Here is a 115,322-nt window from a genome sequence, read left to right on the forward strand (position 1 = left end):
TCTTTTTGAAATTTAATTTCTTAAGCTGTTTTCTTGAAAACTGTCATAACAATTACTTACGTTAGCTGCTACAACAACTTCTTCGTGACCCGTTTGACGTTCCCCGTCGAAGTGGTGCGCATTGTACGCTTAACAGGTTTTACGTCAACCCTTAATTTGCAGTTTTTAGCGATTTAAAGTGAAAAACGTATCAAGCGGTTAGTTTTCCTACAATTCCAGATTATTTTTGCTTCTTTAGTCTACTATTTCACCTTTACATTGTTCAATTTGTTACAAATGAGTAAACTATGAGCAGCCTCCAACTCTTCACTAAAATAATTAAGGTAGGTTTATGAAAGTAGGCTTTATTCAATGCGCAATTATTAGCGCGGTTTTTGCAATCGCAGGTTACATCGTTTTTTCTTCCGCAAGTGTAGAAGCGAGTCTTCCTGTTACCGTTGCAGTTTCTTTATTACTTAGCGGCATCGTTACTCCGTGGCTCGCTTCTTTTCTTAGTTCGTCTTCGCCAGCGTCTGTTAAAACACAGACTGCTTCGAAAGCAACCGAGGAAACGGCCACATTATATGTAGGGAATCTTCCTTACAAAGCGAATGAAGATGCAGTAAAGGATTACTTTAAGGATTTCATCAATGTACAAAGTGTTCGTTTAATGAAAGATCGTCGTACCGGAAAACGCAAAGGTTATGGCTTCATAGAAGTAGTAACTGAAGATGTGGATTCGGCGATACTGGAGTTAAACGATAAAGTATTTTTGGAAAGAACCCTGAAAGTCCGGGCCGCTCGTGAAAAAGGAGATGCAGAGTAGTCAGTTCTCATTAATCGTTCCCCCTTGCGTTTATCGCATGGGGGAACGCTATCCTCTATTTCTTTTGATCTACCCTGCCCTTATTTAACCTGCTTCCCTACTCGTTCCTATTAGGCATCATCAACTGTGGGTTCGTTGCTTTGTGTGCTGCTACCTGGCTCAATAGGCTGGGTACGTTGCTGTTCACCAGGAATGGCACTTAATAATGTTTGATTGAACCCATGAAAACGATTGATGGCTGAAATAAGATCTGGCACCTGAACTTCTTCCATTTCATTAATAATGCCATTAATTAAGGTATTGAAATCCTCTCCAGACCCTAATTGCTGACGGGCGTTATCAAATACATTCAACATTTTATCTAAATACTGTGCAATGGGTCGCGCCTCATCGCCATGATTGGCACTTTCCGATCCTTCTTTAAAGTGCTGGATCTCCCCATAGGTCTTCACCACCTCAGATTGTTGCACACGATTCAGCTGTAGCGCATACCCCGCCAACTCCTGATCGTCGTAACCGAGCGCCAAGGCATCATTAAATGCTTGGTCGATGTCGCCGGCAAAAAACGTATCCGCTAAATCGGAAACCGAACCCACCAAACCTGCAATGGCGGTAAGTTCATCTTCATCGAGTTCTCCTTGTAGCGAAAAGTGTATTCCTTGACGTTCAAAATGGGCGTATTGCTGACTAATGGTTGAGGAATCGTTAGCATTATCAGAAGTAATACCGTCTTGACCCGCACTCTGTCTTTGCATCTGTTGCTGGCTTGTCTGGAATGCATTTACGCTTTCAAACCGCAACTGCAACTCATCACCGTCTTTTGTTCTAATCAAAAGGCCTGCTGAAGAGGATTCACTGCCACTGGCAACCGGGCTTCCCACTACCTGTTGCAACACCTCCGTCGCTGGCGTGTTGCCAAGCAGATTCGATTCTAACTGGCCGAGGCGCTCTTCTATAAGATCCCGGCTGCTACTAATGCCCGTTGTTATCTCATCGTTTATCATGTTACCAAGATCACGCTCAGCCATGGCGATCCCCTTAGCCACTCCATCTCTTGCCTGGGAAAACAAAGAAGACAACGTATCCGTATCGGCACCGCTATCGGCTGCCCCTTGGATCACGCCACCGACAAAACGCATCACATTACGTGCAACTTCTTCAAAATCAAACAATGAAGCGGGGTTATCTTTGCCGGTGTCGTCCGTTTTATCGAACTTACCTTTTTGGCCAGCAACTGTTACCTGTTGCTCCATAGAAGAACTATAAACCTTCAAGCCAATGGTGGTTTGGGAGCTTTTAACATTAACAGTAGCCACTTGCTGCTGAAACTCAGCGGCTTGGCGTAGCCCATCTTGTTGAAGCTGTTTTTTTAATGCGCTATTTGGGTCTTCCGAAACCTGCTTATCGGATACCACTGGTTTTTGTTCACTGACAAAAGCCTTAATATCACTTACATTCATAATTTTGTCCTCACTAACCTCTCACAGGTTATCGGCAGCACATGGAAATTGTTTAATTTTAATACGAATCATGTTCTATGATTGCACAATATATGAAAGGCACTACAATGCGCAGCCCGGTAAGCCATTTGAAGATGAATTGACATGACAGCGCCTAAATACAGCCTTGCATACACGGCACAACTTAAAGAAAAGGAACAACGCTTGGGTGAACTACTCGCGCCTTTTAGCGATCAGGAACTGGCGGTATTTCCTTCCGAAGAGCATGGGTATCGAATGCGGGCTGAGTTTAGAGTGTGGCACGACGGTGACGATCTCTACCACATCATGTTCAATAGCGAAACCAAGGAAAAGTACCGGGTAGACCACTTCCCGCCAGCCTGCTCGACTATCAATAATATGATGGAGGCTTTGCTGGATCTGTTAAAACCGTGCGACATCCTCAGAAGAAAGCTGTTTCAAGTAGATTATCTCAGTGGACTATCAGGGGAAATAGTAGTGAGTTTACTCTACCACCGCCAACTGGATGAGGCTTGGCAGCAACAAGCAGAAAAAGCCCGAGAAACCCTACTAGGCTTATTCCCTAACGTCAGTATCATTGGACGTGCCCGCAAACAAAAAATCATTATTGGTAATGATTTCATTATCGAACAATTACCGGTTAATGATCGTACTTACTTATTTAAGCATGTGGAAAACAGTTTCACTCAACCTAATGCCCGTATAAATTGCAAAATGATTGAGTGGGCAATGAACGTATGCCAGTCTTCAAACACAGATTTATTAGAACTGTATTGCGGTGCAGGAAATTTCTCTGTGCCGATGGCCAGCCAGTTTCGTCGTGTCATTGGAACAGAAATCGCAAAGCCTTCAGTGACTGCGGCTCAATATAACATTGCTGAGAACCACATTGAAAATGTTGAAATAGTGCGGCTTTCGGCTGAGGAGTTTACCGAAGCGCTAAAAACTGGCCGGCAATTTTCTCGTTTAAATGGCATTAATTTGAACGACTACCAATTTTCAACCGTGTTAGTTGACCCTCCTCGAGCGGGCCTCGATGCCGACTCTCTCGCCATGATTCAGGATTACCCAGAAATTGTTTATATTTCCTGTAATCCAGAAACCTTAGTGGACAATCTCGCAACACTGACCCAAACCCATAAGGTGACGGCTTGCGCTTTGTTTGATCAGTTTCCGTTCACCCATCATATGGAAGTAGGAATTTTGCTTAAGCGCATCGAGTAAGCGGCCTTTTTGCGGCCGTTCTATTTTAAGCGATTAAGGTTACAGCAAAGACAAGTTGCGTCAGAGATGGCGATCTAACTTACACTATTAGCTTGGGGCCGATATATTTTTGCCCCCAATTGTACGAATCTAAGCTGTGCCTTCACTCGAGCACCAATATCTTCGCGTAGAGCAACATCCACTTCCAGCGCTTCGGCGCCTGCACTAAAAACTAACCGCACCATGGCCTCTGCTTGTAAACTGGCAGACTGATGTTCCACGTCCTGACTCTCAACGATGTAGTCTGACAATTCTTCAATAAAATGTTGGATTTCTCGTAACACCGCTAAACGATACGCCGCCGACGTTCCTGTGTGCTCACGCAACAGCAAACGAAATACGTTAGAATTTGCAGTAATAAACTCCATAAAAGTATCGACGGATGTATCGATAACGCCACCACCAGAAGCTATGCGTCTGCGCGCCTGACGCATTAATTGCCTTAATGCCAAGCCAGCTTCATCAACCAACGTTAGCCCTAACTCATCCATGTCTTTAAAATGCCGATAAAAAGAAGTCGGTGCAATGCCCGCTGCCCGAGAAACTTCTCGCAGACTAATCGCAGACAAACTGCGTTGTTCGTCGAGCAACCCAAACGCCGCGTCGATGATATTTTGGCGGGTCTTTAACTTCTGCTCCTGTCGACTCATCTTCGACTCCTGACTTCCAGCTATGTACGACATGTGATGCACAGTTTACCCGATTATGAAAACAAGGGGGAATTCTGTCGTTAAATCACGAATAAAAACAAACAGTCGCCTTGCTCTTAGGCAACAAAACGGGCAATTGCCTAGGTTTTACACTACACTTTATATGCAAATTCACCTTTTTTCCTTGCTTGCGGTCCATGAAACCGCTAAATTAGCGTACAGTTGTAAGCCGAGTTGTTATCATGAAAAAACCACCACTTATTTTGACCAATATCCTGGTCTTCATTATTACCGGAGCCATTGCACTTCTTGCCGTGCCTCTATGGGCCGTAACCATGGGTTTTGAAACCTCAGAAGTGGTTGTTGCTGTTATTCTGTTTTACTTTACAGGTATGTCTATTACTGCCGGTTACCATCGACTGTGGTCTCATAAAACTTATGATGCGAATATCGTGGTGCGGGTTATTTTAGCCATCGGCGGTGCCATGGCACTGCAAAATAGTATCTTGCATTGGGCCTCGGATCACCGGATTCACCACCGGCATGTTGATGACAACGACAAAGACCCTTACTCGGCAAAAAAAGGGCTCTGGTTTGCGCATATAGGTTGGATGTTGAGAGAATATCAAACCCATCGTTACGCCGATTACAGCAATTGCAGAGATTTACAAAAAGATCCGGTTGTCATGTGGCAACACAAATACTATCTGCCCATCGTATTGGTCGCCAATTTTGGTATCACAGGGCTACTTGGTTGGATCAACGGTGATATTTTAAGCATGATGCTTGTGGCCGGCGTATTTCGATTGTTCCTGGTCCATCATGTCACCTTTTTTATCAATTCCTTGGCACATTTTTGGGGAAGCCAGCCTTTCACCGATAAAAATTCCGCCCGTGATAACGGAATCCTCGCCTTCTTTACCTTTGGTGAAGGCTATCATAACTATCACCATATTTTTGAATACGACTATCGAAACGGCATTCACTGGTGGCAATTTGATCCCACAAAGTGGTTAATACGAGGCTTGTCTTTTACCGGCTTAGCCCATAATTTACGTCGCGTTCCTGAAGAACGTATTGAGAAAGCCCGTGCCGCCATGCAACTGCAAAAAGCGAGCGCTCGGTTATCAACTCAACCTAATGCGGACGAACTGCTGAGCAAAGTACAGCACGAATACGAATTGCTCATGCAGAAAATGTCGGCCTATTATGCAGCGAAGAAGCGCCTCATGAATGTGAGAAAGCGTAGTTTGAAAAGAAGCGTAGAAAGACTGGAAATCGACTTCCACTATAAAGAATTGAAAAATGCCTTAGCGCTGCAAAAGGAAAAGTGGCTTCGTCTACAATCTCTTTCACCACAATTTAGTTAGCTTATAAAAAAACGTCACAATTAGTGACGTTTTTTTTGTTTAAAAATAGCGAATTACGCAAAACTAAAGTATAAGAAATAGGGTAACTGTTTTTTTATTATGGCCTGAGAACCTTTCCATCCATGCATTTTATTCAAAAATACCGGTCTATCAATCTGCCAAAGCTTTTATGGTTGTTTCTCATCAATTTTGCGCTGAGCGCACTCGCCGGTCTGATGGTTTATCAGTGGCAATACAATACCTACATGCGTGAATTAGCCAATGAACACGCTACGGTTATTTCTAATGTGAATTCGGCTTTCAGCCAAGCCATGGGTGATATGACCAATATCGCTAGAATTACCAACGATACACTTATTCACAACCTTACATCCCGTGGCATAGAGAACCCCTCTCAGGTATTTTTATCCACCGGCCGGTCATTAAACAACTTGTCGCAAATCCGTTGGCTCTCTATCGATGGACAAGAAAAAATTCGGGTTAATTTTCTGTCTACCTCGTCACAAATTGTGCCGCCATCAAAATTACAAAATAAGGCCGATAGATACTATTATCAGGAGGCTATAGCATCGCCTCAAGGTATCATCACCTTGTCTCCTATCGATCTTAATATCGAAAATGGTGAAATCGTTCGTCCATATCAACCGACTATTCGAACCGTCATTCACGCATTTCCCTCCCACCCGTTAGGTGAAGGTTTGCTGATCCTCAACTTTGATTTAGGCGGATTATTAAAACAACTTCAACTGTTTGAGAAAACCCATACCGATCTCTTACTGGCATCGGGTGAGACACAATGGCTCATTCACCCTGATCCATCGAAACAATGGGGCGCAAATCTCAACAGACAATTAAAAGCCCCTCTAACAGACATTCCCATACTTAAAAAGAAGCTATTTTCACAGAATGCGACATCGCTGTTCATTGCTGAAGACGGTGCAATCTATAGTGCGACCAAGCTTAACTTAAGAATGAAGCACACCCATTCCATGCAACCTTACACGATTATTACGCGGACACCGGATTACTATCGCAGTTACATTATTAACCAGTCTTTGTTACCTAGCATCATTACCGCATTTCTTGTTTTTTGTATGGTGGGGACTTTGCTTCGGCATCATATTCAGCAGCAAATAGCGCTTACCGCTTTGAATGCAGAGTTAGCAAAAGAAAAAGACTCTTTTCTCGCACTCATGGACGATGATCTTAAACAACAAGATCCTGTGCAATTAAAAATGAACCACCGCGTGTTATCTTTTTTTGTTGCCATAAATAAAGAAGTCGGTACTTGCCTAAATGAAATGCAATATCAACTGTCTCAGATGGAAGAAAACATCAACTTATTAGCGCTAAGTACCAGTCAGCCCGATAGGCAGACAACTGCGCCTCCGATAGATTGGCACGCAAATCATGGACTTCTCCGATACTGCTTTCAACAAATTAATAGTACCTCGACGCGTTTAGGTCACTTAGCCAGTAATCTTGAAAAGCAACATGTAGAGAACTTTTCCCTAAAGAGTATTATGGTTGATCTTATTGCAACTCTTGCCCCCCTCGCACGATCACGGGGCATTGGGCTACGAGAAAATATTCCAGAGTCCATCATTCTGCATAATTATCCATTACTGTATTCACAGCTTTTCGAGCTTCTGCTTAACGCATTAATACGCCATGACTTTGAAAAATCCACCGATGGCTACATCGATATCTCGGCGAAAACGTTGAACAACAATCTTATTATTTGCGTACAAGATGATGGCGATAGATGTTTCGAGAGAATAAATGCAGCGTTATTTAAACCTTTTCATAAAGACAGTATCAAAACCCACACATTTGGCATTGGTCTATACATTGCGCGTCACTGGGTTACGGTATTATTGGACGGGGACATAAAAGTCGACTCGACCCAAAATCACGGTAATCAACTGACCATTACGATCCCTTTTCGTCACGCCTAGAAAAAGCCTTACAAATTGACAGGACAATGATTTTTTGTCTTTCCAATCAAAATATTGCTAGACTTTGAAACACTAGATCTAAAAGTGAATACATCGCTTTTTTGCTACCCATCAGGTTTCACCATTCGCTGAGCACTGAAAACTATGACCACTAAAGCTACTAAATCAAAACCATCTTATCAGTATGATGCCATTGTTATTGGCACGGGGCCCGGCGGAGAAGGCGTTGCAATGCAACTCGCTAAGGCAGGGCAAAAAGTCGCGGTAATTGAACGCTATGAGGCCGTAGGCGGAGGGTGTACACATTGGGGAACCATCCCTTCAAAAGCACTGCGTCATTCGGTGAGCCGGCTAATTGAATATAACCAAACGCCACTGTTTTCGGAAAACCAGGTAAACAGACACGTCACATTTGCTGAGGTAATGCGTCACGCCAGTGGTGTAATACGCAGTCAATCTAAATTACGGGCATCCTTTTACGATAGAAACAGAGTGACACTCATTCATGGTGAGGCCAGTTTCATTGATGCCAATACCGTGAAGATTGTCCATGCAGATGGGTCAGCGGAACAAATTACCGCCAAACAAATAGCGTTAGCCACAGGCTCGCGACCATACTGCCCTAAAGATATCGATTTTTCTCACCCCCGTATTTACAACTCCGACACCATTTTGTCTTTAAAACATGAACCCCAAAACATCATTATCTATGGTGCCGGTGTTATTGGCTCTGAATATGCCAGTATTTTCAGAGGAATGGGCGTTAAAGTTGACCTTGTTAATATGCGCGAGCGCTTGCTGTCCTTCCTTGATACCGAAATCTCTGACGCCCTTAGTTACCACTTATGGAACAATGGTGTGGTGATTCGTCACATGGAAAGTTATACCTCCGTTGAAGGGCGAGAAGATTCTGTCATCATGAATTTAGAATCCGGCAAACGGATGCGAGCAGACTGCCTATTGTTTGCTAATGGCAGAACCGGTAACACCGATATGCTCAACCTTGATGCAATAGGTCTAAAAGCAGATTCAAGAGGTCAGGTACGAGTGGATGAGAACTACCGTACCGAGGTAGACAATGTATTTGCCGTCGGAGATGTCATTGGTTACCCCAGTTTAGCGTCTGCTGCCTACAATCAAGGCCGCGCTGCAGCGGAAGCCATGTGCACGGGGAAAGCCAATTCAGGTTTAGTGGAAGACATTCCCACAGGGATTTATACCATTCCCGAGATCAGCTCTGTGGGTAAGACAGAGCAAGAACTGACAGCACAAAAGATACCGTATGAAGTGGGCCGAGCACAATTTAAACATCTTGCCCGTGCACAAATAGCGTCCACGACCGTTGGCAGTTTAAAGATCTTGTTTCATCGTGAAACAAAAGAAGTCTTAGGTATCCATTGCTTTGGTGAGCGTGCATCAGAAATCGTACATATCGGACAAGCGATTATGCAACAAAAAGACGGTGGCAATACCATCGATTATTTCGTTAACACCACGTTCAACTACCCGACGATGGCTGAAGCCTATCGGGTTGCGGCATTAAATGGGTTAAATAGGATTTTTTAAAATAAAAAAGCCGGTCATATGACCGGCTTTTTAAAATAGTAGATATTAGCGATTCATAGCAAGACTGTTGCTTGCCTGAAGGGCATCTTTGTGTGCAACAATGTCTATTTGCATCTTTTCGGGATGAAATGTCATTGTGGCGATGGCATATTCGCCGGTGTTGTCACTGGCTTGTTCTACCACTTGGTGTTGTGCTTCGCGGTAACGAATGTTGCTGGAGATCCTGTCAGTCATACATTGGTTATTCAATTCGAAAGTCTTTGCATCCATACAATCGAACAGCTGATTTTTATCAGACTCCGCATGCGCAATACCAAATGACATTAACAGCGCCAAGCCAACTAATGTTTTACGCATGTGATTACTCCTGTGCTACATTGGATACTGTATAAATAAGCATACTGTAGATAAGCAGTTTGGTCAAATTTAGATCACACCTGTGTTACAGTATTATTACAACAAAGGAGATAAATGTCAGACTCCCAACGGTGCTTTTCAAGCCTTCTCTCTAAAATCAAACACTGTCAGATTTGTCAGCATGCCCTCCCTTACCCGCCTAATCCAGTATTAAGTGCTTCACCCCATGCTGCCATCACCCTAATTGGGCAAGCTCCGGGGTTAAAAGCTCACGAAAGCTCTACCCCTTGGGATGATGCAAGTGGAACAAGACTACGGCAATGGTTGGGACTGGATGCTTCGTCTTTTTACAACGACAGCCTATTGGCGATTATTCCTATGGGGTTTTGCTTTCCTGGCTATAAGAACGGAGCTGATGCACCGCCAAGAAAGGAATGCGCCCCTGCATGGCATAACGCGCTGTTAAATTTTATACGCCCCCAGCTTATGATCCTAGTTGGCAGGTATGCTCAGCAATATTACCTCCCCCAATTCAAAACCTTAACTCAGGCTGTTAACGCCCAAAATAAAACGGTTCGTGGGGTTAATACGCTAGTACTCCCCCACCCGTCGGGTAGAAACAATCGATGGTTGGCACAACACCCTTGGTTTGAAGAACGTGTGTTGCCAGAGGTAAAGGAAACAGTGGCGAGGGTAATCTTCGAGCAGTCTTAGTCGTCAATCGACGTGCTGTTGCTTACTTTCAAGGTAGTGTAATAGGTCTTCAAAAGGCATTGGCTTGGCAAACAGAAAGCCTTGGGCTTCATCACAGCCTAACTTGATCATAAAGCTGGCTTGTTCTCGTTTTTCAACCCCTTCCGCAATGGTTATCAGCCCCAATTTATTTCCAAGTGTCACAATGGTCTCAGCAATGATGGCCTCATCACCGGCGCGAATATCTTTCACAAAAGAACGGTCAACTTTTAATCGGTCTAGCGGTAGTTTTTGCAAATAGCTCATTGATGAAAAGCCTGTGCCAAAGTCATCAATAGCAATGGCTACGCCGTGCTCTTTAAGGGTCGTTAAGGCGTCGATGACAATTTGCGGCTCATCCATCACCACACTTTCAGTGATTTCTAACTCCAAGCGTTGGGGGGCACACTGTTTGTCACTAAGGGCTCGTTTAACCTTGTCAACGAAGTGTCGATCTCTAAACTGAGGTATAGACACATTCACCGCCACTCGAACCTGTGAGTAACCTAATTCATCCAGCTGTTTGATACGATGACAGGACTCCTCAAGCACCCATTCACCAATATCTACGATCAGCCCAGAATACTCGGCTAACGGCACAAATTCCGCTGGCGAAATATAACCGCCATCGCCATCTGGCCACCGTAGCAGTCCTTCCACGCCAATGACGTTCTCACTGACTAAATCCACTTGAGGTTGAAACCATAGCTGGAGCTTTCTTGCATGAAAATCAGCACGCAAACGACGGATCATGGCTAATTGTCGTGTTGTTCTTTTTTCAAATTCTGGCTGATACACTTCGAAATTATCGCTGATGTTTTTCTTAGCGCGATTTAACGCGATATTGGTTCGCTTAAGAATGTCCATACCAACACTTTGTTCTGCGCCCATTTTGTAAAGACCAATGGTCACACTCACAGGTAAAGTATGATCTCCCGCTTTAAAACTGGTTGCGAACACCGCATTGATTGACTGAGCGTTAACCAGCATTTCCGGTCCAATGAGCCCGAACACATCGCCGCCGATACGGCTTTTTCGTACGATTTCTGGATAATTTGAATCAAGGCGCTTTGCCACCGCCCGCAATAGCGCGTTGCCGGCTTCCTGCCCTAAACCATCATTGATATCGGAGAAGTGATTAATATCGACCACAGCAACACATAAGGATGGATCTTCACGCACAGACGGACGATCCAGCATGTTAATAAACTCATTGCGGTTCGGCAGACGAGTTAGCCAGTCTCTAAACGCTGCCGTTCTTAACTCGTGGAACAGATTCACGTTTTCATAACCAACCGATATGCTGGATAAGAACACCTCTAGCAATTGGCGGTCAACACGGCTTAATTCCTTATCCATATTGATATATACCGCAGCTTCAAAACCGGAACTATTTAAATAAAGTACCGTTATACCGTCTTCGACTATATGGCGCTTTATTCGCAAACTACGATTGATGTTTTCTACGATACCGCCATTATCGATGGTCTCTACGGGCTGGTTGATGTATGACGCAAAATGGCCTGCGGCGCCTAGCACATATACACCGTTATCATCTCTATCAAGCACCGAACCGGCTCTTGCGCAAACCACCCCTTCGGCCTCTAAACCAAGTAACGAGCTGATTTGCGTTACGATACCTTCGCAAAACCCCTTCACCGAATGCTCTTCAAGCAAATTTGATGCAGAGGTAATAATTTTTTGTAAACCGAGGCGACTTTGGCTGATGGTTAAAATTTGTTGATAGGAACGTATAGATGCTAACACCGTGGTGAGTAACTTACCTCGGGTTAACTCGGTTTTGGTCTTGTAATCGTTAATGTCATAGTTACGTATCACGTCTTCTTCTGGCGCGTAGCCGGGCTGTCCAGTACGAAGGATGATCCGTGGTTCGTGGAGATCTAGCTTATCCCGAAGGTATTCCACAACCATCAAGCCAGCATCGTCAGTTTCCATTACCACATCTAGCAGAATAATCGCGATATCACGGCCGTGTTCTTTAAGCAAAGCACATGCTTGCTCGCCGCTGTAAGCATGAAGAAAGTTGAGTCTTCTGTCGGCGAAGGTCACATCGGACAATGCAAGCCGAGTTACGGTATGAATTTCTTCATCATCATCAGCGATTAGTACATTCCATACTTTATGGCTGACAGGCTTTACCTCTGGATGAGGATCCTCTTCCTGAAAGATAAGCTCGTCATTTTCATAGTCTGCCGATGACATGGTAGTTTGATCCTTTAATACTGCCTGATTTAATCGTACTCGCTAGTCCCATATTTGCAAGTTTATCACTCACTCTTATCGCTTTTGTATCCGTTATCTGTATACACTACGACAGGCACAACTTTGAGGTAACCAATGAAGATTTCCGACACCCATACGACGCCCAGTATTCATCACCCTAGTTCAGAGCGCGTAAAAAGCAATAAAACAGAAAAAAAAGTCGGATCGGAGTCGAATAGCACCAATAAAACCGCCTCTCAATCAGCTGCCCAAAACGCAGCGCGCATTCAAAGCCTCTTTGCCCAAGTGGGGGTTAGAGCAAATGTTCCCCTACCTGATAGCGCGGCCCGTCGCAAAGAAATCGATCGTCGGCGCGACATTCAAGCGTTACAGCGCATTAAAAATCTACAAGCGGTCATGGAAGTAGCCTTATCCGTTAGCTTGACCCATAGCAGCACAGAACATGTCGACCCCGACTGGTTTTTTGCTTTTACGCAACTGGCAGAAAATATTCACTCTCCAGCAATGCAGTCTTTATGGGGGCAAATACTGGCGGTGGAAATTAGCCAACCCGGCGCATTTTCGTTACGTAGTTTAGAAACCTTAAAGGTACTAACCCAACGAGATGCCAAACTATTTGCCCGAGCGGTGGGGCTATCTAGTCGTCGATTAGGTGATACGGTGCCCCGTATATTAGTAGGTGTACATCAACGTCCCAGCTTTTGGTCTTTTCTCGCCCAGCGCCAACCTGAACCACTTAACTTAGCATCCTTTGGATTAAGCTATCCGGATATCCTGGCTCTAACGGATATGAAGCTAATTTTTGGCAGTGAAATTGAAAGCGGTGAGTTAACCCAAGGGCAAGGGGTAAAGTGGCGTTGTGGCTCCCATAATTTTAATTTAACACCTACCCGTCCAGGGCTGGCACTGGTGTATTATAAATTCACTTCGGTGGGGGCTGAATTGGCGAAGCTGATCAATCGCCAGACCTCAGACGCCGGACCGTATTTACACGCCCTATCCCAACGTCTGGGAACCAGCTTTATCATCGATCACGATCCGCACTAGATGCCATCACCAAACTCATGCAGACCACACTCTCTTTTTAAACCGAAGAAGCGGGTATCTTGCTCGTTCATCCCTTCCTGTAACGAACGAGTGGTATGCCAGTCACCAATAGAAACGTACCCTTCTTCCCACAGAGGGTGGTAAGGTAGATCATTCTCTTTAAGGTAATAATGTAAGTCTTTGTTCGTCCAATCTATGATGGGATACATTTTAAATTGGTCTCCCACTTTCTGCAGTACGGGTAATTTTTCCCGGCTATCAGATTGGCTTCGACGCAAGCCAGCGAACCAAATCCCCGCATGCAACTCTTTCAGTGCACGTTGCATCGGTTCCACTTTATTCATGCGGTTGTATTGCTCAATTCCCTCTACGCCCTTCTCCCATAAACGTCCAAAACGGGCCTCTTGCCAAGCAGCCGTGATAGGCGCCCGGTAAACCTTTAAGTTAAGTTTCAACTTTTCCGTTAGCAAATCAACAAACGTGTAGGTTTCGGGAAATAAATATCCGGTATCCGTTAATACCACCGGAATATCTGGTTGCGCCTGGGTCATTAAATGCAACATCACCGCAGATTGGGCACCAAAACTGGATGACACCATCGCATTACCGGGCAACATGTTAAGGGCCCAGCGAATACGCTGGGCAGCCGACATTTTTTCCAGATCCTCATTGAGCGCGGCCAGTTCTTCCGCGCTTACACTAGAAATAAGAGGAACCGGCTTATGAAGTAGCGTATCAGTCATAGAAATCTCTTGCTGAGTCAATTACCGGAGCAACAACCCCTGCGCGTACTACATAATCGCCAAAGGCTTCGTTTTCGTTTCGCTCTTTCGCCCAGCGTCCCACAAGGGTATCTAGCTCGGCGAAAATGTCATCTTCACTGATGTTTTCCTGATACATTTTGGGGATCCGCGTACCTTCTCGGTTACCACCAATATGCAGGTTATATTTACCTGGTCCCTTTCCTACTAAACCGATTTCGGCCAGCATTGCTCGGCCGCAGCCATTAGGACAACCGGTAATACGAAAGATAATACTGTCGTCAGCTAACCCATGTTTGGCCAATACAGATTCCATCCGCCCTACCGCTTCGGGCAGATACCGTTCGGCTTCCGCCATCGCCAAAGGACAGGTTGGTAAAGAGACACAGGCCATTGAATCTAGCATCTGATTAGACGTGGTGTTATCCAACAAACCATGTTCACGGGCTAACTTTTCAATCAACGGCTTTTGCTCTGCACTAACGCCAGCAATAATGAGATTTTGATTGGCTGTTAACCTAAAATCACCTTGGTGAATTTGGGCAATTTCCCGACAACCCGTTTTTAAAGGCTTACCAGGAAAGTCTAGGATCCGACCATTTTCGATAAACAGGGTAAGGTGGTATTTGCCATCAATACCTTCTGCCCAGCCAAAACGATCGCCTCGGCTGGTGAAAGCATAAGGACGACTATCCGCAAAGGTGATGCCTGCTCGCTTTTCCACCTCTGCTTTAAAATTATCGACCCCAACGCGTTCAAGGGTATATTTGGTTTTGGCATTTTTACGATTAACCCGATTTCCCCAATCGCGCTGGGTAGTGACTACGGCTTCGGCTACCGCTAACGTGTCTTGCAACGAAATATAACCAAAGTCGGTGGCTTTACGAGGATAAGTCGATTTATCACCATGAGTCATGGCAAGGCCGCCGCCCACAAGCACGTTAAAGCCAATAAGTTTGCCGTTTTCAGCAATGGCTACAAAGTTAAGATCATTGGCATGCACATCCACGTCGTTTTGCGGCGGTATAACTACGGTAGTTTTAAATTTCCGGGGAAGATAATTATCCCCTAAAATAGGCTCCACCGGCTTTTCCGTTGTTTCTACCTTCTCGCCGTCTAACCATATTTCCGCATAGGCACGGGTTTTAGGCAGCAAATGCTCACTGATTTTCTTCGCCCATTCGTAAGCCTCCACATGTAACTCAGACTCAATGGGGTTAGAGGTACACAAAACATTTCGGTTTACGTCACCCGCGGTAGCAATGGAATCGATACCCGTGCTGTTAAGGGTCTGGTGCATAGTTTTAATATGCGGCTTTAAGACACCATGAAACTGAAAGGTTTGACGAGTAGTAAGACGAATACTGCCGTACATGGTTTGTTCTTCAGCAAATTTATCAATAACCAACCATTGCTCTGGCGTTATGATCCCACCCGGTAAACGGGCACGAAGCATCACATTATGTAATGGCTCTAGCTTTTGCTTAGTCCGTTCCGCCCGAATATCCCGGTCATCTTGCTGATACATACCGTGGAAACGAATAAGCTGAAAATTATCTGCGGTAAAACCACCGGTGAGATCATCTTTCAGATCTTGTTCAATGGTGCCGCGCAAATTACGACTTTCGCCTTTTAAGCGTTCGTTGTCAGCCAGCTTGCCTTCAACGATATAGGGAGACTTTTCTTGACTCATTAATAGACATCCTTCTGATAACGTTTGGCTTTGCGCATGGCGACAAGATACGCCTTAGCATCGTCTTCCGATTTTCCACCATGTTCTTGAATAATTGACAATAAAGCGGCTTCTACATCTTTTGCCATATGGGTGGCATCACCACACACATAAAAATGGGCACCGGACTCGAGCCAATCAAAAATGCCTTTACCATTTTCTAATAAGCGATGTTGCACATAGACTTTCTCTTTTTGATCTCGAGAAAACGCCAGCGTGATGTTATCCAGCAAACCGGATTTCACATACCCTTGCCATTCCACCTGATACAAAAAATCTTGGGTAAAATGCGGGTTACCGAAGAACAACCAGTTCTTGCCCTCTGCGCCTTGTGCATCACGCTCTTGCATAAACGCTCTAAAAGGCGCAATACCGGTACCCGGTCCAACCATAATCACTGGAGTGTCCGCACTCTCAGGTAAGCGGAAGTTATCGTTTTTCTCGATATAAACCTCGATTTCTTCGCCTTCTTCCAGTCTTTCACACAGATAACTAGATGCGCCGCCTTGGTGGCGTTGCCCAAAAGCTTCGTAATCCACATGGGCAACGGTTAGATGCACTTCATCTTCAACTTCTGCCTGACTAGATGCGATGGAATACAATCGCGGTGTAAGAGGCCGTAATGCATCAACCAGTGCCTGTGCTGAAATACTCGCGGGGTGCTCTTTCACAATATCAATGATCTGTCGTTCAGCTAAATAGGTGCGCAATTGTGCCGGTTCGGCTAACAAGCCTGCTAAAGCGTCAGATCCCGTTGCTGCCTGATAGGCTTTCACAAACGTAGGGTAGCTTAAGGTTAACTCCAGTTTTGACCCAAGCGCTTCCGAAAGCGAATACTCTCCATCGGCGAGTTTTACTTGTTCACTGCCCGTTAACCCAACCAATTCAACCAGTTCATTCACAAGGGCGGGCGTGTTTTTGAACCACACGCCTAACGCATCACCCGGTTGATAAGTTATGCCGGACTCTTCAAGGCTAATTTCAATATGACGGATGTCTTTGATTGAATCTCGACCGGTAATTTTTTGTGATGTTAGCAAGGTGGCTGCGTAAGGCGCTTTTTTCGAATAAGTCGCACCGCCACTGACCACCGTGCTGCCCGTTTGCACCGCAACGCTTGGTTGAGAACCAGAAGATGCAAAGTCCTCTTTAAGGGCATCCACAACTCGGGTTGTCCAAGTGGCCGCTACGTCGTCATAATCCACGTCGCAATCTTGTCGTTCGACAATGGGTTTTGCCCCTAACTTTGTGAGGCGTTCGTCAAAATCTTTCCCCGTTTGACAGAAAAATTCGTAGCTGCTGTCGCCTAAACCCAATACCGCATATTTTAGGCCGGCTAACTTTGGTGCTTTTTTGCTGGCAAGAAACTCATGGAGTTCTACCGCATCATCGGGCGCATCCCCTTCACCATGCGTGCTGACAAAAATCACCACATGGGTTTCATTTTTTATTTGACGAGGCTTGTAGTCGCTCATACTCACAAGCTTGCTGGTGTAGCCGGCTTGTTCTGCTTGCGCTTGGAACTGCTGAGCAAGCCCTTTAGCATTGCCCGTTTGAGAACCAACTAATATGGTTAAGGTTGCTGAGCCACCATTATCTTGTACGCCAGCAACGGGCGCCACGCCGCCAGACTGACCTGCGGCCAGTCCTGCTGCATAACCACTCACCCAGGTGAGTTGATCACGATTTAAGCCTGCAATGGCTTGCGTAATCGCATTCCATTGATTGTCGTTTAGCACCGCACCGGGCGCTTGATTTTGATTAGATTTCGCTGACATAACACATTTGCCTTGTTGAGTTGGGTAAAGGCTAACGGCTTTTTCCTATAAGCGAAAAGAATTAATCACACTTTTTTATGCTCTAAAGTTTCTAAAAAACATTTTTGGCGGCTTTAAAGTGATAAACAGGAGGGAAAACAGCGCCTGGTAGGCATGAATCTACCAGGCGAGGAAGTTAGAAATGAATTTCTAATCCGGCAAAGGGACCATGAAAAGACATATCAGCGGTAACGCCGTCAAGATCATCGATATCAAGATCCACACTACGGTAACCAGCCTGAATGTTCATATCTACCGCGAGGCTTTCAATAAATGAATAGGTTAGTGCAACCTGATAGTCACTGAATTTATGATCATCAAAAGAAAGATAACTACCCTCTGCGTAGGCACCTAGCCCTGTAAATGGCAAGCCAACTTGAATACGTGAATAGGCCATGGGCACAATCCCAGAAAAAGACTGCTCACCTTGGGTGCTGCTGTCTGAATCTAACACATACATGGTGCCATCCACGTATTTTCCATTGATACCAAGATCTAAACTTAGCAAATCGTTGTCAAACACTTCGTAATACAAAATGATGTCGGTGGTTTGTAATTCGGTTTCTGTGTAAATGTCGCTATTTGCCGAATACACATCACCATCGAAGGTATAGGAAGACTGAAGATTAGTAACACCGTCGCTGTCTAGGGAGGTGATATTTAATTTTACGTTGGGAATAAAAGGAAGAGGATGCTCAAGCGCCGCATAAAATGCGGTGTTTGCCTGACTATCAAAATTGAAGTCGGCCATTGTACTGCCGTTAGAGAAAGTACTATTGTCTGCAAAACCACCGGATGTGTTGGTGCCCCAGGCTTGTGCGCCAACATAGAGACCGGCCAATGTATCGGCCATCGCCGGTGATGCAGATAAAGCAGCAACTGCCGTTACCGCCATAATGCACTTATTCATGTATTATCCTTGATTGAGAAGTTCACTCAGTTCGATTAGTGCTGCATTAGCACGAGAAATATAGTTAGCCATCACTAAAGAGTGGTTGGCCAACATGCCAAAACCATCGCCATTCAGGATCATCGGACTCCAAACCGTCTTTTGGGTCGATTCTAATTCCCGAATGATCTGACGAAGACTAACCAATGCGTTTTTGTCTTCGAGAATATCGGCAAACTCAATTTCAACAGCTTTTAAGAAATGCAGCAAGGCCCAAGTCGCCCCTCTTGCCTCATAAAAGTTGTCATCCAGCTTCCACCAGCTTGTTTTAAGTACCCGTTCTGAGGCAACAGGCGTGGATTGCTTTGCCTTATTATCACCGGCCAAATCTGTATTCATTCGAGCGGAATCCACACTGGCGCTTAAACGTTGTGAATAACTGCCTAAGCGTTTTTCTACCTGCTTTAACCAGTCCCGTAAATTATCCGCCCGGGTATAAAATTGACTGTCGCCCAGTGTGGGGTCCACCAATTCATTACGGTACTGAATTAAATTACGCAGCCCGTTTCGATAGGCCGATTCGGCGGACGGTAATGCCCAACTGCGGCTATTTACATTAAATTCAGGCTGGGCCTTCATCAAATTCTGATTTTCGATAGACTGGGATTGAGAGCGACTAAAATCTTTGCGCATTGCCAATGACAAATCCCGAATCATTTCCAACGCGCCAAATTCCCACGCGGGCATATTATCAAGGAACAATCCTGGAGGGGTTACGTCGTTGGACAGGTACCCACCGGGTTTATCAAGCATCTTTTCTGTCACGATAATCAGTGTTGAGGTTACCGTGTAGCCGGGAACATCTGCGTATGTTTGACTTTGTGCCTGTTCGGACACGGCTTGTCTCACATCGAAGGTATCCGGTTCAAAACTCCAGTAAACGCCAATTAGCCAGAAGATAAGCAATAGGACAAGTACCGTGCCGCCGATAGATTTAGTATTTAAATACTGTTTGATGCTCAACGTTAGTTTTCCTTCTCAATAACGAAAAACGGGGGGTTCCCACTTATTTTATATCGATGTTCACTGCATATTAGCACCCTATCTGGCTATTTTCGCGTTAAATAGCCATTAAGAGGTGTGAGCCGCCCGTTGACCTTGCCGATAAATCCACATTGCTAATACCACCAATACCACCGGCCATAGGGCACTTAAACCGACTACCACTAAGGCTGCAACCGAGGCCAAAACCGCTATGGCAATAGTGCCAAATACACTAAGTGCCACCACAAAGCCAATCAGTACAAACACGATACTCACCGCAGAAAACACCGCCAAGTTTTCTAATGGCGACAACATATCATCCCCCATCATTAGGTGCATCCCAAACCAATCTTGCAATGCGCCCCCCAAGCCATAGACCACCAATGTGGCAATAAGAATCGCTAATAAAAAGTTCTTCATATTATACGCCTTGGCAACAGCACAACAGCAATCACATAAGCTAGCAGCACCGGTATAGAAAGAAATATAAGACCAAAGATCGCGGCAGCTCTAATCCATACGGCGTCTATAGAAAAATAGTTCGCCACGCCCGCACATACACCACTTATCATGCCGTTTTCCACGTCTCGATGAATCTTGTTGTTCGATTCTGGTAAAGTCATAAATCACTCCTTTTAATGTAGGCGCGCTTGTATCTAAGCGCACCTAAAGATAGTTTAGGCTGCTCGTTTCTTTTTCAACGCGGCCAATTCTTGCTCAATGGCATCATCGGTTTCTAAGGCTTTAAACTGAGCCTCTAACGAGTGGGAATGACCTTCCCCTTGTGTCATATCATAGGCATCGACCTGAGCCTCTAGATACTCAACACGTTGTTCGTAGCTTTCAAACCTTGCCATCGCATGGGCAGCATGGTCGCTGTGCGTAACCTCGCGCGCTTTAAGCCTTATGTGAGCATTGTGTTTTCTCGACACCAACTGTTTTTGCTTTAATCGTGCTTCGGCTAGCTTTTCTCGTAATCTACCGGTATCTGATTGCACCTTGTCCAACATTTCACTGACCTGGGCTTTTTGCGTTTCAATGTCACTTAACTGCGACGCAAAACTGTTTTTTTGCACCAGTGCCCCTCGCGCCAATTCCTCTTTACCTTTATCTAAGGCAAGCTCTGCCTTAGCTTGCCAGCCATCCATCATGGTTTGAAACTTATGCTGTTGCCGTTCCAAGTGCTTGTCTTCAGCAAGATACTTGGCAGCTTCCGAGCGCATTTCTACTAATGTTTCTTCCATTTCCTGGATAATCAAACGAATGACTTTTTCCGGGTCTTCCGCCTTATCCAACATGGCATTAATATTAGACTGAACAATATCTGACATTCGTGAAAACATTCCCATTTCTTACCCCTTTAGTACATTGTGTTAATTTCATCAAACTACTCTCAATACAATCAAGGTTCATGCCAAACAAAGAAAACCCTTTATTATCAATAACAAATAGAAAATTCTCGTTTCAAAAGTAAAAATAATAACGCCACAGCCATTTTGCTTTAGTCTTTTTAACCAGAAAATATGGTCAATTTGACCACCAATATAAAACACGCTGATAATGGAAGTGCACTGCATCTAAGCCCCGCTCCACCAACACCCAATAAAACACAAAAAAATAGGCACTCAGTTAACCTGAATGCCTATGATTGTTGATTTACAACGTGCCAATATGAATGAGACGGGTGGTACAAGCGCCCCAATCTAGTCTTCTGTCGTTGGCGTATTGCGAGAGACAGATTCGGTGTCACTCAACTCGGTAACACTAACCGTACCGGTGTTACTGTCACCCTCTAAACTAAAGCTATAGGTCATGTTTGCAATTGATTGACGAACATCTGCCTGTATTTCGTTACCGGCCATGGAAACCGCATTTGTAACTACGTGGCTTAGAAACGACTCAATGGCATTTTCTTGGGCCATTGCATTGGCGCCTAGCAAGGCAGTAGAAAGGATAACGCCAGATAATAATGATTTGGTGGTGTTCATAATAATTCCCTTAAGTAACGAAATAACAATTTGGTGTATTTGGTATCTTCAACGTCGATGAAGATAAGTTACCTAAGGGATTGCTAGCTTTATGCCAACCCGTTAAATTTTCGTAAAATATTGATTAATATGGATTAATTAAAAATTCCAATGGGACAAGCCTGTGTGCAAAAATCAAGCAGAGCTATTTTTTAGTCTATTTAACCATCAGCTGTGGTTAAATTAACCAAGCTTACTTTCTTGATAGTCTTTACTGTTTTTTTGTGCGGCTTCAACTTCACTAAGCGCATTGAGTAACAGGGCAGGATCGGGGGTTTTTCCCGTTCCCTTCTGGCTAAGATAACGACGCCAAATGCGCCCCCCAGGCTGACCTTGAAATAAACCTAACATGTGGCGTGCCACATGCCAGGGTTTAAACCACTCATCAGTTTGCCGCTCAATATAGGCCTGCATAGTGTGAACCAGTTCAAAGCGTGTTGGTGCAGTCACATCATAACCAAACAGGTCGCTGTCTACCTGCGCTAACAAATAGGGGTTTGAATAGGCTTCTCGGCCAATCATCACACCATCCACATGTTTAAGATGCTCGTGGGCTTCAGTGAGGGTTTTGATGCCTCCGTTTATCGCGATAGATAGCTCGGGATGAGACTGCTTAAGTTGATATACCCGCGGATAATTTAACGGTGGAATTTCTCTGTTTTCTTTTGGGCTTAAGCCCTGTAACCAGGCTTTCCTTGCATGTACGATAAAGGTATCGCATCCCGCTTCTGCCACCACATCAATAAAACGGGCAAAGTCTGCATACTCATCCATATCGTCGATACCAATGCGGCATTTTACCGTAACCGGAATATCCACGACTTTTTGCATTTCTTTTACGCAGTGCGCTACCACTTCAGGCTGAGCCATCAAGCAAGCGCCAAACGCGCCATTTTTCACTCGATCTGATGGACATCCTACGTTGATGTTAACTTCGTCATAGCCTCTTTGCTGGGCCATCTCGGCACACCGCGCCATATCAGATGGATCACAACCGCCAAGTTGAAGGGCCACCGGATGTTCCTGCTCGTTAAAAGCTAGGTAGTCCCCTTTCCCATAGATCAAAGCCCCGGTTGTCACCATTTCAGTGTACAAGAGGGTATGAGTAGAAAGTTGTCGAAGAAAATAACGACAGTGCTTGTCAGTCCAATCGAGCATAGGGGCGACTGAGAGCTTGCGGTTCATCGACGTGATAGGCATAACAAATAACTCTTTAAATTATTGGGGACAAACTGACAAACCCTGTCATTTCACCGGTTTAAAATTCTGCTATTACTATTGATGTTAAAAAGGCGAGCCTTTAAAAGCGACAGCAGGAATACGAAATAAAAACATTTTCATCAATCCACAGTAGCGCAGTGAAGATTGAGGCGCGTATTCTACTTCTGTAACGGCTAAAAACAAAGGTTAGTTAGATTACGCCGTTTTAAACTGATTAACTTGCTCTTGCAGGCCGGCCCCTAAGTTAGCGAGTTCTGCACTGGCTTGGGCAATTTGTTCTGAACTAGCCGCGGTATTGGTGGATACCCCCTGAATGTTATGTACACTGGAATTGACTTGTTCCACTACCACACTTTGCTGTTCGGCGGCGGTGGCGATCATGGAGTTCATATCGCTTATGGACCCCACCATGCTGGTGATTTTATCAAGGGCCGTTGTGGCTTCATTGGCACGCTTAACCAAAGAGTCGATACTTTCTTTACTACTATCCATGGCATTTACCGCGTTATCCGCACCAGATTGCAATGTAATAATGAGATTTTCGATTTCCTGAGTTGACGCTTGAGTCTTTTGCGCCAATGTCCGCACTTCATCTGCCACCACCGCAAATCCTCGTCCTTGCTCTCCTGCTCGCGCCGCTTCAATCGCGGCATTAAGTGCCAACAAGTTTGTTTGCTCGGCAATACTTTTAATGACATCCAATACGGTGCTGATATTTTGGCTATCGGATTTAAGCTTTTCAATCACCGAGGCAGACTGTTTAACTTCCCCGGCCATGGTGCCAATGGCTTGCACCGTTTCATGGATCACCTGACCGCCGGATTTCGCTTCTAAATTGGCTTCATCGGTAGAATGCGAGGCACTCTCTGCATTTGAGGCGACATCTTTAACTGTGGCGGCTAACTCATTTACTGCTGAGGCCACTTGTAGGGTTTCTTGAGATTGTGCATCGGCTTGCTGGCGAGTTTCTTCTGTGACGGCTGACATTTCTTCTGAAGCTGCGGACAACTGAGCCGTAGCACTGGAAATTTCTAGAACCAAGGTTTGTAGGCGTTGGGCAAAGGAATTAAAACTTATCGCTAGTTGCCCTATTTCGTCTCCCGTACTCACCGTTAATCTTTGTGTAAGATCGCCGGTTTGTTCCATAACCAATAGGGTTTTACTGGCGGCAATTAAAGGTTTAACCATCGCTCTAGAGGCAATAATAGACACCCCAACACCCACAATTAATGACACCACCGCCACCCCAATAACCTGGGTGAGGGTATTGACTAATGTCTGATTAGTATTGTCGCTTAATTCATTCATGGAGTCGGTTACACTATTGCGTATCTGACTGGAAATAGCAGCCATTTTCGGCCCATTAACATCAAGGATATTGTCAATGGCCTCATTACGCGTTTCTATGGCCGATACCACCTCATCAAACCCACGCTGATAGGTGCGCAACAAGGCAGTGGCGTCATTTAGCATGGTTACCCTTTGCGGGTTTTCAATTACCATCTGTGCCGCCCCTAACGTCTCTAACGTGGTGGTAATTTCTGCATAAACGCGCTTTTGTATCGCCCCGTCGTTTTGGTTTAAAAATTTAACCGCGTAAACTCGCGCCAGCAGTAAACTGCGCAAGGCTTTGCCGGCATAATAGGACGCTTCAGCATCTCCATCGGCATAGGCTGAGGCCATAACATGGCTCAGTAAGTTTTCAATGGCAGGGCCATTAACGTTTAAATTATTGCTCACGGTATTAAGACGAACATTCATATTCGGCACAACCACATCGAAAAAGGCTTGGTTATATGCCTCATCCAACTGATTGAGTTCTGCTAGCAACGCTCTTCTGGCGGGATTTTGAAAATCGGCATTGGCTTTTTGTTCAATTTTATCCAGCGCGATTTGGGCTTCTTTGAACTTGTCCACGGTTGCCGGATCCGCGGTTTTAATGAAAGTTTTAACCTGTAAACGCTTTTTGTAAACTTCTTGCAGAATAAGAGCGGCAGTATTGCTATCAGGCGCTAAATCTTGAGTAATGCTATCGACTTTGTTTTGAACAGAAGAAAGGTTCACCACACACACACCGACGATAATCAGCATCAATAATAATATTATGCCTGGAGAAAGCATCGCTTTAGTTTGAACGTTGCTGTTTTTATACCATGTGAACATGTGTTGTGCCTTTTATCTAATAACCGCGACTGCAAGAATAGAACCCTTTCGCCAAAAGACAAACCGAGTGGTGTAATTTAGCCAGGTCATCATCCCATACTCTCTCGTCTTTCCCCTACTCTGCATTTACCCTTAGCGTATGAAAAAAAACACCATAACGACTAAGCGCTATGGTGTTTTGTTTTACACTAAAAATGACTACCGATTATTAGCCAAACGTGCTGCCACCGCTTCTCTCACAAGTTGACCATATTCTGCATCAGCTTGATCGTACTGGGCAAACATCCTTTGTTGGACATCGTCTGTGGTTTGACTTAATCCATCGGCGATATTACCAACCAACTGCAGCTTTTGATCGTCACTCATAATACGGAACAGATCGCCGGCTTGGGAAAAGTTGTCATCATCCTGAGTATCGTAAATATCTAACCAAGCATCCTGCTCTAATGGCATCGCGGGTTCAGCGACAGCAGACACTTCCGCCGGTTCGCCTATCTGGGCACGATTGTTTGGATAAAAATTCGCACCACTGCCGGCCAACGCCGGGTTAATGCCAGCAAAGGCGCCATCTCGCTGATAATTGTGCACCGGACACTTAGGCGCATTTACCGGGATCTGGCTGTAATTCGCCCCTACACGGTAACGCTGAGCATCTTGGTAGGCCAGCAGTCGTGCTTGCAACATACGATCTGGCGAAGCGCCAATACCCGGTACCAAATTACTCGGCGCAAAAGTAGCCTGTTCGGTTTCGGCAAAGTAGTTGTCAACATTGCGATTTAACTCAAGCTGACCTACCTCTATTAACGGAAAATCACTGTGTGGCCAAATTTTTGTCAGGTCAAACGGATTGATCTTATATGTCTTGGCTTGTTCCTCTGTCATGATTTGGACATTCACTGTCCACGATGGGAAATCACCTTTATCAATGCTATCCACCAAATCCTGCTGTGCCCCAAATGCTGGCATGTTAGCCGCTTGCACATTGGTTAAGGTCTTGATGCCTTGGTTAGTTTTGAAGTGCCATTTTACCCAGTAGCGCTCGCCATTATCATTCCAGAAGCTTAACGTGTGTGAACTGTAGCCATTCACATAACGATAAGATAAAGGGATCCCCCGGTCTGACATTAAGATGGTTGACTGATGCAGCGACTGTGGGTTGTTCGCCCAAAATTCGTATATCGCTTGTGGATCTGGCAAATTGGTACGTGGGTTCTTTTTCTGGCTGTGAATAAAGTCTGGAAACTTAATTCCATCTCGCAAGAAAAATACCGGCGTATTGTTTCCAACCATGTCCCAATTACCTTGCTTAGTGTAGAACTTCACGGCAAAGCCACGGGGGTCTCGGGCGTAATCGCTAGAATCTTGTCCGCCACCCACCGTAGAGAAACGTAAAAATACGTCGGTTTGTTCACCCTCTGTCTGCAAAAAGTCAGCGATGGTGTACTCCGAAAGGCTTTTCGTTACTGTAAACGTACCGTAGGCGGCACTGCCACGGGCGTGTACCACCCGTTCAGGGATCCGTTCACGATTAAAATGAGCCAGCTTCTCAAACAGATAGTGATTATCAAATGTCACTGGGCCGCGACGACCGGCAGTGCGGCTTTGGTTGTCATTTGCAACGGGTGCCCCGTTTGCTGACGTTAATGACGTAGGTGAGTTGCTTGCGCCTGAAAATGGACATTTACTCATCGCTTTGTTCCTTACAGTAAGGTGATGGAATCATTATCGCGCCGGAATAAATTCTGCCGTCGCGCTGTAAACTTGCTATGGGATAAGTATGCCCGAAGCTAGAAAAGTTAAAAGCGAATAGAACTAATCGTATTGATTACAATTACCAATTAAGATGATGCCGTCTTAACCTTATTTCTGACGTCAGAAAAAACCTGTATAGTTTGTGAAGATCATCTTTTTAGAAAGTGTCTTTGGTAACGGAAGTGGGGTAAAACGACAACGTGAAGACCGAGTTGGAACGCGTATTGGTGCGCAAAGGACACCAAGTAAACTGGCTGTTTATCACACTGGCCACGTCCAGCGTGACGTTATTCATGCTGTTTGGCTACACCTGGCTGAATTTTGATGCACTTTATGAGCCCTATAAAAGCGCCTATCCACGGCTAAGTACGGTGTTCTCGCCGGTTAATATGACTGTGCTTTCGGTCTTGGCCCTTACCAATGGCATTACTTTTTATCGCTTAAAGCAAACCAAAGCCCACCTCGCAGTTACCGCATATATGGTGTTGCTTGAAAATAAGCCCGACACCCTAACGAATCAGTTCTATCCCCAACTGCAGCAGTTTTTTCACGCCGCCGGTTTACCAGATAATTACTCATTGGTATCACTGAAAAAAATGAACATGCGACACTTCATTACTTTGTCGTCGCCTATTAGTCGCACCGTCACCCAACACCAAAATCAGTGGATCCGTCTGGCACACGCAGCCGCCTATGGACAGCCTGCGACTTGATAGCGCGTTGAAAACTATTTTTATTGCTACTGGATATGTGATCCTTTTCAAGGTACATTTTAAAGACATGATTGCATTATAATATTGGCGATCAGTTTGAGCGTTTTTTCATTTTATGGTGGGCATTCTCCCATCTACAGGGAAGCCCGCTATTGCCAATAGGAGAAAAGAAATGGCAAAAGAAAAAACGAAAGAATCCCCCCCAACTGACAGCGCTGAAAAAACGGAGCTAGGGCAGTTACGGGAAATCCTATTTGGCCAATCCAACCGCGATTTCCAACATCAGTTGGATCAACTCAGCGCTCGGGTTGAACAACATATTCAACAGCTTTCTTCACAATTAGATGAGCAAGTTAAGCAGCTTAACAGCACCATCGATTCTCGTTTTGACACCCTGTCAAAGCAACTCAGTGAAGACAGTCAGCAGCATCAGCAAAATCAAGGTGAATTAAAAGCCCTTCACGACACGTTAAAGTCGGAATTAGAGATGGCTGAAGCGTCTGCCCATGATGAAACTGGTAAGCTCGACACCCGATTGAAAAAAGAAATGGACGAACTCGAATCCATGTTCAATCAACGTCATCAAGCCTTGCTTGAGCGCTTACAGCAAGTGACCGCAGAACTGTCCACCAGCAAAACTGATCGCAAAACCTTGGCGAATTTACTTTCTACCATGGCTTCGAATCTTGCCACTGACCAGTCTTAATCATCATGAACTCGTCGGCGACCTCCACGAAAAAGGACGTACACTCTATCGAGGATGTGCGTGCGCTAATCCTTGGCGACGATGAAAAACGGTTAGAACAGGTTGTTCGCCGTCAGGCTAAAGAGTCCGTCAGCGAGGTGGTGTCCGAAGCCCTACTGGAAAGAGAAAATAAAGATGGTTCGGTTAATCGGGTGCTGGTTCCCCTGGTTGAAAAGTCGCTACACCGTTCGGTGGAAGCCAACAGCGATAAAATTGTTGGCGCACTCTACCCCCTTGTAGGTTCACTGATACGCAAATCGGTATCGGCATTTTTGGTAGAATTCGTTGAACGAACCAATACTTTAATTGAACACAGTTTATCGTTGAAGAGTTTGCGTTGGCGCTATAAGGCTTGGCGCGCAGGGCTAAAATACGCCGACTACGTTGCCTCGCAAATTTATCAGTATCAGGTTCATCAGGTATTTGTTATCCATCGCGAAACAGGCACCTTGCTCCACAGCGTGTCGCTGGATCCGGAAAAAAGCAAAGACGGCGATCTTGTCTCTTCCATGCTTGTGGCCATGAACGATTTTGTCGCTGATGCCTTTAGCAATGGCAACCAGACCGATGAAACAGAAATCGGCGAGATACGCACTGATGATTTTACCTTACTGATAAAAATTGGCCCTCAAGCGATCCTCGTTACTGCGGTGACCGGAAATATTGCCCCTCGCATTCGTGAACAATTGCAAATTACACTGGAAGACTTCCATCGCTATTACCAACTGCCTCTGCTCAATTACAACGGTGATAACAGCCCCTTTCTTTCGTCTGACTCTTTACTACAAGACTGTTTAAGCAGCGCCCTTAAGAAACCAGCAAAAGAAAAGAAACGCCTAGGCGTTGGCTCGCTTATCCTATTAGCGTTGGTACTCTTGCTAGGTTATTTGTCTTTTGTGCGTATGCACTTGTCACTCACGGCATCGGCCATTGCTGAGGCTCTCCCTCCTCCTGGTATCGTGTTAATTGGCAATAACATCGAACAGGGTAAAGTCGCCATTTCAATTTTGCGCGATAGTGCCGCCGACTCCACGCAGTCATGGCTTTCATCACTGGATATCGATTTAGACAATGTCGTGATCCATGAAACGCCGTTTATCTCTCAGTCCACGGACATTATCCGTAAGAAAGTGGCTCGGTGGATCACCAAGTTTCCATCCGTCACACTGACTACACAAAACAACAAGCTTGCACTGGCCGGTGAATTAAGCAGGCCACAGTGGCAACAGTTCACCACCCAATACCAACAAATTACGGCTGGGGCGCTACCACTGCCCGATGTGTCCCAATTAACCATCACCGATTCCGTAAACATCAATCAACAAGACGCACTGATGGCTGTGGCAAAGGATCTGGCCACCCGCTTATCCAGTTATGTCGTGCCCTTTGAGGTCAATCAGGTAGCCATCGCTGAGCAACACGCTACAACTATTGGTGATATTGCCCAAACCATTAATAGCCTGCACAATATAGCGATTAAGCTTAATCTCGATGTAAACATTTTTATTCTTGGCGCCAGCGACAATTCTGGCACCCAAGCGAAAAACGAGATCGTTAGCCAAGAACGGGCGCAAAGTGTGAAACAAGCATTAATTGATGCTGGAGTGGATCCTGCCATTATGTATAGTAAAGGACTTGGGCAACTTAATTTTACCCAAGATAATTCCAGTCGCATGGTATTTATTCATGCGCTTTTAACAGAGAAAAACAGACGCGAAGGTATACGGCAGTGATACAAAAAAAAATATGTCTGCTAGGCCCCACAGGTGTGGGAAAAACCAGTCTGGTACGCCAGTTTGTTGATGGTATTTTTTCCGAAAAATATCTCACAACCATCGGCGTTAAAATAGACAAAAAGCAAGTTGATATTGGCGATAAATCTTTGCAACTGCTGGTTTGGGATATTGAGGGCGTAGACCGCTACTGTGGTTTTAACCCTCGCTATCTACGCGGTGCGGCAGCATTTGTCATCGTGGTGGATCAAACCCGTTCTCAATCGTTACTCGAAGGTATGGATATCTTTGCATCTGCACGGGAAAGTTACCCGAATACGCCAGCCTTTTTTGTCGTAAACAAATCTGATCTTCCCAGCGAATGGTACTGGACCAAAGAAGAAATCAAAGAGCGACAGTCGCGCTTTACCGGTGCGTTTAACACCAGTGCAAAAACCGGAGAAAATGTAGAAGCGCTATTTCAGATGATTGCATCGGCGGTAGTCTAACAATGGACATTTTTCAGCTCAACACCCTAGGCATTACAGATTGTGTACTTTATCGATATGAAAAAGACAAGACACTTTGCTGTCTAACACCTACCGTTTCTTGGGCGTTTAAGGTTACCGCTATTGATGAAATATCTTTAAACGTTACCGATGTGCTGAGCCTGTTTTTAGAAGATTTCTTACTTGATGCCCAGCAATGCTGGCAATCTGGCAGTGCGTCTCAAATCTCCTCGGGATTCTGGACTGAGGCATCAGAGGTGACGCCACTTCGATTGGAAGCATTAGCCACAAATAACGGCAAAGGAGAATGCTATCTGGCAATTAAGAATGTCAGCAAAGAGTTTGATTACCGGCAACAATCGCTGCAATCAGCACGGGAACTTCTCATTACCCATCACGCGGTAATCAGCCAGCAAGACTCCCTTCATGACCGATTGCAAAAAGTACTGCAAGAAGTAGAAAACGGCAAAAGTGAACTCTTGGCCATACGACAAGCCATTCAGCACCTTGCCACAGGGGTTGTTATTTTAAATGCCCAAAATGAACTGTTTCTTGATAATGGCGTGGCCCGTCAAGTATTGCGCGCCCACAGCACCCAGAAAAACTGCGTTCAAAACCTGTTTCAGTTGATGAAAGACGTACATGTGGACACCATATTTCTAGCTAATTTAGAAGAACAACAAACCAGTTGGCGCGGTGAAGTGTTTTGGCAAAATGCCCCCGGAGGAAGCCGGTGGCTACAACTTACAGTGGCCCCGGTGTTTCAAAATGAAACTCTCAGTCACTGGGTATTTTTATTCACAGACACCACCACCACCCATACAGGGGAGAATAGCGCAACCACGTCTGCCGATAAAGATTTGCTAACCCAATTAGACTCGAGACAGTCGTTTAAACGCGAACTCGATAAATGGCTTAAAACTCAGCAAGGATTTGGCCTTTTTATCATTGATATCAGCGAATTTAAGCGAGTCAATGAGAACTTAGGGTATCGAGTTGGTGACGAGATACTCAAACGGGTGGCCTTGCGCCTCGATACTTTTTCGGGAGAGAAAAGCTATCTTGCACGAATAGGTGGAAATGAATTTGCTCTGCTTTCGCCTTTTAGCTGCCTGTCAGACAGCATTATTCATGATTATGGCCGCGGTCTTCAAGTCGCCCTAGAAGATGTATTTATTGCTTTTGGCAAAGGCGAAATGACGTTGAGTGTGAATATTGGCGTTACCGCCTTTCCTCAACACGGCGCAAACACCGAAGATTTACTCAAAAATGCGGGCTTAGCACTGCAATTTTCCAAATACAAAGGCAAAAACGAAGTCACGGTTTTTCGCACGCAGCTAAAAACCAAGCAAGTAGAGTTAGCGAACCTTGAAGCAGAACTCGCCACAGCGATTAAAAACAATAAGCTCACTATCCATTTGCAACCTATCGTGGATTTATCTTGCGGTGACACGCTGAAGTGCGAGGCATTAGCCCGCTGGACCAACGATGAGGGAAAAATCATCCCTCCCGATGTATTTATACCCATTGCTGAAAAATCTGGCTTAATCTTCGCCTTAGGTGATTGGCTACTGCACAGCGTATGTCAAACCCTCAAGGAATTATCGGCATACGCCCCAAATATTCGCATTGCCATGAACATCTCAGGCCGGCAAATTTGCGATCCTGACTTTCTTACCAAAGTACAAGATGCCATCGCCTACTATGGGATTTCCGCTTCACAATTAGCCATTGAGATTACCGAAACCGTATTTATCCACAGAACCAATACCGTTGCTGTAACCTTAGCCAGTTTGCGGGCCATCGGCATTACCATTTCCATCGATGATTTTGGTACCGGTTTTAGCTCATTGGAATATTTGAAACGTTTACCCATAGATGAGCTAAAAATCGATCGGTCTTTTGTTCGTGATCTGTCAGTGAACAACGACGACAAGGTGATCATTAAAGCGATTATTGGATTGGCCGAAAATCTTGGCCTGAATGTGGTCGCCGAAGGGGTGGAAAGTGATGAACAGCAACACTTTCTATTACGTCAAAACTGCGTAATGGCGCAAGGATACTTGTTTAACCGCCCCATGCCGGTGCAGCAATTTATTGACTCTCTAATTGCGCAAAAATAGCCCTCTACTTCTAGCATAGAAGGCCATAGCCTCTATGCCTCCACAACCGCTAACCCTAGATGACTGGCGTGGAATTGCAGATGTTCATCAATAAACGAAGCAATAAAATAATAGCTGTGATCGTACCCTTCATGCATATTCAAGGTTAAGGGGGTATCACTTTTTTGCGCCGCGGCCACCAGCGCTTTGGGTTTTAGCTGCTGCGCTAAAAACTCATCGGCCCGCCCCTGCTCGACCAATAATGGAATATAATGCTGCTTTTCGGCTAATAGATGTGCCGCATCGTATTGCGCCCATTGTTGGCTATCTTCTCCAAGATAACCCGATAATGCTTTTTGTCCCCACGGACAATCCGAAGGGTTGGCAATTGGACTAAACGCCGATACCGAAACATAGTCCTGGGGATTGCGAAGACCAATAACCAATGCACCGTGTCCCCCCATAGAATGTCCACTAATGGCTTTATCGCCGGTGACAGGAAAATGGGCTTCGATTAAGGCAGGTAGCTCTTCAGTGACATAGTCATACATTTTATAATGTTGTGACCACGGTGCTTGTGTGGCATTGACATAAAACCCCGCTCCCTGACCGAAATCATAAGCGTTGTCAGGATCATCGGGAACATCCGCTCCCCGCGGGCTGGTATCAGGGGCCACAATAGCCAAGCCCAGTTTTGAGGCCATTTTCAGTGCCCCTGCTTTTTGCATGAAATTCTCATCGGTGCAGGTTAAACCTGACAACCAATAAAGAACAGGAACCGGATTATCCTCGCTAGCAAATGGGGGTAAAAACACGGCAAAAGTCATCTCGCATTGGGTGCTTTGCCCTTGGTGGCGATAACGGCAATGACGCCCGCCAAATGCACTATTTTCGCTGATAAGTTCCATATATTCGCATCTCCTGAAAATGGAAGAGTGGCCTTTTTCCTTGATGCTTCCAAAAATAGCAAAAAAAGAAAAGACAAATAAATTTTTACACGCTGTCAGTAAAGGGTGTATCGGATTTTAGATCAACATCGTTTACACTAACGCCCTAATTTCAGAGGTTAATAACGATGCTTAAAGCTGTTGGCTACAATATACGCGGCACGCTATCGGTGCTGGGCTATTTTTTAAACACCGTTTTTTGGTTTGTTCCCATATTCATTTTATCTTTATTCAAACTGATCCCCATTACTTTGTGGCGCAGAATAATCTCGTATCCCCTTGATGCGTGCGCCACCGCATGGATAAGCGTAAACAATTGCAATCAACGCCTATTTAGCAGAACCCAGTTTTCCACCACTGGACTGGAGGCGCTCACGCCTCACGACTGGTATCTGGTTATTGCTAACCATCAATCTTGGGTCGATATCCTAGTACTTCAACGTACCTTCAACCGGAAAATACCGTTTTTGAAGTTTTTCTTAAAAAAAGAACTTATATGGGTACCGATTTTAGGCTTAGCTTGGTGGGCCCTAGAGTTTCCGTTTATGCAGCGCCATAGCAAGTCGTTTCTGGCTAAAAACCCGCATTTAAAAGGCAAGGACATGGAGACCACCCGCAAAGCATGTGCGAAGTTTAAGTATAAGCCGGTGAGTATCATGAACTTTGTTGAAGGTACCCGTTTTACCCAAATCAAACACGATAAGCAACGCTCTCCCTTTATCCATTTGCTTAAACCTAAAGCTGGCGGCATTGCCTTTGTACTTAGTGCCATGGGCGAACAGCTGCACAAACTTATTGATGTTACCATTGACTATCCCGATGGCGTGCCTAGCTATTGGGATTTCGTTTGCGGTAAAGTAAAAACCATACGGGTAGAAGTCACAGTCACCCCCATTCAAACGATTATGCAAGAAGGCTTTTTCTCTACTCATTATTTTACTGATCCCGCCCAGAAAGCGCGCTTTCAACAATGGTTAAATGCGCGCTGGAAAGAAAAAGACGACAAACTAACGGCCCTTAATTCAACACAGGCGCCGCTATGAGAAAGCTACTCGCGCCTTTTATTTTCTGTATTCATACCTCTTTACAGATAAGCAACCTTGCCTTTTGGGGGGTGCTAATCATTCTACTTGGCGTGGTCAAACTGCTGCTACCCTCAGCTTGGGTTCACCGCCGGCTATTGGCAGTGATGCACACATTCTTACATTGCTTTAGTGGTATAAGCGTCTTACTTATCCGTGGGTTTAACAGCATAGACATTCAATTTAACGTAGACGGTAAACTGTCCCCGGCAGGTTGGTATTTGCTCATTGCTAACCACTTAAGTTACTTAGACATTATTTTACTTATTGAATTTACTCGCGGGCGCATTCCTCCGCCCAAGTTCTTTCTAAAACAAGAGCTCATATGGTTACCCTTTGTCGGACTTGGCGCATGGGCATTAGATATGCCCTTTATGAAACGTTATTCGAGACGCTTTATTGCAAAGCATCCAGAAAAAAAAGGCCAAGATATCGCGACCACAAAACGCTTTTGCGAAAAATTTAAAACCCAGCCCACCACAGTAATCAACTTTGTTGAAGGTACTCGCTTTACCAAAAATAAACACAAAGCCAAAAAAAGCCCCTACCGTCGACTACTGCCGCCGAAAGCCGGAGGTATTGCGTTTACCCTTGCCACCATGGGCGATTTATTTAGTCACCTCTTAGACGTTTCCCTGCTGTACCCTGACAATGAACAACATCCAATGATGGCAATGTTAAGCGGGCAGATGACCCGAATAATTGTAGATGTTAACGTACTGCCTGTTCCTGAGGAAACCCAAGGCGATTATTATATGGATGATAAATTTAAAGGCCGGTTTCAGACTTGGCTAAATGGTCTGTGGCTGGAGAAAGACACCCGAATTACTCAACTGCTGGAGTCGTCATTGTGCAAATAGCGTCGTCGGTCAAAGAGACTTTTACACACACAGTTCAAAATATCTTCCCTGAGGTTACCACCGACTCGATAACCTATAATTTGTTAGCGATCTCCACCATCGTTGTGGCCTCTTTTTTATTTTATGTACTCAGCCGTGTTGTTCTACAACTGCAAATTCACCACCTCATCACCCGCAGTAAAAATGATTGGGATGATGCCTTACTGAACCATGGCTTCTTTCGACGTTTAAGCCACTTGGTACCGGCACTGGTTATTTACCTTAGCGCCCCAGTGCTCATTAGCGACGACAATGTGCTGTATGGCTTTTTATTAAAATCATCATTGCTTTACATGATGATCACCGCCCTCTTTGCGGTATTTGCCCTGCTCAATACTATTCAGGATATCTACAATAGCTCATACCTTGCTAAACGTGCCTCCATTACAGGGTTTATACAGGTCGCCAAACTGTTTTTTTCCGTTATCGTATTGCTACTGTCTATTTCGTTGGTGGTAGACAAAAGCCCTATCATCATTATGTCTGGGCTTACCGCGCTAGCGGCAGTGTTACTATTAATTTTCAGAGATACCATTCTTGGGTTTGTGGCGGGTATTCAGATAGCTGCCAACCGAATGTTTAATACTGGCGATTGGATCCAAATTACAAAATTTGAAGTCGACGGCGAAATTCAGGAAATAGGCTTAACAAACGTAAAAGTCCAAAACTGGGATAAGACCATCTCGACCATTCCCAGCTATTCTTTGACCACCGAAGCGGTAAAAAATTGGCGTGGTATGCAGGAGTCTGGCGGCCGACGAATTAAACGAGCCATCTACATCGACATACATTCCATCAAACTTTGCGATAGCAGTATGATCAAGCGGTTTAGCCGTATTCGGTATATCTCGGAGTATGTTACGGAAAAGCTAAACGCATTACAGGCATACCACAAAGACTACTCAATTGATGAATCTGATTTACTGAACAGTCGCCGGCTCACAAATGTGGGGACTTTTCGCGCTTATCTTGAAGCCTATTTACGCAAGCACACAGACATAAATCAATCGTTGACCCTTATGGTGCGCCAACTTCCCCCAAATGAATTGGGTCTACCCTTAGAAGTCTATTGCTTTTGTGCCAAAAAAGAATGGGTACAATACGAAAAGGTTCAGGCAGACATTTTCGACCATATTATGGCCATGTTACCCATGTTCGATTTACGTGCTTATCAGCGGGATGGCTATTTCCCTCAACGCCTTTCTTTTGATAGTGACAACCCAGAACAAAATGATCTTAGCCAACGCCACCCTTAACAATAAAAAAACGGCGCCTTAGGCGCCGTTTTTATTATACAAAATTCTGATGTTACATCAGTGCATAGGCCATCAGCACACAGCAGATCAGCCCGGTCACACCGAAAAAACCATATTCAATTTTTTCTTGCATACCCTCAGCACCGACTTTTTCAGTCATAAAGCCCATAATGATACTGGACATGCCTAGGACGAAAGCAACCAGTCCCACACCGAATCCAATAGCACCAATCCATTCGCTCATACTCTATACCCTTCAAACTAAATTTCGTTATCACTCTGCCATGCTGCTAAAGAATCATAACGAAATGAGAATTCTACCGCTATAGTATGCAACAAATTAGGTGTCATGCGTAATCAAAAAATGACCTGAGAGGTCATTTTTTGATCTTGGTCAATTTCACTATTTTTTCAAGTGTTTCACTAAGAGATTGTGAAAAAACATACCCCTCGCCACCACCAAAAACCATAAACCTTTGATTACAAATGAAATAAAACAATGGCCGAGGTTTTGCTACGTAACGGTAGGTAAAAAATTTCTCCATAATAAAATGGTTTAAAAGGATCTCGCTATGAAAATGCCAATATTCACCACTGCATCACTTCTTACGGCTTTGCTTACTGCACCCGTTTACGCGTTTGACTTTAATAGCGACGACTGTAACGTAGACTTACACGGCGACATGCGCTGGCATAGTGAAACCTTAACGGTACGCTTAGAAGACAACACCACCTTGCGTATTTCCCCTGAACATGTGCTTACAATAAATGGCACTGAGCCCACGTTAACCGATGAACAACAACAATGGGTCAGTGGCTATTACACGCAAATCGATACCGCCATTCCCATGACACTAAACATCACTTATGATGCCCTAGAGCTAGCTGGAACCGCCGTAAACGAAGCCCTTGGTGAAATATTTGGTAGCGACAGTGGTCTATCCACAAGCACAGATGATTTGTTTTTATCCTTGCGCCAAGAAATGGATCAGCATTTTTATGATGAATATGGGCAAGTGCGTATAGCCACGGAAGATTTTGCAGACGACGGTTGGTTTAACCATACTTGGGATAACCAATTTGAACAGCAGGTAGAAGATCTGCTGGCTAAATCGGCGGGCCATATTCTCATCGCCATAGGCTCACAGATGCTGTCAAACGAAAACGGTTTTGACGACTTCGAACAACGTATGGACAACTGGGAAGCAGACTTTGAGCAACGGGTTGAAGCTAAAGCCGAAAGTTTAGAAGATGAAGCCCATGCTTTATGTCAGGTGCTACAAAAAGCCGACTATGTTGAAAATAAAATGCAAACCCAGATCCCCGGCTTAGCGTCATTAAATGTGTTCTCCCTTAAAGGTGATAGCCAGCTTCCTATGTAATTACGTACTGAGGGTAGGTATACTGCCCTGATGATACGATCCATGGCTCGTTGGAAAACATTATGCAGCAGACAACAGTAGCGCCACCGGTATTATTTTGTGGTTGTGGATGGCTTGGGCGTCATTATGTCGCCTTAACCGACAATACAAATGTGGTTGGCACCACTCGAAGCGCAGAGAAAGCCAGCGCCCTCAATGCACTAGGTGTAAACGCGGTACGTTTTACCCTCGGCGAATCGCCTGAAAAACTTAAACATCACCTTTCACAACGCAGTGTGGTGCTAAATATTCCCCCCGGCCGTAAACACCCCATGGATCCTAACTTTGCAAGCAACATCATTACCCTTGCAAAGACCTTGCTTGCCGCCAATATTCCACGGCTCATTTTTATCAGTACCACTTCGGTTTACGGCAACCAAACCGGTGTTCTTAATGAACAAACACCTACCGCGCCCAACACGCCCTCAGGTGAGCACCACTGTGCCATCGAACAAGCACTATTGGCGTTAGCCGACCCTAGGATCACTATAATTCGCCTTGCCGGTCTAGTGGGGCCTGATCGCCATCCAGTGAATTTTTTATCGGGAAGAAAGCTGGATAAGGGTGAACAAGCGGTCAACCTTGTGCACGTGAAAGATGTAGTGAAAGCACTGCATTTATTACTGCAAAAGCCAATTAACGATTTGCTGCCCCCCCTGTTACACTTGTGCAGCCTGGCTCATCCTCGCAGAGATGAATATTACACTTGGGCAGCCAAGCAACGTGAGCGCATGCTCCCTGTCTTTACGGCATCATCGTCAAGTGGCGTATTCGGTAAGCAAATCAATGCACAACGAAGTTGGCAAGCATTAGGGCTAACACCTACGTTTGTTAGCCCTTATGACATGGTGTAAGCCTTCTATCTAGCTAAATAGGCTGGCGCCGAAATACTTAACCGCCACCGTATTGATAAAGACCACCAGCAAGATAACCGGAATGAAGGTACCGATGGACAGATCCACGTACTTTTCAAAAAAGCTGCCTTTATAACCGTCGGCACCTTCATCGAGTGCCTGATTAAAGTTCTGCTTTTTCCAGCGATAGATAACAAAGATACAAATTAGGAAGCCATTCAGGGGCAAGATGGTTTCATAAAACACATCATAAACCACATCAAAGAACGACTTGGGTGTATCTGCGTAACTCACAAAATCAGATAACATGGGGGTATGACCGAACGAGACGGCGCAAAGCACGGCCAGCACAATCATCAAGGCACCAAGTACAAATAAAGCAGGCTTACGCCCCATATTTTTCTCGTCCATCAATGCGGCAACCGGCACTTCGAAAATCGATACCAATGAGGTAATTGCAGCAAAAAACACCTGCAAAAAGAAAATGGCAGCCACAATACTCGCCCCCACATAACCGATGGAATCTTGTAAGGCTAAAAAGATTTTCGGTAAAAATGTGAAAATCATACCAATGGAGGATTCGCTTAATTCATCGGGATTGGTGTTGGGATCGAAGGAAAATATCGCCGGTAGGATCATCAAACCGGCCGTGAAGGCCACTGCCGTATCGGTTAATGCAACCAGCTTTGCCGCGCCTGGCACGTCGGCGCGATTATCGATATAACTTCCGTATGTGATCATGATCCCCATGCCTAAAGAAAGGGAAAAGAACGCTTGGGAAAGCGCCCCATTAACCACTGATGCGTCGATTTTTGAAAAGTCTGGCACAAGATAAAACTCAACCCCTTTCATGGCGTTATCTTGCATAAGTACAAACACCACCAGCGCCAGCAACATAATAAACAACGTGGGCATAAGCAACTTAGCGGCTTTTTCTATGCCTTTTTTTACACCACCTTGTAATATCAGGTACACAACGGCCACAACCGCTGCCATATAGATAAAGATTTTCTCGTTATTTCTAAAGGTGCCAAAGGTTTCAGGCTTTGCCAGCACATCTAAATCACCGGTTACAATTTCAAGAAGATAACCAAATATCCACACCGTAATAACCAAGTAAAACACGGCAATCATAAAGGGAGTAACAATCGACAACCACCCGGCCAACTTCCAATGCAGTGCATTACCACCAATTGTACGATAGGCACCGAGTGGATCTTTACGGGCGTGGCGGCCAACGGACATTTCCGCCAGCATGACAGGCAAACATATAGCAACGACAAAAATCGCGTACATCAATAGAAAAGCGCCACCGCCATTTTTCGCGGCACCAACAGGAAACCCCACTAGGTTTCCGATACCTACCGCAGATCCTGCTGCAGCTAGAATAAATCCGATGCGCGATCCGAACTGTTCTCTCGCCCCGCTCATATCATCTTCCTCTTCACTTATTGTTATAATAGGGTGGTGATGATTATTATCATAAATTAAAAACTTAACTTACTATTTCGGCTAGACACGCCCGTTCACCTTCCCCAACGCATTACGCCCTCTTTACCACAAAGGCTAAAGTAACGGGTAAAGGGAAATCTTATCAGTGTCTATGGACAAAGTCTTCTTCTTGAACGTGGTAAACCCATCCCTCACCTCTCATCCGTGTGTTTATTATTCATTACCAAGCAATGGGTTGATGTTTCCAATCGACGTAATGGGGGTTATCCGCCACAGCCGCCCCGTTAAGGTAACGAAGCAATTGAGAGGCCGTAAACGGGGCGGTAAAGAGTTTACCTTGGGGAACATTTTTCTGAAACGGCTCGGAAAGGGCGCTATCCACAGTACCGGGATGATAGCTAACTAACACCGTTTGCTTACTTCGCCTACGGTATTCCACCGCCGCAGTTTTGATAATCATGTTAAGGGCGGCTTTTGAGGCGCGATAACCGTACCAGCCGCCTAATTGGTTATCTTCAATACTGCCCACCCGCGCGCTTAAACAAGTAATGGAGCCCTGTTGGGGTGCCATCATGGTGATCAAGGCTTTTAGCCATAAGGCAGGTACCACAGTATTCACGGCAAAGTAAGCCATTAGGTTTGCACTACTGACATCTTCTATCTTTTTTTCTGGCTGCAACGCCCTTTGTTCATATTCACCATGTAAAATACCGGCGGTACATACAACAGTTTTAAAACGCACCTTCTCTTTGCGTTGCTCGCTAACCCATGAGGCAACCGCATCCTCATTGGCGGTATCCAACGTAATGTAACGAACGTTTTCAGCTGACGTTTTGTGCGTATGTTGCCGAGCGACCGCATACACCCGATATTCTGGTGCATTTATGGCTAATTCCTTTACTAGCGCTCGACCAATGGCACCATTCGCACCAATCACTAAATGAGCTTCGGTACTCATAAACCAGCCTCGTTTTTACAAAAAGATAAACGTAACCCCATTTGTAAGTAACCCATTATCACGCCACTTACGCCCTCTTTCTAAGTGTAATGGTTTAAACAACTTTGAATGATTAAAAAACTGTAAGTTTGCCTTGAACTTCTCGGTGTTCGTAGCCACATTAATGAAAAGTCAGTAAGAAGGTACAGTTATGTCTACCACACAAATAGCCACATTAGCCGGCGGATGCTTCTGGTGTTTAGAATCTGCTTTTAACAGCGTTGATGGGGTTATCAGCGCGATTTCTGGGTACGCAGGCGGCCATATTGATAATCCTAGCTATGAAGCGGTATGCCATGGCGACACGGGACACGCCGAAGTCGTGCGCATCGAGTTTGACAGTGAAAAACTGAGTTATCGGGAAGTGTTGGAGATTTTCTTTGCCTTACACAACCCCACCCAAGTAAACCGGCAAGGGAATGATGTAGGCCCTCAATATCGAAGTGCGGTGTTTTATCACAATGAAGCACAAAAGCTAGCCGCGCTAGAAATTATTGAAGAAATGACCAATGAGCAGGTATGGCCAGACCCAGTAGTGACCGAAGTTACGGCTATTAACAACTACTATCCGGCTGAAGACTACCACCAGAGTTATTTTAAAAATAACCCGCAAAATCAATATTGCGCCATGGTTGTGGCGCCTAAATTAGCAAAATTTAAAAAGACATTTGCTGATCGACTGCGTTAGTCAACATCAACAGCACGTATCGCCTATATCATGGTGATAAGAGGGATACGTGCCCAATTAACCCATCATGGGTTTATTCGAACCATGCCGAATCCAATGGCGTAGAAAACAATAGCGGTGCCATCGCTTCGTAATGGCCTTGGTTTGCCGCACACTGTACGTTCTTTAAGTAATTGACTTTCCACGGGTCGTTAACCATCCACAAGGTATCACCTTTTACCGCAATCCCTTCTATTGAGGCATTATCCATAACTTCCGTGGCTTCACAGTTTTCAGGATTACCTTCGGTTGGCGCAGTGAAATGCAAAGGGATCCGTTTAAAAGGAACCGACTTGTCGGTACTTAATATCCATAATTCATTGTCATTGCGGGCGGCGGCCAACAAGAAGCTTTTTTCCCCTACCTGATAAAATGCCAAGCCGTTAATCGGGTGATTACCACTGGCAAATGTGGGTAGGTTTAAGGCTGGATCTTGAACCTCGGCAAAATTTGTATCTTTCCAGAACCCTTCATTTAAGGTCATGGTGAATACCCGAGGTTGTCCATTTCCGTCTTTTTCTAAAGCCAGATAGAGTTGGTCATCGGTCCCCATGGCCAAACCTTCAATGCCGTCATTGGGAAAGTCGCCCACATTAAAAGACTGAGCAAATTTGAGCGGTTTAACACCAGTCATAATGGTGCCAAATTCGGTTTTCTCCAACCGCACTAATAGGGTGGGATAATCCGTAGACCCGGTATCTTCATATTTTTTCTCGCAAGATGCAGACAAAGCGCCTGTGCGTGTTGCGTCTTCAGTAACGGTATAAAATACGCCTGGACGAATAGGATCGGCGGTTAATGCTTCAAGATCAGGTTCATTGGCCAGATAACCACTAAAACAACTGCGCCTGACTACATTAGCAAGACGCATTTTCTCTGCATCACTAGCAACCGTCGCGGTATCACTGTCGATGAAATGTAATTTGCGCTGAAGATCACTGCTTGCGCTACCATCAGACAAGCTAACCAGCTTGTCCTCCCAAACCGTTAATCCTGATGTTTGCGGATCCGCCATGACGTTTCCGTCGCTATCTTTGAGCCAAACCCCAGAAATAGCCAACGAGGTTACCCCTGAATCACCTTCAATTTGCTCTGGCTGCTTACTGCATCCGGTCAATGCAATCAGTGTCATACACGCCATACCAATAATTTGTTTCATTCTTTTCCTTTATCACCTTGAACAATTGCGGAATAATTTCCATCATGGCGTATTCCTTCTGGGCGAGCAAGTCAGGTCAGACAGAATCACTTCTAACCACTATAAAGGAGCAATGACAGCACAATGACCTCTATTCCATTGGTGCTCGCAGGCCCCATCCTACGTCACACCCATGCCAAAGGGTTTACCCTTTGGCTGGTGACCAGCGAGCCTGCTGCTTTCACGCCTTATCTGGATGCTCAAAAAACGGTCTGTGAGCAACATCATGTACAAGTGGGCGAACGTGGATTTATCCATCTCATTGAGGTGGTTGTTGCCGGCGGCCTTAACGAGGGACAAACTTATCAATACGATATGGTTTTTACTGAGGCCCATTATCAACAGCGATGGGAAACAGAAAAAGCGTCTTTATTCTACGATGGCCAAGAGGCCTTCTCGTTTAGCTGGCAGCCCAAACTGACCAACGTGCTCCATGGTTCTTGTCGCAAACCCCACCACGACGAACCCGATGCCTTGTGTCGGGTAGACGAGCTCATTGCCCAGTCGATTACCCAACAACAACCTAGACCTGACGTGTTGCTACTTACCGGCGATCAGGTATATAGCGATGATGTAGCAGGCCCCATGCTTCAGGCCATCGGGCAACTTTCGACAGCCTTAGGACTGTTTGGGGAAACCTTGTCAGGTGCCGTCGTAGACCATAGCGAAGCCTTAATGGATCATCCTCTTAATTATTATCGCCGGGATGAGATTCTGCCTCAGATAGCCACCAACACGGCGCTGTCCAAATTGTTTTTTGGTGCCAAGAAAAAACCGGTCTTTACCTCGGTAAATGCCAAAAACCATCTCATTAGCTTGTCCGAAATTATCAGCATGTATTTACTGGTGTGGTCTGATGCGGTGTGGCAATGTGTGGATATTCAAGATGATCCCATTGCCGAGCCCTTCAAAGCGCAGTTTACGCGAGAAAGGGACGTGATTTGTCGCTTCAAAGAGACCCTTGTGAAGGTACGACGGGCCTTTGCCCATATTCCCGTTTACATGATTTTTGATGATCACGATGTGACCGATGACTGGAACCTTACCCGCGGTTGGGAGCAAGAAGTGTATGGTCACCCCCTGTCTAAACGCATGGTAGGCAATGCCATTACCGGATACTGGTTATGCCAAGGATGGGGAAACCAACCCCAGAAATTTAGTCAAGTTGCCGAAAGCGCAAAAACCGTATTTACGGCAAACGGTCTGCAACATCAAGACCCGTTTATTGATCAATTAATGGACTTTGAAGATTGGCATTATACCCTTGCTACGTCGCCCCCCATTTATGTTATGGATACCCGCACCCGTCGCTGGCGTTCAGAGTCCAGCCTGAATAAACCTTCCGGTTTAATGGATTGGGAAGCCTTGTGTGAATTTCAGCAGGATATCATCGGCCAACAGGCGGTGATTGTAGTATCTGCCGCCCCTATTTATGGTGTAAAAGCCATTGAGGCCATCCAAAAGGTGTTTACCTTTTTTGGTAAGGCGTTGACGGTAGATGCAGAGAATTGGATGGCCCACAAAGGCACGGCCAATGTGATGCTAAATATCTTCAGGCACTACAAAACCCCGCCAGAATTTATTATTTTATCTGGTGACGTGCATTATTCCTTTGTCTATGACGTACGTTTGCGCTTTCAAAGAAACAGCCCGCATATCACCCAGTTTACTTGCAGTGGCATTAAAAACGCCTTTCCGTCTGGATTATTAGGTTGGTTAGAGCGCATCAACCGCGTATTGTATGGCCATAAATCGCCCCTCAATGTGTTTACACGGCGTCGAAATATGTCGGTGCGCGCGCGTCCCCCAGAAGGCCTCGATCCAAGCACGTTATTAAATGGCTCAGCCATAGGACAACTTGTTTTAAAAGAAAATGACACCACTGTAATTTGCAAAGCGTTGCGCAGTAATGGGGATACGATAGAATTTCCGCCCCGAGAAGACGACTAAAAGGTACGTAAGATGAGTGATACAGCCCTGTCCATCGGTTTATTTTATGGCTCTACAACCTGCTATACCGAGATGGCGGCAGAAAAAATACAGGCTCAATTGAACAGCATTTTTGATGAACCTGTGGTCAGTGTATTTAATATTAAAGACACCGCATTAAAACAATGCGAAGGGTTTGATATTCTACTATTTGGTATTTCCACTTGGGACTTTGGTGAACTTCAGGAAGACTGGGAGTCAAGCTGGGAAGATGTTTATCAACTGAATTTACAAGGAAAGACCGTCGCGCTCTTTGGCTTAGGAGACCAATACGGCTATGCCGACTGGTTTCAAGACGCATTGGGTATGCTACATGAAGCATTGCAACCCTCAGGTTGTCACTTTATCGGTCAATGGCCGAATAGCGGTTACGAATTCAACCAGTCAAAAGGGCTCACTGAAGACAAAGCCCATTTTGTTGGTTTGAGCCTTGACGATGAAAACCAGTACGATCTAACCGACCAGCGCATTGAAACTTGGTGCCATCAACTTCTCGATGAACTCGCCTGATCCTGCTACACCTGGCCGACTACATCAGGCCTTTTATCGTAATGGACCGTCCCATCGGGACGGCGCCGACGTCACTTTTAACGATATTCGCAAATTATTCAATTTTTCACGCATTACCATCGGCAAATGGGTGACGCCTAAAGAGCAACAGTTGGCCGCTAATCTTTTTTTTGATGCGTTATATGATTTGATCGAAATCCTACAGGTTAACGAATCGGTGATATCCTTAAACGGTTCGCTTGCTCTTGCTTTTGGCAGTGGTGGGCAAAAACACAGTAGCGCCCACTATAACAGTGCCACTCGGGAACTGGCATTAGCAAAAAATGCCGGTGGTGGTGCCCTTGCCCACGAATGGTTCCACGCCTTTGATCATTACATTGCCGCCCACGCTTTTTACGATCTGAAACCGGGATCCTTTGCTTCTCAAGCCTGGTTAGATAACCATGAAATTCGCTCTCACCCGTTGAATAATAAGCTCTGCACCTGTTTCAAACAGATGTTTCTAAACGATCAAAATGCACCTGGTGATTATCTTTTACGATCAATAGAGGCTGATCGCGCGCTAAAAATGTATTACTATGCTATGCCACAGGAGATGGCGGCGCGGGCTTTTGAAGCCTGCATTCAGGATAACGCACTGAAGAACGCTTTTCTTGTGCAGGGAACAAAAAAGTCAACCGAGGCTAGACTTGGCATTTATCCTCATGGTAATTTGCGTAAACAACTTAATGAATCGTTAATGTTGTATTTTTACCAACTCGGGGTTGCCCTGACTAAAAAATCATCGCAATAATATAACTCAACGATGATTTTGGCTAAAAAGCCATCAACAAGTGTTAAGTATGGTATCTGTTCATTACAAAATGCTACCAGTTTTGATAACAAACAGTATACTAAGGTGCTCGAACTTAAAGAGAAGAATGACTACGAGATGAAAAGAAAAAAGCATACCGCGGCCGATGACGAGGCGCAGATTGACATGACCCCCATGTTGGACATCGTGTTCATCATGTTGATCTTCTTCATTGTTACCACCTCTTTTGTAAAAGAGAAAGGGTTAGACGTTAACCGTCCTGACGATAGCCAGGCCAACACGAACAAACCATCAAAAGCGTTGTCCATTCGTATTGATGAAAATGGTATTATTACCATGGGTGGACGTGAAGTTGATGTTCGCCGTGTTGTGGCTAACGCACAAACCTTCTTAGCTGAAAATAACACTGACTCTGCAGCTATTCAGGCAGACCAAGATACCGAACACGGTATTGTTGTTGAAGTGATGAACCAAGTTAAAATTGCAGGTATTTCAAAAATATCTGTACTAGTGAAAGACTCTTAATTAAGTCTCACTTCTTTTTAAACAGTTTGAAAACGCGGCCTCGGCCGCGTTTTTTATTTTGTGTGCACCTAACCGGCTTGGCCTTGTTATAAACCATCAAAAATGTAAGTAATAGTCTTTGCATAAACGCCGGTATTCGGACGTATATTGCTGATTTTCATCGCGGATGGTCAGTGATGAAAATACGGGCTCAGTGCGCTGGCGGGTAAAGCTATAACCATGTAGATAGGGTGCACTTCCTGGCACCGACGCGATGTGTAAGCATGCCCTAAGATTCAACTGATTTTGTCTCGCTCCTTGGCGGATCTCATCATCACGAGAAGCGGGATATACACAATAAAATACCCCGCTGTCAGCTAACAAACCCGCAACGATATTCATTAGCTTTTCGACCCCTAGCCCTGTATCTAAGCGGGCCGTAAGCCGAGCATTTGACGCTTTGTCATAGGCCGTGGTGGGGGCGTTATTGTAAGCAAAATAGGGGGGGTTAGAGATAATCACATCATACCGCTCGGTGGCTTGCAATGTGGTTATATCGGTGTGTAAAACATCAATACGTGACGCCCAAGGCGAACAAAGAACGTTACTTTTTGCTTGCTCCACAGCCTCTTCATCAATTTCCACCGCTGTGGCGAAAGCCGTATTCGGCGCTTTTTGCATAAGCATGAGGGTTAATAAGCCGGTTCCTGTACCAATATCCAAAATACGATATCCATTGTCGACCTTAGCCCAACTGCCTAAGATCAAACTGTCAGTACTTACTTTCATCGCACATGCATCATGGGCAACGAAAAATTGTTTACATTGGAAGCCGCCAGCCATTTTCACCCTCTATTTTGCGAACCTTCGCTACAATCTCACATGTTAGCACCACTTTACCTCAGGCTCCGTATCGCTGTGTTGCCAATCACACAATCGTTGTGTGATGAAGCACTATTTTATTCCGCTTCACCTTATGTCATTCTATTACGCTATATTCACATCGACCATTGAACAGTCAATAATTACAATGAAAAAAATCTTGCTACTTGGAGCCCTTATGCTCAGTTCTGCTCTTCATGCAAAAGAACTCACTATAGAACGTATTTTTGATTCACCATCACTTGATGGAAACGCCCCTCGCAATTTGCAGGTCTCCCCCGATGGCCAGCGCGTAACCTTCCTAAAGGGCAAGCAGGAAGATTACGACCAACTGGATTTATGGGAATATCACATTAAATCCGGCGAAACGCGTATGTTGTTCGACTCTGCTAGTTTGGCCCAAGGTCAAGAAGAGCTCTCTGATGAAGAAAAAGCCCGGCGAGAAAGAATGCGTTTACAAGGTTCGGGGATCGTAAGTTACCAATGGTCAAGCGACGGCACGGCCTTGTTGTTCCCCATGGGCGGCGATGTGTTTTATCACAAGCTCGGCCAACCAGGGGCAAAACAACTGTTAAACACCGACGCTTTTGAAACCGATATAAAATTGTCCCCCAAGGGCAACTACATTTCCTATATCCGCGATCAAAACCTGTTCGTTAAAAACATTGCCACTGGCAAAGAAACGGCCATCACCACTGAGGGTGGCGGTAATATCAAATTTGGTATGGCTGAATTCGTCGCGCAAGAAGAAATGAGCAGAATGACGGGTTACTGGTGGTCGCCGGATGAAAAATTTATTGCCTTTACACGGGTAGATGAAAGCCCCGTTGATGTTATCACCCGTTCAGAGATTTACGCTGATAGCATTAAAATGATTGAACAGCGTTACCCAGGAGCCGGTACACCTAACGTAGAGATTAGTCTTGCCATTCAAGGCGTAGATAGCGGCGAACGTACGTGGATTGATTTGGGTAAAGACAAAGATATTTACCTAGCCAGAGGCAAGTGGATGCCTTCTTCTGCTGTATTTACCTATCAATGGCAAACCCGAGATCAGCAACAGCTTGAGCTACGAGCCTACGACTTATCTACCCAGACACAACAGGTGTTAATCCAAGAACACAGTGATACCTGGGTGAACCTAAATGATGATTTAACCTTTTTAAACAATACGAAGCAGTTTATTTGGGCATCAGAGCGAGACGGTTTCAAGCACCTCTATTTGTACAATAATGATGGTTCTTTAGTAACCCAACTCACATCAGGAAAATGGGTGGTAGACGAACTAGAAGCCATCGACGAAAACGCGGGGCTTATTTACTTTACCGGTCGAAAAGACACGCCGTTAGAGCGCCACTTGTATAACGTTTCATTAAACGGTGAGCATACCCAGCGTATCTCCACAGAAACTGGCTTTCACAGTATCAACTTTGCCGGTGATGGCTCTATTTATATCGACAGCGTATCGACTGCGAACCATCCGCCCCAGGTGAGTTTACACAAGGCTGATGGAGAACAAATTACCTGGCTGGAAGAAAATGCCATCGATGAGTCTCATCCCCTTTATACGTATCAGGACAGTTGGGTAAAACCTGAGTTCGGCACCTTGACCACCGAAGACGGCGCTGAACTCTATTACCGTTTATACAAACCTGAAAATCTTGAGAAAAAACACCCTGTGATCGTCTACCTATATGGTGGCCCTCATGCCCAAGTGGTAACCAACAGTTGGGGCGGAAATCGCGGCTTGCTGATGGAATACTGGGTAAGCCAAGGTTATGTGGTGTTCAGCATTGATAACCGCGGCTCGAATTACCGAGGTAAAGCCTTTGAAGATCCCATTTACAAAAAAATGGGGACCGTCGAAGTAGATGATCAAGTTGCCGGGGTTAAATTCCTGCGTACCCTGCCTTACGTAGACAGTGACAGAATTGGTGTACACGGACACAGTTACGGCGGTTACATGACACTCATGACCATGTTTAAAGCCGGCGACTATTTTGCGGCTGGGGTTTCTGGGGCACCAGTGACAGACTGGCGTCTTTACGACACCCATTACACCGAACGCTACATGGGCAACCCAAATACCGATGACGACGCATACACAGCCTCCAGTGTATTCCCATACGCTAAAGATCTAAAAGGTGACTTACTGATTTACCACGGCATGGCTGACGACAATGTGCTGTTTACCCACAGTACCAAACTGTACAAACACCTACAGGATTTAGCCATCCCCTTCGATACCATGGATTATCCTGGCAAGAAACACAGTATCCGAGGCAAACAAACCGGTATTCATCTGTATAAAACCATTACTCGCTTTTTCGACCGCACTTTACATCCAACAAACTAGGTTTGAAAACGCCGTTCTCATTGAGGACGAACTATCCCCATAAAAAAGGGCTGCGATGCAGCCCTTTTTTTATTAATCATTGTCGTACATTTAACCAAACATCTGGGTTGCCAGTGCTTTTTGTACACCCTGGGAAGCGTTTCTGTTTAATTCAATTTCTACTGGACTGTCTTGCCCTGAGATCCAAATTTTCAATTCTGAATCGGTATCAAAATGACCGGCGGTCTCTACCACAAACTGGGTAATTGCCTTGTAAGGAATAGAATGATAGTTCACCTTTCTTCCGGTTAATCCCTGTTTATCAATCAAGATCATTCTGCTGGAAGTAAATACAATCAGATCCCTTACCAGTTTATAAGCGCTGACAACAGTTTCAGACTCAGCAAGCACGGGCGACAACTCTTCGTATACCGCTTGGGCATCGGTTTCGCTCGCATTTCCTAACAGCACATCAAATAACCCCATGGTGTTTCCCTTATTGTTAGTTTAGGTCTTCACTAGAATATCATTGTTGATAAAGCCAAGACGATTCATCAATGGTATAGGATAAGTTTACTCAATCTTTTTCATTTTTGATTTTTTTCTTGCTACATAATGCACTACGGCAAAGAGTCAGGTAAGTTAGGCTGCACAGGTAGCCACACAGGACATATTAATGTCAGACGTAATCCCCCCTACTTTTGCCGATATTGACGCCGCCACAAAAAGGCTTAAGGGAAAAGTAAAACATACCCCTTTACTTGAATCGAGTTTACTTAATAAATGGTTAGGCCAACGTATTTTATTTAAAGCTGAATGCTTACAAACCACTGGCGCATTTAAAATTCGCGGAGCCACCAATTTTCTCACTAAGCTGGCCGAAGAAAATAAACTGCCTCAACGTATTGTGGCCAATAGTTCAGGGAACCATGCCCAAGCGGTCGCCTATGCTGCGAGTCAGATGAACATCCCTGCTTGTATTTATGCCACAGAAAATGTTTCGCCGGTGAAAGCAGCAGCCACCCAATATTATGGCGCCAAGATGTCACTGCACCCTACCCGTCCTGAAGCTGACGAAGCGGTGCAAAAAGCCGCCTTAGAACCGGGAACTGTATGGATCCCACCGTTTAATCACCCTGAGATCATTGCCGGCCAAGGCACGGCATGTGTAGAAGCCTTGCAAGATGCAGGAGCTGTCAATGCGGTATTTGCCCCTTGCGGCGGCGGTGGATTGCTCAGCGGTACCCTACTCGCCACACGCGCTTTGCAGCCAAGTGCCAAGGTTATCGGTGCTGAACCTTTAAATGCCAACGATGCAGCCTGTTCTTTGCAAAGTGGGAAAATTGAAAGCCTCACAGGCGCACCGAATACCTTGGCCGACGGCGCGGCGACCCCCTCTGTGGGTCCGTACACTTTTCCCTTGTTACAACAGTTAGACGATTTTTACGAAGTGGACGAAATACAGATTGCCTACTGGACTCAATGGCTTCAACATTTGTTGAAATTACATATTGAGGCCACCAGTGCCATGAGCATGGCTGCAGTGGCGGCATGGGCTCTTGAAGCGCCCCCGCAAAGTACTGCTGTGGTGATATTGTCAGGGGGAAATATAAGCCAGCAAAGCATGCTTAAACTGTGGGAAAAAGACTACTTATTACAGCCTCCGACCATTACAGAGGCATAAGGTTTATTTAACGCTAGCTTTACCAAATAGGTGTGTTGTAGTCATGCACTAAAACACACCTAAAAACAAATTCTTTAATCGCGACTTTCACCAATATAGGCAAAGCGAGGTACGGGCTTCCCCTCTTTTTGTACGGTTTCTACAAACATAGAAAGGGGCCGAACCCATAAGCTTCTGTCACCGTATTCTGGCCGGTATACCACCAGCTCGGTTTCATCTTCAGAATGTTTTGCAACACCAACTACGGTGTAATAGCTTCCTTTGTAATGTTGATATAAGCCTACTTTAACGCTTTGTGGCATATTACTGTTCCTCTAAGGGTAAGCGGAGTTGTTCTAAGGGGCTTTCGTCGGCAAGACCCAGGTGTAAGCCAACCAGACGTACACCTCGTCCCCGTGCACGCTGCCATGCTTGATCCAGCAGCGTATTAAAATACGATCTATCAATAGTGTGAAGTCGGTGCTCCACGGTGGTTTGCTGAAAATCACTGAATTTCAGTTTTACCCCTTGAGAACGGATCATACAACGGGTTGCCCCTGTTTTTTGCAGATATTTGTCGATCCGCTCTTCAAGAATTTGCCACAACCCAGACAGGGTGTTTTGGCAATCATCTAAACTCAGTAAATCTTCGCTGAAAGTTCTTTCCACCCCAATTGATTTGCGCTCACGATCCACGTTCACCGGTCGCTCATCTACCCCGTGAGCTCTATGCCAAAGTATCGAGCCAAACTTTCCCAGTTCTTTTTTTAATCGTTCGAAGGGATAATTTCGCACGTCTTTACAGGTGCGTAAGCCTAAGCGTTGTAGCTTTTGTTCCGTCACCTTGCCCACACCAGGTATTTTTGACAGCGGCAAGGATAAAACGAAAGCGTCAAGTTGATCGGGAGTAATCACACACAGTCCGTCCGGCTTGTGTTCGTCACTGGCCACTTTAGCCACAAACTTACAGGGTGCCACACCCGCCGAGGCAGTGAGGTTTAGTTCTGCTTGAATACGCCGTCGAATATCCTGAGCAATCAAGGTCGCGCTGCCATTAAATAGGTTGCTGTGGGTAACATCTAAATAGGCCTCATCAAGCGACAAGGGCTCAACCAAGTGGGTGTAATCATTAAAGATAGCGCGAATTTTTTTGCTTTCCTGAACATACTTTTCCATTTGCCCTTTAATCAGTATAAGGTTTGGGCAAAGACGCTTGGCATAGGCAGAGGCCATGGCTGAGCGCACACCATACTTGCGGGCAGGGTAATTACAGGTGGAAATCACCCCTCGCCTGTCAGCGCTGCCGCCTATAGCAAGTGGTTTCATCGTTAACGATGGATTTTCACGCATTTCCACAGCTGCAAAGAAGCAGTCCATGTCGACGTGAATGATCTTTCGCACATCATCACCATAACTGTATGTTCAGACAGTATTGTACGATGTTTTTTCAATAAATCACATTACATTTTCTGATCACAACACTTCTAACTAAGAAGTTGTAATAACCCATATACACTGCTACTAATAAATAGTGTTTAATTTTTAACCTAGCATCATGGAGGATGGTATGGCGTTTTTTTTACCTGCTTTTGAAAAAATGATCGACAACGAAGGCGGCTATAGTTTACATCGTACTGACGGTGATCGTGGTGGATTAACCTACGCGGGCATCGCCAGAAATTTTCACCCAGACTGGCCGGGATGGCCGCTGATAGAATCAGACACGGCGAAGCAAAACATCATTCCTTACGTACAAGCATTTTACAAACAACAGTTTTGGGAGCGTATTCGCGGCGACTTTATCGATGCCCAAGGCGTGGCAGAAACCATTTTTGATTTTGCGGTTAACGCCGGTGTCTCTACGGCTGCGAAGTTAGCCCAAGACGTGGTTGGCGTGAACACTGATGGCGTTATCGGTACGATTACATTAAAAGCCATTAATCAAATGGAAGCGGAACTGTTTATTCGGGAATACGCGCTAAAAAAAATGGCCAGATACGCCAATATCGTCAACAACAACCCCTCACAAGCAAAGTTTTTACTAGGCTGGATAAATCGCTCTTTAAAACAGCTTAGTTAGCGCTTTGCTCACAACAGGCCAAAACTACTTCGGCCTGTTGTGAGCGTGGAGCGTCAGCTAATACCTAGCATTGACTAACTTACATTATTTGATTGTCTTTCCACTCTGCGATTTTCTTTTGACGAGCGGCCTCTCTATCAAGACGAGCCTGTTTTCTATCACAGGGTTCTGGGCAATCACAGGCTTTATCGATTCCCAGTGCGCCTAATCCACCACAGCTACCTGCTATAGATTTTTTTTGCACCAAGTAACCAATTCCCATGGCAAAAACCATAGCAAGAAAGAAAACGAATGCGAGAATAAAGGTAGACATAGTAACCTCTTAATTTTTAACAGTAACTGTCGCGTTAAAGCGAGGAGAAGCATACTCTTCGAAACCGTCGTCGGTGCGACGGATTAAAAATACCGCTAACTCTTCTTTCTCAGCTAAGCTGATAGCTTCGTCCCAGCCCATCACATTAAACGCCGTTGCCAAACCATCAGCGGTCATCGATGAGGGGTGTACCACGGTAACAGAAACCAAGTTATGGGTAATGGGACTACCGGTGCGCGGATCAATCAAATGTGAATAGCGCTTTCCATCCATTTCATAGTAGTTTCTATAGTCACCTGAGGTGGCAATAGCATTTGTACCTACTGAGACAATTTTCTCTACGGCCCGTTCAGTGGAAACCGGTTTTTCAATGGCAATTAACCAGTCTTCACCATTCCCCCGTTCACCTTTAACACGCATTTCACCGCCAATTTCCACCAAATAGTTTTCTAAACCATTCTCTTCCATGATGGCGGCGAGCTCATCAACACCATAGCCTTTTGCAATGGTGGATAAATCCACATACACCATCGGGTGTAACTTGCGCAAACCCGCTGACGAAAGTGCTAACTTATCTAATCCAACGTAATCCCTCACCGCGTCGATTTGCGCCTCATTAGGCACGATTTCTGGTCGTTTATTGGGGCCAAACCCCCATAAATTGACTAGCGGACCAACGGTGATATCCAATACGCCGTGGCTAAGCTTACCCAGCCTCAATGCTTCTTTTACTACCGTTGTCGTGTCTGCTGATAAGGGGACTGGCGTAGTAAACCGATTCTGGTTAAAACGGGAAAGCTCAGACGTGGGATCGTAAGTAGACATTAATTTATTAATTTCTACCAAACGCTTATCTAAGGCGGCTTTTAAACCGTCAATTTGCCCACGCTCATCAATGACGTACTTCACATTGTAAGTAGTTCCCATGGTTTCACCATGAAGATGAACCACCTGTTTAGTCTCTTTGGCGCATCCGACAAAGAGAAACAACACCACAAGTACTACACTTAAGCGAAAATATTGCGTTATCACTTCGATTCCTTACTATCAAAAAAGGGGGCTATGCCCCCTTTTCTAATTATATCTTGTCCTGATTAACCACCGAAGTCATCAAGCAGGATATTTTCGTCTTCCACCCCAAGATCTTTGAGCATTGTTATTACTGCTGCATTCATCATAGGAGGACCACACATATAGAACTCACAATCTTCTGGCGCTGGGTGGTCTTTCAGGTAATTTTCAAGTAATACTTGGTGAATAAACCCTGTATACCCTTCCCAGTTATCTTCAGGCTGTGGATCAGATAAGGCTACGTTCCATTCAAAGTTCTCGTTTTCTTCCGCCAATTCATCGAAATCTTCTACATAGAACATTTCACGTAATGAACGGGCACCGTACCAGAAACTAATTTTCCGTTCGGTGTGAAGTCGACGAAGCTGATCGAAAATGTGTGAACGCATCGGCGCCATACCAGCACCACCGCCCACAAAGACCATTTCTGCATCAGTTTCTTTAGCGAAGAACTCACCGAAGGGACCAGAGATGGTGGCTTTATCACCTTCCTTAAGGCTCCAGATGTAAGACGACATTTTACCAGCTGGCAAACTAAGGTTATTAGGTGGCGGCGTAGCAATACGCACGTTCAACATAATAATCCCTTCTTCTTCAGGATAGTTAGCCATGGAATAAGCACGGATGGTTTCTTCATCAACTTTTGATTCGATGTCAAAGAAGCCGAAACGTTCCCAATCAGGACGATATTCGTCAGGGATCTCGAATTCTTTATATTTCACGTGATGAGGTGGCGCCTCAATTTGAATATAACCACCGGCACGGAAAGGAACACTTTCACCATTAGGAATTTTCAGTTTCAGTTCTTTGATAAAAGTAGCTTTGTTGTCATTAGAAATGACTTCACAATCCCACTTTTTAATACCAAAGATTTCTTCATCCAATTCAATTTCCATGTCTTGTTTCACTGAAACCTGACAGGATAAACGGCAACCATCACGGGCTTCACGTTTAGTAATATGATCCAGCTCAGTGGGCAGAATTTCACCGCCACCTGATTTCACATCAACCCGACACTGACCACAAGAGCCACCGCCACCACAGGCAGAAGATACGAAAATACCGGCTTCTGCGAGTGCACCAAGCAATTTACCGCCTGGAGAGGTTTTGATGGCCTTTTCAGGATCATCATTAATTAAGATAGTTACATCACCACTTGGCACCAGTTTCGACTTGGCGAACATGATGATGAATACCAACGCCAGAACGATGGCGATAAACATGCCAACGCCAAGGAAAATTTCTACATTCATTTATATGCTCCCGAGCTTTATTAAAGCTGAATACCAGTGAAAGACTGGAAGCCTAGGGCCATCAGTCCTGCGATCATAAACACAGAACCTAAGCCACGTACGCCATTAGGCATATCAGCATATTTAAGCTTCTCACGCACCGCGGCCAATAACACAATGGCCAGTGCCCAACCCATACCGCTTCCTACACCATAAACGATACTTTCGCTAAAGGTATATTCACGCTGCACTGCGAAAGCTACACCACCAAAGATGGCACAGTTCACTGTGATTAGGGGTAAGAAGATACCCAGCGCGTTATATAAGGCTGGGAAAAACTTATCCAAGCTCATTTCCAAAATTTGAACCAAGGCGGCAATAACACCGATAAAGGTCAAAAAGTTCAGAAAGCTAAGATCCGCATCAGGGAAGCCCGCCCAGGCTAAAGCACCAGGGGCAAGAATGTTAACGTATATAACTTGGTTTACCGGTACTGAAATACCCAGTACAACAATTACCGCCACGCCTAAGCCCATGGCTGTTTTTACTTTCTTAGAAACAGCCAGGAAGGTACACATACCCAAAAAGAGTGACAATGCCATGTTCTCGACAAAAATCGAACGAACAAATAAAGACAGATAATGTTCCATGAATTACTCCTTAGGCTCGATTTGTTCCGGACGGAAGGTACGAATAAGCCATACCATCGCGCCGATCAGGAAGAATGAACTGAATGGTAAAATCAGTAGCCCGTTACCTTGGTACCAACCACCGTTTTGCACCAAAGGCAAAATTTCGAAGTTCAAAATTGTGCCGAAGCCAAACAATTCTTTGACTGTTCCGATACAAATCAAGATAAAAGAGTAACCCAAACCGTTACCGATACCGTCTAAAAAGCTCATCAATGGTGGGCTCTTCATGGCGTAGGCTTCCGCCCGCCCCATTACGATACAGTTGGTAATAATTAGTCCAACGAACACCGAAAGCTGTTTCGATATTTCGTAAGAATAAGCCTTCAGAATTTGGTCAACGACAATTACCAACGAGGCAATGATCGTCATCTGAATAATAATCCGCACACTGGAAGGAATTTGATTCCGAATCAGTGAAATAAACAGATTTGAAAAGGCGACAACACTGGTTAGAGCCAGTGACATTACCAATGCTGTTTCCAGCTTGGTGGTAATCGCCAGTGCAGAACAGATACCCAATACCTGTAAGGCAATAGGGTTGTTGTCCAAAATGGGTCCAAATAGGACCTTTTTCATTTCTTTTGCGTCAGCCACGATAAGTCCCCTTTATGAACGCCATGCTTGTTTCTTAAGGAAAGGACCGAAGCCCTGCTCGCCTACCCAATACTGAATGGTGTTTTGTACACCTGTACTGGTAAGGGTTGCCCCAGAGAGTGCATCTACAGAATATGGGTTATCAGGGTTAGCATTTTTCTTAACCTTGATTGCAACTTCGCCGTCTTTATACAGCTTTTTGCCATCCCACTTTGCCTGCCATGCAGGGTTCTGTACTTCACCACCCAGTCCTGGCGTTTCTTTCTGCTGGTAATAGATCAGTTCTTTTACAGTCTGTCCATCTGCGTCCACGGCAAGGAAACCATACATCAAGTCCCATAAACCGCTTCCGTGTACAGGCAGAACCACACGGGTTACATCGCCGTCTTCACTGTGTACCAGATAAACAGTGGCCACATTTGGACGACGCTGAAAGCCCACATTACTATTGGTGACTTTCGTGCTGTATTCAGTTTGCTTCGCCGCTTTATACATGTCGTAGTCCGCTTCAGGAGCTTCAGTAAACTCTCCTGAATCTAAATCTACATAGCGAAGTTCTACAAACTCTTTAAATTTGGCATCTACCGCATCGTTACTCATGCCGGTTTCATATAAACCCGCTGCAGTAAGGATGTTCGTTTGCTTATCTAATTTTGCATTGGTTTGCTGTAGGTCTCGAAGGCCTACCGCAGCACCGGATACAATAATTGAGCAAACCAGACAAACGGCGACAACAACGCCAACTGTTTTTCCTAATGATTCTTTCTTAGCCGACACGAGCTACCCTCCGCTTGATATTGCTTTGCGCGACGAAATAGTCGAACAGTGGCGCCCAAAGGTTGGTAAACAGAATGGCCAACATGACACCTTCAGGGAAGGCTGGGTTAAGGACGCGTATCAGAACAGTCATAAAGCCAATAAAAATACCGTATGCCCATTTACCTTGGTTGGTAAAGGAAGCGGAAACAGGATCCGTTGCCATAAAGAACATACCGAAGGCCAGACCACCCACTACAAAGTGCCAATGTGCAGGCATTGCAAACATGGGGTTAGTATCACTACCGATCATGTTGAGTAAGGTCGCAAAGAAGACAACGCCAATGGCGACACCTGCCACAATGCGCCAACTCGCGATCCGCATATACATGATAAACAAACCACCAATCATAATGGCTAGCGCGGATACTTCTCCGGCAGAGCCAGAAATGGTACCGATGAAGCTGCTCATCCATTGGTCCATGTTGCTGTAATCAAGGTTACCTGAAGCAGCTTGGCTCAATGATGTTGCGCCTGAGAAACCATCTGCAGCAACCCATACTTGGTCACCAGAGATTTGCGCAGGGTAAGCAAAGTACAAGAACGCCCGACCAGAAAGCGCAGGGTTCAAGAAGTTACGGCCTGTACCACCAAAGACTTCTTTAGCAATAACAACACCGAAAGTAATACCTAAGGCAACTTGCCATAACGGGATCGTTGCTGGCAGCGTAAGCGCGAATAACACTGAAGTCACAAAGAAGCCTTCGTTGACTTCGTGCTTACGTACCGACGCGAATAGCACTTCCCAGAAACCACCTACCACAAAGGTTGTGGCATAAATGGGTAACCAGAAACAGGCACCGTAGAAGAATAACCCGAGTCCGCCGGCATTGGCTAAGTCACCACCGAAGGCAGCAAAAATAGCGGCTTGCCAAGCGTCAGGTACCGTTGCACCCGTTGCTAATGCATCTTGAGCTTGTAGCCCAATGTTGTACATACCAAAAAACATTGCCGGGAATGTTGCCAGCCACACCATGATCATGATGCGTTTAAGATCGATACTATCCCGAACGTGAGTACCGGCTTTATTCACCGTGCCAGGTGTATAGAAAATAGTAGCCGCCGCTTCATAAAGCGCATACCACTTTTCATATTTTCCGCCCGGTTCGAAATTTGGTTCAATTTTTTCCAAATACGCTTTCAAACCCATGACTTAACCCTCTTTCTCAATGGTGTTTAAACAACTGCGCAGAATAGGACCGTAGTTATATTTGCCTGGGCACACATAAGTACACAGTGCTAAATCTTCTTCGTCCAATTCCAAACATCCCATTGCCTGAGCACTGTCAGTGTCACCGGAAATCAGATCACGCAATAACAGTGTGGGTAAGATGTCCAGCGGCATGACACGCTCATAGTTGCCGATTGGCACCATTGAACGCTCAGAACCGTTGGTGGTTGTGGTCATTTCAAACTCTTTGCTACCCAAGTGGCCTAAGTAGGCACGGGTGACAGAGTGTTTGTCAGATCCTGGTGTTAACCAACCGAAAAGGGTCTTTTCACGCCCTTCTCTCACTGCAGAAATTTGCAGATGATAACGACCAAGGAAACCATGTACGCCTTGAGCAGTGTTACCGTAAAGAACAGAACCGCTGATAATTCGCACATCACCATCGGTCAGCTCACCCGCTGTTAATTCAGCGATATCAGCACCTAGACAAGTACGAACAAGACGAGGGTTTTTAACCGACGGACCAGCTAAGGCAACAACACGTTGGGTTGCGAGTTCACCGCTTACCACCGTGGCACCAAAGGCCATAACGTCTTGGTAGTTGATATACCAAACTGTCTTTTTCAAACCGACAGGATCAAGGTGATGAATGTGAGTACCTGGCAAACCCGCTGGATGAGGTCCAGCAAATTCAGCCACGTCTACATTGGCATCGCCAGTGGCAATATTTGCCCCTGCAGCTTTACAAACGTATACCTTACCGCCACTTAACTGGCTTAATACTTTCAATCCAGCCACAAAATCATCACTCCGTTCTGCAATAATTGCAGCCGGATCAGCCGCCAGCGGATTAGTATCCACGGCAGTGACGAAAATTGAATGAGGCGTTGAATCCAAAGCAGGTACTTTGCTGAACGGACGGGTGCGTAACGCAGTCCATAGTCCGGATTCAACAAGCAACGTTTGCAATTGTTCTTGAGAAGCGTTGGCTATCTGGTCTGCAGCAATTTTTTCAAAAGTAACAGCGTCGTCACCTTCTACTTTTACTACTACAGATTGAAGAACACGTTTAGCACCACGGTTAACTTCTACCACTTCGCCAGCTGCCGGTGCTGTGAATTTAACGCCAGTGTTCTTTTTATCAGCAAAAAGAACTTGGCCTTTCTTCACTTTGTCACCAACTTGAACGTGCATGGTAGGCCGCATGCCTACATATTCTTCTCCCAGAATGGCAACGCGCGAAACAGCAGCTCCGTCGGAGATTTGCTGTTGCGGCGCTCCCTTAATAGGGAGGTCGAGACCTTTCTTGATTTTTATCATACGTAATCGCACTACTCTAATAGAAGAACCCTTATGCATGACTGCAGCAACCGCTGCCTGCATGCAGAAGCGCTCTTATATAAACAGGTACCGTTACCTGAATGTATTGAATTTCCCTTGCAACGTTCCTACAAACTCTTGAGGAGTTCGTAATCTAAAAAAACGTGCCAAGAATATAATTATTGTTTTGTGCCGACGCGCTCGCCAAGCTTTTAAAGCCCGTGAATAATGCGTACAGAAGCCAGTGTGGGAAGTTAAGAGAAAACACCCCTGACTTAACTACGGGATCTTAGCATTATTGCACAAGGTTAAGCTATGCAAATAATGGATTATCCACAATTTTTGTTAATAGTTAATATTCGCGACGCATTATACCGGTAAAGACGAAAAAACGACAATGTGCTTCATACCGCTACCTAGATTGCCGATGACATCTTATCAACCTAGTTACAAACACACAAAATAAGCGTTTAAAACACATTTCATTTATTTTCGGCGACGCATTTTAACACACTTTTATCGTCTTCGAGGAGAGACTTGTCGCTTAAAACTTGTTCACAAACGCAAAGAAGCCGTCGACAACGACGGCTTCTTTTCATTAAAGAGCGTAAATTACCATGAAACGATGGGGTCGACATCGGCATCATAATCAACACCGGCAAGGCCAAAACCAAACAGTTTCAGAAATTCATAGTTATACCCTGCGTAATCGCTAAGTTCATGGAAGTTTTCTTGGGTCACCTGATCCCACAGCGCTTTAATTTTAGCTTGCGTGGCATCGTTGGTTTCTTTTCCATCCATCCGATAACGATTCGCTTCATCTAGGGTGGGTGTTTCACCATAAAGGCAGTGGTTATACAAACCAAAAATTTGTTCGATACAGCCTTCGTGAGTCCCTTCTTCCTTCATCACTTTATAAATTAACGAAATATATAAAGGCATAACTGGAATTGCTGAGCTTGCTTGGGTAACCAACGCTTTCAACGACGACACATGGGCATCGACCAGTAGGTCGGTGTGCTTACCAATGATAGCCGCGGCAGCACGGTCTAGATCTTCTTTCGCTTTACCGATGGTAGCCTGACCATAAATAGGCCAGGTGAGTTCTTTGCCGATATAAGTATAGGCGGTGGTTTTACAGCCTTGGGCTAACACGCCGGCATCGGCTAGTGCGTCAATCCAACGTTCCCAGTCTTCACCACCCATCACCTTAATGGTGTCTGCAATTTCTTCGTCTGACGCTGGCTCTAACGTCACATCATGGACTTTATCTTTATCGGTATCATAGGTTTTGGTGGTATAAGCTTGACCCACCGGCTTCAATGTAGAGCGATAAGTCTCACCAGTTGTGGGATCGGTCCGACGAGGCGAAGCCAAACTGTAGATCACTAGGTCAATTTCACCTAGGTCTTGTTTAATCTGTGCAATAACGTCATCTTTTATTTCATCAGAGAATGCATCACCGTTAAGGGTTTTGGCATACAGGTCGTTTGCTTTCGCCTGTTGATGAAACGCGGCGGTGTTATACCAGCCCGCAGTGGCAGTTTTGCGTTCTGTGGGCGCTTTTTCAAAACACACACCCAAGGTTTTTGCACCATACCCAAAGGCTGAGGTTATACGTGACGCCAACCCATATCCTGTCGAACAACCAATAACCAGCACATTTTTTGGCCCTTCCCCTAATTCGCCTTGTTCACGAATATAGTCAATCTGTTCAGCCACGGAAGCTGCACAACCTACAGGGTGGGAATTTGTACAGATAAAGCCTCTTACTTTAGGCTTGATAACCATAGTATTTGTTCCTTTGTAAATAATGCCGGTATTGTAATGGTGTGCCGGGGGATAACAACTCTGAGCAGATGCTCAGCGTAAGAAAAACGGTGACAAAATTGTCACCGTGTTGTTTTTTTAGCCCAGAATATCTAACAATTCAACGTCAAATATTAAGGTAGTGTAAGGGGCAATTGCGCCGCCAGCACCTTGTTCGCCGTATGCCAACTCATAAGGTACATACAGTTTCCATTTTGACCCTACAGGCATAAGTTGAAGCGCTTCAGTCCAGCCACGAATCACACCATTGACTGGGAACTCTGCAGGTTGGCCACGCTTATACGAGCTATCAAATACCGAACCGTCAATTAACGTACCGTGATAATGAACCCGCACTGTGCTGTCTGCTGAAGGCTTATCACCTTCTCCGGCTTCCACCACTTCATATTGCAGGCCGCTGTCAGTCACTGTGACTTCATCGCGCTCGGCATTTTTAGTTAGAAAGGCATTACCTTCTTCAATGACGGCTTTGCTTTCTTCTTCTTTTTCGGCTTGCATACGCTGATGAATCTCACCAAATGCATTACGCAGCGTATCGGTATCTACTTGAGATGCTTCACCGCTAAACGCATCGCGGATGCCCTCAACAACGGCATCAAGGGATAAGCCCTCAAACGGGTTGGATTTTAGTTGCTCTCCCATTTGGAAACCAACCCCATAACTTGCTTGCGTCTCTACGCTGGAAAATTTGTCTGTCACATTGACTCCTGAAATTAAATTACAAGATTTGTTTAGTTTTCAGTCAAAAATAGCCTACCTAGCAGGGACTAATTTAACTTGCGACGGAGTGTATCATATCGCCCGCTAAGTTGCTCAGGGCCTGAGATCCATCGAAATAACCATTTCATTGTTGCTTAATTTATAACTTAAAGTGGTTAGACAACATTATTCAGAATGAAGTATGGTTAAAGGCATATTATGTTGGAGGATGCTATGCAATCACACTATGATGCTGAGCTGAAAGATACAGTTCGGTACCTGGGAACAGTTCTTGGCGAAACCATAAAAGCCGAATTAGGGCAGGAATGGTTAGACCGTATTGAGACAATTCGAAAAGACGGTAGATCGTCTTATCAAGGCGATTCGGCATGCAGTGAAGAACTGAAAGAAATTTTCACCGATCTATCAGATGCTGACTTACTCACCGTTGGCCGTGCCTTCGCACAATTTCTCACCCTAGGTAATATCGCTGAGCAAGAATACAACAGTGCCATGAGCGTAGATGCGTCGATGGATACACTGTTTACTCATCTAGATAAAGCGCAACTATCCACTGAAAACGTGCAAAAAGCGGTATCAAAGCTGAATATCGACTTAGTGCTTACCGCTCACCCCACAGAGGTGACCCGTCGCACGTTAATCCATAAGCAAAAAGAGCTTGCTCAGTGCTTGCAGGATATTCATCAAGAAAGCTTAGACCCCCTTGAAAGACGCCGTATTGAGACACGCATTGCCGATCTTATCAGTCAATCATGGCATACCGAAGAAATTCGTTCTGTGCGTCCCACACCAGTGGATGAAGCTCGTTGGGGTTTCTCGGTTATCGAAAATTCACTATGGGAAGCCGTACCTGATTTTCTTCGTGAACTAGATGAACGTCTAAAACAAGATTACAACGTTGGCCTACCTCTTGATGCGTCACCGGTGCAATTTAGTTCTTGGATGGGCGGCGACCGCGATGGTAACCCTTTTGTTACCGCCGAGCTCACAGAGCAAGTGTTGCTATTAGCCCGTAAACGAGCAGCCAAGCTTTTTGCATCCGATTTAGATCGCCTGCAAGTTGAGCTATCCATGTTTGATTGTAGTCAAGCCTTGCGTGATGCAGTAGGCGAAGACAACGAACCCTATCGCGCATTGCTGCGCCCCTTGGTACAACGATGTGGGGCCACCCGCGACGGTATTGCCGACTACCTGGCTGGCAAGAAAGTCGATCAATCCAATTGGGTGCAATCGAATGAAGAACTGCTAGCCCCATTAATGATGTGTTATGAGTCATTGGTAGAATGTGGCATGAGCGTCACTGCAAACGGTCTGTTGCTCGACACCATTCGCCGGGTAAGATGTTTTGGCGTCCATCTTTTACGCTTGGATATTCGTCAAGATTCAGAACGCCATGCCGATGTTTTCAGTGAAATTACCCGGTATCTCGGTTTAGGCGATTACGCCCAATGGAGCGAAGCTGACAAACAAGCTTTCTTGCTACGAGAATTAAGCTCAAAACGCCCGCTATTCCCTGCTGTCTGGGATGCATCGGATGACGTAAACGAAGTACTGGCAACTTGTAAAACCATTGCTCAACACAGTGAAGAAGGCTTTGGTATTTATATTATTTCCATGGCCAGTGAGGCATCGGACGTACTTGCTGTGCAGCTACTGTTAAAAGAAGCTGGCGTGGATTGGCCAATGCCGGTAGCTCCACTGTTTGAAACACTTGATGACCTTAACAACTCTCCGGCAGTGATGCAGAACTTGCTTTCTATCGACTGGTATCGAGGGTACACAAAAGGTCGTCAGTACGTGATGATTGGGTACTCTGATTCAGCCAAAGATGCGGGTGCACTTGCCGCAGGCTGGGCACAATATGAGTCTCAAGAAGCCTTAGTTAAGGTGGCGGGTGACTTCAACACCACGCTAACTTTATTCCACGGACGTGGCGGCACCATTGGACGTGGTGGACTACCGGCCCATGCAGCCATTCACTCCCAACCTCCTGGCTCTCTTGACGGTGGCTTTAGGGTAACCGAGCAAGGCGAAACCATTCGCTATAAATTTGGTATGCCAAAACTGGCCAAGCGTAGCCTAGGTATCTATGCCTCTGCCATTATTGAAGCCATGTTGTTTCCACCACCAGAGCCTAAACCAGAATGGCGTGATTTAATTACCAAGATGGCAGCAGCAGGACGGGATAATTACCGTCAAACCGTGCGTCACGACAAAGACTTTGTTCCTTATTTTCGAGTCGCCACGCCAGAACAAGAACTGGGTAAATTGCCGCTAGGTAGTCGCCCATCGAAACGTAAGCCTTCTGGTGGCATCGAAAGCTTGCGAGCGATTCCTTGGATATTTGCTTGGGCACAAACTCGCCTAGTATTGCCTTCTTGGTTAGGTGTGATGCGCGCTATCGACGCGGTCAAAGCTGAAAGCGACCCGGTTATTGTTGAGGAAATGTTTGCAAACTGGCCTTTCTACCGTTCACGGTTATCGATGCTGGACATGGTTTTTCAAAAATCCGATCCCCGTATTAGTAAAGCCTATGACGAGCGTCTTGTGCCTGAAGAATTAAAACACTTTGGCGAAGCATTGCGTGAGGAACTATCAGAAAGCATCAATTCACTACTTTCCCTCACTGGACAAGAAAGTATTATGGATAAAGACCCTCTGGGTAAAGAATCCATGAATATCCGTGCTGGCTATTTACAGCCGCTGCATTACCTACAAATCGAATTACTCGATCGTATTCGAAAAGCCGGTGATGAAGCACATAATTCCGTGCTAGAGCGCGCAATGATGGTCACCATCGCAGGTATTGCTATCGGTATGCGTAATACCGGTTAATCCTGTCTTAACGCAGGTTCGTAAGCGAACCTGCGTTATTATTTTTAATCTCTTCTCGCGACCCGTCATCCTCGTCGCTAGCAAAATCTGTCTGCAATCAAACTCAGCTCACTATTGGTCAATTTTTTACCTAAATCACAGGCCACATAGCAGGTGTATTGCCATATACACTGTGATTATGCTCGGAAAATCTCCCGCAGCCCTTCTAAAAAAGAATAATTACTATTACCATGTGGCTTCATTATTTTGATCATCATTACAACGTGAGTCACTCATGAGATTATCTATTGGTAGCGCCCGTCAATGGCACTGGATTTCCGCAGCGATATGCCTAGCCGGTATGCTCATGTTTGCCATCACAGGGATTACCCTTAATCACGCCGCAGATATTACCGTTGAACCGCATGTCACAGATGTAGAAGTCACTGTCCCTGCCTCTTTGTTAACCACAATTACCGCCCTACCAGACGGGAATATCCCGCTGCCCGCAGAACTAAAGCAATGGTTAAGCAAGGAATACGGCATTAACCCTCCTTCCAGTAAATCTGCGGAATGGGATGGTGTAGAGCTTTATCTTTCCTGGCCTGGACCAGGCCAGGACCACTGGCTAGCTATCGATACTGAGGTCGGCGAATTGGTGTATGAAGGGGTGGATAGAGGCTGGATCGCTTATTTTAACGACTTGCACAAAGGAAGAGACACGGGCACAGCTTGGCGGTGGTTTATCGACATCTTTTCGGTGGTGGTGATCATCTTTACGGTTACCGGATTACAACTTTTAATCAAGCAAGCCCCTCATAAGTCCTCCACATGGCCGGTTACCGCACTCAGTGTGCTTATACCTGTATTGATCATGCTTGTTTTCATTCACTAACCCGGACTTATTGCTGTGACCGAGTCTCAACGCTTACTGCTAGCCCTTGTCCTTACGCTTATCTACATGGTTTGGGTGGGGGTATTGCTATGGCGCCATTATCTACCCAAGCTGACCAAAAAGCCGATAAATCAAGGTTCATTTCTTATTGCCTATGCCAGCCAGTCAGGCAATGCCCGCGCCCTGGCCCAGCAATACGCCGATGAGAAATCTCCCCAGCACAGCGTAGTGGTCACACCGTTATCTGAGCTGTCCCTTCGCCACCTGGCCAACACCCAACGGGCGTTATTTGTGGTCAGTACCTATGGACATGGCGAGCCGCCGGACAATGGTCGCGCCTTTTTTATGAAGTTACAAAATGCCGTTAAGCAAACGTTGTCATTACAAGCACTCACCTTCGATATGGTTGCCTTAGGTGACAGTCACTACACCCATTTTTGTGGCTTTGGTGAAAAACTGTTTCAACTACTGGAACAATGTGGTGCCACAGCCGCATCAGCGCTGACCCGTTTAGACCATGCCAAAGGAGAAACGGGCAAAAGTGCCGTCTCTTTCGCCACCGGTAACACTAACACCCTTGTACTCGAAGACCGGCAGCAGCTTAACAAGATGTCGCCTAACCCACTGTTTGAGATTGCACTTTCCGGCCACAACGCAACCTGGGAAGCCGGAGATATTCTTGATATTCTGCCCGCTAACAGTGAACAAGACATCGCTTACTGGCTTAACAGCCACAATATCAATGGCGATTTAGAATTTGATTACCAAGACCAAGCCTGGACCGCAAAACGCTGGCTGACCCATCGGCAACTAAATACGCCTAGCACTGCATCCTCCCCGGTGGCGATTCTTACCGCTCTGCCGCTTGTGGCCACACGTAGTTATACCATTGCGTCAATTTGTGAAGAAAATAGCCTTAAACTTATTGTACGCCAGCATAAACAAGACAATGGTAAGCTTGGGCTGTGTTCAGGCTGGTTAACACACCATGTTCATTGCGGTAGCCCAATAAGAGCGAAAATAAAACATAACCCAGCCTGCCACATTCCCATATTGCCCACACCACTTTTATTGATTGGCGCCGGAAGTGGTTTAGCCGGCATACGAGCCCAGTTTGCTAAATTTTCCCAATCTACAATATCGCCCCGCCCCACCAGTATTTGGCTCATTTTTGGTGAACGCTCCCCTAACAACGACGATGTCCTTGAACAGGTTATTGATGTTAACCATGCAGCTACTGCCATTCGTGTCGATAAGGTATTTTCACGGTGCCCAAAACAACCTCGTTATGTGCAAGATAAACTAATGCAATCTGCCGAGGAGATAAAAAACCTGGTACTTAAAGGTGGGCAAATCTATGTATGCGGTAGCTACGAAGGCATGGGTGAAGGGGTACATCAGGCATTACTAGACATTCTAGGTGAAGCGCAAGTACAACATCTCATTGACCAACAGCGCTATCACAGAGACACCTATTAAAATACCGAGCGGCAACCACAAAAAAGCCGGCTGAAAACAGCCGGCTTTTTTTTTATAAATACAAAACTTAGCTGTTTACGAACTCAACACCAATTTTGATGTCGCCACGTAAACCTTCTAGCATGTCTTCTTTGGCTTTTTGCTCAAAGGCACTTAGCTCACCGTAAGGTAGAATTTCTTCAACACCGTTTGGCCCTAAACGCACTGGGTGAGAGAAGAATGCAGCATCTTCGCTATCGTCGGTTTGTACGTACGTGTACTCAACCACATTTTCACCTTGCATTGCTGCAACTAAAGACAGGCAGAAGCGCGCAGCGGCCTGACCCATTGAAAGTGTAGCAGAACCGCCGCCAGCTTTCGCTTCAACAACTTCGGTACCCGCGTTTTGAATACGAGTAGTCAAGCTTGCTACTTCATCGTCAGTGAAAGAAACACCTTCAACTTGAGACAATAAAGGCAGAATAGTTGTACCAGAGTGACCACCGATAACAGGAACGTGAACACTAGAAACGTCTAACCCTTTAAGATCGGCTACAAAGGTTTCAGCACGGATCACATCCAGTGTAGTAACACCAAACAATTTGTTCTTGTCATACACGCCTTTTGCTTTTAGCGTTTCCGCAGCAATAGCTACTGTGGTATTTACTGGGTTAGTAATGATACCAACGCAAGCAGATGGGCAATGTTCCGCAACACCTTCGATAAGTGCTTTTACAATGCCAGCGTTAATATTGAACAAGTCTGAACGGTCCATACCAGGCTTACGAGGTACACCCGCTGGGATCAGAACCACGTCACAACCTGTCAGTGCTCCGCCCAAGTCATCTTTACCATGACCGGTAACTTTCACCGCTGTGGGGATGTGGCTCAGGTCTACTGCAACACCTGGAACAACAGGCGCAACATCGTACAATGCCAATTCAGAACCTGCTGGCAATTGTGTTTTCAATAACAATGACAACGCTTGACCAATACCACCGGCAGCACCTAACACGGCTACTTTCATACCATTTCTCCTATGGAAATCTACTTGTCGAATAAACGGAGCGTCACACTAAAACAACGCTCGGCAAAACTCAATCACCCGATGGTCTTATGTCAGAATATCGGGCATTCATTGAAAAATTATGCATTATTATGAATTAATATGCACCAACATTGCGTAAGCGGATGGGCTACGGCACAATATTAACGTAAGTCTTTACTAACACCAATTACGACAGGAAATTATGGCCAATTTAAAACAAGAAAAATTGATCAAAGCCTTTAAAGAGATCCTTAAAGCGGAAAGCTACGGCTCTCAAGGCGAGATTGTAGACGCGCTAAAATCTCAAAATTTCGATAATATCAGCCAGTCTAAAGTCTCCCGCATGCTAAGTAAATTTGGTGCGGTACGTACCAGAAACGCTCGCGGCGACATGGTGTACTGCTTGCCCCCTGAACTGGGAATGCCTACGGCAAAAAGCCCACTCAAACAGCTGGTGCTCGACATTGTACACAATAATGTGATGGTTATCATAAGAACCAGCCCTGGCGCTGCGCAACTTATCGCACGATTACTCGACTCGTTAAGCCAAAAAGATGGGGTACTCGGTACCATAGCCGGTGACGATACTATTTTTATCGCGCCAGCTGATGTCACCCATATTGAAGAACTTCGCCAGCGTGTTGAAGATTTGTTTGAGAATGTTTAAACACATGCAAGCAAAATAATAAGAAAAACGTCAGAGTTAAATTAAAAATATTTAGAAAAAACCAAAAACAACAATAATAAAAAAGCAAAAAAAAAGCCGCCATATAAATATGGCGGCTAAAACTAAATCGTACCAAGGAGATACAAATTAGAAACACACCTCGCCAATCTAACAAATTAACTTTCAGCATTGTGAAAACCAACGTAAAGTAAGTGAAAACATAAATATAGAATCCTTACAAAACGTCTTAAAAACCCCTACCACTTGACCTGCAAGCCTTAGCAGAAGGGAAATCCAGCATTTACACTCTAATAAAAATCAGCCGTAAAATTTAAAAAAAAGGGCTAGAACAAAAAATAAACTACGCAGTTAAAATTTATACAACGTCTAATTCCCGCTCCGTAAAGGTTCCTTCAAACTCTGTAATTTTTAAGTAAATTACGGCCAAATAGTGCAAATTTTAATTAATGTAAATTGCCAAACATAACGTTGAAGTGCTTAATTCTCCCGACCGGATACATCCGACGAAAATAAATACAACAAACGAAGATGGATTTTTAATTAAATATCAACTTCAAGACAGGGGACTCTAATGTTTAAGAACAAACAACTTAGTTTGGCAGTGAAACGCGGTATGATTCTGGCGGGCACCGCTAGCATATTGACTACACCACTTGCCTTCGCACAAAGTGCCGATGACGACGAAGCCGCACCTATTGAAAAAATACAAGTAACAGGCTCACGTATTAAGCGCACAGACTTAGAATCGGTATCACCCGTTACTGTGATCACCGCGGATTCCATCGAATTATCCGGTGATACGTCCGTGGCTGAAGTACTGCGTAACTCTTCCATTAATACTTTTGGTTCTTACCGTGGCCAATCAGGTTATGGCTCAGGTGCTGCGGCATCAAGTGAAGTTAACCTACGTGGTTTAGGTTCCGGTGCCACATTGGTATTGATGGATGGCAGACGTTTACCTGGGTTAGGCTACGACGGCGGTTCTTCGTCTGATATGTCTATGATCCCTATGTCCATCGTCGAGCGCATTGAAATATTACGTGACGGTGCATCGGCTATCTATGGTTCAGACGCGGTAGCGGGCGTAATTAACATCATCACTAAGAAGAGTTTTGATGGTGTGCAATTAGGCTATACTTTTGAAGACCCGGGTGTGGATGGCGGCAACTCTAACCGCTATAACTTTGCAGCGGGTTTAACCAATGACAAAGGCAGCATCGTATTTGTTGCCGAGCATGAAAATACCCAAGAAGTGACTGATACTGCTGTCGTTGGCGATTACTTCGGCGAAAGCTACTCTACCTATAGTCCAGTTGCCAATTTCTATGATGGTGAAACTATTCAATACAACACTGAGCTATGTGGCGACGTTGAAGACACTGTAGATGTGGGTGACCGTTGTGGTTACTATTACGGTAACTCCACTTGGTTATACGGTGCCACAGAGAAAAACTCCATCATGACCAAAATTCAGTATACCCTTGCTGATAACTTGGAATTTATCTCTCGCTTTTCAGGCATTCAAACTACCACCAATAGCCGCTTTGCTGCTACGCCGGTTTCCACATCTACACTGACCATTGATGCGGATAATGCCATGAACCCCTATGGCACTGACGGAAGTGTCTATTACCGTACTGCTAGTCTAGGTACCCGTGATAGCACCACAGAAAAAACCACCTTTGAGATCGTTGCAGGTCTAGAAGGTTACTTTACCCTTGGTGACTCTGACTGGGATTGGCAACTTTACTATCAGCGTACCAGCGCAAAAGAAGAAGTATTTGGTTACAACCTAGTTAACGATACTGTGGTTCAGGACTTAATAGACAGCGAAGAATTGGATTTGTTCAATGTTCAGGGATTAAGTACTGACGAATGGCTCGAATATAACTCTTCATTGCTAGAAAGTGCCGAACACACAGGTACTTATCAGTCTGACCAAAAACGGGATATTATTGACGGCAGTATCTCTGGCCAAGTATTCCAGAATGACTTTATGACCGTAAGTGCCGTATTTGGTGCTGAATACTCTAACCTCGATTTTACCCAAATTTCAGATCCTGAATCTGGCTTGGGCATTATCTCTGGTGGTTCTGGCGGTGATGATGTGTATGCCACCCGTGAGCGTCAATCCTATTACACTGAGTGGGCCATTGAGCTTCCTGCAGACGTAGAAGTGTCAGCGGCGTTACGTTACGACGGCTATGACCTTGAAGGAGATACAGGGGAAGAAATTTCCCAGTCAAGCTTCTCTGATACAGTCCCTAAATTAGGGGTCACCTGGCGTCCAACGGAATCCTTGTTGCTACGCGCCAGCTGGGGTGAAGCATTCCGTACACCGACGATGAGCGAGATGTTCTCTTCTATCTCTTACAGCTTCCCAAGTGCTTACGATACTTATTACTGTGATATTTTAGGTAACGCCTCTGAAGATGCTAACTACTGTAGTACACAACAACAGCACCTAACCTATTACGGTGGTAACCCAGATCTGAAACCAGAGAACTCCACCTCATTAACTTTTGGTGTGGTTTATGATGTTACCGACAACTTCTCATTTGAAGTGTCTTACTACCAGTACGACTACGATAACAAAATCGAAAGTATTGATGTTGATGACTTAATTGAAATTGATACCGATGGTACTTCGTCAAACATCGTGCGTGACAGTTCTGGTAAGATTGAATCAATCACCTCTGGCTATATTAACTACTCTGAAGTGTATACCAACGGTCTTGATATCTCAGCGGACTATCGTATCCCAACCTCAATCGGTGATTTTGGTGTAAGCTTGGAATATTCTCACGTATTTAGTTACGAAGAAGAAGGCACTGAATACTCTGGTGAACTGGGCTACCCAGACAACCGTGGTAACGTTAGCCTGAATTGGTCTGATGGTGATAAGTGGTCAGCGTCATGGCGTACTCTGTATATTGGCTCCAATGGTAAGACGTTATACAGTTACTACGACTACGCTGATGACTACTTTAGTCACAACATCACGGTAACTTATCAGGTTAACGATAATATTCGTTTAACTGGCGGTATTGCTAACCTTACCGATGAAATGGAAACCTACGATAATACAGATTACCGTGGCTACGATGACACCTTGTACGATCCACTGGGCCGTACCATGTCATTTAAGGTACAAGCGACCTTCTAAGCTAAGTTAAAGCACAAAGTGCTTTGGTAATATCAGTAAAAAAATAAAAGCCGCCTGGTGCATCTAGGCGGCTTTTTTGTATCTAACGCTAGATCATTACACTAACTTACTAATGAGTGCGTCGGCAGCTGGGCGGGATGACGGTGGGTTTTGACCTGTTATCAGATGGCCTGACTCTAAAACAAAGGGTTCGAAATCCCCTTTTTTCTCATATTCCCCACCCTGCTTAACGAGTTCGTCTTCTACTAAATAGGGCACCACATCGGTTAACCCTACGGCTTCTTCTTCTGAATTGGCAAAGCCGGTCACACGACGCCCTTTGATATAAGGCTGACCTTCACTGTCTTGTACGTCTTTAAGCACGATAGGCGCATGACACACAGCCCCCACAGGCTTTCCGGCTTTAAGGGTGTCTTCAATTAATACGCGTGAGTGCATATTGTCTGAAAGATCCCATAACGGGCCATGCCCACCTGGATAAAAAACGCCATCAAACTCATCAGCTTTTACGTCTTCAAGGGCAATAGTGGCGCTCAATGCCGACCGCGCAGCTTCATCTTGCGCAAATCGCTGGGTGTCGTCAGTTAGCGCACTATCATCTAGACTCATTGGGTCAACGGGCACCTGCCCGCCTAACGGCGACGCAAGGGTAAGACTAAATCCTGCATCTAAAAACGCATAATAAGGGGCGGCAAATTCTTCTAACCAAAGCCCCGTTGGTTTGCCCGTTTCACCAAGGATATCGTGTGATGTCATGACCATGAGAACACGTTTACTCATTTTACTCTCCTGCTTAAATTCGTGCAGGTTTGTACTTACACACTGTCTACTTGGTTTACTTTCGGCGGGTTTCATTTACGCGCTAAGGGAAACCTCTTATTTAGTGGGCACAAAAAAACCGCCGGCTAAGCGGCGGTTTTATTAAATAACCAACGGATTAGAAGTTGTACTTCACACCGACACGGATTTGCCACAACGACTGCTCGTTGAAGTAACCGTTTTGGTTAGTATTGCCTTCGTAAAACTCATTGTAGGTATAGGTACCGTCAGAGTTAAGATCAGCTTGTAATACAGGTGCTGAAACAAATGGACCGATTTCTCTAACACCCCAGTCATCATTTAAGAAGTTACCCACGTTTTTCAAGATGAAATACGCGGTAGCAGAGTGACCTTCCATGAAGCCAGGTAGTTGTTGGTCTAGACGGAAATCAAGACGTGTATACCAGTCAGCATTTTGTGAGTTACGCTCTACGATTTCACCACGGGCAAGCCCTTCGCTATCAATGAAGTCATTGAACGCAGCTTGGTCGAATCCGTCAGCATAGGTCACGTTAGCATCGTCAACATCTGGAATGTAAAGCAAGGAATTATCCGTACCGTATTGTGCTTCACCGATATTGATATCAGCGAAGGTATACGAGAAAGGACGCCCTTTCTGGCTAGAACCGAATAATGAGAAGCTAGTTTTGTAGCCATCAATAAATTCAGTTGAGTAACGCAGGTTAAAGGTAAAACGATGCGGTACTTCATAGTTAGAGGTTGCTACACCAGGGTTTAATGGATCTGAAGAAGCAAAGTTCGTGAAGTTAGAGAAAGCCACGGAACTTGCCATTGGCGTTACATCTTTAGAGCGGTTGTAAGCGTAACCTACACTTGCATCTAAACCGAAGTCATAGCTTTTCTGAACTGCGAAAGAAATAGTTGTTGAACTACCGTCTTTTTCAGCATTCGTCAGCACCAAGTCACTTTTAAGGAAATTACGATACACGGCATCACCGTCTTCATCGCTTCCTACTTGGATGTAGTCATAGATAGGACGACCATCCGCCGCATAAGTGACATTTTCAGTATCCCAGCCTACGTTGATGATTTGCGCACTGTCTTGCTTTTTGTTGTGCAAGAAATCAGCTTGGAAAACGTAGTCATTATCCGTAACCCAAGTAAAACCTAAGTTGAACTTCCATTCGTTTGGAATTTCAAAATCAGGGTGTACTGCGTTTGTTGAAGGCTCTTCACCGAGAGCAGGATTCGCAGCCGCAACTTCATCATATTGTTCTTGCAGTGGTGAATAGATTAAGTTGCCACCATTCACTAATGGAACTGTGTTACCGGCGCCATCAAACAAGTAGAAGTCGCTACGGTATGTATCGATGTTAGTAATACCATCGTTTGAATACGAGTTAGACAACCATACGTTCGGGTTACCGCCTGAATACAGACCAACACCACCACGCAATTCCATATTGTCATTCAAAATATAGTTGAAACCTAGACGGGGTTGCAGTAAGTCAATACCGTCGAAGGTGGTTGTGTTGTCATAACCATATCTATCATCAAACACTGCGTTGTACTTAGGCTTGTCGTCGCTAACGTACTTGTCATAACGAAGACCAAATAACAAGGTTAAGTCATCGATAACCCATTCGTCTTGAATATAAAGAGTATGCGTATCGTAAGTAAAGCGTTGCGCAGCGTCAGCTGGGTTGTTCGTGCCGGCAGAGTTATTGTAGTAAATATCATCTGCTAAACCGTTTTCAAAATCATCAATAGTATTGAAACGGTATTCACCGATAGTGTGCTGCATGAACAGGTTGTAAGCTTCTAACGTTTCCCACTCGTAACCAGCAGTAATAGTGTGGTTATCAAGGTAGTAGGTACCGGCAAACTTAGCAGTGGTGCTGTTCCAGTCCATTTCGTTAGATTGACGAGAGTCATCTGGGCCGATGTAAACGTCAGCACCATTTACATTATCGATTCGTACTTCACCAAAACCGCTGTCAGCATCTAATGACGCTTGACGGTTAGATAAGCTAATGTGACCTAAACGAATTTCAGTTGAAAAGTTGTTAGTCCAGTCAGAGTACAAAGACGCAACAGTCGAATTTAACTTCGCACCAACTTCATAGAAGTGGCTGCTTAAAGAAAGCGCTGTAGAGTAATCATCAGATTGGTCAATACGGAAACCATCATTGTAGTTATAAACCAATGATGCACGGTGATCGTTGTTAATGTTCCAATCTAATTTGATCAGTACTTTTTCATCTTCAACGGGCATTGAACCTGGCATGCCGCCGATATCGTAGTTATAAACTGTAGAGGCAATTTCGCGGATACGCTCAAGATCTGCATCGGAAACCTGATTTCCGTAAGGACCGTAATTGAAGATTTGTGCACCTTCAAGTTTTTCATAGGCACCGAAGAAAAAGAGTTCATCTTTAATTAATGGGAAGCCAACGTTTACGCCGTAACGTTTTTCGGTAAAGTTTCCGGTATCTACCTCGGTGTCTTCAATTTGATCACCCATTAACGAATCGCTGGTGAAATCGTAGAATACACCGCCGTGTAATTCGTTAGTACCAGACTTAGTAACGGCGTTGATGTTACAGGCAGTAAAACCACCGTATTGTACGTCGAAAGGTGCTAATTCAACTGCAACCTGATCGATGGCATCAAAAGAGAAAGGCATACGCACTGTTGGGTAACCGTTTTGGTTTAGACCAAAACTGTCGTTCATTCTTACGCCGTCTACTGTCAACGCACTGAAACGAGGGTTACCACCACCACAGATAATGGCTTCTTCGCCGTCACTTTCTGAAATACTGATACGTGGGTCAACACGTACAATATCTTTTAAGTCACGGTTTGCTGAAGGAGCAGACTGGAGATCTTCAAGGTTGAAGGTAGAAGCAGGGCTGGTTTGACCGAAAACATCGGCTCCCATTTGCGATGCTGTTACCTGAATTCGCTCGATGCTGGCTTCGTCGGTTAACGCCAGATTCAATACTGCAGGCTCACCCAACTGTAAGAATAAATCGTTGATGGTTTTATCATCAAAATTGTCAGAGTCAATTTCCATTGTATACGGACCACCGACGCGCAGACCTTGTAGACTGAACTGACCGGAATTATTTACCGTAACAACCTTTTTTGAACCTGTGGGCACGTGAGTAATCGTAATAGTAGTGCCGGCAGCAGGAGAACCCTGTGGACCGACGATACTGCCTTTAATACCAGAAGAGGTTTCCTGGGCAAAAGCTGCAGTCGACAGACCAGCAGCCATGGCCACCGCTAACGCAACGCGGCTAAGCTTAGACTTGTTAAACATGTGTGTGTTTCCCTATCGTTTTAAAAATATTCCTGAACGTTGGCTAATTATTGTTGTCCAATCATTTCAAGAGAACGTCAGTTTGGCGCGATTCTGAGGATATTATATTACACTAATGTGACAGTGGCTTTTATTTAATCTCAAAACGCACGCTTTTTAATCTTTCTCCCCACAACTGGCGTATTACCAATTATAGTTTGAGTCCTTCGCTAGGCCAAAGATTTAAATCCATACTTTTTTATCAGGTAACCGCCTCTTTCACTTAAAAAAGAAAGAGACCAGCCACCTAGATGGGTGGCCGGATTTTAATCTGCCGTCAGATACCTATATTAGGTACGAACGGTTTTCAGTGAACATAGTTATGATTGTTAGTGGTTGTTCACCGTACTTTGCGATTCTGACCGAGGAAAAGCCATGCACTTTGGAGGGTTGGCTTTTCCTCAGGTCACAATCTACAAACGGTAGCATCATCAAAACAGAAAAAATATGGTGCTACCGGCTTTAACTGTTAACCTCTGACATTGTTGATAAGTATTGTTTCAGCTTAATGACAACACCGCCTTTTCGACGAAAGGTAACGCGTTGTCGTATCTGATATTTTTATTTATTTCCAGAACACTTGGTCTGGATATTGGCATCAATACTCTCAGCAAGTAGTTGCTGCTAACAGTAAGTCAATTCAACGCTGAATTTATTTGGATAACCAGCGTTTATTGCAATTCAACTTCATTAATTTAATTGCATTTAAAAACAACAACTTAACCTATTAAAATAAACTTACCTATTGCATTAAATAAGCTTAACTGGTGAAATCCCATCAATAAATAAGACTACGAACTATTAATTCATTGGTCACATTGCGAATTCCTAATTATTTTAGATTGCCAATTGTTGTACTTATCGGCATCAGCTGTTTGTTTGTCGGTTTCTATCAAAGATTTGAAGCGATCCCTGCCATAGAGCCGCAAACAGCTCGGGTTTTAACCTGCCCGGCCCCTTTGTCTTCTAACACCGATAACTTCGATGTGTATCTTACCGAGCCCTCATTCGCGGTACTCGCTCGTAAAGAATTTTGTATTAATCCGGTGATCAAACGCCAGTTCGGTAACGTTAATATCACCGTGGGGCAAAGCGATTACGATACATTTCGCTACATCAATCATGGTGTCAGCGATTTAGCGCTAGTAAAAAACAATGTGGTAAATGCCTTTGGGGCCAGTGAAATTTACGGCTACGAAGAAATTGCAACGCACCCCGATTACAACGCCTATTTTATTGCCTTAAAAGAAAAGCCCGAACTTACCAAAGAGTATTTATTAGGAAAACGCATCGGTATTCTCGATTACCCAAGTAGTCGTTCTGGCCATATTGTGCCTAAAACGGTGCTCAAGTCTTTAGGCTTAAACGAAAACAACGTCAAACTGCAGTATTACAACTCCCACCAAGAACTACGCCGTATGTTGCTTGCTGGCGAGGTAGATATGATTGCTTCATATTGGGATAAAAATGATGTCAATATCCTCTCTAAGAGCTACATTACTGCACTAGAGAGCGGCGTAAGCGGTACTCGCTGGTATCTGAAAATGCCCACACGCAATACGGATCTTCGCTGTGCCGTGCAACAAGTGGTGACGAGCATGTCAGCCTCGCAAACAAATAAGTACTATCAGCAAATAGAGTTAAAGGACCCGTGTATAGATGCAACGATTGAGTGAACTGACAGCACCACAGTGGCTGAAAGCAGCCCTCATCGCCATTTTATTGTTCGCGGTGTTCCAGTCGATGATAGGCGTAGGGCAAATCACCGCCGCTTACGTCAAACGCCATACCGCCCTTGATTATGTAGAACAACGTGTGGGTCTAGATACCGCATTTTTAGATGTGGGTAACCAAACCCTTAACACACCGGTTAACGAAGCCGCGGTGGCGCAATATATTAGCCGCTTTAATACCACGTTAAGCACCTTGCACTACCCCATTGCCATACATCATTTACAACACGTTGCCGCCTATGATCCACCACCGGCTTATACGGTTGAAACCACCCTGCAATTACAGACGGCTGAACAAGAAATACGTATTAATGTGGGTATGCTGCCGTTAGCAACAAGCTTAAGTCTTCATCCCTTTGCTATTTTAGCGGCACTCTTATTAACCCCATTAATGTTTGAACTACGGTTGCGAAGTGCGCGGAGTAAAGCTGAAGAAAAAACGGCATTACAGCCTCCCGAACCTAAGTTGGTCATTGATATGACAACCAAATCCATAGGCAATGGTGTAGATAGCGACATGGTGGTGATGCAAAATAAACCATTTTGCTTTTATGCCGCCTTAGTGCGTTTTTGTATTGAAAACCCTCAAGCTACCTTGCCCCAGAATAAAGATGTGCCCCAACCGCTCATCATATTGGCAAATCGCGTCTTTTTACGCTTAATTGAACTGGGTCATACCAAGCGTAAAAAACCAGATTTCAACGCCAATTTAGATAAAACTCTCAGTGAGATACGGGCCACCCTTGATGAAGTGTTTAGTCGATATCCAACTGAAAAAGAAAAGTTTTATCCGCCTAGAGCTCAAGGTGAAGGGTCGCGTTCTAAACAACATTCTTATGCCCTACCGCCCCTTAACGATGAGGACATTGTGATCCTCGGGAAATAAAAACGGTATAAGCACTTCGTAAATATCGTGAATTATAGATTGATTCGCGAGGGGCAAATGCGTATCTTTGCAAGAGGAAAATTAGCCCCCTTTGAGTTATGCAGTCGCCATTAATTATTGCCATATCCGGAGCATCAGGCTCTGGCAAATCGCTTTTTACTGAAAATCTACTTAATGCATTCAGTGCACAAGGTCGTCAAGTTCAAATCCTACGGGAAGATCATTACTACCGTGCCCAGGATCATTTACCCATGGAAGCCCGGGAAAAGAACAACTACGATCATCCAAATGCATTTGAGCATGAATTACTCAAAGCCCATTTACAGGCGCTACGTAATGGTGAACCTATTGATTATCCCCATTACTGCTATAAAACCCATACTCGCCTTCCGGATACTGAACGCTTAGCACCTGCGCCGGTTATTATCCTTGAAGGGATCATGCTTCTAGCTCGCCCTGAACTATTGCCACATTACGATGTAAAAATCTTCATTGATACACCATTAGATATTTGTCTGATGCGACGCATGATGCGTGACGTAAAAGAACGTGGCAGAACACTAGATTCCATCGCAAAACAGTACGAATCAACCGTAAAACCCATGTATCACCAGTTCATCGAACCAAGCCGCTTTACGGCCGATGTTGTGGTAACGCAAGGGGGAAAAAACCAAATTGCCCTGGATGTGATCAAGTCACATATACAACAGGCATTACAATAATAAAGGAACATCGTTATGGTGAGTTTACTGGGCATTGCGCTGCTACTAGGCATCGCTTTTCTGCTTTCGTCCAACCGAGCACAAATTAATTTTAGAACCGTGGGTGGTGCTTTTGCCATTCAAGCCCTCATTGGTGCATTTATCTTGTACTTTGAGCCGGGTATTAAAATGCTCCTCGCCATGACTGATTTCGTCGACAACATCATCGGATACAGTCAACAAGGTATCAACTTTGTATTTGGTCCGGTGGGCGATAAGTCACTGGGGTTTATCTTCGCCTTTAACGTACTGCCCGTTATTATTTTCTTCTCCTCCCTTATTGCCGTGCTTTACTATTTAGGTGCCATGGGTTGGATCATTAATCTGATTGGTGGTTTCTTACAAAAAGTCTTACGTACCAGTAAGCCTGAAAGTATGTCTGCGGCGGCCAACATTTTTGTCGGCCAAACCGAAGCGCCACTGGTAGTACGTCCTTTTATTCCACACATGACCCGCTCTGAACTTTTCGCGGTAATGGTTGGCGGTTTAGCGTCTATCGCAGGTTCGGTAATGGCAGGCTATGCGGGTATGGGCGTTGAGCTTAAATACCTATTAGCCGCTAGTTTTATGGCTGCCCCTGGCGGCCTGCTAATGGCGAAGATCATGCTACCGGAAACCGAAAAAGCCAAAGACGGTTTGGAAGAAATCGACGCCTCAGAAACGGCCTATGCTAACGTATTTGATGCTGCCGCTAGCGGTGCCGCATCAGGGTTACAACTTGCCCTTAACGTTGGCGCCATGCTGTTAGCTTTTGTTGCCCTTATCGCCATGCTAAACGGATTAATTGGATGGGCTGGCGGCCTACTTGGCTACGACAACGTCACCTTTCAAGCCATTCTCGGCTACCTTTTACAACCCCTAGCTTGGGCCATTGGCGTGCCTTGGGATGAAGCCCAACTTGCCGGCAGCTTCATTGGTCAAAAGTTTGTTGTGAATGAATTTGTTGCCTACCTAGATTTCCTGAAGCATCAAAACGAAATGTCGGAAGTATCCCGTGCTATTATTACCTTTGCCCTATGTGGTTTTGCTAACTTTTCATCCATTGCTATTTTAATGGGCGGAATAGGTGCAATGGCCCCTACCCGACGAAAAGAAATCGCACAGCTAGGTTTAAAAGCCGTATTTGCCGCTACACTATCTAACTTAATGAGTGCAGCTCTGGCCGGTTTTTATCTGTCATTAGCATAATGATTATTGGAAAAGTGAGCTCTGCTCGCTTTTTTATTGTATTTTAGTAGACCAAATGGTCAGTTTTGTAAACATAACTGGCCATGCAAAAAAAGAATGTTGATTTAAATCAACCTAGGTTTCTTCCACGAAGACAGGGATTTTTCTATAATTCGGCTGTCGTTTGAACAGGAAAATATTATGCAATTAAAAGCGGTAGATTATCAGTCGCCCACTGCACAAGAAGAATTTGTTGAGTCCTTGCGGGAAACCGGGTTTGGCGTACTTAAAAACCATCCGATAGCTCAGGCTACGGTTACCAACATCTATGAATCCTGGCAAACGTTTTTCGACAGTGAAGACAAGCACAATTATGTCTACAATAAAGGCACTCAAGATGGTTTCTTTCCTCAAAGTGTGTCTGAGGTAGCAAAAGGCTTTACCAAAAAAGATATCAAAGAGTATTTTCACTTTTATCCTTGGGGGCAATGTCCATCACCATTACGACCCCAACTGGCTGATTATTACGCCCAAGCCAACACGTTAGCTCAGGAATTGCTAAGTTGGATTGAAGCCCACTCGCCAACGGAAGTAAGTCGCCATTACAGCGAGCCGTTGTCAAACATGATCAAAGACAGTGATCAAACACTACTGCGGGTTTTACATTATCCGCCCTTGCAGGGTAACGAAGAAGTGGATGCGATTCGGGCAGCGGCCCATGAAGACATCAACTTGATCACCATCTTGCCTGCCGCCAATGAACCTGGTCTGCAAGTTAAAGCCAAAGACGGTAGCTGGATTGACGTGCCCTGTGACTTCGGCAACCTAATTGTGAATATCGGTGATATGTTGCAAGAAGCGTCAGGCCATTACTTTCCGTCCACGACCCATCGCGTGGTAAACCCTGACGGAGCAGACATGACCAAATCTCGTATCTCGTTGCCGTTATTTTTGCATCCGCGCCCAGATGTAGTTTTGTCTGAACGCCACACTGCCCATTCCTACCTACAGGAACGGTTAAAAGAACTTGGCGTTATCTAACAGTCATCAAATACAAAAAAAGGGGCATTAGCCCCTTTTTTATATTGCACTTTGCAAGCTGGACATTTCAGATAAATATTTGTCTTGGTCTTGCTCGTTAGGCGCATGCTTTGCCGCCAATTTTAAATACACCAAGGCTTTTCCAATATCACCAAGCTCGTAATGCGCCTTTCCCATGCCGTATAAGATGACATGCTGGGTACGATCTAAGCGTCGAGCCCGTTTGTAATGCAACAAAGCGGCTTCAGGATCACCATAATCTAACGCTTCTTCACCGAGAATATAGTGATAAAACGGATTCTCATCTCGCTTAGACTCTATACGCCGCGTGATCCTCACGGCCATATCGGTGTCACCTTGTATCTTATACAGTACAGCTAAGTTCTCCCACGCAGTGAGATTATTGTCATTCAAGCTTAGCGCTTTCTCATAACTGGCTCTAGCCGCATCGTAGGCCCCTTTACGTCGATATATCACGCCAAGGTTCACCCAAGTAGAACCAAAACCATCATACAATGACGCCGCTTTTTTAAAGTAGGCATAGGCTTGCGTATTGTTTTTTGCCAATAACGCGTCAGCGCCCTTGTTGTTATAGAACATGGCTAGCACTTCATTTTGTGAAATAGCACTTCGGACAAAATTCGTCCGTACCGTCTGGGGATCAAAATCCACATCAATAAAATGATTCGACATTTGGTTATGACGCATATTACTTGGCAGCGAAACCCGCAGATTGACGTGCCCATTGAGCAAGTTCATCCCATCGCGACGAGTCCAAACCTCAGGTATTTTCACCTCATAAAATGTGGCATCATACCCAGCATAGCGAGCCATGGCATAGGTCATTACCGTTAGCGACAAACAATTTGCCGCCTGATTGGCAAAGGTTTGGGATGCAATTGAATTCGCATCCGTTTTATACTGAAGCCCGAGTTCAGAATGATGAAAAATTTGTCTGACCAAATTCTTAAGATTTTCACTTTCAGAATTGCTAGCCAATTGAGTACTTTTCACAAAAGCTCGGGCATCGGCGTCTAAGGCAAAAATATCTTTTGGTGTTTCTATTTTAACGGTTTGATAATCAGGGAATAAATCATCCCGCATTAAAACCGTATTTGCATTGTTGCTATCAGATAACAGCGTACTCTGACAGCCAGTTAAAATTAAAAAAGGCAATAATATTATAAGTTTAATGTACATCGTACGTACCAGCATCGGCGTGTCCTCCAAACTGGGTAAGTTCGGACATTATACATTAAAGCAACATTTTTAACATTTAATTCACATTAAATTCCTGTGGACTCATCGCAATAAAAGTAAAAAACACTTTACAATAGAATTAGCAGTTACGTGATTTCAGGCACTTATGGCGATGCTTGGCCTTTACAATGCTCAGGTACATTGAGCTTTTTCGTTCTTAACTTGTCGAATTTTCACCGGAGAGACAGATGAAACGGGTGGTGTTTAATCAAAAAGGCGGGGTGGGTAAGTCGACAATCAGTGCAAATCTTGCGGCGCAAAGTGCGCGTCAGGGGCTGCGTACATTACTGGTGGATCTTGACGCTCAAGGCAACAGTACGCACTATTGTGGGGTCGATGTTAACAACGATGGGTTAACCGTCGCCGATATGTTTAAACAAGTGGTTGGATGGTTTTCTAAACCTGAGCCTCCGGAGGCCTTTGTCAGACCAACCCCCTTTAACCACCTGTTTGTACTGCCTTCTCACCCAAGCCTTGCCGATGTAGAAAGAGAACTCGAAAATCGCTACAAAATGTTCAAATTAAAGGAAACCTTGTCTGAATTAGAGACCGAGTTTGATCGGGTTTATATTGATACGCCCCCCAACTTTAACTTTTATTCAAAAGCGGCACTTATTGCAGCAGACCGCTTTATTGTTCCTTTCGACTGCGACGACTTTTCTATACAGGCAATCGACCGCCTATTGCAGAATGTGTTAGAACTGCGTGCCGATCACAATCCCGAGTTACAACTCGAAGGTATTGTCATCAACCAATTCAATGCCCAAGCGAAACTTCCTATTGAGCTCATTGCAGCATTGGAGGCAAAATCTCTACCGGTATTTGCACAAAAGGTACATAGTTCGGTTAAGGTAAAAGAGTCTCACTCTAAACGAATGCCACTGCCTTACTTAGCGCCCGCCCATAAAGTCAGCATGCAATTTGCTCAATTGTGGGAAGAGCTCGAGCAAGGGCAAAATGCGCCTCAATAACCTAAGGACAACGACGGCGTCAAACTTTGCTTTTCCAGTGATCTATTTTCCCCATTAAAACGAAAAAACATAAAATTCTGATGGTATCGCTATGTTGACGTCTTATTATCTTGCTATATCTGGGTTGTGGGTGGTAAGCCTCACAATTTTTATTCAAGGTTTGATAGCCGCAATCGCCCACGCGCGCATGCCTGCTGCCGTACCAGGCAAAATGGCCGATGATCTAGGTCACGAGTCTTTCGTGTTTCGTAGTCATCGTACCTTCCACAACTCTTTAGAAAACGCCCTCGTATTTATTGTCCCGGCTATATTGGCCATGTTTATCAGCGTTTCACCTACAGTGCTTGCCTGTATCGTTTGGATTTACGCCATCGCGAGGATCGTGCATATGTTGTTATATTACATCCTCTCAACAGACAAGAATCCGAGCCCGAGAAGTTATTTCTATCTTTTAGGCGCACTGACAAATATGCTATTGTTCATAGTTCTAGGCATATCATTAGTTTAGGTGAGCTACAATTAATGCAATACCATGTCTGTAGTCGTGTTTCCTCTTAAAAATGTAGACGTTTGACGCATATACTTACCTCATTATTGTGCGTATGTTGTAATGGTAAAAATCTATATTTGATTGATTAACTTAATTTTTAAGGTAGCAGATTGCTTCAACGACCGAACAATCGTTCTATTCAAGACTGTACAGTCTTAATTGTGGACGACCAAGCCTCGAGTAGGCTTGTTATCTATACCCTTCTTGAAGAGCTGGTTAATTGTGACCAGGTCGCCAGTGCGCAAGAAGCATTAGAATATTGTTCTGAAGCTCCACCAGATTTGATTCTGATGGACGTATTCATGCCGATGATGGATGGGCATGAAGCCTGTAAGAAACTCAGTATTAATCCGAAAACTCAGCATATTCCCGTTATTTTTGTCACTGGCTCTGTATCCGATGCAGAACAGGAAAAATGCTGGAATGCCGGTGGCGTAGACTTTGTTCAAAAACCCGTTAATGCCACGACCCTTATTAATCGGGTTAAGTCTCATCTTACTCACAAATTAAAAACCGATTTACTTGAACATCTTATCTACACCGACAGGTTAACAGGCAGCTTTAATCGGCATTATTTAGAAGACACGTTACCGGATATTACCCGTGACGCCAATCGCGATGCCTCTCCCTTATCATTGGCCATTTTCGATGTAGACTTTTTCAAGCAATATAATGACGAATATGGACATATTGAAGGTGATACGTGTTTGTGGCGACTATCAAAAGCCCTCAAAGAAGCCCTATTACGGCCAATGGATCGCTTAATTCGTGCTGGCGGTGAAGAATTTTTAATCCTTCTTCCGGATACCGACGAAGCCGGTGCCAGTACCGTGTGTGATCGGGTTGTATCGACGATCCGTCAACTGGCGATCCCACATATGAAATCACCGTTTGAATTTGTTACCGTCAGTGCCGGCGCAGCCACTTACAACCCCAGTAGTACAACCACTATTGACGATACCATGCTTAAAGCCGATCAGTGTTTGTATAAGGCTAAAGGGAACGGCAGAAACACCTATACTTACGTAGACGCCACGGGGCATATTCGGGATAAAGATCAATGAGCGATTTACCCATTTTAGACAAAACCAGTGCCCTTAGCCGGCTAATGAACAATGAAGCCTTGTACAATAAACTCATTGTGATGTTCATCGGTCAAGTTAACGACACCAAGCCATTACTCGAAGTGCAACAACCCCATTCACCGGATTTATTACTCGCGGTGCATTCACTTAAAGGCTCGGCCGGCGAGATTGGTGCAAAAGCCTTACACGCTTTGTTATCACAGATAGAGCATACAATGAAACACGAGCCGGAAAATATCACCGCATCCGATTTCAACAGTATTAATGAAGAAGTGTCACGACTGCTTGCACTACTTGGCCCTCAGCATTAAGTATTCGCTGTAGCGTCAGGCCGAGTAGACATACCTTGTTATTACTGTGTCCATCGTAAACTAACGGGCTTTTAAGGTACTGATGGTGCCGCGTACGTTTTTACACGACACTAATAATGCTTCTAGAGAGTCAGGTTTAGCAATGAGGTATCCTTGAAAATAACGACATCCCAGCGCAATAAGCTGTTCTAATTGTTCTTGGGTTTCTACGCCTTCAGCCACCACGCCATAATCACAAATACGGGCAATTGAAACGATTGCATCGACGATCACCGCACTTTTATCGTTATCGAGACTCCAAACAAAGCTTCTATCTATTTTTAGTTCATTGATGGGAATATTCAGCAAATGCTGCAATGACACGTGCCCAGTGCCAAAGTCATCTAACGACAAGCGCACCCCTAGACTACGCAATGCCTGAATAGACTCAAAACAGATGGTATTGACATCAACAAAGAAGGTTTCGGTGATCTCTAGACACAAACTTTCAGGTCTTACGTTGTAGTGTTTAATCAGACGAGATAACTCATCAGCAAATCGGGTATCCATTAACTCTTTTGAAGAAATATTTACCGACAAGACAAAATCGGGCTGTTTAATTTTGGCCAATGCTTGCACCGCTTGCTCCATGACCCAAAAATCAATTTCCCGAATGAGCCCCACTTTCTCGGCCACGCAAATAAACTGCTCTACGGTGAAGCTCGCTAACGGTAAATGGCGAGTACGAATAAGCACTTCGGCACCACTAATTCGCTTATCAACGGCGTCATACATTGGCATAAAGACAATATAGAAGGCCTTATTTGCTAATGCATTACGCAATTCCTGTTCAATATAACGAGCTTGACGATATTCCTTACGCAGATGAGGCTCATATATTTTATAACTGGGTTCGGCATCTAAAATGGCATCGATGGCAATGGTGGTTTGGGATAACAGTTCGTCAATCGCCGTACCTGGCTCGCCTTTGGCGATCCCTATTTTTACGTCTAAACGTAGGTGACCAAGAGAGGTAAAACTAACGCCGCGCTGGGATGCCGTCACTAAGGTGGCAAAAAAGGCTTCGTCGCATTCATCTAATGCCAACAAAATATTTTCGTCTTGTTTGTGCACCAATAAAGGGCCATCTTTTCCTCCCCGACTAAAGGGTAAGAAGGTTGCACGTACTAATTCAACCACGGTTTCCCGGGAAAATTCCCGTTGCAACGCACGAAAATTGCGAATACGTATATTCACTAAGGTCATGGGAGATTTTATGGTTTCGGGGAAGCGACTTTTGAAACCAGACAAATTGAGCATGCCCATTTCAGCGTCGTAATGGTTGAGCGCTTGCAGGCGAGAGAGCTCCCGTCGCTTCAACAATAAGTAATGACCTATAAATATCAGTGACGCAACCGGCCAGGTTAATGCCAGCAGAGCATTCACCGTAGACTCAGTGATAATCTCTTGCACAAATACCAGGCGTTTAATCTGAATATCGTATTTGCCCGGAGACACCGCCTCGCGTCCTGTGGGTAAGTAGATTGCAATACTCACAACATCAGAAAGATCCGCCATCGCAATCTCGTACGGTACGTTGTAGTCCCGCTGCCACCAGCCATCTAGCGTGAATCGATTGGCATCTATTTCCTGTACGCCATTAGGATCAAACCTTACGGATTGAAAACGGGTGGAGCCAAAATCACCGTCAATGTATTGTCTGTCTGGGCGTAAAGAGCGTACGGTTACGCCTAAACCTTCCTTGACGTTCTTGCGCGTAGAACTCACCTTGGCATCAACAATAATATGTTTAAGACGTGAAAAAGAAGGATACCGGCCTGTCCATGGATCTTTAGGTAAATAAAATTTCAGGCCACAATATTCATTTTGTCGCGGCACACTGATAGCGCATTCTAATGATAGACCGCCCTCACTGTCGTACCAATATAAGCTTTCCTTGGTATACCCCAGCACATCTACATTATCGTATGTGGCAATGATGTCTTGTTGCTGTTGATTGACCGATAAATGACAAAATAAGACAAGGGACAGGCTCACTAAAGACAGCCCAACAAACAGATACTTATACCTGTGGAGGCTTTCCAGTGTATTTTTTGGCGGAACTGGCGCTCTGTATCCCATTAACCTGTCATCGAAATATTTATAAATCCAATAGATCATTGGCCGAAGTCAATGATTGTAATGATCTGCCCCAGTAATTAAGTATAGTTTTCTATAATTAATTATGACTCTATACCCACAAACATAGACTTACGTATAAAAAAGACAGGACTTATTGCGACTCAAATAGACATAACGAGTGTACATAACCTTTATTAAACTACGCCACATCGGGCCATTAACCAAGTAATTAACGACCACTTACAGTATTTCTATTTCTCCACCAACAAAAAATAGCGTGTTGTACACATACATACAGTGCCTACCAGCACCATTATTTTGTTTTTTTATTGTTACGTTTTTTTTGCTTTAAATGCATGGCAACCACGGCAAAGTGAGCACAAAGAGGAAGTAAAAGGCAGCAATGACCCCGTTCCATATCTACAGGGAACTGATCATCTAAGAATAAGTGTTTTTAAGACTGGGTTGAGAAACCCTTTTGCAATAAGATAAATGGTGCCCAGAGGCGGACTTGAACCGCCACGCCCGTTAGAGCACTAGCACCTGAAGCTAGCGTGTCTACCAATTTCACCACCTGGGCAAATAAGACAAACTGGGTAGAAATACCCTGCCTTACTGTGGGTGCGCAATTTACGGATATTCGAGGAGATTGTCAATCCACCAAGGACATTTTTTTCATTTTACCTAACGAGGGGTCATTTTCCGCACTGAGATAGCGCGAGTATGTAACAAATCACCTATTTTAACATTGCGGCTTCCGTTAAGCGCATGGCTTTGAGCAAACCATAATTGCATGGTGGCCATGGCATCATCCAGCGCATTGTGGGCAGGCACAGCGGGTAAATCTAACCGTTGCCGACAAACTGACAAGGTCGCACTGTTTGGCGGCAACACCTCGTGGTGCTTTTTTAACTGATACACCGCCAGTTGTAAGGTATCCAAATACACAATATCAGGACAATGGATGCCAGTTTGATGAAAAACCCGTTGCAAGATCCCTAAGTCTAAACTGGCATTATGACAAAGCCACAAATGGGTTTTAGCATATTGGCGCAGGGCGTTCAGTACCTCTCGAATATGAATACCGTAGGCCACATCCCCTTCGGTAATACCATGGATCACCGGGCTTTGTGCAAAATCCCCTTTTGCCCGGGTCACCGAGTAAAAACATTGATTCAAATTAATGCTATTGTTTTTTCCTTCGACCCACCCTACCGATGTAATTTTCGCGTTGTTTACATCCAGCGAAGTCAGTTCTAAATCTACCGCTAATAGGGGCACGTCTTTAATTGCCTTATCTTGCCATTGTGCTGGCAAGGCCGGTAAGCCGTGAAAAAGCTGTTTGATCGCTGCAAACATGGGTTAACTTACGCCTCCGGAAAAATTCATCACAGCGGCTTGCTGTGCCCGCTCAATAGCTTTAAAAGCCGCTTTTAATTGATGTCGTTCTATAGACGATAACGCAGATACGGCGACGCGATTATCCGTCACACTGTTGGTCAACTGATGCCGCCAGCGTAGTCGATTTAAGAACAACCAAATATCACGAAGATTTTGCCCATCTTTTGTCGATAACCCAGACCCCGCCGGTAACGCCGCTAACCGCGCTAAGGTAGCAGGCATAGTCAAACCATTAGCCAGTGCGTAAATTCGCACTAAATTATTAATAATAGCAATGGCCTTCACTTTCAAATCGATGGTATCGCTTTGCTCGTAGCCTTTTTCGTAGACAAACTTCTGAAACATGGACAAGGGCACGGGAATATCGTTGTTGTGCCTTGCCAAAGCGGCCAAAAACATCTTTTGCTGTAAAAGGGGCACTCGGGCTTGTTGCAGGCGTCGAAAAAGTTCGCTGTCTCCGTCAGCGCAGCGCGCATCCAAAAAAATATTAAAGTGCATCATGGCGCTGGCCGTTGGCGAATTCACCCATTTTTGGGCTTCTTCTTTCGCCTCTGTTAGTGATAGCCGTAACGCAGGGTTTGACGCCATAATATTGCCATCACACAACTTAATGCCACATTTACCTAATCCACTACACACATAACTTGCCATTGCGGCAAAATAGGCACTTTCTTCTGCATTGGGTGTGCGCGCCAACAATAGACTGTTGTCTTGATCCGACCCCATGGTCTGATCTTCACGGGCTTGAGATCCATACACCACCCAACTATAGGGGAAAGGCGCAGGCCCGTTTTCTCGCTGGTAAAAACCAATGAGTTTTCGGGTCATAATGTCCGTAGCCTGAGAAAGCACTTTTCCAGCGATATCAAAATCGCCAGGCCGTTTGGCATGGGTGGCAAAATAATGGGGCATTTGCCACGAGGAACGAGTCAGCTCGTATAAGTTATCGGCTTTGGATAACTCGCCGATAATAAATAGCACGTTCCCTTTTTGATAGCGCACAATATCAGTCGCCGTGACCATGCCCACAGGTTGTTGGGTTTGACGATGAATAACCGGTAAATGATGAATATTTCGTTCACTCATCAGTGACATGGCATCAAAAAGCGTTCGATGCTGATAAATTTTAGCCGGCTTTGGGGTCATGATCGTCGCTACCGCCGCCGCTATATCGGCCCCTTCGGCCACCACCCGATTACGTAAATCTCGGTCGGTTACAATACCGACCAATTTATCGTCTGCGGTAATCAGCAATGACGAAACTTTGTGCTCGGCCATAATCTTTGCCGCCTGATGGATAGACACCGTTTGCGCGGCTTGTACTGGTGCAACTTCGATAAGTTCGTTAAGGGGCTTGTATAGCCACATAGAATTTGAGTCTGATACCGCTTGATTCTGCAGCGCGTTTTCGCGACTACCGTGGAAAAAATCTGTCACGCCGGCATACGCCATGGTGTGTTTAAACGCACTGGCGGAGAAACAAAAGACTAAACCTGGCTTATCAACCTTTACCGTCAAGGGGTAGTCGGTTTCATCAAGAATTTGATGATAACCAAAGTAATCCCCCTCGCTGAGGTGGCGCTCTGAATGCGGAGAATCTTTTACTGAATACTGGCCGTTTTGAATGAGAAACAAACGCCCCCTATTTTGGGCTAGTATTTCGTCTTTATTGTTCTCGGTGAGATAAACCAAACTGGCCCCTTGGGCGAAGGTCGCCATATCCTGCTCAGCAAGTTTGTCAAAAGGCGCGGATGTTTTAAGAAAGTCCATTACTTGTTGGGGAAGTACGTCCATCGTGAGGCCTCCGGATAAGCCATGGTCGAATATACGTCAGAAAAAGCAGAAGGCTCACCCTAATAAGGTGAGCCTTTATCGTTACATACTGGTGTTACCTCAAAGGGACTAGTGGGACGACGCCGCACCCGAGCCCTTGGGATAACGAATATCTTCTACCATTTGTTGAATTTCTTCTGGTGCATCACCGGTAATTTTAAATACCACGTAAGCCACTAAGAAATTCACTAACATACCAAAGGTACCAATACCTTCTGGAGAAATACCAAACCACCAATGGTCCGGAGTATTCGCCGCAGGATTCACAAACTTAAAGTAGATAATGTATGCCGCTGTGAATGCAATACCCGCAATCATGCCAGACACTGCGCCTTTGCCGTTCATACGCTTGCTGAAGATCCCCATAATAATGGCAGGGAAGAAGCTAGAAGCGGCAAGACCAAAGGCGAAGGCGACCACCTGCGCAACAAAACCTGGCGGATTGACCCCGAAGTACCCCGCAATAACAATGGCAACCCCCGCGGCTAAGCGTGCGTAGAACAGCTCGGCTTTATCGGTAATATTGGGGGCAAAATTTCGTTTAAGTAAGTCATGGGACACCGACGTCGAGATAACCAACAGTAACCCTGCTGAGGTAGATAAGGCCGCGGCCACACCTCCTGCTGCTACCAAGGCGATAACCCAAGCCGGTAAGTTGGCAATTTCAGGGTTCGCCAGTACCATGATATCCCGATCTACATCCACTTCGTTTGCACTAGTAGGATCATCGATACTGCCCGCCGCATAAAACATTTTGCCATCGCCGTTCTTATCATTAAATTTGATAAGGCCGGTTTTTTCCCAATTCTTTATCCATGTTGGTGCCTTCTCATAGCTGGTTCCAGCCATGTCTTGACCATTAATGGTTTCGATCATGTTGACCCGGCCAAAAGAAGCCAGCGCAGGCGCCGTGGTATACAAGATGGCGATAAACAATAACGCCCACCCTGCAGATTTACGGGCATCACGGACTTTAGGCACAGTAAAGAAGCGCACAATAACGTGTGGAAGCCCGGCGGTACCGACCATTAATGCGAAGGTAATAAAGAACACATCGATGGTACTTTTCGAGCCGTCGGTATACTCAGTAAACCCAAGTTCGGTGGACAAATTATCGAGCTTGTCGAGCATGTACATCCCCGACCCATCGGCTAGGGTTGCCCCAAACGCCGTCTGCGGCAAGATATGACCCGTTACCATCATGGAAATAAAGACCACAGGGACTAAATATGCGAAGATCAAGACACAATACTGGGCTACTTGCGTGTAGGTAATGCCTTTCATACCACCTAACACCGTGTAGAAAAATACAATCGCCATACCGATGACCACACCGCTAACGATATCCACTTCTAAGAAACGACTGAACACCACGCCAACGCCGCGCATTTGTCCGGCCACATAGGTGAAACTGACAAAGATAGCGCAAAATACTGCAACGGTTCTGGCGGTTTGGGAGTAGTAGCGGTCGCCTATGAAATCCGGTACAGTAAATTTACCGAATTTACGTAGGTAAGGCGCAAGACAGAGGGCGAGAAGTACGTAGCCACCGGTCCATCCCATAAGGTAAACGGCACCGTCGTAACCCATAAATGAGATCAAACCGGCCATAGAGATAAACGATGCGGCAGACATCCAGTCAGCGGCGGTTGCCATACCGTTTAAAACAGGAGGAACGCCGCCACCAGCAACATAAAACTCGTTGGTCGAACCGGCTCTAGCCCAAATGGCGATGGCAATGTACAGTGCAAATGAAGCACCGACAATGATAAAGGTTAATAATTGAACATCCATGGCTTTACTCCTCGTCGACGCCGTATTTTTTATCCAGCGCATTCATCTTTGCCATGTAAACAAAAATAAGAGCGACAAATATATAAATGGAACCCTGTTGTGCAAACCAGAAACCTAATTTGAATCCAAAGAACCGGATCTCATTTAACGCATCGGCAAATATGATGCCCGCGCCAAATGACACAACAAACCATACAACCAACAATTTGACGAGGAGGGAGATATTCTCCTTCCAGTACGCCGTTTTGTCGTCTTCATTTCTAAATGCCATCTTTACGTCCTCGTATAAGGTTAAATGGATGTTTTATTTTTACATTTATCTAACGACTAACTTTTTGAGCGCTCACTGCCAAAATGGAAAGTGTCTTTTCCCGCAAAGATCGCGCAAAAAGCCTGTCGTTTATCGGTTTTTCTATACTCTAGACGGCACAAGCCTATCGAGAAATGAGACCATGGTCGTAGGTTATAGACCCAGCGACTGGGTATAATACACACAGAGTTGTTAAAGGAATGTATACAAAACAATGACATTTGCATGGGTTTCACTGGCATTGATCTACCTTTTCTTGCTTTTTTATATTGCCAGTTGGGGGGATAAAAATTCGCCCACAGCACGGTGGCTAACTTCTCATCCCGCTATTTATTCGTTGGCGTTGGCAATTTACTGCACCGCATGGACATTTTTTGGTGCCGTGGGTCAGGCTAGCCGTGATACATGGATTTATTTACCCATCCTTCTTGGGCCAGTGCTGGTTTATGTGCTGGGGTATAAGTTTATTTATAAGCTAACCTTGGTAAGCAAAAAGCAGCGTATTAATACCATTGCCGACTTTATTGCTTCTCGCTATGGCAAACGTCAGGGCGTGGCTTTACTAGTGACACTTATCGCGCTTCTGGCCACCATTCCGTATATTGCCCTGCAATTAAAAGCTATCGGCTCAACATTTCAGTTACTCACCCAACAACCTAGCAGCCACTTTATTATCATTATTGCCACTACCTTTATTGCCGTGTTTGCCATCTATTTTGGTACCAAGCAATCCGATGTAACGGAATATCGCCGGGGGCTGATGTTGGCAATATCTTTTGAATCATCCATTAAACTTACAGCATTGGTGTTGGTTGCCGTGGTGGGATACAGCGCTTGGCAAGCCACCGACAACCCCGACCAATTTAATACCTTTTTTACCGAAGAAGCCCTGTCACAATTTGGTTCTTATTCGTTTATCGCGCAAACCATTATGGCCGCTGCTGCCGTGGTCTGCCTTCCACGGCAGTTTCACGTTGCCATTATCGATAACTTAAGTTTGGGGCACTTAAAAACCGCCCGCTGGCTATTCCCGCTTTATTTAGCCATTACCGCTGCGGTTATCCCGGTGATTGCGGTGGCCGGCAACGCGCTATTTCAGGGGCAAAATGTCGAGCCAGATACCTACGTACTTTCGATGGCCATCTATTCTGAATCGGCCTTGTTGCAAATTATTGTGTTTATTGGTGGCCTATCGGCAGCCACAGCCATGATCATTGTTGCCACACTAACTCTCAGTACCATGCTCACCAATGACGTCATCCTTCCCCGCGTATTGTTGTTTAAATCTGGTGGACCACGTCATAACGACTACGGTAAGCGAATCCGTCTTATTCGACGGGTGGTAATCGGGCTAATACTGCTGCTGGCCTTTCTCTATCATCAGCAAATGACCAACAGTCGATCTTTGCATTCCATTGGTCTTATCGCATTCTCTTTGGTCATTCAATTGCTACCCGCTGTCGTGGGCGGGCTATACTGGAAAAAAGCCCACGCCCATGGGGTGTATGCAGGATTAATCGTCGGCTTAATCACCTGGGTGTTGTGGTTGGTGTTGCCGTTAATCAATGGCTCTACCACCACCTTGGAACAAAACGAACAAATAAGTCAGGGCGCATTACTGAGCTTACTAACCAATATTGCTGCCTACGTGGGGTTCTCTATGTTTGCCCCACCCCGGTTAGTCGATCGCATTCAAGCTGAAGCTTTTGTCTCGCCCACAGATACCCGCAGTGGCTCCAACCGTCGTCCAAACACCAATGTGACCATCTCAGATTTGATCACCCTACTGACTACCTTTATGGGAAAAGGCCGTTGTGAACAACTGGTGGAAGAATACCAACACCTTAATCACCGACGAATTAATCGCGACGAGTCGCCAGATGAATCCTTTATGGCCTTTGCCGAGAGAGCCTTAGGCGGGGTAATCGGCGCTTCAAGTGCAAAAGCCCTCATCGACTCTATCCTCAAAGGGAAGAAGCTCGACTTTACTGAAATTATTAATTTTTTCGATGACACCACCCAAGCCATGCAATTCAACATGACGGCCTTGCTTACGTCGCTGGAAAACATGGATCAAGGGATCAGTGTGATCGACAAGCACCTCAATTTAGTGGCTTGGAATAAACGTTACACCATGTTGTTCAACTACCCCGACGAATTACTTGCGGTTGGCACGCCAATTGAAAAATTAGTGCGCTACAACGCCGAACAAGGCGAATTCGGCATTGGCCATGTGGAAGACAAAATTGAAAAACGCTTAGAACACTTGCGTTCTGGTACCCCCCATCGGTTCACTCGGCAGCGAAGCAACGGCCGAGTCATCGAAATGGTGGGCAATCCCCTTCCTGGCGGCGGCTTCGTTACCAGTTTTAATGACATTACCGGTCACATAGAAATTCAGCAGGCGCTGGAAGAGTCGAACATTGACTTAGAAGCCCGTATTAAAAAACGCACCGAAGAAGTTCATTCTATTAACGCCGAATTAAGACTGGAAATTGAACGGCGTTCCGGTGCAGAACAAGAGTTAATCCGAGCTCGAAAAGCGGCCGAGGAAGCTAATGCCAGTAAAACCCGTTTTCTAGCCCTGGCTAGCCATGATGTACTGCAACCCCTCAATGCCGCCAAACTCTATGTCACCGCCTTGCAAGAGGCCGACCTAACCCCGTCGGTAAAAGATATTGTTACCCGTCTTGATCATTCTGTCACTTCCAGCGAAGCCCTAATTGGTACTTTGCTGGACATAGCTCGCTTAGATCAAGGCGAGCTTAAACCCACCATTAAAGCGGTACACGTACCAGCGTTGTTTTCGCCACTGGTAGATGAAATGCGTATGCGTGCCATCGAAAAAGGGTTAGATTTACGCACCCGAATACGGGACTGCTGGGTCTTGGCCGACAAAACCTTTTTGTATCGTATTGTGCAAAACTTGCTTTCTAATGCAGTGAAATACACCGAAAATGGTAAGGTGTTACTTTCTGTTCGCCCCCGAGGCGATCGGGTGATCATTGAAGTCAGAGACACAGGTATCGGCATTTCTAGCGAACAACAAGGCATGATCTTTAGTGATTTTTACCGTACCCATGACTCTTTAGAACATGGGGTCGGTCTTGGTTTAGGGGTGGTTCGCCGTCTTAGCCAGCAAATGCAAAGCAAAATTCAGGTGACCTCTAAATCAGGCAAGGGGAGTTGTTTTCAGCTAGAGCTAGGCAAGGCTTCCCCAAGAAGACAAGCCAATCAAGAAAAGCTCAGTAAAACGGCCACCTTCCGCGGGCTAAGAGTACTGTGTGTAGACGATCAACAGGAAAATCTAGATGCCCTGCGTACCTTGCTAGAAAAATGGGGGATCACTGTGGTGTTGGCCAACAATTGGGATGAAGCACTGCGACAGGCTGATCTTTTCGCCCCGCAAATCTTATTGATGGATTACCAACTTGGTCCCAATCTTAATGGCCTCGATCTCATTGAAGCAATACGTCAGCATCTTAATATTGTGGTACCTGCATCTCTAGTAACAGCGAACCATGAAGAAGCGCTCATCGCACAATGTAAATCTCAAGGGGTAAACTATTTAACCAAGCCATTAAAACCGGCCAAGTTACGGGCCTTATTACAAAGCCTGACTCGCCATATCAAAGACGGGCAATCTAATTAGTGACAATAAGAGCAACAAGACTTAGCGTATAGCTAATGCTTGGCTAACTTTGCTATTAATCGGTCGCCCTATCACTGTGGCGATAAAGCCACTGGCGCGCATCACGGCAGGCAAAGAAACGCCGGTTTTAATGCCCATGCCGTGCAGCATATACAGCACATCTTCGGTGGCCACATTGCCGCTAGCGCCTTGAGCATACGGGCAGCCGCCTAAGCCACCAGCGGCGGTATCGATGGTGCTAATGCCATGTTGTAAGGCTATTAAAATATTTGCCAACGCCTGGCCATAGGTGTCGTGAAAGTGCACCGCCACACGGCAAGCTGGCACTTTTGCTAGTAACGCCTCTAACATACTGGCAGTTTTAACCGGGGTACCTGTGCCTATGGTGTCTCCTAAAGCCACTTCGTAACAGCCCATGTCGATAAGAGCCTCAGCCACCTTCGCCACAACTTGAGGCGAAATATCCCCTTCATAGGGACAGCCTAGAACACAAGAAACATAGCCTCGTACCTTTATTCCCGCCTCAGTTGCTCGTGTCACAACCGGGGCAAACCGCGCAAGGCTTTCTTCGATACTACAATGTATGTTTCTTTGCGAGAAGGTTTCTGATGCTGAGCCAAATACTGCCACTTCATGTACACCGGCGTTCAACGCGGCTTCTAATCCATGCAGGTTAGGCGTAAGGGCAGAATACACCACACCATCCTTGGCTTTAAGTTCAGCGAATACCTCGTGTGAATTCGCCATTTGCGGTACCCACCTAGCAGAAACAAAACTGCCCGCCTCGATACGGCGTAGCCCTGCCTTGGCCAATAAATTAATAAAGCGCACTTTATCGGACGTGCTTATCATGGCGTTTTCATTTTGCAGCCCATCACGAGGGCCCACTTCGAAAATACTCACGGCGTTAGGATAGTGGCTACTCATCGGCAGTAAACTCCAAGAGAGTTGCGCCGCCGTCCACCAGCTCCCCTTGTTGGTAAAAAATGTCCATTATCTGGCCATCACAAGGCGCGGTAATATTGTGCTCCATTTTCATCGCTTCCATGATGAGCAATGTGTCACCTTTACGAACTTTCATGCCAGCTTCCACCATCACTGCCACAACCGAGCCGTTCATGGGCGCAGCAAACTCGGTTTGCCCCTGCTGACTGTCTGACTCACCCAAATCTGCTGATACAGGCGCAAAAACCAGCGCCCCGTGTTCAGTAAACAAGGTCATGTGACTTTGTGACATTGCCCACCCGAAGCACTGCCGGTGCCCATCAAGTTCTACCTGCAATAAATGGTCTTGTACCCTGCCACTAATTTGCCAGTAGTGGTCTTGATAACGGAGGTGCCATGTCGCGGATCCAGCCCCTACTTGATCACGAGGTAAGGTGACAGAGAACTCATATTCATGCCCATCATAAATAAACTTAACAGTATGCAAGTACTCACTATTAAGTCGCCATCCGGTGTTTTGCGACCAAGGGGTAACGGTTCCTGTTGGGGGCGAAGTCATATGTCCTTCACCGTGTAAGGCCAACCAAGCCATCACAGGTAAAATACCAACAGGCAATGCTGCGTCACGGGCAAACAGCATAGAGGAATGGGTTTCAATAAAGCTGGTATTAATGGCTGCCTGAACAAACGGTTCGCTGGACGCGACCTTATGCAAAAAGGCAATATTTGTGGTCACGCCGTCGATATAATATGCCGCTAATGCATTCAGTAAACGCCCCACGGCTTCTTGTCTAGTTTCGCCCCATACTATTAATTTAGCTAGCATAGGGTCATAGTAAACACTTACTCCATCACCTTGCATGACGCCAGTATCTACCCGTACATGTGGGCTTTGCTTAGGCGGTTGATACAAATGCAACGTACCGGTGGCAGGTAAAAAGTCTTGTGCTGGGTCTTCAGCATAAATGCGAGCTTCAATTGCATGCCCATGACAGGTGAGCTGCTGTTGGGTTTTTGGCAGACATTCGCCTTGCGCCACCCGAATTTGCCAAGCGACAAGATCTTCACCGGTGATCATTTCTGTAACCGGATGCTCGACCTGTAAGCGGGTGTTCATTTCCATAAAGTAAAATTCCCCCGCGCTGTCGAGCAAAAACTCAACGGTGCCTGCGCCTACGTAACCGATGGCATGAGCTGCTTTTAAGGCCGCCTCTCCCATGGCCTGCCGTAAGGTATCGCACATACCTGGTGCCGGTGCTTCTTCGATAACTTTTTGATGCCGACGCTGTATCGAGCAATCCCGCTCAAATAAATACACCCCGTTGCCCTGTGTATCACAAAACACCTGAATTTCGATATGTCTGGGGTCGGTCAGGTACTTTTCCACCAGCATGATATCGTCATTAAAGCTAATTAACGCTTCCCGTTTTGCCGCCGCCAGCGCCGAAGGAAAGTCCGGTGCTTGCCACACCTGTCGCATGCCCTTACCACCGCCACCTGCGGCAGCTTTTAACAGTACCGGATAGCCCATTTTGTCTGCCACCGATTGCAAGTAAGAGTCCCGTTGGTCGTCACCATGATAGCCCGGAACCAGCGGCACCCCAGCGGCCTCCATAATTTGTTTAGCAGCCGATTTAGATCCCATGGCTTTAATGGCATCTGCTGGCGGCCCAATAAAAATGATGTTGTGCTCTGCCAATGTACTGGCAAACGCTCCGTTTTCTGACAAAAAGCCGTAACCGGGGTGCACCGCATCTGCCCCTGTTAGGGACACGGCTGCCATAATACGAGGGATATTCAGGTAGCTTTCTTTAGACGGAGCAGGGCCAATGTACACGGCTTCATCGGCTAAGCCTACGTGCCGGGCCTGCTTGTCTGCCTCTGAATAAACCGCCACGGTGGCGATCCCCAGTTTATGGGCGGTTTTTATAATTCGACAGGCAATCTCACCCCGATTAGCAATTAGAATTTTTTTAATCATCATGGCGCTCCAACCACGGTGCGGGCTGTTTTTGTAAAAATGCGCGCAAACCTTGCTGCCCTTCAGGGGACACACGAATATCCGCAATGCGTTGGCTCGTGTAGGTCATTAACTGGGTATCAATGGGTTGTCCACACACTTCGCTAATTAATGCTTTTGTATTTGCCACCGCTTGAGGACCATTACCGAGTATCTTCTCCAGCAGGGCATTTATTTGTTCATCAAGCTCACTGGGTAAAACCACCTCGCTGACCAAACCTAGGCTTTTGGCTTCTGGTGCAGAAAAAATCTCAGCAGTTTGAAAGTATCGACGACACGCTCTCTCCCCCATCGCCGCTATCACATAAGGGCTGATCGTCGCGGGAACCAAGCCAAGTCGAACTTCACTCAGGCAAAATTGGCTGCTTTCACTTGCCACCGCCATATCACAACAGGCTATCAGTCCCACAGCACCGCCGAACGCCGCGCCCTGAATACGGGCGATGGTAGGTTTAGGGATGGTATTTAGTAATTGCAGCATCAGCGCCAAATTCATCGCATCTTGTTGGTTTTGTTCCCGGGTAAAGTTTGCCATGCGCTGCATCCAGGCTATGTCAGCACCGGCACTAAAACTTTTTCCTCTTGCCTGTAACACCATGGCGCGGATATTGTCTTGCTTGGTCACTTTGGTGAAACAATGTGTTAGTTCCCCAATCATGGCATCGTCAAAGGCATTGTGCTTTTCGGCGCGATCGAACGTGACGTAGGCCACGCTATTTTTCACTGTAAAGTCTATTGTCGTCATCACTGAACTCCTCCGTCATTACATCCGAAAAACGCCAAATTGGGTCTCTTCCACGGGGCGATTCATCGAAACAGAAAGGGACAAACCCAACACTCTGCGGGTATCTGCCGGATCAATCACGCCGTCATCCCACAGCCGAGCTGAAGCATAATAAGGGTGGCCTTGCTGCTCGTAGGTATCGATAACCGGTTGTTTAAAAGCCTGCTCTTCTTGGTCGGACCATGGCGTACCTTCCCGTTCAAGCTGATCTCGTTTTACCTGCGCTAGCACGCCCGCAGCTTGTTCACCGCCCATTACAGAAATGCGAGCGTTAGGCCACATAAACAAAAAGCGGGGATCATACGCCCGTCCACACATGCCGTAATTGCCAGCCCCAAAGCTACCGCCAATCAGTACCGTTATTTTAGGTACCTTGGCACAGGCCACTGCTGTGACCATTTTGGCGCCGTGTTTAGCAATACCACCAGACTCATATTGCTTACCCACCATAAAACCGGTGATATTTTGTAAAAAGATAAGAGGAATTTTGCGTAAGGCACATAGCTCTATAAAGTGCGCGCCTTTCAGGGCACTTTCACCAAACAAGATGCCATTGTTAGCCACAATACCCACCGCATAGCCATATATTCGGGCAAAACCACATACCAGGGTTGTGCCGTACAATGCCTTAAACTCGTCGAATTCAGAGCCATCGACAATACGAGCAATAACTTCGCGCACATCGTAAGTTTGCCGGGTATCTTTTGGCACAATGCCGTAAATGTCTTTACTGTCATAACAGGGCGCGACCACGGGTTTAATGTCTGCTCTGGCACTTGTTGGACGATTTAATCTAGCAATACAATTTCGGGCCAACGATAGTCCGTGATGATCATTATTGGCCAGATGGTCCACCACCCCAGATATCCGCGTATGCACATCTCCACCGCCAAGCGCTTCTGCGGTAACCACCTCGCCGGTAGCCGCTTTCACTAACGGTGGGCCGCCTAGAAAAATAGTGCCTTGTTGCTTAACGATAATGCTTTCATCCGCCATTGCCGGTACGTAAGCCCCACCCGCCGTACAAGACCCCATTACCACGGCAATTTGTGGTATGTTTTTAGCCGACATATTCGCTTGATTATAAAAGATCCGGCCAAAATGCATTTTGTCAGGAAACACCTCGTCCTGATTGGGCAGGTTTGCACCCCCTGAATCCACTAAATAAATACAGGGTAAATGATTTTCTTCGGCGATTTGCTGAGCCCGTAGGTGCTTTTTCACGGTCATCGGGAAATACGTTCCCCCTTTGACCGTAGCATCGTTAGCCACAATCATGCACTCCACCCCTGATACACGCCCAATACCCGCAATGACTCCCGCCGCAGGAATATCCACATCGTACATATCCCACGCCGCTAATTGCCCGATTTCCAGAAAAGGAGACCCCGGATCCAGCAGTACATCAATGCGATCACGGGGCAGCAATTTACCCCGAGCAAGATGCCGTTGAGCAGCCTTCTCACCCCCGCCTTGATGTATCTTCTTTATTGTTTCGTATAAATCGTCCACCTGCTTTTGCATATGCGCGGCGTTTTGCAAAAACGTGTCCGATTTTGTATTGATGCTAGTTTGTATTACAGGCATACCGACTCCTGATCTAAAAGGCTTGGGGTAATCCACAGGCTGTTAGCCATACACATCACTTCGCCCTACGCCGACTCGTTAAACAATTCACGGCCAATAAGCATACGGCGAATCTCTGATGTTCCCGCCCCTATTTCGTAGAGCTTCGCGTCGCGCAATAAGCGCCCAGTGGGAAACTCATTAATATAGCCATTGCCACCTAATAACTGGATGGCATCCAGCGCCATCTTGGTTGCCAATTCTGCGGCATATAAAATTGCGCCAGCGGCGTCTTTACGGGTGGTTTCGTTACGATCGCAGGCTTGTGCTACCGCGTACACATAGGCCCGGGCAGCATTCATTTGGGTGTACATGTCTGCGACCTTGCCCTGTATCAATTGAAACTCGCCAATGGCTTGACCAAATTGCTTGCGATCATGAATATAAGGCACCACTGCATCCATACAGGCTTGCATGATTCCCAATGGCCCACCGGCAAGTACCACCCGCTCATAATCAAGGCCGCTCATTAGAATTCGCACGCCTTCCCCTTCGTTACCAAGCATATTCGTAGCCGGTACTTCACAATCTTCAAACACCAATTCACAGGTATTTGACGAGCGCATGCCAAGCTTGTCTAGCTTCTGTGCCCGGCTAAATCCGGGGAAATCACGCTCTACAATGAACGCGCTTATTCCCTTTGGCCCTGCGTGCATATCTGTTTTAGCGTAAATCACAAAGGTATGGGCATCAGGCCCATTGGTGATCCACATTTTGCTGCCATTAAGCACATACACGTCGCCATGTTTTTGCGCCCGTAATTTCATGCTCACCACATCCGAACCCGCGTTAGGCTCGCTCATGGCCAAGGCACCAATATGTTCTCCAGATACCAAAGCCGGTAAGTACTGCTTTCGTTGCTGCTGTGTGCCGTTTCTGTAAATTTGATTAACGCACAAATTAGAGTGAGCACCGTAACTAAGGGCAATGCCTGCCGAAGCACGGCTAATTTCTTCCATTGCCACGGTATGGGCCAAATAACCCATACCCGCACCGCCAAATTGTTCTGATACCGTGACCCCCAACAGCCCCATATCACCAAACATGGGCCATAGCTGGTTAGGAAAGCTGTTTTGTTCGTCGGCCTTCGCCGCTAAAGGGGCTATTTGGTGGTTGGCAAATTGGTGAACATGCTCTCTAAGCATGTCTACCTCTTCTCCCAAATTAAAATTGAGGGTGGGGTATGAAATGTTCATTCACGTAAGCATCCTAATGTAACAAATGAAAAACGCACATGAGGGCATCGCACGCATGTTACGTTTACGTTAACCATACTTTACGTAAAGGTAAACCTGTTGTTTGTATTCGTCAATATAAGATTGCTTTGCCCCACCAAGTGGGAATGGGTTTTCAACCCAAAAAAAGAACGTAGATAAACATTTCCGCGCAAACGTTACTGTGTCATTATTTTCGCTTCTTGTTTTTAAGCTCACGTTACAAGGTATACCTCCCGTTATGCGTATCGCCATACTTTCACGCAACCCGAAGCTTTATTCTACCCGCCGCTTACTCGAAGCGGGTTTAGCGAAAGGTCATGAAGTCGACGTTATCGACACCATGCATTGTTATATGGACATAACCAGTGCCAAACCCTCTGTTCGTTACAAGGGTGAAAAGCTACCGTTTTACGACGCGGTGATCCCGCGTATCGGCGCCTCAGTAAGCTTTTATGGCACCTCGGTTGTGCGACAATTTGAAATGATGGGTACCTACAGCATTAATGAGTCTGTGGCCATTAGCCGCTCTCGAGATAAATTGCGCTCGTTGCAGTTGCTGTCTCGTAAAGGTATTGGTATGCCGCGTACAGGGTTTGCCCATCACCCAGATAAAATAGACGACTTAATTCGTAATGTTGGCGGTGCGCCGGTAGTAATTAAGTTATTAGAGGGCACGCAGGGCATTGGTGTGGTCCTTGCCGAAACGCAAAAGGCAGCAGAATCCATCATTGAAGCATTCATGGGATTAAACGCCAGCATTCTGGTTCAAGAATATATCAAGGAAGCAGGCGGCTCAGACATTCGCTGCTTTGTAGTGGGTGATAAAGTTGTCGCCGCCATGAAGCGACAAGCTGCGCCGGGTGAGTTTCGTTCTAATCTTCACCGTGGTGGTTCTGCCAGTCTGACAAGGCTTTCACCAGAAGAGCGTAAAACCGCGGTAGTTGCAGCTAAAACCATGGGCCTAAATTGCTGCGGCGTAGATATTCTGCGCTCAAACAATGGCCCGGTGGTTATGGAGGTTAACTCTTCTCCCGGGTTAGAGGGCATTGAAAGCGCTACGCAAAAAGACGTGGCTGGCATGATCATCGATTTTATCGCCAAATCAGCAAAACCCTTTAACACACGAACGCGAGGCAAAGGCTAATGGGGCTGGAACCACTGGAAATCGGCGGGCACAAGATCGCACCGGGCGAATCAAAGCGCATTGAACTGGAAATGCCCCCCTTGTACACCAATACACACATGAGTATTCCTGTGTATGTAAAACGGGGGCATCGTGCTGGCCCAACTTTATTTGTTTCTGCGGCTATTCATGGCGATGAACTTAACGGCATTGAAATTGTAGGGCGCTTAATACACTCAAAAGCGATTGCACGTTTACGTGGAACCCTTATCGCGGTGCCTATGGTAAACGTGTATGGCGTGTTAAATCAGTCTCGCTATCTGCCAGATAGACGGGATCTAAACCGCAGTTTCCCTGGCAGTAGAAAAGGCTCATTAGCCGGCAGACTGGCCAATCTGTTCTTGAAAGAAATCGTGAATAAATGTGACATAGGCATCGACCTGCATACCGGCGCGATTCACCGCAGCAATCTTCCCCAGGTTAGAGCGAATTTAGATGATCCTGATGTATTAGGTATGGCCAAAGCATTTGGGGTGCCGGTACTTCTTAATGCCGACTTACGTGACGGTAGTTTGCGTCAAGCTGCCAGTGAAACGGGAGTGAAAATTCTGTTATACGAAGCCGGCCAAGCACTGCGTTACGATGAGTTTTCTATTCGGGCTGGCTTGCGCGGGGTAATTAACACCATGCGTCATGTGGGAATGCTTAACAAAAGTCGCGGCAAAGGACACCATATTAAGCCCTTTATCGCTCGGGAAAGTGGTTGGGTGCGGGCGGCAGAAAGCGGGTTCGTTCGCCATCTCGCACAACTTGGTGATCATATTGAAAAAGGCGATAAACTGGCCACAATTTCAGACCCCTTTGGTGAGGTATTATCGACAATGCAAAGTCCCATGGCCGGCGTGATCATTGGAAAGCAAAACATTCCCCTCACCCAAGAAGGCGAAGCCATTTATCATATTGCCTACTTCAAACAACCTGACTCTGTTGCAGAACACGTTGAATTGCTACAGGACAACTTAGCGCCTGATGACCTAACCCAATCATCATAAGGACACCCCATGCCACAAGTACAAAAACAACTTATAGGTGCCATTGAATATTGCCACCTACCTGCATTATCCATCAATAATTTAACCATTCGCGTGGATACAGGCGCCGCCACCTCGTCGTTGCATGTTGATAATATTGAAGAGTTTGAACGGGATGGCACATTATGGGTTAGCTTTGACATTCACCCAGATATTCATCAGGTAGACACCATTGTGCGTCGAGAAGCCCCTGTGGTTGCGCGCAAAAAAGTGAAAAGTTCAACCGCTACGCGAGAGCGACGATACGTCATTCATACCGATATTGTCATGGCAAACGAGCAATGGACAATTCAGTTAACCCTTACCGATAGAAGCGAAATGACCTACTTGATGCTGTTTGGCAGAGAAGCCATGAACGGGCGCTTTATTGTCGACCCTCAGCAGGAGTTTTTACTCTGCGACAGGCACCAACCTTAAAACAAATAAGTACCCCCCTCTATTTTGGAGGCTCCAGTTCTAACTGAGAAGCAATCAGTACCGCCTGGGTGCGATTGTTTATGCCCAGCTTTTTAAATATGGCAGTAACATGGGCTTTTACGGTGGCTTCGGCAATATCTAAATTGTAGCCAATTTGTTTATTTAACAAGCCTTCGCGCATGTAGCACAATACCTTGTATTGTGACGGGGTAAGAGAGGCGATTTTATCTGCCAATTCGGAAAACTCTTCGTCAACGTCTTCGATTTTCTCGCTAACAGATTCTGGCAACCAAATGTCACCGTCAAGGATACATTGTACCGCACTGGCAATGTCGCCTGAGCTGGCAGTTTTGGGAATAAAACCCAATGCACCTACGCCCACGATTTTAGAAATGATGCTAGCATCTTCTGTTCCCGACACTACCGCTACGGGAATATCAGGAAACAACTTGCGGATATGCACTAAACCAAACAAATCGTTACTGCCTGGCATGTGTAAATCGAGGAGAAGAAGGTCGATATCCTCTTTTTCAAGAATATCGACCGTGGTTGTTAAATCTCCAGCTTCTCGCAGCAGGAGATTAGGTAAAGTCAATGATAACGCGCCTCGTAAGGCATCACGATAGAGCGGATGGTCATCAGCAATTAGCAGCGTTATCATTGTTTTCCTTATTTGTTCAGGCGCTCCTCTATAAGTGTATCAACAACAGACGGATCCGCCAATGTTGAAGTATCGCCTAATTGCTCGTGCTCGTTAGCCGCAATCTTACGCAATATACGCCGCATGATCTTACCAGAGCGCGTTTTCGGTAATCCGCGAGACCACTGGATCATATCCGGTGTGGCGATGGGGCTGAGTTCTTGACGCACCCAAGCGCGCAGCTCTTTGGTAAGTTCATCATCAGGCGCAATACCTTCATTGGGAGTAACGTATACGTATATTCCCTGCCCTTTAATATCGTGAGGATAACCCACTACCGCCGCTTCGGCTACTTTAGGATGAGCAACCAAGGCACTTTCTATTTCAGCGGTACCTAATCGGTGACCAGAAACATTCAATACGTCATCAACGCGGCCGGTGATCCAGTAGTAACCGTCTTCGTCTCGACGTGCACCGTCACCAGTGAAATAAACACCTTTGTACGCGCTAAAGTAGGTATTGATAAAGCGCTCGTGATCGCCGTAAACCGTGCGAGCCTGACTTGGCCAGCTTTCTTTGATCACCAAGTTACCTTCTGCAGCACCTTCTAATTCTTTGCCATCGGCATCAAATAGGGCCGGTTGAATACCAAAGAACGGACGCGAAGCCGAGCCAGGCTTAAGGGCCGTAGCGCCAGGCATTGGCGTGATCATCATGCCGCCGGTCTCGGTTTGCCACCAAGTATCCATAATTGGGCAACGGCCTTCACCAATAACCCGGTGATACCATTCCCAGGCTTCTGGGTTGATAGGCTCACCCACCGACCCTAGCAGTCTTAAGGATGATAAATCACAACCTTCAGCCGGCGCATCGCCATGGGCCATTAATGCACGAATAGCGGTTGGCGCAGTATACAGGCTATTGACCTTATATTTTTCGACTATCTGGGCGATTCGGCGTACATCAGGGTAAGTCGGAACCCCTTCAAAAAAGACCTGCGATGCGCCGTTAATCAGTGGGCCATACACCATGTAACTGTGACCGGTGATCCAGCCCACATCCGCAGTACACCAGTACACATCGTCTTCGCGATAATCGAAAGCATATTTAAATGTCATCGACGTATATAACAAATAGCCACCGGTAGAATGCACCACCCCTTTAGGCGTGCCCGTTGAACCTGAGGTATACAGGATAAACAGCGGATCTTCGGCATTCATCACTTCGGGTTCACATTGGGCAGAACAGTCTTCGATAAGATCTTCCCACCACACGTCAATATCATCGTTAACGGCCACGTCACCGCCAGTCAATTTGTGCACAATAACATTGGTAATGGATGGGCAAGCGCCACCGGCAACGGCTTTATCGACGTTGGCTTTAAGCGGTACGCTGCGGCCTGCGCGGCGACCTTCATCACAGGTGATCACCACTTTAGCTTTGCTATCGTTAATACGATCAGCAATAGCATTAGGCGAGAAACCACCAAAAATAACAGAGTGAACAGCACCGATACGGGCACAAGCTAGCATCGCATACGCCGCCTGCGCCACCATAGGCATATAAATCGCTACCCGGTCGCCTTTCCCTACGCCTAGTTTTTTAAGGCCATTAGCTAGCTTACAGACTTCATAATGAAGCTGCTGATAAGTTACTTCTTCACTGTCTTCTGGGGAATCACCTTCCCAGAACAGCGCCACTTTTTTCGCGTTTTCTGCAAGGTGACGATCGATACAGTTGTAGCTGGCATTAATTTCACCATCTTCAAACCATTTTATAGAAACGTCATCTGCGCCAAAATGGGTATTTTTCACTTTTGTTGGTTTGGTGTACCAATCCAGTGTACTTGCATACTCACCCCAGAACCCGGTGGGATCATCAACTGAACGCTGATACATGTTGTCATATTGTTCTTGCGTCAGATGGGTATTTTCAAGAATGTTTTCAGGAACAGGATACGTCTTGCTGGCAGTCATGGATAATGCCTCCGATGTCATATTAATTCAGTGAAAATTATTTGTTACTCAGGGTAGCTTTTCTAAACCAAAGCAAAATGAGACTTTGGTCTTAGCGAATTTGCCCTTTTAGGACAGTTCGATACGACGTTAGTCTTATAGACCAACCGCTTATTTTCATTTCCCTCAGAGTCGTTCAAATTATCACCCGTTAACCAATTATTTACAGTTTCTTAACCTGATGAAGAATACAGGAACGACGATGAAACACACTTTTAGTAAAACAGCTGTTGCAATGTCCCTCGCAGTTTCAGGGTTTATGGGCACCTCTGCAGTTCAGGCTGCCAATCTTGCGGGAACCGACATTGGCTTCTCTGGCTATGTTAAAGCGGATGCCATGGTAAGTGAATACTCCGATGGTACATTAGCCTCTGGTAGTATAGGCCGCGATTTTTACGTCCCTTCAGTTACCCCTGTAGGCGGAAATGACGAAGGCACCCAGTTTGATGCACACATCCGTCAAACGCGTTTTCGCTTTACCTCAAACACGCCTACCCCCGAAGGTGACACTATAACCGGTGTGCTAGAACTGGATTTCATCGTAACAAGTGGTGGCGATGAACGCATTAGTAATTCCTATGTACCCCGTATTCGTCACGCATTCATTAAATACAAGAATTGGTTGGTAGGCCAAACTTGGACAACATTTATGGATGTGGGTTCGTTACCTGAATCACTCGACTTTATCGGTACCACTGACGGCATCACCTTTGGCCGACAAGTTATGGTTCGGTATTCTTCCGGTGGTTTTCAGTTTGCCCTGGAGAACCCCGAAACCACGGTCACACCAAATGGTGGCGGCACCCGCATTGTTGCCGACGATAATGCCGTACCAGACGCCATCGCTGCCTATACACTTAAACGTGATTGGGGGTATGTAAAAGTGGCCGGTCTAGTACGCCAACTGTCTTACGACAATGGTACAGATATCGACGCTGACGAAACCGGTTATGGTATTGCCGTGTCGGGTAAGTTTATGATGGATAACGGTGATGACTTGCGCTGGATGGTCAATACCGGTGCCGGCCTAGGACGGTATGCCGCCCTCAACGCCGCAAACGGTGCGGTTATTACCCCTGATAACGATCTAGAAGCCATTGATTCCACAGGCTATGCCATTGCCTATCGCCATATCTGGAACGACAAAATGCGCAGCAATATTATGTTTTCTGCTTTAGATGTTGATAACGACGCAACCTTAACCGGTACAGCCGTTACCGAAAGTTCTTACAGCACCCGTTTAAACCTGCTGTATTCACCCACAAAAGCGCTAACGGTGGGGGCAGAATATGCTTATGCAAAACGTGAAGTTGAATCGGGATTGGAAGGTGATATGAACCGTGTCCAGTTCTCGGCCAAATACGCTTTCTGACATCCCAACGCGAGGAAAGCTTTGCCCCACATTTGTGGGGCTTTTTTATGCCTGTATGTTTATTTACAACACGCTGGCCATGATGATGAGCTTAATAAGGCTGTGGGTAACGTTTAAACACGTCGTTAATTTGTCGCAGCACCGAATCGTCGAGGGAAATATCAAACCCGTTTAGGTTTTCCTCTAATTGACTAAGCTGTGTGGCACCAATAATTGTAGAGGTAACACCTGGCACAGCATTACACCAAGCCAGTGCCAATTGTGAAGGGGTGATCCCTGCCCGATGAGCAATCTCCACATAACGACGGGTAGCATCTTGTGCAGCGTCTTTATCGCGGAATAACCCTTGGCGTTGAACGTAAGTCCAGCGTGAGCCTTTTGGCCGCGCATCATCTAAGTACTTTCCTGATAACATTCCCGTTGCCAAGGGAGACCATGGCAAATAGGCGATATCTTCAAAATGGCACATTTCGATTAAATAGGGCCAGTCTTTGGCATGCAACAAGCTAAATTCGTTTTGTATGGAAACGGGGCGAGGAACATTCATTTCCTCACACAAACGTAAATAGGTATGTATGCCCCATGGCGTATCATCAGATAAACCCCAATGACGAATCTTACCGGCGCCAATGGCTTGCTTAATACCGCTAAGGATATCTCGCATGCCCGCCACTTCTTGCTCTTTGTCTGTATTGTTGGGATCAACCTTACCCGGCCAATGTTTACCAAAATGAGGGGAAGTCCGGTTTGGCCAGTGCAACTGATAAACATCGATATAATCGGTATTTAGTCTGTCTAGCGAGGCATCTAACGCAGAGGTTAGCGTTTGAGAAGAGATATCTGAGCCTTCGCGGATCCAGCCTATACCACTGCCAGCCACTTTGGTCATCACCACCAAATCTTTGCGCTGATGGGCATGCCGTTTTAGCCAATCTCCTAACATGCGTTCAGTGTCGCCGCTGGTCTGCGCATTCGGCGGAATGGGGTACATTTCTGCGGTATCGATAAAATTAACACCATGGTCAATCGCCATAGCCATTTGCGCGTCGGTATCAGCTTGGGTATTTTGGATCCCCCAAGTCATTGTACCTAAGCATGCTTTAGAAACAGACAGCTCGCTGCTTCCTAAGAGTGTATATTTCATTGACGTGTGTCACCTTGTTGAAACTGTGCCAAGTGGCAACGGAGGGAAGATTATAGCATCAATCAATTGTTGCCATGAGACGCCCATCGACTGAGCGTCTCTCATTAGCGTTTAAAGGTAGGTTTTAGCTTTGCGCCCAAGGTCCATAGATGGCCAAGGTTTCGGCAGGTGAATACAAGTTAACAAACAATATGCTGCCATCAGGAGAGAAACACGCGCCGGCCAACTCGGTTTGAGTATGCAATTTGGCCACGGTGTAAGCATCACCATTTGGTGTTACGCCCCGTAGATGATTATCCACCACTTCTGTGTACTGATCTTCACACACAAGTAAGTGCCCGTTAGGACAAACCGTTAAGTTATCACCAAAGTTAAACAGGTTTTTATCTTCGCTTTCTAAAAATAGCTGTATACGATCCGTTGCGTTATTGCGACCTGGGGCAAAACGCATGATTTGACCTAGTTGTTTATTTCCGCCGTTGGTACAGCAAAAATACAATTCGTTCTCTGCCCAATGGATGCCTTCACCTCGCGCAAATAATGTTGCGCCAAGTTCATAACCCCGTTTACGTAGATCGTCTTCGGGGCTATCTGGCGTATCTAAAGTTACCCAATCAGCTTCTAGCCATTGCCCCACTGGCATGTTTGCAGCTGTCCAGTTTCGTGAATCAAATTTAGGCGTGTCTTTTATACGAAGGGCTTGTAATACACCGCCGTCTTGCAGCTTGCCGTAGGTGTTAGGTACAAAGCGATAGAAAAGGCTATCGCCCCGATCTTCAGTGAGATACACAATACCGGTTTGCGGATCAACACAAGCAGCTTCATGATTAAACCGCCCCATGGCCTTTAACGGCACCGCTTCAACCATAGAGGTGGCGTCAGCAGGGACTTCAAAGATATAACCGTGATACTGTTTATACGGCGTGCCGGGTGTTGCCACAGACTCTTCGCACGTAAGCCAGCTATTCCATGGCGTAATGCCGCCGGCACAGTTACGCACCGTGCCGCTAATGCTCATAAACGACGAGGTAACGGTTTTAGATTTGGTATCGAATACTAAAGTACTCGTACCGCCGGGTAACGCCACACCATCATTAAAGGTGTCGTAGGCTAGTTTGGTTTTATGTGCCTGGATGGTGGCCGGCTGCTTTTCAATGTGATCGGGGTGTAGTTCGTGGTTACGCACTAGGGCTAATTTACCATCCGCTAGAGAAAAACAGCCCATGCCATCGGCACGATCCGGCACTTGCAGACCATCAGACATCATATCGCCTAACGAAGAGATAACTTGATATTTAAACCCTTTAGGTAGGTCTAATCGCTTGTGGGGATCAGGGATTAAGGGACCATAAAGATCGCTAAATAGAGATTGAGGCAAACTTTTAGCTTTACCATATCCGCTGGCGGTTAATCCACCGAATGCTAAAGAACCTACTAAAAACTGTCTTCTTGTGAACATATGTTTTACCGCAATAGATTTTAAAAGTGATGATGCACACTATGTTACTGCGGAATTGTTACGTTATCACACACACAATTTGCAATAATCGCTAATTACGTGAAAAAACAGGATAAACAGACACAAAAAAGGCGCTCATTTGAGCGCCTTTTGTTAATTCGTTAGGTTGCGTAGATTAAAGAATCTTCGCTACAACGCCAGCACCTACGGTACGGCCACCTTCACGGATAGCGAAGCGTAAACCTTCATCCATCGCGATAGGAGCAATAAGTTCTACTACGAACTTAAGGTTGTCACCAGGCATTACCATTTCTACGCCTTCAGGCAGCTCTACAGCACCTGTTACGTCAG

The 115,322-nt window shown here is 45.6% G+C and carries 97 protein-coding genes, 1 tRNA gene and 1 pseudogene; 44 read left to right on the plus strand and 55 right to left on the minus strand.

Annotated features, from left to right (window positions below; all coding sequences use genetic code 11):
* The first annotated feature begins 331 nt into the window (after positions 1-331).
* Positions 332-805 (plus strand): RNA-binding protein, encoded by a 474-nt coding sequence (locus KO501_RS00005; protein ID WP_216027593.1) that lies wholly within the window; start codon positions 332-334, stop codon positions 803-805.
* A gap of 110 nt (positions 806-915) precedes the next feature.
* Here the strand turns inward: KO501_RS00005 and KO501_RS00010 are convergent, their stop codons facing one another.
* Positions 916-2,265 (minus strand): DUF5610 domain-containing protein, encoded by a 1,350-nt coding sequence (locus KO501_RS00010; protein WP_216027594.1) that lies wholly within the window; start codon positions 2,263-2,265, stop codon positions 916-918.
* Positions 2,266-2,409: 144 nt separating this feature from the next.
* Here KO501_RS00010 and trmA point away from each other — a divergent pair, with 144 nt between their 5' ends.
* The gene (gene trmA / locus KO501_RS00015) at positions 2,410-3,510 is read left to right on the plus strand and encodes a tRNA (uridine(54)-C5)-methyltransferase TrmA (protein ID WP_216027595.1); all 1,101 of its coding nucleotides are present in this window, start codon (positions 2,410-2,412) and stop codon (positions 3,508-3,510) included.
* 74 nt (positions 3,511-3,584) lie between these two features.
* On the opposite strand, the gene fabR is transcribed toward trmA, so the two are convergent.
* The gene (fabR, locus tag KO501_RS00020) at positions 3,585-4,199 is read right to left on the minus strand and encodes an HTH-type transcriptional repressor FabR (protein ID WP_216027596.1); all 615 of its coding nucleotides are present in this window, start codon (positions 4,197-4,199) and stop codon (positions 3,585-3,587) included.
* 242 nt (positions 4,200-4,441) lie between these two features.
* Between fabR and KO501_RS00025 the strand changes: the two genes are divergently transcribed.
* From KO501_RS00025 to sthA, 3 genes are all read left to right on the plus strand, one after another.
* Positions 4,442-5,569 carry a fatty acid desaturase gene (locus tag KO501_RS00025; RefSeq protein ID WP_216027597.1) on the plus strand — a complete coding sequence of 376 codons (1,128 nt, stop codon included), beginning with the start codon at positions 4,442-4,444 and terminating at the stop codon, positions 5,567-5,569.
* Positions 5,570-5,691: 122 nt separating this feature from the next.
* Positions 5,692-7,527, plus strand: a complete 1,836-nt coding sequence (locus KO501_RS00030) for a HAMP domain-containing sensor histidine kinase (RefSeq protein WP_216027598.1) — start codon at positions 5,692-5,694, stop codon at positions 7,525-7,527.
* Positions 7,528-7,671: 144 nt separating this feature from the next.
* On the plus strand, positions 7,672-9,093 hold the full coding sequence (sthA, locus tag KO501_RS00035) for a Si-specific NAD(P)(+) transhydrogenase (protein WP_216027599.1): 1,422 nt from the start codon (positions 7,672-7,674) through the stop codon (positions 9,091-9,093).
* A gap of 45 nt (positions 9,094-9,138) precedes the next feature.
* Here the strand turns inward: sthA and KO501_RS00040 are convergent, their stop codons facing one another.
* Complete coding sequence (locus KO501_RS00040; RefSeq protein ID WP_216027600.1) at positions 9,139-9,450, minus strand: pyridine nucleotide transhydrogenase; 312 nt, start codon at positions 9,448-9,450, stop codon at positions 9,139-9,141.
* A gap of 114 nt (positions 9,451-9,564) precedes the next feature.
* Between KO501_RS00040 and KO501_RS00045 the strand changes: the two genes are divergently transcribed.
* A complete protein-coding gene (locus KO501_RS00045; protein ID WP_216027601.1) occupies positions 9,565-10,164 on the plus strand; it encodes a uracil-DNA glycosylase family protein in 600 nt (199 codons plus the stop codon).
* Between the two features lie 3 nt (positions 10,165-10,167).
* Here KO501_RS00045 and KO501_RS00050 read toward each other — a convergent pair whose 3' ends face one another.
* Positions 10,168-12,405: an EAL domain-containing protein gene (locus KO501_RS00050; RefSeq protein ID WP_216027602.1), complete on the minus strand. Its 2,238-nt coding sequence runs from the start codon at positions 12,403-12,405 to the stop codon at positions 10,168-10,170.
* A 135-nt stretch (positions 12,406-12,540) separates the two neighbouring features.
* Between KO501_RS00050 and KO501_RS00055 the strand changes: the two genes are divergently transcribed.
* Complete coding sequence (locus KO501_RS00055; protein ID WP_216027603.1) at positions 12,541-13,473, plus strand: TIGR03899 family protein; 933 nt, start codon at positions 12,541-12,543, stop codon at positions 13,471-13,473.
* Here the strand turns inward: KO501_RS00055 and KO501_RS00060 are convergent.
* From KO501_RS00060 to KO501_RS00115, 12 genes are all read right to left on the minus strand, one after another.
* Positions 13,470-14,216, minus strand: a complete 747-nt coding sequence (locus KO501_RS00060) for a phosphoadenylyl-sulfate reductase (RefSeq protein ID WP_216027604.1) — start codon at positions 14,214-14,216, stop codon at positions 13,470-13,472. The two genes, KO501_RS00055 and KO501_RS00060, sit on opposite strands and share 4 nt — an antisense overlap.
* Positions 14,209-15,927 (minus strand): assimilatory sulfite reductase (NADPH) hemoprotein subunit, encoded by a 1,719-nt coding sequence (gene cysI / locus KO501_RS00065; protein WP_216027605.1) that lies wholly within the window; start codon positions 15,925-15,927, stop codon positions 14,209-14,211. The genes KO501_RS00060 and cysI overlap by 8 nt, the downstream gene beginning before the upstream one ends.
* Positions 15,927-17,744 carry an assimilatory sulfite reductase (NADPH) flavoprotein subunit gene (locus tag KO501_RS00070; protein WP_216027606.1) on the minus strand — a complete coding sequence of 606 codons (1,818 nt, stop codon included), beginning with the start codon at positions 17,742-17,744 and terminating at the stop codon, positions 15,927-15,929. Before KO501_RS00070 ends, cysI begins: the two co-directional genes overlap by 1 nt.
* A gap of 175 nt (positions 17,745-17,919) precedes the next feature.
* Complete coding sequence (locus tag KO501_RS00075) at positions 17,920-18,693, minus strand: TIGR04219 family outer membrane beta-barrel protein (protein WP_216027607.1); 774 nt, start codon at positions 18,691-18,693, stop codon at positions 17,920-17,922.
* Positions 18,694-18,696: 3 nt separating this feature from the next.
* Complete coding sequence (locus tag KO501_RS00080; protein WP_216027684.1) at positions 18,697-19,689, minus strand: DUF2333 family protein; 993 nt, start codon at positions 19,687-19,689, stop codon at positions 18,697-18,699.
* Positions 19,690-19,803: 114 nt separating this feature from the next.
* Positions 19,804-20,136, minus strand: coding sequence for a hypothetical protein (locus KO501_RS00085; protein ID WP_216027608.1), 333 nt, complete (start codon positions 20,134-20,136; stop codon positions 19,804-19,806).
* Positions 20,133-20,339, minus strand: a complete 207-nt coding sequence (locus KO501_RS00090) for a PspC domain-containing protein (protein ID WP_216027609.1) — start codon at positions 20,337-20,339, stop codon at positions 20,133-20,135. Before KO501_RS00090 ends, KO501_RS00085 begins: the two co-directional genes overlap by 4 nt.
* 54 nt (positions 20,340-20,393) lie before the next feature.
* Entirely contained in the window at positions 20,394-21,065 is a 672-nt protein-coding gene (gene pspA, locus KO501_RS00095; RefSeq protein ID WP_216027610.1) for a phage shock protein PspA, read from the minus strand.
* A 354-nt stretch (positions 21,066-21,419) separates the two neighbouring features.
* Positions 21,420-21,704, minus strand: coding sequence for a hypothetical protein (locus KO501_RS00100; RefSeq protein WP_216027611.1), 285 nt, complete (start codon positions 21,702-21,704; stop codon positions 21,420-21,422).
* Between the two features lie 222 nt (positions 21,705-21,926).
* Complete coding sequence (gene dusA, locus KO501_RS00105; protein ID WP_216027612.1) at positions 21,927-22,943, minus strand: tRNA dihydrouridine(20/20a) synthase DusA; 1,017 nt, start codon at positions 22,941-22,943, stop codon at positions 21,927-21,929.
* Positions 22,944-23,159: 216 nt separating this feature from the next.
* Positions 23,160-25,127 carry a methyl-accepting chemotaxis protein gene (locus tag KO501_RS00110; protein WP_216027613.1) on the minus strand — a complete coding sequence of 656 codons (1,968 nt, stop codon included), beginning with the start codon at positions 25,125-25,127 and terminating at the stop codon, positions 23,160-23,162.
* Between the two features lie 198 nt (positions 25,128-25,325).
* Positions 25,326-26,816: a catalase gene (locus KO501_RS00115; protein ID WP_216027614.1), complete on the minus strand. Its 1,491-nt coding sequence runs from the start codon at positions 26,814-26,816 to the stop codon at positions 25,326-25,328.
* Between the two features lie 263 nt (positions 26,817-27,079).
* Between KO501_RS00115 and KO501_RS00120 the strand changes: the two genes are divergently transcribed.
* The 5 genes from KO501_RS00120 to KO501_RS00140 all read left to right on the plus strand — a co-directional run bounded on the left by KO501_RS00120 (position 27,080) and on the right by KO501_RS00140 (position 32,681).
* Positions 27,080-27,592: a hypothetical protein gene (locus tag KO501_RS00120; RefSeq protein ID WP_216027615.1), complete on the plus strand. Its 513-nt coding sequence runs from the start codon at positions 27,080-27,082 to the stop codon at positions 27,590-27,592.
* A 172-nt stretch (positions 27,593-27,764) separates the two neighbouring features.
* The gene (locus KO501_RS00125; RefSeq protein ID WP_216027616.1) at positions 27,765-28,298 is read left to right on the plus strand and encodes a hypothetical protein; all 534 of its coding nucleotides are present in this window, start codon (positions 27,765-27,767) and stop codon (positions 28,296-28,298) included.
* A gap of 5 nt (positions 28,299-28,303) precedes the next feature.
* Positions 28,304-30,070 (plus strand): OmpA family protein, encoded by a 1,767-nt coding sequence (locus KO501_RS00130; protein ID WP_216027617.1) that lies wholly within the window; start codon positions 28,304-28,306, stop codon positions 30,068-30,070.
* Entirely contained in the window at positions 30,067-30,558 is a 492-nt protein-coding gene (locus KO501_RS00135; RefSeq protein ID WP_216027618.1) for a Rab family GTPase, read from the plus strand. Before KO501_RS00130 ends, KO501_RS00135 begins: the two co-directional genes overlap by 4 nt.
* 2 nt (positions 30,559-30,560) lie before the next feature.
* The gene (locus KO501_RS00140; protein ID WP_216027619.1) at positions 30,561-32,681 is read left to right on the plus strand and encodes a bifunctional diguanylate cyclase/phosphodiesterase; all 2,121 of its coding nucleotides are present in this window, start codon (positions 30,561-30,563) and stop codon (positions 32,679-32,681) included.
* Between the two features lie 32 nt (positions 32,682-32,713).
* Here KO501_RS00140 and fghA read toward each other — a convergent pair whose 3' ends face one another.
* A complete protein-coding gene (gene fghA / locus KO501_RS00145) occupies positions 32,714-33,568 on the minus strand; it encodes an S-formylglutathione hydrolase (protein WP_216027620.1) in 855 nt (284 codons plus the stop codon).
* Between the two features lie 167 nt (positions 33,569-33,735).
* Here fghA and KO501_RS00150 point away from each other — a divergent pair, with 167 nt between their 5' ends.
* From KO501_RS00150 to KO501_RS00160, 3 genes are read left to right on the plus strand one after another with little or no spacing between them, the layout of a single operon-like run.
* On the plus strand, positions 33,736-34,650 hold the full coding sequence (locus KO501_RS00150) for an acyltransferase (protein WP_216027621.1): 915 nt from the start codon (positions 33,736-33,738) through the stop codon (positions 34,648-34,650).
* Positions 34,647-35,549 (plus strand): acyltransferase, encoded by a 903-nt coding sequence (locus KO501_RS00155; protein WP_216027622.1) that lies wholly within the window; start codon positions 34,647-34,649, stop codon positions 35,547-35,549. Before KO501_RS00150 ends, KO501_RS00155 begins: the two co-directional genes overlap by 4 nt.
* Positions 35,540-36,844, plus strand: coding sequence for a mechanosensitive ion channel domain-containing protein (locus KO501_RS00160; protein ID WP_216027623.1), 1,305 nt, complete (start codon positions 35,540-35,542; stop codon positions 36,842-36,844). Before KO501_RS00155 ends, KO501_RS00160 begins: the two co-directional genes overlap by 10 nt.
* Before the next feature lie 52 nt (positions 36,845-36,896).
* Here KO501_RS00160 and KO501_RS00165 read toward each other — a convergent pair whose 3' ends face one another.
* Complete coding sequence (locus KO501_RS00165; protein WP_216027624.1) at positions 36,897-37,088, minus strand: hypothetical protein; 192 nt, start codon at positions 37,086-37,088, stop codon at positions 36,897-36,899.
* A 328-nt stretch (positions 37,089-37,416) separates the two neighbouring features.
* Between KO501_RS00165 and KO501_RS00170 the strand changes: the two genes are divergently transcribed.
* Together KO501_RS00170 and KO501_RS00175 are read left to right on the plus strand one after the other, a co-directional pair.
* Entirely contained in the window at positions 37,417-38,226 is an 810-nt protein-coding gene (locus KO501_RS00170) for a DUF2884 family protein (protein WP_216027625.1), read from the plus strand.
* A 62-nt stretch (positions 38,227-38,288) separates the two neighbouring features.
* The gene (locus KO501_RS00175; protein ID WP_216027626.1) at positions 38,289-39,119 is read left to right on the plus strand and encodes an NAD-dependent epimerase/dehydratase family protein; all 831 of its coding nucleotides are present in this window, start codon (positions 38,289-38,291) and stop codon (positions 39,117-39,119) included.
* Positions 39,120-39,128: 9 nt separating this feature from the next.
* Here KO501_RS00175 and KO501_RS00180 read toward each other — a convergent pair whose 3' ends face one another.
* A complete protein-coding gene (locus tag KO501_RS00180) occupies positions 39,129-40,550 on the minus strand; it encodes a sodium-dependent transporter (protein WP_216027627.1) in 1,422 nt (473 codons plus the stop codon).
* Between the two features lie 241 nt (positions 40,551-40,791).
* Positions 40,792-41,529, minus strand: a complete 738-nt coding sequence (locus tag KO501_RS00185; RefSeq protein WP_216027628.1) for an SDR family NAD(P)-dependent oxidoreductase — start codon at positions 41,527-41,529, stop codon at positions 40,792-40,794.
* A gap of 190 nt (positions 41,530-41,719) precedes the next feature.
* Here KO501_RS00185 and msrA point away from each other — a divergent pair, with 190 nt between their 5' ends.
* Positions 41,720-42,256, plus strand: coding sequence for a peptide-methionine (S)-S-oxide reductase MsrA (gene msrA / locus KO501_RS00190; protein ID WP_216027629.1), 537 nt, complete (start codon positions 41,720-41,722; stop codon positions 42,254-42,256).
* 73 nt (positions 42,257-42,329) lie between these two features.
* Here the strand turns inward: msrA and KO501_RS00195 are convergent, their stop codons facing one another.
* Positions 42,330-43,454 (minus strand): hypothetical protein, encoded by a 1,125-nt coding sequence (locus tag KO501_RS00195; protein WP_216027630.1) that lies wholly within the window; start codon positions 43,452-43,454, stop codon positions 42,330-42,332.
* A gap of 123 nt (positions 43,455-43,577) precedes the next feature.
* Between KO501_RS00195 and KO501_RS00200 the strand changes: the two genes are divergently transcribed.
* The 4 genes from KO501_RS00200 (at position 43,578) to KO501_RS00215 (ending at position 47,331) form a co-directional block, all read left to right on the plus strand.
* A complete protein-coding gene (locus tag KO501_RS00200) occupies positions 43,578-45,443 on the plus strand; it encodes an alkaline phosphatase family protein (protein WP_252728030.1) in 1,866 nt (621 codons plus the stop codon).
* A gap of 12 nt (positions 45,444-45,455) precedes the next feature.
* Positions 45,456-45,992 (plus strand): flavodoxin FldB, encoded by a 537-nt coding sequence (gene fldB, locus KO501_RS00205; protein ID WP_216027631.1) that lies wholly within the window; start codon positions 45,456-45,458, stop codon positions 45,990-45,992.
* Positions 45,979-46,785 (plus strand): CLCA_X family protein, encoded by an 807-nt coding sequence (locus KO501_RS00210; RefSeq protein ID WP_216027632.1) that lies wholly within the window; start codon positions 45,979-45,981, stop codon positions 46,783-46,785. The genes fldB and KO501_RS00210 overlap by 14 nt, the downstream gene beginning before the upstream one ends.
* A 138-nt stretch (positions 46,786-46,923) precedes the next feature.
* A complete protein-coding gene (locus KO501_RS00215) occupies positions 46,924-47,331 on the plus strand; it encodes a biopolymer transporter ExbD (protein ID WP_216027633.1) in 408 nt (135 codons plus the stop codon).
* A gap of 96 nt (positions 47,332-47,427) precedes the next feature.
* Here the strand turns inward: KO501_RS00215 and KO501_RS00220 are convergent, their stop codons facing one another.
* On the minus strand, positions 47,428-48,153 hold the full coding sequence (locus tag KO501_RS00220) for a methyltransferase (protein ID WP_289847275.1): 726 nt from the start codon (positions 48,151-48,153) through the stop codon (positions 47,428-47,430).
* Positions 48,154-48,340: 187 nt separating this feature from the next.
* Between KO501_RS00220 and KO501_RS00225 the strand changes: the two genes are divergently transcribed.
* Positions 48,341-50,548 (plus strand): S9 family peptidase, encoded by a 2,208-nt coding sequence (locus KO501_RS00225; protein WP_216027635.1) that lies wholly within the window; start codon positions 48,341-48,343, stop codon positions 50,546-50,548.
* Positions 50,549-50,638: 90 nt separating this feature from the next.
* Here KO501_RS00225 and KO501_RS00230 read toward each other — a convergent pair whose 3' ends face one another.
* A complete protein-coding gene (locus KO501_RS00230; RefSeq protein ID WP_216027636.1) occupies positions 50,639-51,013 on the minus strand; it encodes a PH domain-containing protein in 375 nt (124 codons plus the stop codon).
* A 190-nt stretch (positions 51,014-51,203) separates the two neighbouring features.
* Here KO501_RS00230 and KO501_RS00235 point away from each other — a divergent pair, with 190 nt between their 5' ends.
* Positions 51,204-52,211, plus strand: coding sequence for a serine/threonine dehydratase (locus tag KO501_RS00235; protein WP_216027637.1), 1,008 nt, complete (start codon positions 51,204-51,206; stop codon positions 52,209-52,211).
* 74 nt (positions 52,212-52,285) lie between these two features.
* On the opposite strand, the gene KO501_RS00240 is transcribed toward KO501_RS00235, so the two are convergent.
* Together KO501_RS00240 and dinB are read right to left on the minus strand one after the other, a co-directional pair.
* A complete protein-coding gene (locus KO501_RS00240; protein WP_216027638.1) occupies positions 52,286-52,513 on the minus strand; it encodes a DUF1653 domain-containing protein in 228 nt (75 codons plus the stop codon).
* 1 nt (position 52,514) lies between these two features.
* Positions 52,515-53,591, minus strand: a complete 1,077-nt coding sequence (gene dinB, locus KO501_RS00245; RefSeq protein WP_216027639.1) for a DNA polymerase IV — start codon at positions 53,589-53,591, stop codon at positions 52,515-52,517.
* Between the two features lie 166 nt (positions 53,592-53,757).
* On the opposite strand from dinB, the gene KO501_RS00250 reads away from it, so the two are divergent.
* Positions 53,758-54,270: a glycosyl hydrolase 108 family protein gene (locus KO501_RS00250; RefSeq protein WP_216027640.1), complete on the plus strand. Its 513-nt coding sequence runs from the start codon at positions 53,758-53,760 to the stop codon at positions 54,268-54,270.
* 79 nt (positions 54,271-54,349) lie between these two features.
* Here the strand turns inward: KO501_RS00250 and nqrM are convergent, their stop codons facing one another.
* From nqrM to KO501_RS00300, 10 genes are all read right to left on the minus strand, one after another.
* The gene (gene nqrM / locus KO501_RS00255; RefSeq protein ID WP_216027641.1) at positions 54,350-54,583 is read right to left on the minus strand and encodes a (Na+)-NQR maturation NqrM; all 234 of its coding nucleotides are present in this window, start codon (positions 54,581-54,583) and stop codon (positions 54,350-54,352) included.
* Positions 54,584-54,592: 9 nt separating this feature from the next.
* A complete protein-coding gene (locus KO501_RS00260) occupies positions 54,593-55,612 on the minus strand; it encodes an FAD:protein FMN transferase (protein WP_216027686.1) in 1,020 nt (339 codons plus the stop codon).
* Between the two features lie 65 nt (positions 55,613-55,677).
* Entirely contained in the window at positions 55,678-56,907 is a 1,230-nt protein-coding gene (gene nqrF / locus KO501_RS00265; protein ID WP_216027642.1) for an NADH:ubiquinone reductase (Na(+)-transporting) subunit F, read from the minus strand.
* 20 nt (positions 56,908-56,927) lie between these two features.
* Positions 56,928-57,536 (minus strand): NADH:ubiquinone reductase (Na(+)-transporting) subunit E, encoded by a 609-nt coding sequence (gene nqrE, locus KO501_RS00270; protein ID WP_216027643.1) that lies wholly within the window; start codon positions 57,534-57,536, stop codon positions 56,928-56,930.
* A gap of 3 nt (positions 57,537-57,539) precedes the next feature.
* Entirely contained in the window at positions 57,540-58,172 is a 633-nt protein-coding gene (locus KO501_RS00275) for an NADH:ubiquinone reductase (Na(+)-transporting) subunit D (protein ID WP_216027644.1), read from the minus strand.
* Between the two features lie 12 nt (positions 58,173-58,184).
* The gene (locus tag KO501_RS00280) at positions 58,185-58,949 is read right to left on the minus strand and encodes a Na(+)-translocating NADH-quinone reductase subunit C (protein ID WP_216027645.1); all 765 of its coding nucleotides are present in this window, start codon (positions 58,947-58,949) and stop codon (positions 58,185-58,187) included.
* Entirely contained in the window at positions 58,939-60,138 is a 1,200-nt protein-coding gene (locus tag KO501_RS00285) for an NADH:ubiquinone reductase (Na(+)-transporting) subunit B (RefSeq protein ID WP_216027646.1), read from the minus strand. The genes KO501_RS00280 and KO501_RS00285 overlap by 11 nt, the downstream gene beginning before the upstream one ends.
* Before the next feature lie 3 nt (positions 60,139-60,141).
* Positions 60,142-61,479, minus strand: a complete 1,338-nt coding sequence (locus KO501_RS00290; RefSeq protein WP_216027647.1) for a Na(+)-translocating NADH-quinone reductase subunit A — start codon at positions 61,477-61,479, stop codon at positions 60,142-60,144.
* Positions 61,480-62,091: 612 nt separating this feature from the next.
* A complete protein-coding gene (gene fabV / locus KO501_RS00295) occupies positions 62,092-63,270 on the minus strand; it encodes an enoyl-ACP reductase FabV (protein ID WP_216027648.1) in 1,179 nt (392 codons plus the stop codon).
* Positions 63,271-63,387: 117 nt separating this feature from the next.
* Positions 63,388-64,008 (minus strand): FKBP-type peptidyl-prolyl cis-trans isomerase, encoded by a 621-nt coding sequence (locus KO501_RS00300; RefSeq protein ID WP_216027649.1) that lies wholly within the window; start codon positions 64,006-64,008, stop codon positions 63,388-63,390.
* A 234-nt stretch (positions 64,009-64,242) separates the two neighbouring features.
* Here KO501_RS00300 and ppc point away from each other — a divergent pair, with 234 nt between their 5' ends.
* The 3 genes from ppc (at position 64,243) to KO501_RS00315 (ending at position 69,217) form a co-directional block, all read left to right on the plus strand.
* The gene (gene ppc, locus KO501_RS00305; protein WP_216027650.1) at positions 64,243-66,864 is read left to right on the plus strand and encodes a phosphoenolpyruvate carboxylase; all 2,622 of its coding nucleotides are present in this window, start codon (positions 64,243-64,245) and stop codon (positions 66,862-66,864) included.
* 274 nt (positions 66,865-67,138) lie between these two features.
* Positions 67,139-67,738 carry a PepSY-associated TM helix domain-containing protein gene (locus KO501_RS00310; protein WP_216027651.1) on the plus strand — a complete coding sequence of 200 codons (600 nt, stop codon included), beginning with the start codon at positions 67,139-67,141 and terminating at the stop codon, positions 67,736-67,738.
* A gap of 15 nt (positions 67,739-67,753) precedes the next feature.
* Complete coding sequence (locus KO501_RS00315) at positions 67,754-69,217, plus strand: flavodoxin domain-containing protein (protein WP_216027652.1); 1,464 nt, start codon at positions 67,754-67,756, stop codon at positions 69,215-69,217.
* A gap of 67 nt (positions 69,218-69,284) precedes the next feature.
* On the opposite strand, the gene mdh is transcribed toward KO501_RS00315, so the two are convergent.
* Complete coding sequence (gene mdh, locus KO501_RS00320) at positions 69,285-70,223, minus strand: malate dehydrogenase (protein ID WP_216027653.1); 939 nt, start codon at positions 70,221-70,223, stop codon at positions 69,285-69,287.
* A 223-nt stretch (positions 70,224-70,446) separates the two neighbouring features.
* On the opposite strand from mdh, the gene argR reads away from it, so the two are divergent.
* Both argR and KO501_RS00330 read left to right on the plus strand, forming a co-directional pair.
* Positions 70,447-70,911, plus strand: coding sequence for a transcriptional regulator ArgR (gene argR, locus KO501_RS00325; RefSeq protein WP_216027654.1), 465 nt, complete (start codon positions 70,447-70,449; stop codon positions 70,909-70,911).
* A 592-nt stretch (positions 70,912-71,503) separates the two neighbouring features.
* On the plus strand, positions 71,504-74,098 hold the full coding sequence (locus KO501_RS00330) for a TonB-dependent receptor (protein ID WP_216027655.1): 2,595 nt from the start codon (positions 71,504-71,506) through the stop codon (positions 74,096-74,098).
* 96 nt (positions 74,099-74,194) lie between these two features.
* On the opposite strand, the gene KO501_RS00335 is transcribed toward KO501_RS00330, so the two are convergent.
* Together KO501_RS00335 and KO501_RS00340 are read right to left on the minus strand one after the other, a co-directional pair.
* On the minus strand, positions 74,195-74,878 hold the full coding sequence (locus KO501_RS00335) for a type 1 glutamine amidotransferase domain-containing protein (protein WP_216027656.1): 684 nt from the start codon (positions 74,876-74,878) through the stop codon (positions 74,195-74,197).
* A 157-nt stretch (positions 74,879-75,035) separates the two neighbouring features.
* Complete coding sequence (locus tag KO501_RS00340) at positions 75,036-78,203, minus strand: TonB-dependent receptor (protein ID WP_216027657.1); 3,168 nt, start codon at positions 78,201-78,203, stop codon at positions 75,036-75,038.
* An 881-nt stretch (positions 78,204-79,084) separates the two neighbouring features.
* On the opposite strand from KO501_RS00340, the gene KO501_RS00345 reads away from it, so the two are divergent.
* The 5 genes from KO501_RS00345 to KO501_RS00365 all read left to right on the plus strand — a co-directional run bounded on the left by KO501_RS00345 (position 79,085) and on the right by KO501_RS00365 (position 83,830).
* Positions 79,085-79,918, plus strand: a complete 834-nt coding sequence (locus tag KO501_RS00345) for a PhnD/SsuA/transferrin family substrate-binding protein (RefSeq protein ID WP_252728032.1) — start codon at positions 79,085-79,087, stop codon at positions 79,916-79,918.
* On the plus strand, positions 79,902-80,861 hold the full coding sequence (locus KO501_RS00350; RefSeq protein ID WP_216027658.1) for a hypothetical protein: 960 nt from the start codon (positions 79,902-79,904) through the stop codon (positions 80,859-80,861). The genes KO501_RS00345 and KO501_RS00350 overlap by 17 nt, the downstream gene beginning before the upstream one ends.
* 98 nt (positions 80,862-80,959) lie before the next feature.
* Positions 80,960-81,583 carry a uridine kinase gene (udk, locus tag KO501_RS00355; protein WP_216027659.1) on the plus strand — a complete coding sequence of 208 codons (624 nt, stop codon included), beginning with the start codon at positions 80,960-80,962 and terminating at the stop codon, positions 81,581-81,583.
* A 15-nt stretch (positions 81,584-81,598) separates the two neighbouring features.
* Complete coding sequence (locus tag KO501_RS00360; RefSeq protein ID WP_216027660.1) at positions 81,599-82,810, plus strand: NupC/NupG family nucleoside CNT transporter; 1,212 nt, start codon at positions 81,599-81,601, stop codon at positions 82,808-82,810.
* Between the two features lie 180 nt (positions 82,811-82,990).
* Complete coding sequence (locus KO501_RS00365) at positions 82,991-83,830, plus strand: 2OG-Fe(II) oxygenase family protein (RefSeq protein ID WP_216027661.1); 840 nt, start codon at positions 82,991-82,993, stop codon at positions 83,828-83,830.
* A gap of 39 nt (positions 83,831-83,869) precedes the next feature.
* On the opposite strand, the gene KO501_RS00370 is transcribed toward KO501_RS00365, so the two are convergent.
* On the minus strand, positions 83,870-85,045 hold the full coding sequence (locus KO501_RS00370; RefSeq protein WP_252728033.1) for a tetratricopeptide repeat protein: 1,176 nt from the start codon (positions 85,043-85,045) through the stop codon (positions 83,870-83,872).
* 233 nt (positions 85,046-85,278) lie between these two features.
* On the opposite strand from KO501_RS00370, the gene KO501_RS00375 reads away from it, so the two are divergent.
* The 4 genes from KO501_RS00375 to KO501_RS00390 all read left to right on the plus strand — a co-directional run bounded on the left by KO501_RS00375 (position 85,279) and on the right by KO501_RS00390 (position 88,007).
* Positions 85,279-86,061, plus strand: a complete 783-nt coding sequence (locus KO501_RS00375) for a ParA family protein (RefSeq protein WP_216027662.1) — start codon at positions 85,279-85,281, stop codon at positions 86,059-86,061.
* Positions 86,062-86,152: 91 nt separating this feature from the next.
* Positions 86,153-86,569, plus strand: coding sequence for an MAPEG family protein (locus KO501_RS00380; protein ID WP_216027663.1), 417 nt, complete (start codon positions 86,153-86,155; stop codon positions 86,567-86,569).
* 152 nt (positions 86,570-86,721) lie between these two features.
* Positions 86,722-87,675, plus strand: a complete 954-nt coding sequence (locus tag KO501_RS00385) for a diguanylate cyclase (protein WP_216027664.1) — start codon at positions 86,722-86,724, stop codon at positions 87,673-87,675.
* Entirely contained in the window at positions 87,672-88,007 is a 336-nt protein-coding gene (locus tag KO501_RS00390; protein WP_216027665.1) for an Hpt domain-containing protein, read from the plus strand. Before KO501_RS00385 ends, KO501_RS00390 begins: the two co-directional genes overlap by 4 nt.
* 60 nt (positions 88,008-88,067) lie before the next feature.
* Here the strand turns inward: KO501_RS00390 and KO501_RS00395 are convergent, their stop codons facing one another.
* The 6 genes from KO501_RS00395 to KO501_RS00420 form a co-directional block, all read right to left on the minus strand.
* Positions 88,068-90,044 carry an EAL domain-containing protein gene (locus tag KO501_RS00395; RefSeq protein ID WP_216027666.1) on the minus strand — a complete coding sequence of 659 codons (1,977 nt, stop codon included), beginning with the start codon at positions 90,042-90,044 and terminating at the stop codon, positions 88,068-88,070.
* A 577-nt stretch (positions 90,045-90,621) separates the two neighbouring features.
* A tRNA-Leu gene (locus tag KO501_RS00400) sits at positions 90,622-90,708 on the minus strand.
* A gap of 104 nt (positions 90,709-90,812) precedes the next feature.
* Positions 90,813-91,487 carry a 3'-5' exonuclease gene (locus tag KO501_RS00405; RefSeq protein ID WP_216027667.1) on the minus strand — a complete coding sequence of 225 codons (675 nt, stop codon included), beginning with the start codon at positions 91,485-91,487 and terminating at the stop codon, positions 90,813-90,815.
* A 3-nt stretch (positions 91,488-91,490) separates the two neighbouring features.
* The gene (locus KO501_RS00410) at positions 91,491-93,323 is read right to left on the minus strand and encodes a putative nucleotidyltransferase substrate binding domain-containing protein (RefSeq protein ID WP_216027668.1); all 1,833 of its coding nucleotides are present in this window, start codon (positions 93,321-93,323) and stop codon (positions 91,491-91,493) included.
* A gap of 108 nt (positions 93,324-93,431) precedes the next feature.
* Positions 93,432-95,156, minus strand: coding sequence for a sodium:solute symporter family protein (locus KO501_RS00415; RefSeq protein WP_216027669.1), 1,725 nt, complete (start codon positions 95,154-95,156; stop codon positions 93,432-93,434).
* A 4-nt stretch (positions 95,157-95,160) separates the two neighbouring features.
* Positions 95,161-95,427: a DUF4212 domain-containing protein gene (locus KO501_RS00420; RefSeq protein WP_216027670.1), complete on the minus strand. Its 267-nt coding sequence runs from the start codon at positions 95,425-95,427 to the stop codon at positions 95,161-95,163.
* A gap of 253 nt (positions 95,428-95,680) precedes the next feature.
* Between KO501_RS00420 and KO501_RS00425 the strand changes: the two genes are divergently transcribed.
* Positions 95,681-99,118, plus strand: coding sequence for a PAS-domain containing protein (locus KO501_RS00425; RefSeq protein ID WP_216027671.1), 3,438 nt, complete (start codon positions 95,681-95,683; stop codon positions 99,116-99,118).
* Between the two features lie 21 nt (positions 99,119-99,139).
* On the opposite strand, the gene KO501_RS00430 is transcribed toward KO501_RS00425, so the two are convergent.
* From KO501_RS00430 to KO501_RS00450, 5 genes are all read right to left on the minus strand, one after another.
* Positions 99,140-100,045: a hydroxymethylglutaryl-CoA lyase gene (locus KO501_RS00430; protein ID WP_216027672.1), complete on the minus strand. Its 906-nt coding sequence runs from the start codon at positions 100,043-100,045 to the stop codon at positions 99,140-99,142.
* The gene (locus KO501_RS00435) at positions 100,038-102,044 is read right to left on the minus strand and encodes an acetyl/propionyl/methylcrotonyl-CoA carboxylase subunit alpha (protein ID WP_216027689.1); all 2,007 of its coding nucleotides are present in this window, start codon (positions 102,042-102,044) and stop codon (positions 100,038-100,040) included. Before KO501_RS00435 ends, KO501_RS00430 begins: the two co-directional genes overlap by 8 nt.
* Complete coding sequence (locus tag KO501_RS00440) at positions 102,037-102,828, minus strand: enoyl-CoA hydratase/isomerase family protein (protein ID WP_216027673.1); 792 nt, start codon at positions 102,826-102,828, stop codon at positions 102,037-102,039. The genes KO501_RS00435 and KO501_RS00440 overlap by 8 nt, the downstream gene beginning before the upstream one ends.
* An 18-nt stretch (positions 102,829-102,846) precedes the next feature.
* A complete protein-coding gene (locus tag KO501_RS00445) occupies positions 102,847-104,454 on the minus strand; it encodes a carboxyl transferase domain-containing protein (RefSeq protein WP_216027674.1) in 1,608 nt (535 codons plus the stop codon).
* 65 nt (positions 104,455-104,519) lie between these two features.
* Positions 104,520-105,689, minus strand: coding sequence for an isovaleryl-CoA dehydrogenase (locus tag KO501_RS00450; protein WP_216027675.1), 1,170 nt, complete (start codon positions 105,687-105,689; stop codon positions 104,520-104,522).
* A 259-nt stretch (positions 105,690-105,948) separates the two neighbouring features.
* Between KO501_RS00450 and rimK the strand changes: the two genes are divergently transcribed.
* Genes rimK through KO501_RS00465 form a run of 3 tightly spaced genes read left to right on the plus strand, consistent with a single transcriptional unit; the run spans position 105,949 to position 108,341 of the window.
* A complete protein-coding gene (rimK, locus tag KO501_RS00455; RefSeq protein WP_216027676.1) occupies positions 105,949-106,854 on the plus strand; it encodes a 30S ribosomal protein S6--L-glutamate ligase in 906 nt (301 codons plus the stop codon).
* The gene (locus tag KO501_RS00460) at positions 106,854-107,885 is read left to right on the plus strand and encodes a succinylglutamate desuccinylase/aspartoacylase family protein (protein ID WP_216027677.1); all 1,032 of its coding nucleotides are present in this window, start codon (positions 106,854-106,856) and stop codon (positions 107,883-107,885) included. Before rimK ends, KO501_RS00460 begins: the two co-directional genes overlap by 1 nt.
* Before the next feature lie 9 nt (positions 107,886-107,894).
* Entirely contained in the window at positions 107,895-108,341 is a 447-nt protein-coding gene (locus tag KO501_RS00465) for an ATP-dependent zinc protease (RefSeq protein WP_216027678.1), read from the plus strand.
* Positions 108,342-108,360: 19 nt separating this feature from the next.
* Here the strand turns inward: KO501_RS00465 and KO501_RS00470 are convergent, their stop codons facing one another.
* Complete coding sequence (locus tag KO501_RS00470; RefSeq protein ID WP_216027679.1) at positions 108,361-109,002, minus strand: response regulator transcription factor; 642 nt, start codon at positions 109,000-109,002, stop codon at positions 108,361-108,363.
* Positions 109,003-109,010: 8 nt separating this feature from the next.
* On the minus strand, positions 109,011-110,957 hold the full coding sequence (gene acs / locus KO501_RS00475) for an acetate--CoA ligase (protein ID WP_216027680.1): 1,947 nt from the start codon (positions 110,955-110,957) through the stop codon (positions 109,011-109,013).
* A gap of 241 nt (positions 110,958-111,198) precedes the next feature.
* On the opposite strand from acs, the gene KO501_RS00480 reads away from it, so the two are divergent.
* Positions 111,199-112,368: a DcaP family trimeric outer membrane transporter gene (locus KO501_RS00480; protein ID WP_216027681.1), complete on the plus strand. Its 1,170-nt coding sequence runs from the start codon at positions 111,199-111,201 to the stop codon at positions 112,366-112,368.
* Positions 112,369-112,459: 91 nt separating this feature from the next.
* On the opposite strand, the gene KO501_RS00485 is transcribed toward KO501_RS00480, so the two are convergent.
* The 3 genes and pseudogenes from KO501_RS00485 to tuf all read right to left on the minus strand — a co-directional run.
* Positions 112,460-113,512 carry an aldo/keto reductase gene (locus tag KO501_RS00485; RefSeq protein ID WP_216027682.1) on the minus strand — a complete coding sequence of 351 codons (1,053 nt, stop codon included), beginning with the start codon at positions 113,510-113,512 and terminating at the stop codon, positions 112,460-112,462.
* A 124-nt stretch (positions 113,513-113,636) separates the two neighbouring features.
* Positions 113,637-114,971, minus strand: a complete 1,335-nt coding sequence (locus KO501_RS00490) for an alkaline phosphatase PhoX (RefSeq protein WP_216027683.1) — start codon at positions 114,969-114,971, stop codon at positions 113,637-113,639.
* A gap of 175 nt (positions 114,972-115,146) precedes the next feature.
* Positions 115,147-115,322: pseudogene (tuf, locus tag KO501_RS00495) on the minus strand (elongation factor Tu); the annotation flags it as partial.

It is taken from the genome of Alteromonas sp. C1M14, from assembly GCF_018860965.1.
Classification (GTDB): domain Bacteria; phylum Pseudomonadota; class Gammaproteobacteria; order Enterobacterales; family Alteromonadaceae; genus Alteromonas.

Excerpts from the sequence above, each read along its gene's own strand:
- KO501_RS00045 (WP_216027601.1), top strand. The coding sequence starts at position 9,565 with ATGTCAGACTCCCAACGGTGCTTTTCAAGCCTTCTCTCTAAAATCAAA.
- KO501_RS00440 (WP_216027673.1), bottom strand. The coding sequence starts at position 102,828 with ATGACGACAATAGACTTTACAGTGAAAAATAGCGTGGCCTACGTCACG.
- KO501_RS00415 (WP_216027669.1), bottom strand. The coding sequence starts at position 95,156 with ATGGATGTTCAATTATTAACCTTTATCATTGTCGGTGCTTCATTTGCA.
- KO501_RS00170 (WP_216027625.1), top strand. The coding sequence starts at position 37,417 with ATGAAAATGCCAATATTCACCACTGCATCACTTCTTACGGCTTTGCTT.
- KO501_RS00250 (WP_216027640.1), top strand. The coding sequence starts at position 53,758 with ATGGCGTTTTTTTTACCTGCTTTTGAAAAAATGATCGACAACGAAGGC.
- KO501_RS00075 (WP_216027607.1), bottom strand. The coding sequence starts at position 18,693 with ATGAATAAGTGCATTATGGCGGTAACGGCAGTTGCTGCTTTATCTGCA.
- KO501_RS00470 (WP_216027679.1), bottom strand. The coding sequence starts at position 109,002 with ATGATAACGCTGCTAATTGCTGATGACCATCCGCTCTATCGTGATGCC.
- KO501_RS00225 (WP_216027635.1), top strand. The coding sequence starts at position 48,341 with ATGAAAAAAATCTTGCTACTTGGAGCCCTTATGCTCAGTTCTGCTCTT.
- KO501_RS00450 (WP_216027675.1), bottom strand. The coding sequence starts at position 105,689 with ATGAACATTTCATACCCCACCCTCAATTTTAATTTGGGAGAAGAGGTA.
- KO501_RS00380 (WP_216027663.1), top strand. The coding sequence starts at position 86,153 with ATGTTGACGTCTTATTATCTTGCTATATCTGGGTTGTGGGTGGTAAGC.
- KO501_RS00100 (WP_216027611.1), bottom strand. The coding sequence starts at position 21,704 with ATGAACACCACCAAATCATTATTATCTGGCGTTATCCTTTCTACTGCC.
- KO501_RS00340 (WP_216027657.1), bottom strand. The coding sequence starts at position 78,203 with ATGTTTAACAAGTCTAAGCTTAGCCGCGTTGCGTTAGCGGTGGCCATG.
- KO501_RS00330 (WP_216027655.1), top strand. The coding sequence starts at position 71,504 with ATGTTTAAGAACAAACAACTTAGTTTGGCAGTGAAACGCGGTATGATT.
- KO501_RS00010 (WP_216027594.1), bottom strand. The coding sequence starts at position 2,265 with ATGAATGTAAGTGATATTAAGGCTTTTGTCAGTGAACAAAAACCAGTG.
- nqrF (WP_216027642.1), bottom strand. The coding sequence starts at position 56,907 with ATGAATGTAGAAATTTTCCTTGGCGTTGGCATGTTTATCGCCATCGTT.
- KO501_RS00115 (WP_216027614.1), bottom strand. The coding sequence starts at position 26,816 with ATGAGTAAATGTCCATTTTCAGGCGCAAGCAACTCACCTACGTCATTA.
- KO501_RS00210 (WP_216027632.1), top strand. The coding sequence starts at position 45,979 with ATGAACTCGCCTGATCCTGCTACACCTGGCCGACTACATCAGGCCTTT.
- KO501_RS00350 (WP_216027658.1), top strand. The coding sequence starts at position 79,902 with ATGCAACGATTGAGTGAACTGACAGCACCACAGTGGCTGAAAGCAGCC.
- KO501_RS00130 (WP_216027617.1), top strand. The coding sequence starts at position 28,304 with ATGAACTCGTCGGCGACCTCCACGAAAAAGGACGTACACTCTATCGAG.
- KO501_RS00365 (WP_216027661.1), top strand. The coding sequence starts at position 82,991 with ATGCAATTAAAAGCGGTAGATTATCAGTCGCCCACTGCACAAGAAGAA.
- KO501_RS00030 (WP_216027598.1), top strand. The coding sequence starts at position 5,692 with ATGCATTTTATTCAAAAATACCGGTCTATCAATCTGCCAAAGCTTTTA.
- KO501_RS00465 (WP_216027678.1), top strand. The coding sequence starts at position 107,895 with ATGCCACAAGTACAAAAACAACTTATAGGTGCCATTGAATATTGCCAC.
- KO501_RS00005 (WP_216027593.1), top strand. The coding sequence starts at position 332 with ATGAAAGTAGGCTTTATTCAATGCGCAATTATTAGCGCGGTTTTTGCA.
- KO501_RS00055 (WP_216027603.1), top strand. The coding sequence starts at position 12,541 with ATGAAGATTTCCGACACCCATACGACGCCCAGTATTCATCACCCTAGT.
- fabV (WP_216027648.1), bottom strand. The coding sequence starts at position 63,270 with ATGGTTATCAAGCCTAAAGTAAGAGGCTTTATCTGTACAAATTCCCAC.
- rimK (WP_216027676.1), top strand. The coding sequence starts at position 105,949 with ATGCGTATCGCCATACTTTCACGCAACCCGAAGCTTTATTCTACCCGC.
- pspA (WP_216027610.1), bottom strand. The coding sequence starts at position 21,065 with ATGGGAATGTTTTCACGAATGTCAGATATTGTTCAGTCTAATATTAAT.
- KO501_RS00215 (WP_216027633.1), top strand. The coding sequence starts at position 46,924 with ATGAAAAGAAAAAAGCATACCGCGGCCGATGACGAGGCGCAGATTGAC.
- KO501_RS00335 (WP_216027656.1), bottom strand. The coding sequence starts at position 74,878 with ATGAGTAAACGTGTTCTCATGGTCATGACATCACACGATATCCTTGGT.
- KO501_RS00430 (WP_216027672.1), bottom strand. The coding sequence starts at position 100,045 with ATGAGTAGCCACTATCCTAACGCCGTGAGTATTTTCGAAGTGGGCCCT.
- KO501_RS00375 (WP_216027662.1), top strand. The coding sequence starts at position 85,279 with ATGAAACGGGTGGTGTTTAATCAAAAAGGCGGGGTGGGTAAGTCGACA.
- fghA (WP_216027620.1), bottom strand. The coding sequence starts at position 33,568 with ATGGAACTTATCAGCGAAAATAGTGCATTTGGCGGGCGTCATTGCCGT.
- KO501_RS00050 (WP_216027602.1), bottom strand. The coding sequence starts at position 12,405 with ATGTCATCGGCAGACTATGAAAATGACGAGCTTATCTTTCAGGAAGAG.
- KO501_RS00220 (WP_289847275.1), bottom strand. The coding sequence starts at position 48,153 with ATGGCTGGCGGCTTCCAATGTAAACAATTTTTCGTTGCCCATGATGCA.
- KO501_RS00240 (WP_216027638.1), bottom strand. The coding sequence starts at position 52,513 with ATGCCACAAAGCGTTAAAGTAGGCTTATATCAACATTACAAAGGAAGC.
- KO501_RS00310 (WP_216027651.1), top strand. The coding sequence starts at position 67,139 with ATGAGATTATCTATTGGTAGCGCCCGTCAATGGCACTGGATTTCCGCA.
- KO501_RS00110 (WP_216027613.1), bottom strand. The coding sequence starts at position 25,127 with ATGTTCACATGGTATAAAAACAGCAACGTTCAAACTAAAGCGATGCTT.
- dusA (WP_216027612.1), bottom strand. The coding sequence starts at position 22,943 with ATGCCTATCACGTCGATGAACCGCAAGCTCTCAGTCGCCCCTATGCTC.
- KO501_RS00180 (WP_216027627.1), bottom strand. The coding sequence starts at position 40,550 with ATGAGCGGGGCGAGAGAACAGTTCGGATCGCGCATCGGATTTATTCTA.
- KO501_RS00425 (WP_216027671.1), top strand. The coding sequence starts at position 95,681 with ATGACATTTGCATGGGTTTCACTGGCATTGATCTACCTTTTCTTGCTT.
- KO501_RS00490 (WP_216027683.1), bottom strand. The coding sequence starts at position 114,971 with ATGTTCACAAGAAGACAGTTTTTAGTAGGTTCTTTAGCATTCGGTGGA.
- KO501_RS00140 (WP_216027619.1), top strand. The coding sequence starts at position 30,561 with ATGGACATTTTTCAGCTCAACACCCTAGGCATTACAGATTGTGTACTT.
- nqrE (WP_216027643.1), bottom strand. The coding sequence starts at position 57,536 with ATGGAACATTATCTGTCTTTATTTGTTCGTTCGATTTTTGTCGAGAAC.
- KO501_RS00445 (WP_216027674.1), bottom strand. The coding sequence starts at position 104,454 with ATGCCTGTAATACAAACTAGCATCAATACAAAATCGGACACGTTTTTG.
- trmA (WP_216027595.1), top strand. The coding sequence starts at position 2,410 with ATGACAGCGCCTAAATACAGCCTTGCATACACGGCACAACTTAAAGAA.
- KO501_RS00485 (WP_216027682.1), bottom strand. The coding sequence starts at position 113,512 with ATGAAATATACACTCTTAGGAAGCAGCGAGCTGTCTGTTTCTAAAGCA.
- sthA (WP_216027599.1), top strand. The coding sequence starts at position 7,672 with ATGACCACTAAAGCTACTAAATCAAAACCATCTTATCAGTATGATGCC.
- KO501_RS00195 (WP_216027630.1), bottom strand. The coding sequence starts at position 43,454 with ATGAAACAAATTATTGGTATGGCGTGTATGACACTGATTGCATTGACC.
- KO501_RS00060 (WP_216027604.1), bottom strand. The coding sequence starts at position 14,216 with ATGACTGATACGCTACTTCATAAGCCGGTTCCTCTTATTTCTAGTGTA.
- KO501_RS00125 (WP_216027616.1), top strand. The coding sequence starts at position 27,765 with ATGGCAAAAGAAAAAACGAAAGAATCCCCCCCAACTGACAGCGCTGAA.
- KO501_RS00200 (WP_252728030.1), top strand. The coding sequence starts at position 43,578 with ATGACCTCTATTCCATTGGTGCTCGCAGGCCCCATCCTACGTCACACC.
- KO501_RS00185 (WP_216027628.1), bottom strand. The coding sequence starts at position 41,529 with ATGAGTACCGAAGCTCATTTAGTGATTGGTGCGAATGGTGCCATTGGT.
- fldB (WP_216027631.1), top strand. The coding sequence starts at position 45,456 with ATGAGTGATACAGCCCTGTCCATCGGTTTATTTTATGGCTCTACAACC.
- KO501_RS00235 (WP_216027637.1), top strand. The coding sequence starts at position 51,204 with ATGTCAGACGTAATCCCCCCTACTTTTGCCGATATTGACGCCGCCACA.
- KO501_RS00070 (WP_216027606.1), bottom strand. The coding sequence starts at position 17,744 with ATGTCAGCGAAATCTAATCAAAATCAAGCGCCCGGTGCGGTGCTAAAC.
- KO501_RS00420 (WP_216027670.1), bottom strand. The coding sequence starts at position 95,427 with ATGGCATTTAGAAATGAAGACGACAAAACGGCGTACTGGAAGGAGAAT.
- KO501_RS00390 (WP_216027665.1), top strand. The coding sequence starts at position 87,672 with ATGAGCGATTTACCCATTTTAGACAAAACCAGTGCCCTTAGCCGGCTA.
- KO501_RS00290 (WP_216027647.1), bottom strand. The coding sequence starts at position 61,479 with ATGATAAAAATCAAGAAAGGTCTCGACCTCCCTATTAAGGGAGCGCCG.
- udk (WP_216027659.1), top strand. The coding sequence starts at position 80,960 with ATGCAGTCGCCATTAATTATTGCCATATCCGGAGCATCAGGCTCTGGC.
- msrA (WP_216027629.1), top strand. The coding sequence starts at position 41,720 with ATGTCTACCACACAAATAGCCACATTAGCCGGCGGATGCTTCTGGTGT.
- KO501_RS00175 (WP_216027626.1), top strand. The coding sequence starts at position 38,289 with ATGCAGCAGACAACAGTAGCGCCACCGGTATTATTTTGTGGTTGTGGA.
- KO501_RS00370 (WP_252728033.1), bottom strand. The coding sequence starts at position 85,045 with ATGCTGGTACGTACGATGTACATTAAACTTATAATATTATTGCCTTTT.
- fabR (WP_216027596.1), bottom strand. The coding sequence starts at position 4,199 with ATGAGTCGACAGGAGCAGAAGTTAAAGACCCGCCAAAATATCATCGAC.
- KO501_RS00155 (WP_216027622.1), top strand. The coding sequence starts at position 34,647 with ATGAGAAAGCTACTCGCGCCTTTTATTTTCTGTATTCATACCTCTTTA.
- KO501_RS00025 (WP_216027597.1), top strand. The coding sequence starts at position 4,442 with ATGAAAAAACCACCACTTATTTTGACCAATATCCTGGTCTTCATTATT.
- KO501_RS00085 (WP_216027608.1), bottom strand. The coding sequence starts at position 20,136 with ATGAAGAACTTTTTATTAGCGATTCTTATTGCCACATTGGTGGTCTAT.
- argR (WP_216027654.1), top strand. The coding sequence starts at position 70,447 with ATGGCCAATTTAAAACAAGAAAAATTGATCAAAGCCTTTAAAGAGATC.
- KO501_RS00410 (WP_216027668.1), bottom strand. The coding sequence starts at position 93,323 with ATGGACGTACTTCCCCAACAAGTAATGGACTTTCTTAAAACATCCGCG.
- cysI (WP_216027605.1), bottom strand. The coding sequence starts at position 15,927 with ATGAGTCAAGAAAAGTCTCCCTATATCGTTGAAGGCAAGCTGGCTGAC.
- mdh (WP_216027653.1), bottom strand. The coding sequence starts at position 70,223 with ATGAAAGTAGCCGTGTTAGGTGCTGCCGGTGGTATTGGTCAAGCGTTG.
- KO501_RS00230 (WP_216027636.1), bottom strand. The coding sequence starts at position 51,013 with ATGGGGTTATTTGATGTGCTGTTAGGAAATGCGAGCGAAACCGATGCC.
- KO501_RS00460 (WP_216027677.1), top strand. The coding sequence starts at position 106,854 with ATGGGGCTGGAACCACTGGAAATCGGCGGGCACAAGATCGCACCGGGC.
- KO501_RS00480 (WP_216027681.1), top strand. The coding sequence starts at position 111,199 with ATGAAACACACTTTTAGTAAAACAGCTGTTGCAATGTCCCTCGCAGTT.
- ppc (WP_216027650.1), top strand. The coding sequence starts at position 64,243 with ATGCAATCACACTATGATGCTGAGCTGAAAGATACAGTTCGGTACCTG.
- KO501_RS00405 (WP_216027667.1), bottom strand. The coding sequence starts at position 91,487 with ATGTTTGCAGCGATCAAACAGCTTTTTCACGGCTTACCGGCCTTGCCA.
- KO501_RS00090 (WP_216027609.1), bottom strand. The coding sequence starts at position 20,339 with ATGACTTTACCAGAATCGAACAACAAGATTCATCGAGACGTGGAAAAC.
- acs (WP_216027680.1), bottom strand. The coding sequence starts at position 110,957 with ATGACTGCCAGCAAGACGTATCCTGTTCCTGAAAACATTCTTGAAAAT.
- KO501_RS00360 (WP_216027660.1), top strand. The coding sequence starts at position 81,599 with ATGGTGAGTTTACTGGGCATTGCGCTGCTACTAGGCATCGCTTTTCTG.
- KO501_RS00165 (WP_216027624.1), bottom strand. The coding sequence starts at position 37,088 with ATGAGCGAATGGATTGGTGCTATTGGATTCGGTGTGGGACTGGTTGCT.
- KO501_RS00150 (WP_216027621.1), top strand. The coding sequence starts at position 33,736 with ATGCTTAAAGCTGTTGGCTACAATATACGCGGCACGCTATCGGTGCTG.
- KO501_RS00040 (WP_216027600.1), bottom strand. The coding sequence starts at position 9,450 with ATGCGTAAAACATTAGTTGGCTTGGCGCTGTTAATGTCATTTGGTATT.
- nqrM (WP_216027641.1), bottom strand. The coding sequence starts at position 54,583 with ATGTCTACCTTTATTCTCGCATTCGTTTTCTTTCTTGCTATGGTTTTT.
- KO501_RS00285 (WP_216027646.1), bottom strand. The coding sequence starts at position 60,138 with ATGGGTTTGAAAGCGTATTTGGAAAAAATTGAACCAAATTTCGAACCG.
- KO501_RS00435 (WP_216027689.1), bottom strand. The coding sequence starts at position 102,044 with ATGATTAAAAAAATTCTAATTGCTAATCGGGGTGAGATTGCCTGTCGA.